This is a genomic window from Mycobacterium bulgaricum (genome assembly GCF_041287165.2).
Classification (GTDB): domain Bacteria; phylum Actinomycetota; class Actinomycetes; order Mycobacteriales; family Mycobacteriaceae; genus Mycobacterium; species Mycobacterium bulgaricum.
In genome coordinates this window covers 1-113398 of record NZ_JBGGKV020000003.1, presented here as the reverse complement: position 1 = coordinate 113398, position 113398 = coordinate 1, and the positions used below count along the sequence as shown (strand labels likewise).

113 protein-coding genes, 2 pseudogenes and 1 riboswitch (1 of these 116 cut by a window edge) are annotated in these 113398 nt (G+C 67.8%); of the genes and pseudogenes, 63 read left to right on the top strand and 52 right to left on the bottom strand.

Annotation, left to right across the window (positions count from 1 at the left end):
- Positions 1-805: the 5' portion of an isoniazid response ATPase/transcriptional regulator IniR gene (gene iniR / locus ACAG24_RS11535; protein ID WP_370473200.1), read on the bottom strand. It extends 1688 nt beyond the left edge of the window; 805 of the gene's 2493 nt are visible here — the first part of the coding sequence; it begins with the start codon at positions 803-805; its stop codon lies off the left edge, out of view.
- A gap of 10 nt (positions 806-815) precedes the next feature.
- The gene (locus tag ACAG24_RS11530) at positions 816-2621 is read right to left on the bottom strand and encodes an Hsp70 family protein (protein WP_370473199.1); all 1806 of its coding nucleotides are present in this window, start codon (positions 2619-2621) and stop codon (positions 816-818) included.
- 212 nt (positions 2622-2833) lie between these two features.
- On the opposite strand from ACAG24_RS11530, the gene ACAG24_RS11525 reads away from it, so the two are divergent.
- The 5 genes from ACAG24_RS11525 (at position 2834) to ACAG24_RS11505 (ending at position 9889) form a co-directional block, all read left to right on the top strand.
- A complete protein-coding gene (locus tag ACAG24_RS11525; RefSeq protein WP_370473198.1) occupies positions 2834-3346 on the top strand; it encodes an Rv0340 family IniB-related protein in 513 nt (170 codons plus the stop codon).
- 251 nt (positions 3347-3597) lie between these two features.
- Complete coding sequence (locus tag ACAG24_RS11520) at positions 3598-4638, top strand: IniB N-terminal domain-containing protein (RefSeq protein WP_370473197.1); 1041 nt, start codon at positions 3598-3600, stop codon at positions 4636-4638.
- Positions 4639-4730: 92 nt separating this feature from the next.
- Positions 4731-6566, top strand: a complete 1836-nt coding sequence (gene iniA / locus ACAG24_RS11515; protein WP_370473196.1) for an isoniazid-induced dynamin-like GTPase IniA — start codon at positions 4731-4733, stop codon at positions 6564-6566.
- Positions 6567-6575: 9 nt separating this feature from the next.
- Positions 6576-8069: a dynamin family protein gene (locus tag ACAG24_RS11510; protein ID WP_370473501.1), complete on the top strand. Its 1494-nt coding sequence runs from the start codon at positions 6576-6578 to the stop codon at positions 8067-8069.
- A gap of 128 nt (positions 8070-8197) precedes the next feature.
- Positions 8198-9889: an Hsp70 family protein gene (locus tag ACAG24_RS11505; RefSeq protein ID WP_370473195.1), complete on the top strand. Its 1692-nt coding sequence runs from the start codon at positions 8198-8200 to the stop codon at positions 9887-9889.
- Here ACAG24_RS11505 and ACAG24_RS11500 read toward each other — a convergent pair whose 3' ends face one another.
- The 8 genes from ACAG24_RS11500 to ACAG24_RS11465 all read right to left on the bottom strand — a co-directional run bounded on the left by ACAG24_RS11500 (position 9890) and on the right by ACAG24_RS11465 (position 17695).
- On the bottom strand, positions 9890-10402 hold the full coding sequence (locus tag ACAG24_RS11500; protein ID WP_370473194.1) for a hypothetical protein: 513 nt from the start codon (positions 10400-10402) through the stop codon (positions 9890-9892).
- Between the two features lie 26 nt (positions 10403-10428).
- On the bottom strand, positions 10429-10872 hold the full coding sequence (locus ACAG24_RS11495; RefSeq protein ID WP_370473193.1) for a hypothetical protein: 444 nt from the start codon (positions 10870-10872) through the stop codon (positions 10429-10431).
- Between the two features lie 40 nt (positions 10873-10912).
- Positions 10913-11854, bottom strand: coding sequence for an LLM class F420-dependent oxidoreductase (locus ACAG24_RS11490; protein WP_370473192.1), 942 nt, complete (start codon positions 11852-11854; stop codon positions 10913-10915).
- Between the two features lie 17 nt (positions 11855-11871).
- Positions 11872-12495, bottom strand: coding sequence for a TIGR03085 family metal-binding protein (locus tag ACAG24_RS11485; RefSeq protein WP_370473191.1), 624 nt, complete (start codon positions 12493-12495; stop codon positions 11872-11874).
- 15 nt (positions 12496-12510) lie between these two features.
- Positions 12511-14307 (bottom strand): glycoside hydrolase family 15 protein, encoded by a 1797-nt coding sequence (locus ACAG24_RS11480; protein ID WP_370473190.1) that lies wholly within the window; start codon positions 14305-14307, stop codon positions 12511-12513.
- Positions 14300-15703 carry a glucose-6-phosphate dehydrogenase gene (gene zwf / locus ACAG24_RS11475; RefSeq protein ID WP_370473189.1) on the bottom strand — a complete coding sequence of 468 codons (1404 nt, stop codon included), beginning with the start codon at positions 15701-15703 and terminating at the stop codon, positions 14300-14302. The genes ACAG24_RS11480 and zwf overlap by 8 nt, the downstream gene beginning before the upstream one ends.
- Positions 15704-15708: 5 nt before the next feature.
- Entirely contained in the window at positions 15709-17076 is a 1368-nt protein-coding gene (locus ACAG24_RS11470) for a mycothione reductase (RefSeq protein ID WP_370473500.1), read from the bottom strand.
- A gap of 67 nt (positions 17077-17143) precedes the next feature.
- Positions 17144-17695, bottom strand: coding sequence for a hypothetical protein (locus ACAG24_RS11465; protein WP_370473188.1), 552 nt, complete (start codon positions 17693-17695; stop codon positions 17144-17146).
- 114 nt (positions 17696-17809) lie between these two features.
- Between ACAG24_RS11465 and ACAG24_RS11460 the strand changes: the two genes are divergently transcribed.
- From ACAG24_RS11460 to ACAG24_RS11450, 3 genes are read left to right on the top strand one after another with little or no spacing between them, the layout of a single operon-like run.
- Entirely contained in the window at positions 17810-18529 is a 720-nt protein-coding gene (locus tag ACAG24_RS11460; protein ID WP_370473187.1) for a GntR family transcriptional regulator, read from the top strand.
- A 53-nt stretch (positions 18530-18582) separates the two neighbouring features.
- A complete protein-coding gene (locus tag ACAG24_RS11455) occupies positions 18583-20136 on the top strand; it encodes an NCS1 family nucleobase:cation symporter-1 (RefSeq protein WP_370473186.1) in 1554 nt (517 codons plus the stop codon).
- 2 nt (positions 20137-20138) lie between these two features.
- Positions 20139-20858: an aspartate/glutamate racemase family protein gene (locus ACAG24_RS11450; protein WP_508506427.1), complete on the top strand. Its 720-nt coding sequence runs from the start codon at positions 20139-20141 to the stop codon at positions 20856-20858.
- Here ACAG24_RS11450 and puuE read toward each other — a convergent pair.
- Entirely contained in the window at positions 20843-21748 is a 906-nt protein-coding gene (gene puuE / locus ACAG24_RS11445; protein ID WP_370473184.1) for an allantoinase PuuE, read from the bottom strand. The two genes, ACAG24_RS11450 and puuE, sit on opposite strands and share 16 nt — an antisense overlap.
- Positions 21745-22707, bottom strand: coding sequence for an allantoicase (alc, locus tag ACAG24_RS11440; RefSeq protein WP_370473183.1), 963 nt, complete (start codon positions 22705-22707; stop codon positions 21745-21747). Before alc ends, puuE begins: the two co-directional genes overlap by 4 nt.
- Before the next feature lie 208 nt (positions 22708-22915).
- On the opposite strand from alc, the gene dnaK reads away from it, so the two are divergent.
- Genes dnaK through ACAG24_RS11420 form a run of 4 tightly spaced genes read left to right on the top strand, consistent with a single transcriptional unit; the run spans position 22916 to position 27068 of the window.
- A complete protein-coding gene (dnaK, locus tag ACAG24_RS11435; protein WP_370473182.1) occupies positions 22916-24802 on the top strand; it encodes a molecular chaperone DnaK in 1887 nt (628 codons plus the stop codon).
- Positions 24799-25437 (top strand): nucleotide exchange factor GrpE, encoded by a 639-nt coding sequence (gene grpE, locus ACAG24_RS11430; RefSeq protein WP_370473181.1) that lies wholly within the window; start codon positions 24799-24801, stop codon positions 25435-25437. Before dnaK ends, grpE begins: the two co-directional genes overlap by 4 nt.
- 40 nt (positions 25438-25477) lie before the next feature.
- Positions 25478-26662 carry a molecular chaperone DnaJ gene (gene dnaJ, locus ACAG24_RS11425; RefSeq protein ID WP_370473180.1) on the top strand — a complete coding sequence of 395 codons (1185 nt, stop codon included), beginning with the start codon at positions 25478-25480 and terminating at the stop codon, positions 26660-26662.
- A gap of 34 nt (positions 26663-26696) precedes the next feature.
- A complete protein-coding gene (locus tag ACAG24_RS11420; protein WP_370473179.1) occupies positions 26697-27068 on the top strand; it encodes a heat shock protein transcriptional repressor HspR in 372 nt (123 codons plus the stop codon).
- 70 nt (positions 27069-27138) lie between these two features.
- Here ACAG24_RS11420 and ACAG24_RS11415 read toward each other — a convergent pair whose 3' ends face one another.
- Genes ACAG24_RS11415 through ACAG24_RS11405 form a run of 3 tightly spaced genes read right to left on the bottom strand, consistent with a single transcriptional unit; the run spans position 27139 to position 30269 of the window.
- The gene (locus ACAG24_RS11415) at positions 27139-28041 is read right to left on the bottom strand and encodes an aldose 1-epimerase (RefSeq protein WP_370473178.1); all 903 of its coding nucleotides are present in this window, start codon (positions 28039-28041) and stop codon (positions 27139-27141) included.
- A gap of 24 nt (positions 28042-28065) precedes the next feature.
- Positions 28066-29232: an FAD-binding oxidoreductase gene (locus ACAG24_RS11410; RefSeq protein WP_370473177.1), complete on the bottom strand. Its 1167-nt coding sequence runs from the start codon at positions 29230-29232 to the stop codon at positions 28066-28068.
- Positions 29233-29243: 11 nt separating this feature from the next.
- Positions 29244-30269 (bottom strand): ABC transporter permease, encoded by a 1026-nt coding sequence (locus ACAG24_RS11405; RefSeq protein ID WP_370473176.1) that lies wholly within the window; start codon positions 30267-30269, stop codon positions 29244-29246.
- 97 nt (positions 30270-30366) lie between these two features.
- Here ACAG24_RS11405 and ACAG24_RS11400 point away from each other — a divergent pair, with 97 nt between their 5' ends.
- Positions 30367-30993: a TetR/AcrR family transcriptional regulator gene (locus tag ACAG24_RS11400; RefSeq protein WP_370473175.1), complete on the top strand. Its 627-nt coding sequence runs from the start codon at positions 30367-30369 to the stop codon at positions 30991-30993.
- On the opposite strand, the gene ACAG24_RS11395 is transcribed toward ACAG24_RS11400, so the two are convergent.
- Positions 30982-31659 carry a GAP family protein gene (locus ACAG24_RS11395; RefSeq protein ID WP_370473174.1) on the bottom strand — a complete coding sequence of 226 codons (678 nt, stop codon included), beginning with the start codon at positions 31657-31659 and terminating at the stop codon, positions 30982-30984. The two genes, ACAG24_RS11400 and ACAG24_RS11395, sit on opposite strands and share 12 nt — an antisense overlap.
- A gap of 182 nt (positions 31660-31841) precedes the next feature.
- On the opposite strand from ACAG24_RS11395, the gene ACAG24_RS11390 reads away from it, so the two are divergent.
- On the top strand, positions 31842-32195 hold the full coding sequence (locus ACAG24_RS11390) for a VOC family protein (protein ID WP_370473173.1): 354 nt from the start codon (positions 31842-31844) through the stop codon (positions 32193-32195).
- A 63-nt stretch (positions 32196-32258) separates the two neighbouring features.
- Complete coding sequence (locus ACAG24_RS11385; RefSeq protein ID WP_370473172.1) at positions 32259-32714, top strand: GtrA family protein; 456 nt, start codon at positions 32259-32261, stop codon at positions 32712-32714.
- Here ACAG24_RS11385 and ACAG24_RS11380 read toward each other — a convergent pair.
- The 5 genes from ACAG24_RS11380 to ACAG24_RS11360 all read right to left on the bottom strand — a co-directional run bounded on the left by ACAG24_RS11380 (position 32711) and on the right by ACAG24_RS11360 (position 37958).
- Positions 32711-33994: an LLM class flavin-dependent oxidoreductase gene (locus ACAG24_RS11380; protein WP_370473171.1), complete on the bottom strand. Its 1284-nt coding sequence runs from the start codon at positions 33992-33994 to the stop codon at positions 32711-32713. The two genes, ACAG24_RS11385 and ACAG24_RS11380, sit on opposite strands and share 4 nt — an antisense overlap.
- 32 nt (positions 33995-34026) lie before the next feature.
- Entirely contained in the window at positions 34027-35349 is a 1323-nt protein-coding gene (locus tag ACAG24_RS11375) for an LLM class flavin-dependent oxidoreductase (RefSeq protein ID WP_370473170.1), read from the bottom strand.
- Complete coding sequence (locus ACAG24_RS11370; protein ID WP_370473169.1) at positions 35346-35675, bottom strand: hypothetical protein; 330 nt, start codon at positions 35673-35675, stop codon at positions 35346-35348. Before ACAG24_RS11370 ends, ACAG24_RS11375 begins: the two co-directional genes overlap by 4 nt.
- Positions 35672-37171, bottom strand: coding sequence for a sodium:solute symporter family transporter (locus ACAG24_RS11365; RefSeq protein ID WP_370473168.1), 1500 nt, complete (start codon positions 37169-37171; stop codon positions 35672-35674). The genes ACAG24_RS11370 and ACAG24_RS11365 overlap by 4 nt, the downstream gene beginning before the upstream one ends.
- Positions 37172-37340: 169 nt before the next feature.
- Complete coding sequence (locus tag ACAG24_RS11360) at positions 37341-37958, bottom strand: CYTH domain-containing protein (protein WP_370473167.1); 618 nt, start codon at positions 37956-37958, stop codon at positions 37341-37343.
- 184 nt (positions 37959-38142) lie between these two features.
- On the opposite strand from ACAG24_RS11360, the gene clpB reads away from it, so the two are divergent.
- From clpB to ACAG24_RS11330, 6 genes are all read left to right on the top strand, one after another.
- On the top strand, positions 38143-40689 hold the full coding sequence (gene clpB, locus ACAG24_RS11355) for an ATP-dependent chaperone ClpB (protein WP_370473166.1): 2547 nt from the start codon (positions 38143-38145) through the stop codon (positions 40687-40689).
- Between the two features lie 86 nt (positions 40690-40775).
- Positions 40776-42107, top strand: coding sequence for an alpha/beta hydrolase domain-containing protein (locus ACAG24_RS11350; RefSeq protein WP_370473165.1), 1332 nt, complete (start codon positions 40776-40778; stop codon positions 42105-42107).
- Positions 42108-42185: 78 nt separating this feature from the next.
- The gene (gene ttfA / locus ACAG24_RS11345) at positions 42186-42989 is read left to right on the top strand and encodes a trehalose monomycolate transport factor TtfA (protein WP_370473164.1); all 804 of its coding nucleotides are present in this window, start codon (positions 42186-42188) and stop codon (positions 42987-42989) included.
- A 14-nt stretch (positions 42990-43003) separates the two neighbouring features.
- Complete coding sequence (locus tag ACAG24_RS11340; RefSeq protein WP_370473163.1) at positions 43004-43780, top strand: SDR family NAD(P)-dependent oxidoreductase; 777 nt, start codon at positions 43004-43006, stop codon at positions 43778-43780.
- A gap of 6 nt (positions 43781-43786) precedes the next feature.
- Positions 43787-44686, top strand: a complete 900-nt coding sequence (locus ACAG24_RS11335) for a hypothetical protein (protein WP_370473162.1) — start codon at positions 43787-43789, stop codon at positions 44684-44686.
- Positions 44683-45327, top strand: coding sequence for a TrmH family RNA methyltransferase (locus ACAG24_RS11330; protein WP_370473161.1), 645 nt, complete (start codon positions 44683-44685; stop codon positions 45325-45327). The genes ACAG24_RS11335 and ACAG24_RS11330 overlap by 4 nt, the downstream gene beginning before the upstream one ends.
- Here ACAG24_RS11330 and ACAG24_RS11325 read toward each other — a convergent pair.
- Together ACAG24_RS11325 and ACAG24_RS11320 are read right to left on the bottom strand one after the other, a co-directional pair.
- A complete protein-coding gene (locus ACAG24_RS11325; RefSeq protein WP_370473160.1) occupies positions 45211-46854 on the bottom strand; it encodes an MFS transporter in 1644 nt (547 codons plus the stop codon). The genes ACAG24_RS11330 and ACAG24_RS11325 overlap by 117 nt on opposite strands.
- On the bottom strand, positions 46851-47390 hold the full coding sequence (locus ACAG24_RS11320) for a TetR/AcrR family transcriptional regulator (protein ID WP_370473159.1): 540 nt from the start codon (positions 47388-47390) through the stop codon (positions 46851-46853). Before ACAG24_RS11320 ends, ACAG24_RS11325 begins: the two co-directional genes overlap by 4 nt.
- A 73-nt stretch (positions 47391-47463) precedes the next feature.
- Here ACAG24_RS11320 and ACAG24_RS11315 point away from each other — a divergent pair, with 73 nt between their 5' ends.
- Positions 47464-48585 (top strand): glycoside hydrolase family 76 protein, encoded by a 1122-nt coding sequence (locus tag ACAG24_RS11315; protein WP_370473158.1) that lies wholly within the window; start codon positions 47464-47466, stop codon positions 48583-48585.
- Positions 48582-50429, top strand: coding sequence for a Na+/H+ antiporter NhaA (gene nhaA, locus ACAG24_RS11310; protein ID WP_370473157.1), 1848 nt, complete (start codon positions 48582-48584; stop codon positions 50427-50429). The genes ACAG24_RS11315 and nhaA overlap by 4 nt, the downstream gene beginning before the upstream one ends.
- Here the strand turns inward: nhaA and ACAG24_RS11305 are convergent.
- Positions 50426-51112 carry a DedA family protein gene (locus tag ACAG24_RS11305; RefSeq protein WP_370473499.1) on the bottom strand — a complete coding sequence of 229 codons (687 nt, stop codon included), beginning with the start codon at positions 51110-51112 and terminating at the stop codon, positions 50426-50428. The two genes, nhaA and ACAG24_RS11305, sit on opposite strands and share 4 nt — an antisense overlap.
- A gap of 57 nt (positions 51113-51169) precedes the next feature.
- Between ACAG24_RS11305 and ACAG24_RS11300 the strand changes: the two genes are divergently transcribed.
- Both ACAG24_RS11300 and fbaA read left to right on the top strand, forming a co-directional pair.
- Positions 51170-52183: an alcohol dehydrogenase catalytic domain-containing protein gene (locus tag ACAG24_RS11300; protein WP_370473156.1), complete on the top strand. Its 1014-nt coding sequence runs from the start codon at positions 51170-51172 to the stop codon at positions 52181-52183.
- Between the two features lie 53 nt (positions 52184-52236).
- Positions 52237-53274 carry a class II fructose-bisphosphate aldolase gene (gene fbaA / locus ACAG24_RS11295; protein WP_370473155.1) on the top strand — a complete coding sequence of 346 codons (1038 nt, stop codon included), beginning with the start codon at positions 52237-52239 and terminating at the stop codon, positions 53272-53274.
- A gap of 47 nt (positions 53275-53321) precedes the next feature.
- Here the strand turns inward: fbaA and ACAG24_RS11290 are convergent, their stop codons facing one another.
- Positions 53322-54089: an Rv0361 family membrane protein gene (locus ACAG24_RS11290; protein WP_370473154.1), complete on the bottom strand. Its 768-nt coding sequence runs from the start codon at positions 54087-54089 to the stop codon at positions 53322-53324.
- 62 nt (positions 54090-54151) lie between these two features.
- Between ACAG24_RS11290 and ACAG24_RS11285 the strand changes: the two genes are divergently transcribed.
- On the top strand, positions 54152-54565 hold the full coding sequence (locus ACAG24_RS11285) for a DUF3151 domain-containing protein (protein WP_370473153.1): 414 nt from the start codon (positions 54152-54154) through the stop codon (positions 54563-54565).
- 9 nt (positions 54566-54574) lie between these two features.
- On the opposite strand, the gene ACAG24_RS11280 is transcribed toward ACAG24_RS11285, so the two are convergent.
- The 3 genes from ACAG24_RS11280 to ACAG24_RS11270 are packed head-to-tail and all read right to left on the bottom strand — an operon-like array spanning position 54575 to position 56879.
- A complete protein-coding gene (locus tag ACAG24_RS11280; RefSeq protein WP_370473152.1) occupies positions 54575-55474 on the bottom strand; it encodes a cation diffusion facilitator family transporter in 900 nt (299 codons plus the stop codon).
- A 40-nt stretch (positions 55475-55514) separates the two neighbouring features.
- Positions 55515-56294, bottom strand: coding sequence for a site-2 protease family protein (locus ACAG24_RS11275; RefSeq protein ID WP_370473151.1), 780 nt, complete (start codon positions 56292-56294; stop codon positions 55515-55517).
- Positions 56295-56303: 9 nt separating this feature from the next.
- Positions 56304-56879, bottom strand: a complete 576-nt coding sequence (locus tag ACAG24_RS11270; protein ID WP_370473150.1) for a peptidase M50 — start codon at positions 56877-56879, stop codon at positions 56304-56306.
- 115 nt (positions 56880-56994) lie between these two features.
- On the opposite strand from ACAG24_RS11270, the gene ACAG24_RS11265 reads away from it, so the two are divergent.
- The 4 genes from ACAG24_RS11265 to ACAG24_RS11250 are packed head-to-tail and all read left to right on the top strand — an operon-like array spanning position 56995 to position 60735.
- Positions 56995-58287 (top strand): adenylosuccinate synthase, encoded by a 1293-nt coding sequence (locus ACAG24_RS11265; protein ID WP_370473149.1) that lies wholly within the window; start codon positions 56995-56997, stop codon positions 58285-58287.
- Positions 58284-58925 carry a PaaI family thioesterase gene (locus ACAG24_RS11260; protein ID WP_370473148.1) on the top strand — a complete coding sequence of 214 codons (642 nt, stop codon included), beginning with the start codon at positions 58284-58286 and terminating at the stop codon, positions 58923-58925. Before ACAG24_RS11265 ends, ACAG24_RS11260 begins: the two co-directional genes overlap by 4 nt.
- A gap of 18 nt (positions 58926-58943) precedes the next feature.
- Positions 58944-60047 (top strand): GGDEF domain-containing protein, encoded by a 1104-nt coding sequence (locus ACAG24_RS11255; protein ID WP_370473147.1) that lies wholly within the window; start codon positions 58944-58946, stop codon positions 60045-60047.
- A gap of 4 nt (positions 60048-60051) precedes the next feature.
- The gene (locus ACAG24_RS11250) at positions 60052-60735 is read left to right on the top strand and encodes a hypothetical protein (RefSeq protein ID WP_370473146.1); all 684 of its coding nucleotides are present in this window, start codon (positions 60052-60054) and stop codon (positions 60733-60735) included.
- Here ACAG24_RS11250 and ACAG24_RS11245 read toward each other — a convergent pair.
- The 4 genes from ACAG24_RS11245 to ACAG24_RS11230 are packed head-to-tail and all read right to left on the bottom strand — an operon-like array spanning position 60692 to position 64942.
- Positions 60692-60889 carry a ferredoxin gene (locus ACAG24_RS11245; RefSeq protein ID WP_370473145.1) on the bottom strand — a complete coding sequence of 66 codons (198 nt, stop codon included), beginning with the start codon at positions 60887-60889 and terminating at the stop codon, positions 60692-60694. The genes ACAG24_RS11250 and ACAG24_RS11245 overlap by 44 nt on opposite strands.
- On the bottom strand, positions 60886-62094 hold the full coding sequence (locus ACAG24_RS11240) for a cytochrome P450 (protein ID WP_370473144.1): 1209 nt from the start codon (positions 62092-62094) through the stop codon (positions 60886-60888). Before ACAG24_RS11240 ends, ACAG24_RS11245 begins: the two co-directional genes overlap by 4 nt.
- A gap of 9 nt (positions 62095-62103) precedes the next feature.
- Positions 62104-62838, bottom strand: a complete 735-nt coding sequence (locus ACAG24_RS11235; RefSeq protein WP_370473498.1) for an alpha/beta fold hydrolase — start codon at positions 62836-62838, stop codon at positions 62104-62106.
- Positions 62839-62863: 25 nt separating this feature from the next.
- A complete protein-coding gene (locus ACAG24_RS11230) occupies positions 62864-64942 on the bottom strand; it encodes an MMPL family transporter (RefSeq protein ID WP_370473143.1) in 2079 nt (692 codons plus the stop codon).
- Between the two features lie 61 nt (positions 64943-65003).
- On the opposite strand from ACAG24_RS11230, the gene ACAG24_RS11225 reads away from it, so the two are divergent.
- On the top strand, positions 65004-65480 hold the full coding sequence (locus ACAG24_RS11225; RefSeq protein WP_370473142.1) for a MarR family winged helix-turn-helix transcriptional regulator: 477 nt from the start codon (positions 65004-65006) through the stop codon (positions 65478-65480).
- Here ACAG24_RS11225 and ACAG24_RS11220 read toward each other — a convergent pair.
- Positions 65425-66393 (bottom strand): SDR family oxidoreductase, encoded by a 969-nt coding sequence (locus tag ACAG24_RS11220; RefSeq protein ID WP_370473141.1) that lies wholly within the window; start codon positions 66391-66393, stop codon positions 65425-65427. The two genes, ACAG24_RS11225 and ACAG24_RS11220, sit on opposite strands and share 56 nt — an antisense overlap.
- Positions 66394-66414: 21 nt before the next feature.
- Positions 66415-67308: a helix-turn-helix transcriptional regulator gene (locus ACAG24_RS11215; RefSeq protein WP_370473140.1), complete on the bottom strand. Its 894-nt coding sequence runs from the start codon at positions 67306-67308 to the stop codon at positions 66415-66417.
- A 111-nt stretch (positions 67309-67419) separates the two neighbouring features.
- Between ACAG24_RS11215 and ACAG24_RS11210 the strand changes: the two genes are divergently transcribed.
- From ACAG24_RS11210 to ACAG24_RS11185, 6 genes are all read left to right on the top strand, one after another.
- The gene (locus ACAG24_RS11210; protein WP_370473139.1) at positions 67420-68193 is read left to right on the top strand and encodes a class I SAM-dependent methyltransferase; all 774 of its coding nucleotides are present in this window, start codon (positions 67420-67422) and stop codon (positions 68191-68193) included.
- A 110-nt stretch (positions 68194-68303) separates the two neighbouring features.
- Complete coding sequence (purT, locus tag ACAG24_RS11205; RefSeq protein WP_370473138.1) at positions 68304-69428, top strand: formate-dependent phosphoribosylglycinamide formyltransferase; 1125 nt, start codon at positions 68304-68306, stop codon at positions 69426-69428.
- On the top strand, positions 69425-69868 hold the full coding sequence (locus ACAG24_RS11200; protein ID WP_370473137.1) for an Rv0361 family membrane protein: 444 nt from the start codon (positions 69425-69427) through the stop codon (positions 69866-69868). The genes purT and ACAG24_RS11200 overlap by 4 nt, the downstream gene beginning before the upstream one ends.
- Positions 69869-69887: 19 nt before the next feature.
- Positions 69888-70301 (top strand): rhodanese-like domain-containing protein, encoded by a 414-nt coding sequence (locus tag ACAG24_RS11195; RefSeq protein ID WP_370473136.1) that lies wholly within the window; start codon positions 69888-69890, stop codon positions 70299-70301.
- A complete protein-coding gene (locus ACAG24_RS11190; RefSeq protein ID WP_370473135.1) occupies positions 70298-71521 on the top strand; it encodes an O-succinylhomoserine sulfhydrylase in 1224 nt (407 codons plus the stop codon). The genes ACAG24_RS11195 and ACAG24_RS11190 overlap by 4 nt, the downstream gene beginning before the upstream one ends.
- Positions 71522-71920: a hypothetical protein gene (locus tag ACAG24_RS11185; protein ID WP_370473134.1), complete on the top strand. Its 399-nt coding sequence runs from the start codon at positions 71522-71524 to the stop codon at positions 71918-71920.
- Here the strand turns inward: ACAG24_RS11185 and ACAG24_RS11180 are convergent.
- Together ACAG24_RS11180 and ACAG24_RS11175 are read right to left on the bottom strand one after the other, a co-directional pair.
- Complete coding sequence (locus ACAG24_RS11180) at positions 71917-72780, bottom strand: SDR family oxidoreductase (RefSeq protein ID WP_370473133.1); 864 nt, start codon at positions 72778-72780, stop codon at positions 71917-71919. The genes ACAG24_RS11185 and ACAG24_RS11180 overlap by 4 nt on opposite strands.
- A gap of 51 nt (positions 72781-72831) precedes the next feature.
- A complete protein-coding gene (locus ACAG24_RS11175) occupies positions 72832-73542 on the bottom strand; it encodes a DUF899 domain-containing protein (protein ID WP_370473132.1) in 711 nt (236 codons plus the stop codon).
- Between the two features lie 77 nt (positions 73543-73619).
- Here ACAG24_RS11175 and ACAG24_RS11170 point away from each other — a divergent pair, with 77 nt between their 5' ends.
- The 7 genes and pseudogenes from ACAG24_RS11170 to ACAG24_RS11140 all read left to right on the top strand — a co-directional run bounded on the left by ACAG24_RS11170 (position 73620) and on the right by ACAG24_RS11140 (position 77908).
- The gene (locus tag ACAG24_RS11170; RefSeq protein WP_370473131.1) at positions 73620-73952 is read left to right on the top strand and encodes an ArsR/SmtB family transcription factor; all 333 of its coding nucleotides are present in this window, start codon (positions 73620-73622) and stop codon (positions 73950-73952) included.
- Positions 73949-74395, top strand: a complete 447-nt coding sequence (locus tag ACAG24_RS11165; protein WP_370473130.1) for an SRPBCC family protein — start codon at positions 73949-73951, stop codon at positions 74393-74395. Before ACAG24_RS11170 ends, ACAG24_RS11165 begins: the two co-directional genes overlap by 4 nt.
- Positions 74396-74442: 47 nt before the next feature.
- Positions 74443-74937: a GNAT family N-acetyltransferase gene (locus tag ACAG24_RS11160; RefSeq protein ID WP_370473129.1), complete on the top strand. Its 495-nt coding sequence runs from the start codon at positions 74443-74445 to the stop codon at positions 74935-74937.
- Complete coding sequence (locus tag ACAG24_RS11155) at positions 74934-75854, top strand: LLM class flavin-dependent oxidoreductase (protein WP_370473128.1); 921 nt, start codon at positions 74934-74936, stop codon at positions 75852-75854. The genes ACAG24_RS11160 and ACAG24_RS11155 overlap by 4 nt, the downstream gene beginning before the upstream one ends.
- Positions 75851-76975, top strand: coding sequence for an LLM class flavin-dependent oxidoreductase (locus tag ACAG24_RS11150; RefSeq protein ID WP_370473127.1), 1125 nt, complete (start codon positions 75851-75853; stop codon positions 76973-76975). Before ACAG24_RS11155 ends, ACAG24_RS11150 begins: the two co-directional genes overlap by 4 nt.
- Positions 76972-77451: pseudogene (locus ACAG24_RS11145) on the top strand (LLM class flavin-dependent oxidoreductase); the annotation flags it as partial. The gene ACAG24_RS11150 and the pseudogene ACAG24_RS11145, both read left to right, overlap by 4 nt.
- 166 nt (positions 77452-77617) lie before the next feature.
- Positions 77618-77908, top strand: coding sequence for a hypothetical protein (locus tag ACAG24_RS11140; RefSeq protein ID WP_370473125.1), 291 nt, complete (start codon positions 77618-77620; stop codon positions 77906-77908).
- Here the strand turns inward: ACAG24_RS11140 and ACAG24_RS11135 are convergent.
- Positions 77900-78643 carry an MBL fold metallo-hydrolase gene (locus tag ACAG24_RS11135; protein ID WP_370473124.1) on the bottom strand — a complete coding sequence of 248 codons (744 nt, stop codon included), beginning with the start codon at positions 78641-78643 and terminating at the stop codon, positions 77900-77902. The two genes, ACAG24_RS11140 and ACAG24_RS11135, sit on opposite strands and share 9 nt — an antisense overlap.
- A gap of 23 nt (positions 78644-78666) precedes the next feature.
- Here ACAG24_RS11135 and fgd point away from each other — a divergent pair, with 23 nt between their 5' ends.
- From fgd to ACAG24_RS11115, 4 genes are read left to right on the top strand one after another with little or no spacing between them, the layout of a single operon-like run.
- Positions 78667-79677, top strand: a complete 1011-nt coding sequence (gene fgd / locus ACAG24_RS11130; protein ID WP_370473123.1) for a glucose-6-phosphate dehydrogenase (coenzyme-F420) — start codon at positions 78667-78669, stop codon at positions 79675-79677.
- A gap of 15 nt (positions 79678-79692) precedes the next feature.
- Positions 79693-80673 (top strand): endonuclease/exonuclease/phosphatase family protein, encoded by a 981-nt coding sequence (locus ACAG24_RS11125; RefSeq protein ID WP_370473122.1) that lies wholly within the window; start codon positions 79693-79695, stop codon positions 80671-80673.
- 22 nt (positions 80674-80695) lie between these two features.
- Positions 80696-82786 carry a phosphate acetyltransferase gene (pta, locus tag ACAG24_RS11120; RefSeq protein WP_445206184.1) on the top strand — a complete coding sequence of 697 codons (2091 nt, stop codon included), beginning with the start codon at positions 80696-80698 and terminating at the stop codon, positions 82784-82786.
- Complete coding sequence (locus ACAG24_RS11115) at positions 82783-83940, top strand: acetate kinase (RefSeq protein ID WP_370473121.1); 1158 nt, start codon at positions 82783-82785, stop codon at positions 83938-83940. Before pta ends, ACAG24_RS11115 begins: the two co-directional genes overlap by 4 nt.
- Here ACAG24_RS11115 and ACAG24_RS11110 read toward each other — a convergent pair.
- The gene (locus tag ACAG24_RS11110; protein ID WP_370473120.1) at positions 83878-84336 is read right to left on the bottom strand and encodes an STAS domain-containing protein; all 459 of its coding nucleotides are present in this window, start codon (positions 84334-84336) and stop codon (positions 83878-83880) included. The two genes, ACAG24_RS11115 and ACAG24_RS11110, sit on opposite strands and share 63 nt — an antisense overlap.
- A gap of 330 nt (positions 84337-84666) precedes the next feature.
- Here ACAG24_RS11110 and ACAG24_RS11105 point away from each other — a divergent pair, with 330 nt between their 5' ends.
- From ACAG24_RS11105 to ACAG24_RS11095, 3 genes are read left to right on the top strand one after another with little or no spacing between them, the layout of a single operon-like run.
- Positions 84667-85533: an SDR family NAD(P)-dependent oxidoreductase gene (locus ACAG24_RS11105; protein WP_370473119.1), complete on the top strand. Its 867-nt coding sequence runs from the start codon at positions 84667-84669 to the stop codon at positions 85531-85533.
- 13 nt (positions 85534-85546) lie between these two features.
- Positions 85547-86617, top strand: a complete 1071-nt coding sequence (locus ACAG24_RS11100) for an NAD(P)H-dependent amine dehydrogenase family protein (protein ID WP_370473118.1) — start codon at positions 85547-85549, stop codon at positions 86615-86617.
- Positions 86618-86632: 15 nt separating this feature from the next.
- Positions 86633-87244, top strand: coding sequence for a TetR/AcrR family transcriptional regulator (locus ACAG24_RS11095; protein WP_370473117.1), 612 nt, complete (start codon positions 86633-86635; stop codon positions 87242-87244).
- Here ACAG24_RS11095 and ACAG24_RS11090 read toward each other — a convergent pair.
- From ACAG24_RS11090 to glnX, 3 genes are read right to left on the bottom strand one after another with little or no spacing between them, the layout of a single operon-like run.
- Positions 87234-89537 carry a tetratricopeptide repeat protein gene (locus ACAG24_RS11090; protein WP_445206183.1) on the bottom strand — a complete coding sequence of 768 codons (2304 nt, stop codon included), beginning with the start codon at positions 89535-89537 and terminating at the stop codon, positions 87234-87236. The genes ACAG24_RS11095 and ACAG24_RS11090 overlap by 11 nt on opposite strands.
- Complete coding sequence (locus tag ACAG24_RS11085) at positions 89537-90496, bottom strand: glutamate ABC transporter substrate-binding protein (protein ID WP_370473116.1); 960 nt, start codon at positions 90494-90496, stop codon at positions 89537-89539. The genes ACAG24_RS11090 and ACAG24_RS11085 overlap by 1 nt, the downstream gene beginning before the upstream one ends.
- A complete protein-coding gene (glnX, locus tag ACAG24_RS11080) occupies positions 90496-91815 on the bottom strand; it encodes a protein kinase G-activating protein GlnX (protein ID WP_370473115.1) in 1320 nt (439 codons plus the stop codon). Before glnX ends, ACAG24_RS11085 begins: the two co-directional genes overlap by 1 nt.
- A gap of 137 nt (positions 91816-91952) precedes the next feature.
- Here glnX and ACAG24_RS11075 point away from each other — a divergent pair, with 137 nt between their 5' ends.
- Positions 91953-92438 carry an NUDIX hydrolase gene (locus ACAG24_RS11075; RefSeq protein WP_370473114.1) on the top strand — a complete coding sequence of 162 codons (486 nt, stop codon included), beginning with the start codon at positions 91953-91955 and terminating at the stop codon, positions 92436-92438.
- On the opposite strand, the gene thiE is transcribed toward ACAG24_RS11075, so the two are convergent.
- On the bottom strand, positions 92422-93069 hold the full coding sequence (gene thiE / locus ACAG24_RS11070; protein ID WP_370473113.1) for a thiamine phosphate synthase: 648 nt from the start codon (positions 93067-93069) through the stop codon (positions 92422-92424). The genes ACAG24_RS11075 and thiE overlap by 17 nt on opposite strands.
- Positions 93070-93104: 35 nt before the next feature.
- A riboswitch (TPP riboswitch) is annotated at positions 93105-93213 on the top strand.
- Here thiE and thiO point away from each other — a divergent pair.
- The 10 genes from thiO to ACAG24_RS11020 all read left to right on the top strand — a co-directional run bounded on the left by thiO (position 93206) and on the right by ACAG24_RS11020 (position 102894).
- Positions 93206-94207 carry a glycine oxidase ThiO gene (thiO, locus tag ACAG24_RS11065; protein WP_370473112.1) on the top strand — a complete coding sequence of 334 codons (1002 nt, stop codon included), beginning with the start codon at positions 93206-93208 and terminating at the stop codon, positions 94205-94207. Its footprint overlaps the riboswitch before it by 8 nt.
- A complete protein-coding gene (gene thiS, locus ACAG24_RS11060; RefSeq protein ID WP_370473111.1) occupies positions 94204-94401 on the top strand; it encodes a sulfur carrier protein ThiS in 198 nt (65 codons plus the stop codon). The genes thiO and thiS overlap by 4 nt, the downstream gene beginning before the upstream one ends.
- Positions 94394-95161: a thiazole synthase gene (locus tag ACAG24_RS11055; protein WP_370473110.1), complete on the top strand. Its 768-nt coding sequence runs from the start codon at positions 94394-94396 to the stop codon at positions 95159-95161. Before thiS ends, ACAG24_RS11055 begins: the two co-directional genes overlap by 8 nt.
- A gap of 4 nt (positions 95162-95165) precedes the next feature.
- A complete protein-coding gene (locus ACAG24_RS11050) occupies positions 95166-95921 on the top strand; it encodes an SGNH/GDSL hydrolase family protein (protein WP_370473109.1) in 756 nt (251 codons plus the stop codon).
- Positions 95918-96823 (top strand): ABC transporter ATP-binding protein, encoded by a 906-nt coding sequence (locus ACAG24_RS11045; RefSeq protein ID WP_370473108.1) that lies wholly within the window; start codon positions 95918-95920, stop codon positions 96821-96823. Before ACAG24_RS11050 ends, ACAG24_RS11045 begins: the two co-directional genes overlap by 4 nt.
- Positions 96820-97578, top strand: a complete 759-nt coding sequence (locus ACAG24_RS11040; RefSeq protein ID WP_370473107.1) for an ABC transporter permease — start codon at positions 96820-96822, stop codon at positions 97576-97578. Before ACAG24_RS11045 ends, ACAG24_RS11040 begins: the two co-directional genes overlap by 4 nt.
- A gap of 10 nt (positions 97579-97588) precedes the next feature.
- The gene (locus ACAG24_RS11035) at positions 97589-99013 is read left to right on the top strand and encodes a phytoene desaturase family protein (protein WP_370473106.1); all 1425 of its coding nucleotides are present in this window, start codon (positions 97589-97591) and stop codon (positions 99011-99013) included.
- Positions 99010-99921: an alpha/beta fold hydrolase gene (locus ACAG24_RS11030; RefSeq protein WP_370473105.1), complete on the top strand. Its 912-nt coding sequence runs from the start codon at positions 99010-99012 to the stop codon at positions 99919-99921. Before ACAG24_RS11035 ends, ACAG24_RS11030 begins: the two co-directional genes overlap by 4 nt.
- A complete protein-coding gene (locus ACAG24_RS11025) occupies positions 99878-101431 on the top strand; it encodes a M28 family metallopeptidase (RefSeq protein ID WP_370473104.1) in 1554 nt (517 codons plus the stop codon). The genes ACAG24_RS11030 and ACAG24_RS11025 overlap by 44 nt, the downstream gene beginning before the upstream one ends.
- The gene (locus tag ACAG24_RS11020) at positions 101428-102894 is read left to right on the top strand and encodes a M28 family metallopeptidase (protein WP_370473103.1); all 1467 of its coding nucleotides are present in this window, start codon (positions 101428-101430) and stop codon (positions 102892-102894) included. The genes ACAG24_RS11025 and ACAG24_RS11020 overlap by 4 nt, the downstream gene beginning before the upstream one ends.
- On the opposite strand, the gene ACAG24_RS11015 is transcribed toward ACAG24_RS11020, so the two are convergent.
- From ACAG24_RS11015 to thiC, 8 genes are read right to left on the bottom strand one after another with little or no spacing between them, the layout of a single operon-like run.
- A complete protein-coding gene (locus tag ACAG24_RS11015; protein WP_370473102.1) occupies positions 102848-104137 on the bottom strand; it encodes a uracil-xanthine permease family protein in 1290 nt (429 codons plus the stop codon). The two genes, ACAG24_RS11020 and ACAG24_RS11015, sit on opposite strands and share 47 nt — an antisense overlap.
- 7 nt (positions 104138-104144) lie before the next feature.
- Positions 104145-105371 (bottom strand): APC family permease, encoded by a 1227-nt coding sequence (locus ACAG24_RS11010; RefSeq protein ID WP_370473495.1) that lies wholly within the window; start codon positions 105369-105371, stop codon positions 104145-104147.
- Positions 105372-105407: 36 nt separating this feature from the next.
- Positions 105408-105674: a DoxX-related protein gene (locus ACAG24_RS11005; RefSeq protein ID WP_370473101.1), complete on the bottom strand. Its 267-nt coding sequence runs from the start codon at positions 105672-105674 to the stop codon at positions 105408-105410.
- Positions 105675-105683: 9 nt separating this feature from the next.
- Positions 105684-107171: a flavin-containing monooxygenase gene (locus ACAG24_RS11000; RefSeq protein WP_370473100.1), complete on the bottom strand. Its 1488-nt coding sequence runs from the start codon at positions 107169-107171 to the stop codon at positions 105684-105686.
- Between the two features lie 36 nt (positions 107172-107207).
- On the bottom strand, positions 107208-107891 hold the full coding sequence (locus tag ACAG24_RS10995) for a DUF4190 domain-containing protein (RefSeq protein WP_370473099.1): 684 nt from the start codon (positions 107889-107891) through the stop codon (positions 107208-107210).
- A gap of 14 nt (positions 107892-107905) precedes the next feature.
- Complete coding sequence (locus ACAG24_RS10990; protein ID WP_370473098.1) at positions 107906-108520, bottom strand: alpha/beta hydrolase family protein; 615 nt, start codon at positions 108518-108520, stop codon at positions 107906-107908.
- Complete coding sequence (thiD, locus tag ACAG24_RS10985) at positions 108517-109353, bottom strand: bifunctional hydroxymethylpyrimidine kinase/phosphomethylpyrimidine kinase (RefSeq protein WP_370473097.1); 837 nt, start codon at positions 109351-109353, stop codon at positions 108517-108519. The genes ACAG24_RS10990 and thiD overlap by 4 nt, the downstream gene beginning before the upstream one ends.
- Entirely contained in the window at positions 109350-110879 is a 1530-nt protein-coding gene (gene thiC / locus ACAG24_RS10980) for a phosphomethylpyrimidine synthase ThiC (protein WP_370473096.1), read from the bottom strand. The genes thiD and thiC overlap by 4 nt, the downstream gene beginning before the upstream one ends.
- A 188-nt stretch (positions 110880-111067) precedes the next feature.
- Between thiC and ACAG24_RS10975 the strand changes: the two genes are divergently transcribed.
- Positions 111068-112768 (top strand): MFS transporter, encoded by a 1701-nt coding sequence (locus tag ACAG24_RS10975; protein WP_370473095.1) that lies wholly within the window; start codon positions 111068-111070, stop codon positions 112766-112768.
- Here ACAG24_RS10975 and ACAG24_RS10970 read toward each other — a convergent pair.
- Together ACAG24_RS10970 and ACAG24_RS10965 are read right to left on the bottom strand one after the other, a co-directional pair.
- Positions 112765-113145 carry a DUF7715 family protein gene (locus ACAG24_RS10970; RefSeq protein ID WP_370473094.1) on the bottom strand — a complete coding sequence of 127 codons (381 nt, stop codon included), beginning with the start codon at positions 113143-113145 and terminating at the stop codon, positions 112765-112767. The genes ACAG24_RS10975 and ACAG24_RS10970 overlap by 4 nt on opposite strands.
- A gap of 11 nt (positions 113146-113156) precedes the next feature.
- Positions 113157-113398: pseudogene (locus ACAG24_RS10965) on the bottom strand (HNH endonuclease signature motif containing protein); the annotation flags it as partial.

Genomic DNA, 113398 nt, shown 5'->3' with positions numbered 1-113398 from the left:
AGTGCAGAACGGACACCTCGATGTCGTGATGCCTTGCCGCACCGGCAATCTGGGCGATGCAGTCGTGAACCGTGCGCAGAAAGGGCTGCGGGTGCGAGGGTTCGACCAGCGCGGCGGCGCGTGCCCTGTCGACAGCCGCGAGCGCGGCCTCCGGTGACATCCGCAGCGCCGCGGCGACGTCGTCGGGCCCGAGTCCAGTGCTCAGCGACGTGACGAGCAGGGTGTCGAGAAGTCCTTCATCCACGCGGCGGAGCCGTTCGATCAGGGCGAACCGCGCGGCCTGCCGAACCGCCGCCGCGCCGTCCGAAACAGCGGAGAGGGCGGGGGTCAACAGAAAGGGCAACCCGCCCGTCGCGGAGGCGAGAACTCGCACCAGTTCGGGTCCGGCCGGCATGCCCAGAACTGACGCGGCGACGCGGCCGATCTCGGCGGGCGCTAGCGGGGCGAGCGTGATCGCGGGGTTCTCGCGTTCCAGGGCAGTGACCAAACGTCGCAGGGCGGGCCGGTGCGCGAGCGGTTGGGCGGCGATGACGACGGCCGCGTCAGGGGCCGCGACAAGCGCTGTGAGACGGTCCAATTCGGCATCGTCGAGTAGGTCGGCATCGTCGACGACGACCACGGCCGCCCCGGCCGCCTCAGGGTGAGTAACGACGTGGCGGCCCGCCGATCGGAACGAGGCCCGCAACTCGGACAGCACCGTCGACTTGCCGGTGCCGACGCCGCCAGTGACCACCAGTTTGACCGGCGCGCTCGGATCGGTGTCGACGGCCGCGAGCGCCTCGCGGGCGGCCGGCAGCACTTCCATCGCCCCGGGGTCAGGCGCCGGCGTCGGGGATGACGGTCGTGATGATCGGATCCGGGTCCACCGGCTCGGGCTCCGGTTCCGGTGCGGCCGTGGTCGTCGGCGGCTGCGTGGTCGTGGGCGGTTGCGTCGTGGTCGGCTGCGTGGTCGTGGTCCGCGTCGTCGTGGTCGTCGGCGTGGTGGTGGTCGTGGTCGTCGTGGTGGTCGTGGTCGTCGACGACGTGGTCGACGGTGACGTGGTCGTCGTCGACGAGGGCGGAGGTGGCGGCGGCTGGCTGACCGTCGTGGTCGCGATGCCGTCGGGACCGACTGTGACGGTGGTGACCGGCGGTGGCAGCTCGGGGGGCGTCGTCTCGGCCGGCGTCGTCGAAGCCGTCTCCGTGACCGTCTCCGAGCTCCCGTCGGAACTGGTCAGGGTGATCGCGAGGCCGCCGACTGCGAGCAGCGCCGCTGCCGCGGCCAGTCCGAACAGCAGCGGCGGGCGCTTGTACCAGGGCAGCGGAGCGAAATCGTCGCGGTAGTCGTCGTCCTCGGGCGCGAACGCGACGGGGGGTCGCGCAGCGGTCGAGCTCGGATCGGTGTACGCGGAAGAGGCCGTGTAATCGGCGCCGGTGTAGGGCGTCGGATCCTGCACGGCGTCGTCGTCCTGCGACCACGCCAGCGCGCCACCCGCGACGGGTGCTGCCGGACCCATCGCGGTCGGCATATCGGCCGCAGGCCCCATCGCGGTCGGCATGTCGGCAGCGGCGGCCATCCCGGTCGGGGCCATCCCCGTGGGGGCGTCGCCCGCGAGGCTCTGGTTGGCGACCAGCGCTGCGCCCGCGGCGATGCTCAGCAACGCCTGCGGTGTGGTGACGACGGGTGCGCGCAGTTGTTCGGACAGCCGCTGGGTCACCATCGGTATCGCGGCTCCGCCGCCGACAGTGGCTATTGCCGAGATATGTTGAGCGGCAACGCCATTGCTTTCCAGCGTGTCGCCGATGATGTTGAGCAGGCCTGCGAACGGTTCTGAGATGAGCTGTTCCAGCTCGGGTCGCGTCACCCGTACGTCGGAGCGGAAGCCGGGCAGGTCGACGGGTACAGCCGTGGCGGTCTCGGCCGACAGTCTCTCCTTGGCGGCGCGGCACTCGTCACGCAGCCGGGCCAGCGGACCGACCGCGGCCGTTCCGGACGTGTCGGCGGCGTTGGTGTCGTTGACGCCGGCGAGCACGTGATCGAGCAGCGCCCGGTCGATGCCGTCGCCGGAGAAATCCGGATAGCGCACCGTCTGGCCGACCGTCACGAGGTTGGCGCCCGCGTCGGCGAGGGTGACGCTGGACCCGCCCGCGCCGAGATCGACGAGGACGACCACACCGCTGCTGGGCAGACCCGGCGTGATCTTCAGCGACGACAGCGCCGCGGTGGAGTCGGGGATCAGCGTGGCGGGCACACCGTCGGGCGACAGGCTCGGCACGGTGCGCAAGGCGCCGCGCAACGCGCCCACCGTGCCGGGGCCCCAGTGTGACGGCACGGCGACGGTCACCGGCGAGCCGCCGTCTACCAGGCGTGCCATCGCGTCGAGCGCCGCGGCGAGCACCTGCTCCCCGCGGTGCGAGGTGCCGTCCGTCGCGACGAGCGGCACAGGGTCTCCGACCCGTTCGACGAACCCGCTCAGCACGATCCCCTGCTCGCTGCGGGCGGGGATCTCATCGGGTGCGCCCACCTCCGGCGCCTGGCCGGGGACGAGCGTGAGGACGGAGCGGCGGGTCACGGGTGGGCGGCCCACACGGGCTGCGACGAGATTGGTCGTCCCGATCGACAACCCCAGCGGTTCGGTCATGGCGGTGTCTCTCCTGTCTGGACCGTGCACCACCTTAGCGGCTCGTCGACCACCCACCACGGACGTTCCCCTAGTGTGGCGGAGCCCCTAACGGGTGATCCCCTAACGACGCCGCGGCCGGCCCGGGATTCGCACCGATCCGGCGGCGCATCTGCGCGAATAGCATTGTCGCCACCAGCACCCGAGAGGGTAACTCCGAAAGGAACGTGGCCGTGGCGAACTCGCTACTCGACTTCGTGATGTCGCTCGTGCGGGATCCCGACGCCGCTGCACGCTACGCCGCAGACCCGGCGCAGGCTCTCGCCGACGCACATCTGACCGACGTGACCACCGCTGATGTAGCGAATCTGATTCCGGTGGTGTCGGAATCGCTGTCGATGGCGGCGCCCACACACAGCCTTGACGCGCTGGACTTCGAGCCTGTCAGCAATGTGTGGACAAGCGGGGCTGCGACGGCGGCCTTCGATGCCTTCGACGATCAGCTGCCGACACCCGTCATCGTCGATACGCAGGCTGACACCCCTGTTGTCGTCGATGACGTCGACCCAGGCTTCGAGGTGCTCACCAGCGCCGACATGGTCGATCCGGTGGTATCCCCGCAGATCGCTGACCCGGATATCGACGATCTCGGCGCTACCGGCACCGCCCTCGTCGAGGATTGGGCGCAGCCGCTCGACACCGCGGATACCGGCGACCACGTTCCGGGCTTCGACCTCTTCGACTGACCCCTCAGCACTGCGAAAACCCGTGCGGATCTGATGATCCGCACGGGTTTTCTGCATGTGAGCTGCAGCGATGCGTTGACCCCCTGGGCATCCCCTAATCCCCTATCGGGGGTTCGCCACGATCCCTAGATCGCCCCGACGGGGATTGGGACCGAGCCCCGTTTCCGGTGCCCGGCGAAGTCCATAAATTGATCTCCAGACGCCGGGACCAACCGGCAAGCAGACCCAGAAACAACCGGAAAGGCACTCCCATGAACACTCTCATCGACTTCATCCTCGACCTCTTCCGCAGCCCCGCCGCGGCCCAGACGTTCGTCCTCGACCCCGACGGCGCCCTCCGCGATGCGGGCCTGCCGAACGTCACCGCCGCACAGCTGGCTTCGGTGGCCGCCACGGCCGCTCCCGCCGGCTACGCCCTCGGCGGCGGCGACCCGGTCGTCGGCCTGCAGCGCGCCGTTGCCGACCACCATCAGCTCGCGTCGAACTTCGCCTCGCCGTTCTCCCCGCAGACGTCGTACGCGCCGACCTTCGCCCCCAACACCAACACCGACCTGCTGAGCGGCAACAACGTCCCCGTCGCGAGCCCGATCCAGGACGCCGGCGCCAACGCCCAGAACGGCGCCTTCAACCTCGGCTTCGGTGACATCACCTTCGGCGACAAGACCAGCAACACCGCCACCAACGGTGGCGTCGTGGTCGACGGCGACAACGACGGTGACATCGTCAGCGGCGACGGCGCCGTGCTCGGCGACGGCAACACGATGAACAACGGAGACATCCTCGCCGGCTCGGGCTCCAACGTCGTGGTCGGCAAGGACAACGAGGTCGAGGACAACTCTCAGACCGCGGGCGGCGACCTCATCGCCGACAACGACGCCCCTGTCCTCAACGACGTCGACACCAGCGGTGGCAACGGCGGCGGCGCCGACGGCGGCGGCAGCCTGCTGGGCATCGGCTCCGGCAACGCGGTCGGCGGTTCCGGCGGCAACGGCGGCGGCATCATCATCACCGACAACGACGTCAACACCGGCACCCAGGTCGACGGCAACATCGGCAGCGACAACACCGAGGACAACTCGGTCAACACCAACGTCGAGACCGACATCGTGACGTCCACGGAGAGCTCGATCGAGGACAACTCGAGCAGCTACGAGTCCAACATCGGCTCCGGCAACGAGACCAACACGGATCTGTTCTCCGGCAACGTCACCGGCATCGACACGGACATCGCGTCCAACAACGACGTTGCCTCCAACAACAACACGGACAACGACCTCGTGGACGCCTTCTGATCCACGCGACACCAGGCTGCTGGCGGGGACCGTTCATGGTCCCCGCCAGTCGTCGCGCCTACCGTTGAGAGACACCGGATCAGAGGAACACCATGACGCCACCGAACGACCAGAAGAAGGTCGTGCTCGAGCTCGTCGACCACACCAGGAAGATCGCCGACACCCACGAACGGGGTGACCTGGTGGCGCGGTTGACGCGTGCCGAGCAGCGCATCAACGATCCGCAGATCCGCGTCGTGATCGCCGGCCAGCTCAAACAGGGCAAGAGCCAACTGCTCAACTCGCTGCTGAACATGCCGGTGGCCCGCGTCGGCGACGACGAGTCCACGGTGGTCGCGACGGTGGTGTCCTACGGCGAGCAGGCATCCGCACGGCTGGTGGTTGCGCGGCCCGACGGCGAAGAGCCCGAACTGATCGACATCCCGGTCGCGGACCTGCGCAACGACCTGCGCCGTGCCCCGCAGGCCGGCGGTCGCGAAGTGCTGCGGGTCGAGGTGACCGCGCCGAGCCCACTCCTCAAGGGCGGCCTCGCCTTCATCGACACCCCGGGCGTCGGCGGACACGGCCAGCCGCATCTGTCCGCAACGCTGGGCCTGCTGCCCGATGCCGACGCGATGCTGATGATCAGTGACACCAGCCAGGAGTTCACCGAGCCCGAAATGACGTTCATGCGGCAGGCTTTGGAGGTCTGCCCGGTCGCGGTGATCGTCGCGACCAAGACCGACCTGTATCCACACTGGCGCCAGGTCGTCGACGCCAACGCCGCCCATCTGCGCCGGGCGGGCATCGCGACGCCGCTGGTTCCGGTGTCCTCGACGTTGCGCAGCCACGCCGTGCAGCTGAACGACAAAGAGCTCAACGAGGAATCGAACTTCCCGGCGATCGTGAAGTTTCTCTCCGAGGAGGTGCTCAAGCGCCAGCACGACCGGGTCCGCGACCACGCGATCGGCGAAATACGCGCTGCAGCAGAACATCTCAAGCTGGCGGTGGACTCTGAGCTGGCCGCCCTCAACGACCCGCACACCCGCGACAGGCTGACTGCGGATCTGGAGCGGCGCAAGCAGGAGGCGCAGGACGCGCTGCAGCAGACCGCACTGTGGCAGCAGGTGCTCAACGACGGCATCGCCGACCTGACCTCCGACGTCGACCACGATCTGCGACAGCGCTTCCGCAACATCACGTTTCACACCGAGCGGGTCATCGACGCAGGAGATCCGACGCTGCACTGGGCCGAGATCGGCGCCGAACTGGAGGATGCGGTCGCGACGGCTGTCGGCGACAACTTCGTCTGGGCGTACCAGCGGGCGGAAGCCCTTGCCGCAGAAGTGGCCAGGACGTTCATGGAGGCCGGCCTCGATGCGGTACGGATGCCGACGATCGACGCGAGAAACATGGGCGCCGACATGGGTGAGTTCCGGTCGCTGGCACACCTGGAGGCCAAGCCCCTCAAGTTCGGGCACAAGGTCGTCACAGGGATGCGCGGGTCCTACGGAGGCGTGCTGATGTTCGGCATGCTGACGTCCTTCGCCGGGCTCGGAATGTTCAATCCGCTGTCGCTGGGCGCCGGTTTCATCCTCGGCCGCAAGGCATACAAGGAGGACATGGAAAACCGGATGCTGCGGGTGCGCAACGACGCGAAGACCAACGTGCGCCGGTTTGTCGACGAGGTCGCGTTCACGGTCGGCAAGGAGTCCCGCGACCGACTGCGCGGCATCCAGCGACAGCTACGCGACCATTACCGCGAGATCGCCAACCAGACCACCCGGTCCCTCAACGAGTCACTGCAGGCCACCCTCGCGACAGCCAAGGTGGAAGAAGCCGAACGCAACACGCGCGTCAAGGAACTCGAGCGTCAGCTCAACATCCTGCGCCAGGTCATCGACCACGCGGACAAGCTGGGCACACCTGCCGTGGCCCCGGCTCACTAAGCTCGGCAGATCAGTACCAGCGACCAAGTACGGGCGATCCTGGGCGGCACCATCGCCGCCTATCGAAACGACCCCGCCTACCGGCAACGTCCGGACCTGCACGACGAACTGCAGCGCATCGGCGGGCGACTGAACCAGCCGATGCGCATCGCGCTGGCCGGCACGCTCAAGGCCGGTAAGTCGACGCTGGTCAACGCGCTCGTCGGCGACACCATCGCGCCGACCGATGCCACGGAAGCGACCCGCATCGTCACGTGGTTCCGGCACGGTCCGACACCGAAGGTGACGGCCAACCATCGCGGAGGCCGCCGATCCAACGTGCCGATCGCGCGTGACCCCCGTGAGGGCGGCCTGACGTTCGACTTCGCACAGCTGGATCCCGACGACGTCCTCGATCTCGATGTCGAATGGCCCGCCGCCGAACTCGTCGACGCGACGATCATCGACACCCCCGGCACGTCGTCGCTGTCGAGGGACGTGTCGGCCCGCACCCTGAGACTGCTGGTGCCCGACGACGGGGTGCCGCGAGTGGATGCCGTGGTGTTTCTGCTGCGGACGCTCAACGCCGCAGACACCGCGCTGCTCAAGCAGATCGGCGAACTGGTCGGAGGCTCGTCCGGCGCGCTCGGTGTGATCGGGGTGGCGTCGCGCGCCGACGAGATCGGGGCGGGGCGCATCGACGCGATGATGTCGGCCAGAGACGTCGCCCAGCGGTTCACCGCGGAGATGGAGCGGACGGGCATCTGCCAGGCCGTCGTCCCGGTGTCGGGGCTTCTCGCCCTGACCGCGCGCACACTGCGGCAGCGGGAGTTCGCGGCGCTGGAGAAGCTCGCCGGCGTGGATCCCACGGACCTCGCCAAGGCCATGCTGTCGGTCGACCGGTTCGTGCGTGAGGACAGCGCGCTGCCCGTTGACGCGGTGACCCGCGCTGCGCTGCTGGACCGCTTCGGCATGTTCGGCATCCGCATCTCGATCGCGGTGCTGCGAGCCGGCGTGAGCGACTCCGTAGCGCTGGCCGGAGAGCTTCTGGAACGCAGTGGCCTGGTGGCGCTGCGCGACGTCATCGACCAGCAGTTCGCGCAGCGCTCCGATCTGCTGAAAGCACACACCGCGCTGCTGTCGCTGAGGCAGTTCGTGCAACGCAACCCCGTGTATGCGACGCCGCAGATCCTCGCCGACATCGACCCGCTGCTCGCGGACACGCACGCATTCGAGGAACTGCGGCTGCTCAGTCAGTTGCGGTCACGCGAAACGACCCTCAACGACGACGAGATGGCCTCGCTGCGACGGCTGATCGGCGGTTCAGGCACCGACGTCGCAAGCAGGCTTGGGCTGTCGTCCGGAGTAGACGCAGACGGGCCGCGCGCCGCCTTCGCCGCAGCTCAAAGGTGGCGCAGACGGTCAGAGCACCCGCTCAACGACCCCTTCACCGCCAGGGCCTGCCGGGCCGCCGTGCGCAGCGCGGAGGCGATCGTCGCGGAGTACGCACGCCAGGGGCGCTGAGGCCTAACGTTTCGGCTCCGCCGAACGACATAAAAGGCATGCGTAGTTCACTGGGCATCTCGCTGGGCACAGCGAATCTCACAGCGGTCGCCGACGGGCGGCCTTCAGTGCGGCCGACGGTGGTAACCGTGGCCTCCGGTCTGACGGTCACCGGCTTCGTCGAGCGCATCGGCGATCCCGTCCCGTTGGTCCTCGCCGACCATTCGGTGCACCGGGCCGAGGCGCTGGCCGCGGCCGCGATCGAAGACCTCACCCGAACGGCCCGGCCGCAGCGACGGCCCGACGTTGCGGCAGTCGCCGTACCCGCGCACTGGCCCGACCCGATCGTCGCGGCCCTGCGCATCGCAGTGCCTCACCTGACGGTGGTTTCGGACGCCGCAGCGGCGCTCACGGCGTTGCAGGCCGATCCTGGTCTACCTGCGCGCGGGGTGGTCGCGCTCTTGGACTTCGGGGCGAGCGGCACCAACATCACGCTCGTCGACGCAGGCAACGGCTTCGGGGTCATCGGAGAGACCCTCCGGGTAGACGCGTTCTCCGGCGATCTCATCGACCGCGCGGTGCTGGAGCACGTATTGGCGGGAGTCGATGCCGAGCCCGCGGGGACGTCCGAAGTGGCGGTGCTGGCCGATCTGCGTGCTCACTGCCGGGCGGCCAAGGAACGGTTGTCGTTCGACACCGCAACCGGTTTCGTCAGCGGCGGTGCCACGGTGCGGTTGACGCGTCCCGAGATCGTCGAGCTGATCACCGGTCCGCTGGACCGCGCCATCGAGGTGCTGGTCGGCACTCTGTGTCGCCACGGTGTGGCCCCGGCGCAGCTCGCAGCGATCGCGACGGTCGGTGGTGGAGCGCGTATACCGCTTGTCACACAACGGCTTTCCGAAGCGCTCCGCAAGCCGGTGATCACCGTCCCGCATGCCCAGGCAGCGGCCGCGATCGGCGCCGAGCTGATGGCGCTGCGGGTCGGCGAACACGAGGCGCACACCACGCTGGCGCCTGCCGGCGCGCCGGCCACCTCAGCGCACGCGACGATGGCCGCGGCGGTGCCGCACCTGGCGTGGTCGGAGGAGACTGTCGACCTGTCCACGCCGGAGACGGACGTCGTGTACGGCACGTCGTATGCGCGGCCCGATGTGCACTTCGAACCGGAGGCCGATGTCGTCGACCTCGAACCGCTGGCATGGTATCGCCGGCCGGGCGTATTGTTCGGCGTCGCAGCGTGTTTCGCCGCGCTGGCGGCCACCGGCCTGGTTCTGACGTCACATGTCGGCCCGGCGGGCCCCGCCGAGGCGGGCGCCTCGGGCGTCGAGACGCCTGTCGCGACGAAACCGGTGGAGGCGCAGGTCGAGGTGGCCGCACCGCCGCCCGTTGTCACCGAGACGGTGGTGGCGAATGCTCCTGCGCCGCGGGTGGTCCAGGCGGCTCCCCAGCAGCCGCCGCCGCAGCGCGTGGTGACAAAGCAGGCGGCGCCGCAGCCTGTTCCGCGGCCGGCAGCGCCGCCCCCCGCGGCTCCGTCGCCGACGCCCTCGCCGAGCCCGACGCCCAGTCCGACGCCGTCGCCGACTCCCACACCGAGCCCGACCCCCTCACCGAGCCCGACGCCGACCCCCACGCCCAGCCCGTCGCCGACGCCCACGCCCAGCCCGTCGGCGACACCGGAACCCGAGCCGACACCTGAGCCGTCTCCCGAACCGTCGCCGGAACCCGCACCAGAGCCGGAACCGGAGCCCGCGCCCGAACCGTCCGAGGCGCCTCAGCCCGAGGTGGTCGAGCCCACCACTCCGGTCGCCGAGTGTGTGCCGTCGGCCGAGATCACCTGCTGATCAGGGGGCTGCCGGCGCGGGCGGCGGCTCGGTGACCGTCTGGGTCTGAGTCTCCGTCTGCGTGACGGTACTGGTACTGGTGCTGGTGCTGACCGTGGTGCTCGGCGTCGTCGAGGTTGTCGTCGTGGTGGTGGTCGTCGGCGGGGTGGTGGTCGTGGTGGTCGGCTCCGTCGTCGTCGAGGTGGTCTCGCTCGCCGTCTCGGTGTCGGTCACTGTCGCCGGGGGCACCGCCGATGCGGACGTCGTGGTCAGCGGGGTCAGAGGCGTGGTCGATGTCGTCTCCGAATCCGAGTCGCCCGTGATCGCCTTGGCCAATCCGAACACCACGAGTGCGATGAGCACCGCGCCGATCGCACCGAGGGCGACCAGCGCCGCGGGTTTCCGGTACCAGGGAGTCTCCGGCTCCGGCTCTGCCGCCGGCTGGTCGTAGTCGCCGTACCCGTAGTTGCTGAGCTGGGTCGGGTCGTCTTCGGAGTAGTAGTTCTGGTCGTCGCCATCGCCGTATCGCGCCACGGAGACCGAGACTACGCGCTCAGTTCCTACGTTCCGGGGTACAGCGTGCGTGTCACGTTGGTGCGGGGACGACTGCGGGTCGTCGTCTCCTCCTCATCCGCATCCTCGTCCTCCTCGGTCTCCCGAGTGCGTGGTGGGCGGGTGCTCGGCCTGGTCGTCGACTCCGTCGTCGTCGCGGTGGTCTCACCGGGATTGATGTCGCTGGTCATCGGCGGGCTCGTGCTGGTGATCGTCCCGGTCGTCGTCGACGTCTCGGATTCCGTCGCGCTGGCCGAGGACCTCGGCGGCGGGATGTAGTTCAGCGGAGCCTGCTCCGGTTCGCTGAACTGCCCGGCCACGTACGAGATCAGCATGACGAGCAACCCGATCGCGAGAAGGCCGGCGACGCTGGCCCCGAGCAGCGTCGACGTCTGGTTGTGCCATTCGACGGGCGGCTCATCGCGAGCCTCATCGTCGTCCCGTCGGTTCACGGGCACCGATAGTAGCCGTGACCTGGGGCGGCGCGCCTGGTCAGCCGACCTGGGGGATGATGTGCTCGGCGAAGAACTCGACGTGCTCAAGGTCCGATTGGTCCAGAACCTGCAGGTAGACACGCTGCACGCCGGCCTCGAGGAACGGGCCGAGCTTGTCGATGACCTCGGAGGGGGTGCCGACCGCCGGGGAATTGGACCGCAGCTCATCGACGTCCCGGCCGATCGCCGCGGCACGCCGGGCGATCTCCCCGTCGTCGCGGCCGACGCACACCACGAAGGCCGCCGAGTAGGTGAGGGAGTCCTTCGGGCGGCCGGCCTTCTCGACCGCCGCAGCCACCCGGGCGTACTGCTCGGTGAGCGTCTCCAGGGGCACGAACGGGATGTTGAACTCGGCAGCGAATCGGGCCGCCAGCGCCGGTGTCCGCTTGGCGCCTCCGCCGCCGATGATGATGGGCGGGTGCGGATCCTGCACGGGCTTCGGCAACGCCGGCGAGTCGGTGATCTGGTAGTGCCGGCCGGAGTAATCGAACGTCTCACCGGCCGGCGTGGTCCAGAGGCCGGTCAGGATCTCCAATTGTTCGGTGAGCCGGTCGAAGCGTTCGCCCAGCGGCGGGAACGGAATCGCGTACGCCTTGTGCTCGGCTTCGAACCATCCCGCACCGAGACCGAAATCGATACGGCCGCCGCTCATCTCGTCGACCTGAGCCACCGAGATGGCGAGCGGCCCCGGGTAGCGGAACGTCGCCGACGTCACCATCGTGCCGAGCCGGATCGACGTCGTCTCGCGCGCCAGACCCGCCAATGTCACCCAGGAGTCGGTCGGGCCGGGTAGACCGTCACCGGCCATCGCGACGTAGTGGTCGGAGCGGAAGAACGCCGAGTACCCCGCCCGCTCGGCCGTCTGCGCGACGGCGAGCTGGTCGGCGAAGGTCGCCCCCTGCTGGGGTTCGACGAAGATGCGGAAATCTGCTGGGGACACGTTTGTCTACCCTAGGCTCAGAGCCCGCCGCGGGCGCTCTTGAGGCGCTCGATGAGATCAGGGTCGCCGTCGAACGACACCCAGGCCTGGTCGCGACCCGCGGCGTACATCAGCAACTCGCCGACGTCGCCGGTGATCACCACCTCAGGACCCTTGCCGGCGGTGGCCAGTGTGTCGCCCTGCGGGGTTCGGAACACCGCCTTCACGGGTGCCTTACGCAGTGTCATCCGCGCCATCATCGCGACCGGTCTGCGCAGCGTGGAGACGGTCGCGTCGTCGAGCGGCCTGGGCTCCCAGTCACCACCCACCCTGCGGACGTCCTCGTGATGGATGAACATCTCGGCGGGGTTGGCGACCGGGTCGAGGAGCTTGAAGGGCGAATAGATCGGCGGCCCCTCGGCTACCTGGCCGAGCAGTACGTCCCAGTCGGTCGACGCGGCCACCTGTCCCTGGACCCGCTCGGTGTAGCCGGCCAATGCCGGAACCAGGATTCCCGGTGCCGCGTCGAGTCGCCGCTCGCGGACGACGAGGTGCGCCGTCAGATCCCGCACGTCCCAACCCTCGCACAGAGTGGGGGCGTCGGGCGCGGTGTCGCGGAACGTCGCGACCAGGGCGGCTCGTTCTCGCTGTGCAACGGTCATGGTCTGCCTTTCGGTTCAGCCGAGCGCACGGTCAAGGTTGATGGCGGCGCTGATCAGGGACAGATGGGTGAAGGCCTGCGGGAAGTTGCCCACCTGGTCTCCGGTCGCGCTGACCTGCTCAGCGTAGAGACCGACGTGGTTGGCATAGGTGAACATCTTTTCCAGCGCCAGCTGGGCGTCGCGCAGTCGGCCGGTGCGGGTCAGCGCCTCGACGTACCAGAACGTGCACAGCGAGAATGTTCCCTCGTCGCCGTCGAGGCCGTCGGTGGCCGGGTCGTAACGGAACACCAGCGAGTCGGTGACCAGCTCCCGTTCGATCGCCTCCAGCGTCGACAGGAATCGGGGATCGACGGGCGAGATGAACTTGACCATCGGCATCAGCAACACCCCGGCGTCCAGCTGATCCCCGCCCTCGACCTGGGTGAAGGCCTGCAGGTCGGCGTTCCAGGACTTGGACATGATGCGGTGATAGATGTCGTCGCGGGCGCCGGTCCACGTGACCAGGTCGGCGGGCAGGCCTCGCCGTCGCGCGATACGGATCGCCCGTTCGATCGCCACCCAGCACATCAGCCGCGACGTCGTATAGGGCTGCGGCTCGTCCCTGATCTCCCACATGCCGGCATCGTCGCGGTCCCAGTTGTCCACCAGCCAGTCGATGACGTACACGACGTCGGACCACGCGTCGTAGCTGATGCCAGCCCCGTACTTGTCGAAGAGGTAGACCGAATCGATGAGATCGCCGTAGATGTCGAGTTGAAGTTGCTTGACGGCGGCGTTGCCGACCCGAACGGGGGTGGAGTCGAGATAGCCGCGCAGATGGTCGAGTTCGTACTCCTGCACCGGTTCGTCGCCGTCGATGTTGTAGAGCACGCGCAGGGGCCCCAGGCCGTCGTGTTCGCGCTCGCCGCGGCCGAGGCGCTTGGACAGCCATTCGATGAACGAATTCGCCTCTGCGTTGAACCCGAGACGGAGCAGCGCGTAAAGGCTGAAGCCCGCGTCGCGCATCCACACATAGCGATAGTCCCAGTTACGTTCTCCGCCAATGTGTTCGGGAAGGCTCGTGGTGGCCGCGGCGACGACGGCGCCCGACGGCTCGTGGGTCAGGAGCTTGAGGGTGATGGCCGAGCGCTCCACCATCTCGCGCCACCGGCCGCGGTAGCGGGAGTGCGCCAGCCAGCTGCGCCAGAATTCGGCGGTGGCCTCGAACAGTTCGTCGACGTCCACGGCCGACGGGTCGGGATCGGCAGGGTCGAGGACCTCCAGCACGAACTCGGCGGTCTCGCCGGTCTTCAGTGTCAGTTCGGAGCTGACGACGCCGTCCTCGACGGTCAGTTCGGCCGATGAGGTCAGTCGCATCGCCAGGATGTCGGCACGGAAGTCGACGGTGTCGTCCCGGTGCTCCGTCTCGAATCGCGTTCTGCCGTAGTCAGGTCGGGCGTCGAGTTGCATGCGCACGGTGACTTCGCCCCGAACGGCGATGAGGCGGCGCACCAGTCGCTGCCGGTGTTCGCCGTCGGCGGGTTGGGTGATCGGCATGAAGTCGTGCATCTCGACCACGCCGTCGTTGGTCAGGAAGCGGGTGATCAGCGTCGCTGACTCCGGGAAGTAGAACTGATGGGTGTGGCTGCTGTCGCATAGGGTCGAGATACGCCAGGCGCCACCGTTTTCGGGGTCGAGGATGGCACCGAAGACACTGGGGGAGTCGAAGCGGGGTGCGCAGAACCAATCGACGGTTCCGTCGGTTCCGACCAGGGCGCAGGTCCGAAGATCCCCGATCAGGCCGTGCTCGGCGATGGACGGACCGTCAGCCATCAGGCAACCGCCAGCCGCCGTCACCGGGCAGCCGCACCGCGGATTCCGGCCCCCACGACCCTTTTTCGTAACTCTGCACCGGCGGCGGATTGTCGAGCACGGGCTGACACACCTGCCACAGCCGATCGACCTCGTCGGCACGTGCGAACAGGGTCTGGTCGCCGCGCATCACATCGAGCAGGAGCCGCTCGTAGGCGTCGAGTCCGTCGTCCTCCTGGTCGTCGGGTGTGAGCTGCAACGCCGACCCGACCCGCTCGGCAGACAGCTCAGGGCCCGGCTTCTTGACGTTGAGCTCGAGGGTCGCCGCCGGTGTCGCCGTCAGGTCGAGCACCAGCTGGTCGCGTGAGGGCTGGCCGAACAGCCCCGGTGTCGGTGTCCGGAATGTCAGGGTGACCGTACGGCGGTTGTCGCCCATGGCTTTTCCGGTGCGCAGATAGAACGGAACATCGCGCCATCGGTCGTTGTCGACGAATGCCTCCACTGCCACCAGGGTCTCGACGCGTGATTCGTCGTCGACCCCGTCCTCGTCCCGGTATCCGTCGTACTGTCCGAAAACCACCCGCGCCGGGTCGAGCGGACGCATGTCTTCGAAGACCCGGGCTTTGGCGTCGCGAAGGCCGTTCGCGTCGAGCGCCGATGGCGGCTCCATGGCGATGAAGCCGAGCACCTGACACAGGTGGGTGGAGACCATGTCGCGGAAGCACCCGGTCGATTCGTAGAAGCTGCCACGGCCCTCCAGTGCGATGTCCTCCGGGACGTCGATCTGAACCGATTCGACATGGCTTCTGTCCCATGAGGGTTCGAGAAGTCCGTTGGCGAACCGCAGAGCAAGGATGTTCTGCACGGCTTCCTTGCCGAGGAAGTGGTCGATCCGGTAGATGCGGTCCTCGTCGGCGACGGACTCCGTGGCCGCGGCGAGCTCGCGTGAGCTCTCCAGGTCGGTGCCGAACGGCTTCTCGACGATGATCCTGGCGCCGTCGGTCATTCCTTCCCGGCCCAGCATCTCGATCATGGGTTTCATCGCGGTGGGCGGCACCGACAAGTAGACCAGGGTCTGCGCCCCGTCCCCGAGATCGTCACGTGCCTGACGGACTTGCGCAGCGAGCTCGGCGCCGTCCTCGTCGTTGGCGGACTGGAAGGTGAGCCTGTCCAGGAGCTCGTCCACGATCTCGTCGTCGAGCGTCTCGATCGAGTCTGAGAGCCCTTCCCGTACCGAGTCCCGGAATTCGTCGAGACTCTCCGGCGAGGAGCGGCCGGACCCGATGATCCGGTAGTCCTCGGGAAGTCTGCCTGCACGGGCGAGCCGGTACAAGCTCGGAAACAGCATGCGGCGGGCGAGGTCTCCGCGAGCACCGAACAGCACAAGAACCACGGGGTCGGCGGCATCAGAGGTCATGGTTTCTACTTTCCGAGATCAAGGAGCGCGTTCTCGACGGCTTCGGTGAGGGCTGGGTGGATCCAGTAGGGTTTCGCGGCCAGCTCGTGGGCTTTGATGCCGAAGTTCATTGCGACGACGAAGATCTGGATCAGCGATGCCGCCTGTGCGCCGATGATGTGGGCACCGAGAATCGCCCCGTCGCGGTCGGCCAGGACCTTGCACAGTCCCGAGGTGTCCTGCATCGCCCAGCCGTAGGCCACGTCGGCGAACTCGGTGAGTCCGACGCGGTAGTCGAGACCGTCGTCGCGACAATCTTCTTCCGTCCGGCCGATCGAGGCGATCTGCGGATTGGTGAACACTGCGGAGGGGACGAGGTCGTGGCTGATGCTGTGCAGATCGTCGGGATGCAGGAGGTTGTGCTTGACCACATCGGCTTCCCGGTTGGCGACGTGCTTGAGTGGGATCGGGGTGCTGACATCGCCCAGCGCGAAGACGCCGTCGGCGGTGGTGCGGCAGTGTTCATCGACGACGATGCGTCCGTCATCGTGGGTGTCGAGGCCGCCCTTCTCGACGGCGAGTCGGTCGCTGTTGGACCGGCGGCCCGTCGCGACGAGCAAGGTGTCCGCGTGCACGGTCGCTCCGTCGTCCAGGGTGATGGTGAGATCACCTGCGGCGCCAGTGATCTCGGTGAGCTCGCTGCCGCAGCGCAGATCGTACTTCGAGCGCATGAGCTCGGTGTAGACGCTGCGGACCGCCTCATCCTGGGGGCCGCCGAGCAGCTGGCCGGATTTTTCGATGATGGTGATCCGGCTGCCTGCGCTGGAGAAGACATGAGCAAGTTCGGCGGCGATGTAGCCACCGCCCAGCACCGCCAGATGTGATGGGGGGGCGTCCAGTCGCATCACGGTGTCGGAGGTTTCGAAAGGCAGTCCGGAGTCGGCCACCGCGTCGGGCACGACGGGGCGCCCGCCCGCCGCGACGACGATGCGATCGGCGGTGAGTTCGACGGTGTCACCGTCGACGTCCACCTGCAACTGCCTTGCACCGGTGAATCGGGCGTGGCCCTTGTAGACGGTGACGAATCCGCTGTCGCGCCTGCCCTGCTCGCCGTCGGCGGCCACCTTGTCGGTGCGGCCGAAGACACGATCGCGAACCTGCTGCCAGCGCATGCCGTGGTAGTCGCTGTCGACGTCGAACGTCGCGGCGTCGTCGACGGTGTCGGCGATCTGGGCGGTGTAGGACAGCATCTTCGACGGGATGCATCCGTAGTTGACGCAGGTCCCGCCGAACTTGCGGTCGTCGATGACGGCGACGTCCATATCCGAGAAGCGGTCGTCGATGACCATGTTCCCCGAGCCCGCGCCGATGACAACCAGATCGTGTCTTCGCACCATGCCGCTGTTCCCACAGAATGATCGGCGCCAAACCCGCGGACGCTGACCGATCGGTGACCTCGGCTCAGAAGCTCTCGACGCCTTCGACGCTGATGACCATGCCGCGGCCGGTGCCGTCATTGGTGAACCGGGTGCCGTTCTCGTCGGCGTCGATCGTCCATCCGACCGCCGAATAGGTGCGGTAGTCCAACGTCACCGCCGGGATCGCGCCGAGATTGCCCAGCACCCAGCTGAGGTCACCGCCGGCGCTCAGACGTACCCCGTTCGCCGGAAGGCCGTCGACCTCCGGAGCGTTGGTGAAGGCGGATTCGCAGCCCACCTCCTGTTCGTCGAGCTGGCAGCGGGTCTTGCCGGTCTTCGTCTGGATGAAGACGTATCCGTTCTCCGGTTCGAGAACCTCTGCGCCGGAGGGCCGCGATTGCGTCGTCGACGGCGCGGCGGGTGCCGACGGCGGCGGCGGGGCCGCGGTCGGCCGACTCGGCCGCGGGGTCGGGAACGCCGGCTCGGTGAAGGAGGTGTCGGGTTCGCGGGTTGCGGTCCCCTGGATCGACGACTGGCACCCGGCGAGCGCGGCCACACCTACGAGCGTGCCCGCCACGACCAACCTCGTCCTCATCGGGTTCCAGACTACGCAGCCTGGGGCGCGAGTGATGGGAGTGGCGCGCGGGGAAGTGCCATCTCGCGAGCCGCCCAAGTGGTGAAGACACCGCCGCCCGCTTACGGTTGCCCGATGCGTCGACGTTCGGCCCTGATCGCCAGCCTGGTCGTCGACGCGCCCGGCCGCCCGCAACAGGCCATCCTCGACGAGTTGCGCAGGGTGATCCTCGACGGCGCCGTGTCTCCGGGTACACCGGTCCCGTTGGCCGAGGTGGCCGATCTGTTCGGGGTGAGCCAGATTCCGGTGCGCGAGGCGTTGAAGACGTTGATCGGTGAGGGGCTGGTCGCACACCGCAGCAACTTCGGGTACACCGTCGCGCTGCTGACCCCGCAGGAGCTGCGCGAGATGTACATCGTGCGGGAGACGCTGGAGTCGGCGTCGCTGGCCGCCGCGGTGGGTAATGCGACCGACGAGGACCGCGCCGCGGCCGCCGCGGCCAACGACGTTCTGCTGCAAGCGGTTCGCGACGACGATCCCGCGGCGTACCACCGGCACAGCCGCGACTTCCACCTTGCGCTGACCCGTCCGTCACGCATGCACCGGCTGCTGCGGATGCTCGAATCGGCATGGAACATCACCGAACCCGTGCAGTCGATGGTGCACGTGTCTGCTGCCGACCGCCATGACTTGCACGCCGACCACACGGAGATGCTCGCCGGATTCCTCGCCGGTGACGTGGAGCGCCTGCTCACCGCAGCCGAGGTGCATGCCCAGCGGCTCAACACCGTGATCGAGACGCTGCCCACCGACACCGGTCTGTTCGCCCCGCCGGATATATCTTCCGCGCAATAGGTCGGTATTTCGCAGGCAATACCGGCGAAACGATCCGTCGTTAGCGTCCGCGCATGACCGACATCGACGCACCTCATGGCACCAAGAACCCTCCGCCCGGCGCGATGGTCGGCGCGGGTGACATGGTCGAGGCCTCTGGCCATCCCATCGGGGGTGGCGTCATCAAGCCCGATTACGACCCGCGCCTGACCAATGAAGACCTCGCTCCGCTCGGCAAGCAGACGTGGACCTCCTACAACATCTTTGCGTTCTGGATGTCCGACGTGCACAGCGTCGGTGGCTACGTCACGGCAGGCAGCCTGTTCGCACTGGGTCTGGCCAGTTGGCAGGTGCTCGTCGCACTGCTCATCGGCATCGTGATCGTCAACGTGTTCTGCAATCTGGTGGCCAAACCCAGCCAGGCCACCGGTGTGCCGTATCCGGTGATCTGCCGCAGCGTCTTCGGTGTCCTGGGCGCCAACATCCCCGCCATTATCCGCGGCTTGATCGCGGTGGCGTGGTACGGCATCCAGACCTATCTGGCGTCCGCCGCGCTCGACGTCGTACTGCTGAAACTGTTTCCCGGGTTGATGCCGTACGCCGACGTCGATCAGTACGGCTTCCTCGGCTTGCCGCTGCTTGGCTGGGGCAGCTTCATCCTGCTGTGGATCCTGCAGGCGTGCGTGTTCTGGCGAGGCATGGAGGCCATCCGCAAGTTCATCGACTTCTGCGGTCCGGCCGTGTATGTCGTGATGTTCCTGCTGTGCGGATACCTGATCTACCAGGCCGGCTGGGGCGCGATCGACCTCAACCTCGGCGAGGTGACGTACACGGGCCTGGAGTCCATCCCGGTGATGCTGGGTGCGATCGCCCTTGTGGTGTCGTACTTCTCGGGTCCGATGCTGAACTTCGGCGACTTCTCCCGCTACGGCAGGTCGTTCAGTGCGGTCAAGCGGGGCAACTTCCTCGGACTGCCCGTGAACTTCCTGGTGTTCTCGATCCTGGTGGTCGTCACCGCGTCGTTGACGGTGCCGGTGTTCGGCGAGCTGATCACCGACCCCGTCGAGACGGTTGCTCGCATCGACTCCACATTCGCGATCGTGTTGGGCGCGTTGACGTTCACAATCGCCACCATCGGGATCAACATCGTCGCCAACTTCATCTCGCCGGCGTTCGACTTCTCCAACGTCAGCCCGCAGCGCATCAGCTGGCGTGCCGGCGGCATGATCGCCGCCGTCGGCTCCGTTCTCATCACGCCGTGGAATCTGTACAACAATCCCGAGGTCATCCACTACACCCTCGAGACGCTGGGCGCGTTCATCGGTCCGCTGTTCGGCGTCCTGATCGCCCACTACTACCTGGTGCACAAGCAGAAGGTCGACGTGGACGCGATGTTCACCATGTCCGAGGACGGGACGTACTGGTACAGCAAGGGTTACAACCCCGCCGCGGTGATTGCGACCGCCGTCGGCGCCGTCGTCGCGATGATCCCCGTGCTGCTCGGTGGCCACGTCGTCGGCATGTACACCGCCGCGCAGTACAGCTGGTTCATCGGCTGCGGCCTGGGCTTCGCCACCTACTGGGCGATGGCCACCCGCGGGCGCTTCGCCGTGCCCGCGCTGCCGTGACCGTGCCTGCCTCGACGATCTGGGTCATCAACCCGAACACCACCGAGTCGATGACGGCCGCCATGGTCGATTGTGCGCGGGCAGTCGTCGCACCGGGAACCCACGTTGTCGGGGTCACCTCGGAGATCGGGCCGGCGTCCATCGAAAGCCATTACGACGAGGCGCTTTCGGTGCCGGGGGTGCTGCGGGCGGTCGAGCGTGGCGAACGCGGGGGCGCCGACGGGTATGTGATCGCGTGCTTTGGCGATCCCGGGCTCGACGCCGCGCGGGAGGTGGCGTCGGGACCGGTGGTCGGCATCGCGGAGGCCGCCATGCGCACGGCCAGTTACCTCGGCCGCGGTTTCAGCGTGGTCACCACCCTGGGTCGCACGATGGGCAGGGCCGCCGATCTCGCCGAACACTATGGCATGCAGCGGTTCTGCCGCGGGATCCACGCGTGCGAGATCGCGGTCCTCGACCTCGACGGCGATCCCGAGGCTCGCAAGATTGTTACCGAGGCGTGTCGGGACGCGATCGAGGCCGACGGCTCCGATGTCGTGGTGCTCGGCTGTGCCGGGATGGCCGACATGTGCGCCTCGATCTCCGCTGACCTCGGGGTGCCTGTCGTCGACGGCGTCACCGCCGCCACGCTCACGGCGCAGTCGCTGGTCGCGATGGGCTTGCGGACCTCGACGCGGGGCGAGTTCGCCGCGCCTCCGCCGAAGGATTATCTGACGGGGTGAACGGTGCGCCAGTGCTCGGCGATCTCGATACGCCGCGCCAGCCAGACGCCGTCGTGGGACTGCACGTGGTCGAGGAACCGTTCGAGTGACCGTGCGCGGGCCGGACGTCCCGCCAGCCGGCAGTGCAGGCCTACCGACAGCATCTTCGGGTGGCCAGCGCCGCCTTCGGCGTAGAGCACGTCGAATGCTTCGCGCAGATGCGCGTAGAACTCGTCACCGTTGGAAAAGCCTGCGGGAGAGGCGAATCGCATGTCGTTGGTGTCGAGCGTGTACGGCACCACGAGATGAGGGCGGCCCCCGACGGTGACCCAGTACGGCAGGTCGTCGGCGTAGGAGTCCGAATCGTAGATGAATCCGCCGTGCTCGATGACCAGCTCGCGAGTGTTGGGGGAGTCGCGTCCGGTGTACCAGCCGCGCGGGGCAGTGCCCGTCAGGTCGGTCAAGATCTGGACCGCCTCCTTCATATCGGCGCGCTCGGTGTCGCGGTCGATAAGTTGATAGGACGTCCAACGCAGGCCGTGGCAGGCGATCTCATGACCGAGTTCGGTAAATGCCGCCGCTGCCTCGGGATTTCGCTGCAGCGCACGGGCGACGGCGAAGACGGTCAACGGAACACCGCGCCGTTCGAAGATGTTCAGCAGGCGCCACACCCCGGCGCGTGAGCCGTACTCGTAGATCGACTCCATGCTCATGTGCCGGTTCGGGAACGCCTCGGCCGGGGTGATCTCCGACAGGAAGATCTCCGAGGCGGGGTCGCCGTCGAGAACCGAGTTCTCTGCTCCCTCTTCGTAGTTGAGCACGAACTGCACCGCAATGCGCGCACCGCCGGGCCACTGCGGATCCGGCGGCGTGCGGCCGTAGCCCACCATGTCCCTGGGGTAGGCGTTCACACCAGGTCTCCGAACAGGCGCAGTCGCGCCAGCCCACCGTCGGGGAAGATGTCCAGGCGCACCTGGTCGACGACGTCGTCGGCGGCGACGGGGAATCGGTGACGGGTGTCGGGCAACAGGTCGGTGCGCGGCAGCAACGGCGTCCAGTCGGATCCGCCGCGGCGGCCCCACAGCGCCGCGGCCCCGGGGCTGTTGCCGATGAAATACGAGGTGTCGACCTCGGCGAGCCGGATTCGGCCGGCGCCGGCCAACCGGATGTGCACCCAGTCGTTGCCGTCGTCGCGGCGCCGTGCAGTCTCCCAGCCGTCGCCCATCACCTGCGCCAGCCCCGGGAAGATGATGTTCTGCGGCGAGCTGTAGAAGCGGTTCGAGCAGTCCAGGACCAGCCCGCCGTTCTCGAGCGCGGCCAGGTCCGTCGGTCCGAAGCCGACGAGTTTCGGATCGGGCAGGCCTTCGCCGTGCACCCGAAGCCGGGCCACGCCGCCGTCGGGATAGATGGTCAGGCGCACGTGCGTCCACCGGCGCGGCGAGTCGATCTCGAAGGGGTTGCGGGTGTCGCCGTAGATCTTCGTCCGCTCGATCAGCGTCACCCAATCCGGATGCGTGGCAAGCGTTTCGGCGGCGGGGTAGTCGTCGACCTCGATGGCCTCGATCGAGGCCTCCGGCGGGAAGTTGCCCTTGAACCATGCGGTGTCGATCACGACCCCGCGGATCAGGCCGGGCACGCCCAGTCGGACGATCGCCTGATCATGGCCGGGTTCGCGGCGCCGACGGGTCTCCCACCCGTCGTAGACCTGCCCTTTGTGGCCGAACGAGGCCGGCCGGTAGGTCGCAGGCCCCGGGGTGATCAGATTCTCCTTCTCCGCGAACGTCTCGTCGTTGGTCCAGACCACCGCGCCGCCCAGTGGCCGCAGGGCGAGGTCGGGGAGCCACGTGAAGTCGGGGAGCGATTCGGCCATCGGACAATCGTCACAGAGATCGGCCGGACCGTCGCGGTGAGAACGCCTGTACGAGCATCGGGAACAAATCGCGTGACTGTCCCGTTGACCAGTTCGACAGTTGAGTCCCAGCGACTCAAGTTTGGCTTGACACAGAACCACTGTGAGGAGCAGGCTTGAGTGCGGTGCACTCAGACCACATCGAAAGTCTATTCAGGAGGCAGTAACTATGGCTCGTGCGGTCGGTATCGACCTCGGGACCACCAACTCCGTCGTCGCAGTACTGGAGGGTGGCGACCCCGTCGTCGTCGCCAATTCCGAGGGCTCCCGGACCACCCCGTCGGTCGTCGCGTTCGCGCGCAACGGCGAGGTGCTGGTCGGCCAGCCCGCCAAGAACCAGGCGGTGACCAACGTCGACAGGACCATCCGGTCGGTCAAGCGCGAGATCGGCACCGACTGGTCCGTGGAGATCGACGGCAAGAACTACACGCCGCAGGAGATCAGCGCACGCATCCTGCAGAAGCTCAAGCGTGACGCCGAGAGCTACCTGGGCGAGGACATCGCCGACGCGGTGATCACCGTGCCCGCGTACTTCAACGACGCCCAGCGTCAGGCCACCAAGGAAGCCGGCCAGATCGCCGGCCTCAACGTGCTGCGCATCGTCAACGAGCCCACCGCGGCCGCGCTGGCCTACGGCTTGGACAAGGGCGAGAAGGAACAGACGATCCTCGTCTTCGACCTCGGTGGCGGCACGTTCGACGTGTCCCTGCTGGAGATCGGCGAAGGTGTCGTCGAGGTCCGCGCCACCTCCGGTGACAACCACCTCGGCGGCGACGACTGGGACGACCGGATCGTCGAATGGCTGGTCGACAAGTTCAAGGCCACCAGCGGCATCGACCTGACCAAGGACAAGATGGCGATGCAGCGGCTGCGTGAAGCCGCGGAGAAGGCCAAGATCGAGCTGAGCTCCTCGCAGAGCACGTCGATCAACCTGCCCTACATCACCGTCGACGCCGACAAGAACCCGCTGTTCCTCGACGAGCAGCTCACCCGGTCGGAGTTCCAGAAGATCACCCAGGATCTGCTGGACCGCACCCGCAAGCCGTTCCAGTCCGTCATCAAGGACGCAGGCATCTCGGTCGGCGAGATCGACCACGTCGTGCTGGTGGGTGGCTCCACCCGCATGCCCGCGGTCTCCGAACTGGTCAAGGAGATGACCGGTGGCAAGGAGCCCAACAAGGGCGTGAACCCGGACGAGGTCGTCGCCGTCGGCGCCGCGCTGCAGGCCGGTGTGCTCAAGGGTGAGGTGAAGGACGTCCTGCTGCTCGACGTCACGCCGCTGTCCCTCGGCATCGAGACCAAGGGTGGCGTCATGACCAAGCTCATCGAACGCAACACCACGATCCCGACGAAGCGCTCGGAGACCTTCACCACGGCCGACGACAATCAGCCGTCGGTGCAGATCCAGGTGTTCCAGGGTGAGCGCGAGATCGCCTCGCACAACAAGCTGCTGGGCTCCTTCGAGCTGACCGGCATCCCGCCGGCCCCGCGCGGTGTCCCGCAGATCGAGGTCACCTTCGACATCGACGCCAACGGCATCGTGCACGTCACCGCCAAGGACAAGGGCACCGGCAAGGAGAACACGATCAAGATCCAGGAAGGCTCCGGCCTCTCCAAGGAAGAGATCGACCGGATGATCAAGGACGCCGAGGCGCACGCCGACGAGGACCGGAAGCGTCGCGAAGAGGCCGATGTCCGCAACCAGGCCGAGTCGCTGGTCTACCAGACGGAGAAGTTCGTCAAGGAGCAGCGCGAAGCCGAAGGGGGCAGCAAGGTCCCCGAGGACACCTTGACCAAGGTCGACGGCGCGATCGCGACCGCCAAGACCGCGCTCGAGGGCACCGATATCGGCGCCATCAAGTCGGCCATGGAGAAGCTCGGCGAGGAGAGCCAGGCTCTCGGCCAGGCGATCTACGAGGCCACCCAGGCCGAGCAGGCCGCGGGCGGACCGGCAGGCGGCGCCGACGGCACCTCCGGCAACGCGGGCTCCAATGACGACGTCGTCGATGCTGAGGTGGTGGAGGACGACAGCCCGAACGGTGGCGAGCGCAAGTGAGCGACTCGGACCACATCCAAGAGCCGGTCACCTTCACCGACAAGCGGCGCATCGATCCCGAGACGGGGAAAGTGCGTGAGACCCCTGCCGCCGGCCCGGCCCCCAGTGGGCCGGCGCCGGAGGCGGCGGCCGCCGACGGTGCCGAGGGCTCAGCGGAACTCGACGAGCTCAGGTCCACACTGCAGCGGGTGAAGGCGGAGTACGACAACTACCGCAAGCGCACGCTTCGGGACCAGCAGGCGATTGCGGAACGGGCCAAGGCCGCGGCTGTCGTCCAACTGCTGCCGGTCCTCGACGACCTCGATCGGGCCCGCAGCCACGGTGACCTGGAATCCGGGCCGCTGAAGTCCGTCGCCGACAAGCTGGCGACAGCACTTGAGGGGCTGGGGCTTTCAGGCTTCGGTGAGGAAGGCGACGAGTTCGACCCCGCGTTGCACGAGGCCGTGCAGCACGAGGGCGACGGCACGCATCCCGTCGTCGGGACCGTGATGCGGCGTGGATACAAGGTCGGCGAGCAGGTTGTCCGGCACGCCATGGTCGGTGTCATCGACACAGTTCCGGACACCGCGCCCGACGCGTCCGTATCCGGCAATGCCGACGCGCAGGCCCACGAGGCTTCAGAATCAGAGAACTGATTGAACATCCATGAACGAGCAGGTGAGGAGGTGACGCGATATGGCCCAACGCGAGTGGGTTGAGAAGGATTTCTACAAAGTGCTCGGCGTCGCCTCCGATGCCGACGAGAAAGAGATCAAGCGGGCTGCCCGCAAGATCCTCGCCGACAACCACCCTGACCGGAACCCGGGCAACGCCGAGGCCGAGGAGCGGTACAAGGCCGCCTCCGAAGCCAAAGAGGTGCTCACCGACTCCGCCAAGCGCAAGGAGTACGACGAGACCCGCCGTCTGTTCGCGGGCGGCGGGTTCGGCCGGGGTCGCTACACCGGCGGCGGGGGATTCCCCGGAGGGTTCGGCGGCGGCGACGGCCAGGAGTTCAATCTCAACGATCTGTTCGACGCCGCAGGCCAGTCCGGTGGCGCGAACATCGGCGACCTCTTCGGCGGGCTGTTCGGACGCGGCGCACAGCAGCCGCGCCCGACCCGCCCCCGGCGGGGCAATGATCTGGAGACCGAGACCGAGCTGAGCTTCCTGGAGGCGACCAAGGGTGTGGCGATGCCGCTTCGGCTCACCAGCCCCGCGCCGTGCACGAACTGCCATGGCAGCGGTGCCCGGCCGGGAACCAGTCCCAAGGTCTGCCCCAACTGCAACGGGGCGGGGGTTGTCAGCCGCAACCAGGGCGCCTTCGGATTCTCCGAGCCGTGCACGGAATGTCGTGGCAGCGGGTCGATCATCGAGAACCCGTGCGACGAGTGCAAGGGCACCGGTGTGACGACGCGGACCCGCACCATCAATGTGCGGATCCCACCCGGCGTCGAGGACGGGCAGCGCATCAGGCTGGCCGGCCAGGGTGAGGCCGGGTTGCGCGGGGCGCCTTCGGGTGACCTGTACGTGACGGTGCATGTCAAGCCCGACAAGGTGTTCGGGCGCAACGGTGACGACCTGACCGTCGCGGTCCCGGTGAGCTTCCACGAGTTGGCCTTGGGCACAACACTTTCCGTGCCGACGCTGGAGGGCAAGGTCGGCGTTCGGGTGCCGAAGGGCACCTCGGACGGTCGCATCCTGCGGGTCCGGGGCCGCGGGGTCCCGAAACGTGCAGGCGGACACGGTGATCTGCTGGTCACCGTCAAGGTCGCGGTGCCGCCGAACCTCGAAGGTGAAGCCGCCGAGGCGCTCGAAGCCTATGCCAAGGCCGAGCGTGCGAGCGGGTTCGACCCGAGGGCGGGTTGGGCAGGTTCGCTGTGATGAGCGCTTGCGCGAAGAACCAGGGGCTGCTGTGATGAGCAGCCGCAGGGATCCCAACGAAGAAGCCAGGACGTTCCTGATCTCGGTGGCCGCCGAGCTGGCCGGCATGCATGCGCAGACCCTTCGCACGTACGACCGGCTCGGCCTGGTCAGCCCGCAGCGCAGTTCCGGTGGGGGACGGCGTTATTCGCAGCGCGATGTGGACCTGCTCCGTGAGGTGCAGCGCCTTTCGCAGGACGAGGGCGTCAACCTCGCCGGGATCAAGCGCATCATCGAGCTGACCAACCAGGTCGAGGCGCTGCAGGCGCGGGTGCGCGAACTGAGCAACGAGGTCGAGCACCTGCGTGCGCAGCCGCGGCCCAAGAGCACCGCGCTGGTGGTCTGGCAGCCGCGCAACAAGCGTTAGCCCGCCGAGACTGAACCCTCGCAGCCGTCTTCTCGAACTTCCCCCGCGCCGTTGCAGTTTCGCCGAGAAGCTACGAAACCTTGATGCGGAACTGCGCCACCGCGGACTCGCCCGGCTGCACCTCGCGATAGCCGCCGCGGCGTAGCGCGTCGGTCGCGGCCGCCATCGGTTCGAAGCAGACGACGTCGTCATCACCGGGAGCGAAGACCTGCGCCGCCGTATAGCCCTCGTCGAAGTGCACCTCGATGCGGCGATCTCCGCCGGAGAGTGTGAACACCGAACCTTCGGCGACCTCGTCGTAACCGTCGTCGATGAACTTGTCGCCCAGCACTTCTGACGCGGCGGGGCGCGATTCCACCCGGCCCGTGGGGATACCCCACGCGTTGACCGGTTGGTAGCGCATGGCCGGCGTTTCGATCTGCCACTGCGCGCGCGGCACACCCGGCAGCTGCAGGTAGGGATGGAACCCGAAGCAGAGCGGCACCCGCGAACCCGTCGTTGCCGTCACCGTCGTCTTCACGGTCAGCGTCCGGTCGGACAGGGTGATGTCCAGCGTCAGCAGGTGGGGGAACGGGAACGTCGCGAGCAGCGCAGGTCGCGCCGCGAAATCGAGCTCCGCGGTCAGCTGCGATTCCAGCAGCGTGGTGACCGTCCAATCCTTGTAGGCGGCCAACGTGCCGTGGATCGGCACGCCGTGCTGGTCGGTGCGCACTCCGCCGGTTCCCGGGGTCAGTGTCACCACCGCGCCGTCGACGCCGTAGCCCATGCTCGACAGCCTGTTGGCCCACGGGTAGAGGATCGGGATCCCCATCGTCTTGTGGTTGGACACGTAGGCCTGCAGTCCCCGGCGCTGGCCCAGCAGTTCGACGCCGTCGTCGGACAGGGACGTGCCGACCATTCCTGCGATCGGGACGTAGGTCGCGGTCAGCGGTGACGAGGGATCGCGCAGCGTGACGGTTTCGAACTCCTCCATGGCAGCGATCCTGCCATGTGGCGCTCAGCCGGCCAGAGGATCGTGCTGGATCCGTTCGGCAGGTGCGCCTTTGGCGATCAGCGCGGATTTGGTCGCCAGCACCATCTCGGGTCGGCCGCACACCAGAATCTGGCGATCGCTCCAGTTGCCGTAGCGGGTGACCACTTCGGGGAGCAGCCCGGTCTGGCGTACGTGGAGGCCGCGCGGCGGCGTGTTGTCGGGATAGTCCGCGGCCCACGGCGGGTCGAAGTTCAGCTCCGAGACCGGCGTGACGGACAGCCACGAGTTGGTCGACGCGATCTCCCAGAGGGTGCGCAGGTCGTAGAGATCGCAGGGGTACTTTGCGCCGAAGAACAGATGTACCCGCGGGTTCTGCCCGTAGCGGCACAGGTCCATGATCAGTGCGCGCAGCGGCGCGAGCCCGGTGCTGCCGGCAACCATCAGCACGTCGCCGCCGCCGCGGTCGATCTCCATGGCACCGTGCGGGCTGGACACCCGCCACCGGTCACCCGGGCGGGCCTCGTCGACGATCGCCGCGCTGACCATGCCGCCGGCGACGGAACGAACGTGAAACTCGATGTAGCCGTGGGGTTCGGGGGGAATGGCCGGGCTCAGGTACCGCCACCGACGCGGCCACTGCGGCACCTGGACGCCGACGTACTGACCGGGGTGATAGTCGAGCGCCCGGTCGAGCTTGAGCCGGATCACCGAGATGTCACGGGTGGGCCGCAGGTATTCCAGCACCGTGCCGTCGCAGAACGCGGGACTCTTCTCGGCGTCCGCTGCCCCGCTCATGACGCCGACGGCGAGCCCGACGGTGTCGTGGACGGCTTCCGACAGCCTGCGGTCCCACCGGTCGAACAAGGCCTTGCGCAGCGTGGTCAGGAGTGCCTGCTGCAGCGTGGCGTAGTGCGCGCTGGTGACGCCGTACTTGCGATGGTCGCGGCCGAGCTGGGCGAGGAACGCGACGGGTTCTTCGGCGCGCTGGGCGATGAGCTCCTCGCACAACCAACACATGGCCTGCGCGAAGACCTGGCGCTGCTTTTCCATGTCGGGGGGAAACAGGTCGCGCGCCGAGAGGTCGGTGGCGAACCAGTGTGTGTAGAAGTCCCCGATCATCGCCTCGGATCCACGATCGAGATCGAACGCATCCCGCAGGATGCGCATCGATTCCCGGTCTTCGAGTCCCACGCCGCACGATCCTAAGTCACTGCGGCGGAAGAGTTCTGTCGGCGAAGGGCGGCGACGACGATCATCGCGGTCCCAGCCACCGCCCAGCAGGTCAGCACGACGACCGCGGTCGAGGCTCCGGCACCGGCGAAGGAGGCTGTCGACCTCAGCAGGGTGGCGGTGGCTCCCTGCGGCAGGAACTGTCCCAGAGCGCCCCAGCCCGCGGGCAGCATCTCCGGTGCGCTTGCGAGTCCCGACAGCGGGTTGCCGACCAGCAGCGCCAGGGCCGCGCCGAGGGCGAGCCCGGCGCGGCCGAACAGCGAGCCGAGGCCGAGCACCGTCAGCAGGGCCGCCGCGACTCCCAGCGTGAGACCGGCCGAGACGCCCCAGAAATTCTGGTCGACGGAGCCCAGCACGAATCGGAGCAGTACCGCGATGGTGACGCCGGCTACCGCAGAGAAGACGAGTGCGGTGGCAAGGCGCATCCAGATCTCGGTCCGCAGCACGAGTACCAGCGCGATGGCGGGCAGGATGCCTGCGAGTGTGATGGGCAGCGCTGATGCAGCCACGCCGGCGCCGCGAGAATCACGCGCGCCGGGCGGCGCGAGATCCTGGATCCGCAGTGGCATACCGGTCTGCTGGCCGAACTGGGCGCCGAGTTGGGTCAGCATCTGCGCCACCATCGGGCTGGCCCCGGTCGCGATCAGCAGCGCTGGTTCGGTGCCCGGCTGGGCAGGGAGCGCGATGCCGCCGTAGACATCGCGGTTGCCGATTGCTTCGCGCAGTGCGGCCTCGCTGGGGTAGTAGGTCACCGCGAATGCGCCGGGTGCCTTCTGGTCGAGGACGTGGGCGGTCTGACCGCCCGCGGCCTGCGGGCCTGCCACGCCGATCGGGACGTCGTGCGGACCGGAGCGAGCCGCAGGGAGGGCGAAGGCGATCGCGACGAGGGCCAGGAGCGTGGTGACGGCGACGACGATGCCCGCCGCCTTGAGGGCTGCGGGTGGTTCGTGGGCGGCGGCGTGGTGATCAGCGGTCCGATGGGTAGTGGCGGTGGTCATGGGGACTCTTTTCACTGACTGTTGAATTGATGCGTACTGGGAGCGTAGGACGTGGGACGTCAGATTTCAACAGCTATTGAAATGCTAATCTCGGAATATGCCGCGAGCAGCTCAAACGAGCCGGCGCCGGGGCCGTCGCCAGGGCGAACCGGTGTCGCGCGACGCGGTGCTGTCAGCAGCGAAGGCCCGTTTCGCGCAGGACGGTTACGAAAAGACGACGCTGCGTTCGATCGCCGACGACGCGCGCGTGGACGCGTCGATGGTGCTCTACCTGTTCGGCTCCAAGGAGCAGCTGTTCCGCGAATCGCTGCGGCTGATCATCGACCCTGACGTCCTCGTGGCGGCGCTCACCGGCGACGACGGGGACATCGGCACCCGAATGGTGAGGGCCTATCTCGGAGTGTGGGAGGCCCCCGACAGCGCCGGGAGTATGCGGGCCATGCTGGCGTCGGCGACCTCGAATTCCGACGCGCACGAAGCCTTTCGCGAATTCATGCAAAGCTACGTGCTGACCGCCGTGTCGGGGGCGATCGGCGGGGGCGGACACGCCCGGCTGCGCGCCATGCTGGCGGCGAGCAGCCTGGTCGGCACGGCAATGCTGCGCTACGTGATGAAGGTGCCGCCGCTGTCGGAGCTTGCGTCCGAGGACGTGGTCACCCTGGTCGCGCCGACGGTGACGCGGTACCTGACGGCCGACGCGACCGAACTGGGGTTACCCGACTAGCGCGTGAATGCCCTTGTACAGCACCAGAAGTCCGATGACGACGAGGATCGCCGCGATCAGCACCGCGTGCTGACGCTCCATCCAGTCCCTGATCCCGTGCAGGACCGGGTCCAGCTTCTGGCCCATGAAGGCGTAAGCGAGGATCGGCACCGCGACGGTGGATGCCGCGAACGCCACGAACCAGATTTCAGCCGACCAGACGGCGGGCGTGTCCAATCCTGCCGATCCGATTGCCAAACCCGCTGCGGCGCAGATGAAGAGAACCTTCGGATTGATCACCGTCAGCGCCGCGCCCGTGAGGGCTGCTTTGGGAGGCGTCAGCGTGCTCATGCGCGTGATCCATCCGGGCATGTGCTCGGAGGACTTCCGTTTCGTGAAACGGTAGGCGCCCAGCACGATCAGCGCAGATCCGACGACGATGCGTAACCACGACGCCCAGCTCGGCGGTTGGGTGCCGATGCCGCCGAGCAGGTTGGAGAGCTCGAGGAAGACGGCGGTCAGCGCAGCCAGCCCGAGCAGCCATCCCGCCAGGAATGCGAGGCCCGTGGGCTTCGGTCGTGGCGTGCCCAGCACCAGCACCGCCGGGATGATGGAGAACGGGGACAACGCGATCACGAGGGCGAGCGGGATCAGCTCGGTGAGCACCGAGCCCCAGGTACCTGGCACGGGGCAAACGTAGCAAGGCGCACCCACGGGTGCCGGTCGATTCGCGGCGGTCTGCGTGCCGACGTTGACGCTGTTCGCGTCCGTGCACGATCTCGCATTCTGGGACTCCATGGACTGAGCGATGAGTTCTCGCGCGCGTGGGGGTCGGCATTCATAGATCCCCATCACGGAAGGAGAAGTGCATGTCGATTGCGCACGTGCTCGCCGTCGTCCATGTGTCCGACATCGAAGCCAGCGGGCAGTGGTACGCCCGGCTGTTCGGCAGGCCGCAGGACAACAACCCGATGCCCTCCCTGGTCGAGTGGCAGGTGCTGCCCGGCGCATGGGTGCAGGTGTTCCACGATCCGGACAGGGCGGGAACCGACGAAGTCAATCTCGCCGTCGACGATCTCGAGGGCCACATCGAGGAGCTCAGGAGCCGGGGCCTGGAGCCCGGTGACATCGTCGACGCGAGCAAGGGTGTGCGGTTGTCGCGGTTCGGCGATCCAGACGGGAACGTCGTCAGCCTCATCGGTGGATTTCGGGTCGACTACTGATCCGTGGCCTGCCGTTGGCCAGCCGCTCATGACGGCGTCATCTGCCGAAGTCACAGTGAACGGGTGCCCGTCCTCGCGCCCGAACGGTTTCACCGGTGGTGCGAAGGGGTCGTGCAATCGCTGCCGTTCGGGTTGGCGAACATCGTCGCGCCGACGCTGTTGGGCTTCTGCCTGATCAACAGTTTCACGTTCGGGGTCGATCTGGTGCTGCTGACCGGGTTGCGCAGCGGCTTCGGCGTCCCCTATCCGGTTGCGGTGACGGTGGCCTACGCATGCGCGTTCGGTCTGAGCTACGCACTCAACCGGTACTTCAACTTCCGGTCGCACGCGCCCGTCGGCCCGCAGCTCACGGTCTACATCGTCGTCGTGGTCGTCAACTACCTCGCATTCATCCTGGCGTTGTCGACCCTGCTGACCGACCTGGGCGTCGACTACCGGATCGCCCGGTTGATGGCGGGTGCGTGCGAGGCGGTGTACATGTACTGCGCGCTGCGCTGGGTGGTGTTCCGTAAGAGCTAGTCGCCCAGGATGTTCTCGCGCAGCGTCCGGCCGGGATACCGCGCCCGGTAGCGCCCTCGCCGCTGCAATTCGGGGACGACGTGATCGACGAACTCCTCGAAACACCCCGGCGTGTAGGTGGCCAACAGCATGAAACCGTCGGCTCCACCGTCGTCGAGGAACACTTCCAGTTGATCGGCGACCGACTCAGCAGTACCTATCACCTGCGGCATCGAGAATCGGAACGCATAGATATCGGCCGCTTCGGCGACCGTCACCCTCTCGCCGGCGCCGTTCGCCACCAATGCATCCTTCACGCCCTGGATGCCGGGGACGGGAATCTCGCCCAGCGGGCCGGCCGGGTCGAACGTCGAGAAGTCCACGCCCAACTGGCCGGACAGCATCGCCAGCGACGCCTCTGGCCGCAGCAGCGATCGCAGGTAGGACGCCTTCTCCTGCGCCTCGGTTTCGGACGCACCGAGAATCACCTGCGCGCCGTAGTACAGCTTCACCGACTCTGGATCGCGTCCTGCGGCGCCGACCCGCGCGCGGATGTCGTCGGAGTACGCCCGCATCGACGCGACGGTGGGCTGGATCGCAAAGATCGCCTCGGCAGTGGAGGCGGCGAACCGCCTGCCCTGCTCGCTGGCGCCCGCCTGCCACAGCACCGGGCGGCCCTGCGGTGACGGCGCGACGAAGTGCCGTCCCCGACAACGAAAATGCTTGCCCTCGAAGACGACTTCCCGGATCTTCTCGGGGTGGGCGTAGATGCCGGTCTCGCGGTCGGCGACCACGGCGTCGGGCTGCCACGAGTCCCACAGCTGGCAGCACAGGTCGACATACTCCGCGATCCGTTCGTAGCGGATGGACCGGTCGGGCATCTCCTGCCCGTAGGCCGCGAACTCCGAAGGTGAATACGAGCCGACGATGTTCCACGCGATCCGCCCGCCGGACAGATGGTCGAACGTCGAGAGCCTGCGCGCCATCGAGTACGGATGCTCGAACGCCGTCGACAGCGTGATGCCAACCCCGAGATGCGTTGTCGCACCGGTGATGATCGGCGTCAGCGCCGCGGGCTCGTGCGTCGGTGCCTGCACCGCGTACCGCACCGTCGCATCGGAGCTGTCCTCGAACGAGTTGTACGGGGCCAGCTCGTCAGCGAGGAACACCGCGTCGAACAGGCCGCGCTCCAGGGTGCGGGCCAGGTGCTCCCAGTATGGCGGTGCGGCATAGTCCCAGCCGACCTTGTCCTGCGGGTGTCGCCACATGCCGACGGAGTGACTGCTGACCCCGTGCTGCATGAAAGCGAGAAAGTGAGCTTTCCGAGGTGTGATCAGTACTCCTGCAGGCTCTCGCGCAGCGTGGTCCCGGGGTAGCGGGTGCGGAACCGGCCGCGCTTCTGCAGTTCCGGCACCAGCAATTCGGTCATATCGTTGAAGCAACCGGGCGTGTCGGTGGCCAGCATCATGAAACCGTTGCAGCCGCCTTCGTCGATGTACTGCTCCATCTGGTCGGCCACATCCGACGGCGTGCCGACGGCCACCGGGGCGCCCATCGAGACACCGTAGATCTGAGCGGCCTCACGGACCGTCACCGGCGCACCGTCTTTGGCCTCCAGGATCGCGTCGAACAGGCCACGGATGCCCTGCACGTCGGCGTCGACCACGTTGTCGTCGAGGTCGAGGGTGGAGAAGTCGAAACCGGTGTGGCCGGACAGGATTCCGAGCGCGCTCTCGATCTGGACTTTTTCGACGAACTCGGCATACCGGTCGTTGGCACGACCCTTGTCGCGGTCGATGATGGTCTGCAGACCGTAGATCAGCTTCACCGACTCCGGATCGCGGCCGGCATTGTCGGCGCGGGTCCGGATGTCGTCGGCGTAGGCGCGCATGCTCTTGGGCGTCGGGAAGATGCCGAACACGGATTCGGCGTGCTTGGCGGCGAATTCGCGGCCCTGCTCCGAAGATCCGGCCTGCCACAGCACCGGACGCTTCTGCGGTGACGGGGCGACGAAGTGGCGGCCCTTGGACTGGAAGAACTCGCCTTGGAAGTCGACCTCGCGCACCTTGGTCGGGTCGGCGAAGACGCCGTTCTCCCGGTCGTAGACGATCGCGTCGTCGTCCCACGAATCCCACAGCTGATACAGCAGCTGCATGTACTCCTCGACGACTTCGTACCGCTTGTCGCGCGGAGTCAGGTTTTCTTTGCCCATCGCCTGGAACTCGCTCTTGGAGTACGAGGTGACGATGTTCCAGCCGACCCGGCCGCCGGTGAGGTGGTCCAGCGTCGAGAGCTGGCGGGCCATCATGTACGGCGGCACAAAGGAAGTCGACAAGGTGATGCCGATGCCGAGGTTCTTCGTGAAGGCGCCGACGATCGGTACGACACTGGCGGGCTCGTGCACGGGACACTGGCCGGCGAATTTCACCACCGGATCCGAGTTGCCCTTATAGGTGGTGTAGGGCGCGAGTTCGTCGGCGATGAACATGGCGTCGAAAAGCCCACGCTCCATGGTCCTTCCGAGATCGCGCCAGTACTCTGGCCGTGACCAGTGGTATCCGACCTTGTCGCGCGGGTGCGCCCACATCGTCGAGGCGTGGTTCATCACGCCGTGCTGGACGAAGCCCAGCAGGTGCATCTTCTTCTTGTCGGTCACGAAGCACTCCTGGCGTCGATGAGGAAGGCGGCGATCACGGCGACGGCGGAGCCGACCGCAAGGATTGCGGGCAGATACCAGAACACGGGGCTGACGCCGAGCAGCGCGATGACTGACGTTGACATCACGACGGCGCCAAGGGCTTTCCAGCTGAACGAGGCGGCGTTGGAGGCTTCGAGGGTTTCGACCTCGAGATCGGCCGTCTCGCCGCCTGCCGCGAGCGCAAGGACGTCTTTGCGGACCCGGAGGAACGACTGGACACCCAGCGTGACGTACACGACGCCGACGACGGATCCGACGACGGCGGCGATCCAGAACGCGATCATCCGACCGGGTCCAGATCGTGCGCGGCCCGCTTCTTGTCCTCGGACAGCGCACCACCGCGCGTCTTCAGTGAGTCGAAGTCGAACGATTGTTTGGACAACAGGCTGATGCCGACGGCAGCCACGAGTGAAATCGCCTCCAGGGTGATGATTCCGTACAGTTCTCCGACGTATTCGCGGACGGGGAATCCGATCGCGATGGCCAGCAGGAGGCTGGTCACGAATGCCGTCGACGTCATGCGCTTCCAGAAGATCGCGAGCCCCAGTGGGACGATCAGCGCGGCCTTGATGAAGTAGACGGTGTTGACGAGTTCGACGTAGTCGATGCCGGAGCTGACCACGATGCCACCGAGCACGCCGGCGATGATGATCGACGCTTTTGTCCAGCGGAACAACGACTTCGGTGCGATGTCGGGCTTGAGGGGTTTGAGGATGTCGACCGCCACCACGGACGACAGCGCCGAGAAGGCACCGTCGATCGTCGAGTAGCAGGCGTTGAGGATGATCAGCACGTAGAGCGCGATCAGGATCAGCGGCAGGCCGAGATTGCTGACGACGTAAGGGCCGACGCCACCGGGTCCCGCGGCGCCGAGGTCTTCGACGTCGAGGTTGAACGCCAGGGCCACCAGGCCGAGCAGACCCATCGCGATCGGGATCGGGTAGAACCACAGGCCCGCCCACAGGAACGTCCTGCCCGCCGTGGCGGGCTTGAGCGCCCACGCCTTCTGCCAGAAGGTCTGGTCGGCCATCGTCGAGGCGAGCAGTCCCAGTGCCAGCGAGATACCGAATGCGGCGGCGGCTTGCGTGTCAAATGCGTTGAGCAGGTTGGGCCCTGCCTCGTCCACGCGGCGGAAGACGACGTCGGGGCCTCCGACCTTCGCGAGCACGTAGACCACGACGACGGCGGCGGGCACGGTGATCAGCAGGGTGTTGAACGTCGCGGTGATCGCCGACGTCCACAGCCCGCCGAAGTAGGAGTACACGGTCACGGTGGCCAGCGTGACGATGAGCACGACGGTCGGGTTGAGGCCGAACACAACTCCTGTCACGAGCACGACACCGAAAAGGTTGATGAAGATCTCGGCGAGCAGACCCAGCAGCATCGCAACGAGCATCACCGTCGTGGCGGGCTTGTTGTGGAAGCGCTCGCGGATGAACTCGACAATGGTGTAGCCGGCGGGCATCTGGCGGCGCAGCTTCAGCGCGAAGGGCACCATCGCCATCACGGCGAGGCCGTTGGGGACGACGAACCAGATCAAGCCGGACACGCCAAAGGTGTAGGCCTGCGCCGACGACATCATGACGGCCATCGACCAGGTCCACACCGCGATGACGGATCCGACGCCGAAGCCGAAGCCGATGCGGCGGTCGGCGATGACGAAGTCGTGGGTGTTTTTCACCATCGAGCGGACGGTGAACGCGACGACGAACATGAATGCGCCCAGACCGAGCATCAGGGCGATGCCGATTACGGGCGACAGGTTGGACGGGTGGAACACGACGATCTCCTCGGCGCGATGAGGTCACCTGGCGGTTGCACGACCGAGGTGTGAGTGGGGTGTTGACGCAGAGCGCGCAGCGGTGAGCGCTCGCCGCGGTTCAGGCGGCTGAGACAGCTTCTGCGTAACGAAAGCCCAAGGGAAGAATTGAATTCAAGCTGAGTAGAACTCAGCGGCCCTCGAACTGGTTCTGCCCCAGGCTGTTCACGAATCTCGGTCCGACCACGTCGAGTTCGCGCCGGTAGTCCTGCTCCCAGGTACCGAACGGATGCTGCGCAAGGTATTCGTTGCGGAAGCGATCGTCCTCGGACACCTCGGTCGTGCAGAACGACGGGATGGCCAGATCGACGACCGGTCCGTCGCGTTCCACCTCGGCGAGCAACAGCGGAGCGTCGTCGCCCAGGAACCGGTCGATGACCCAGCCGTCCTCGCCCAGCCACACCGAGGACCGGACCTTGACGATGACGTGCGCGGCGCGCGACACGATCTGGCCGGCGACCAGAGGATCGAGTTCGCGCTCTGCCTCGTAGCGGGTGCCCCCGGCGGCCGGGCCCTTGGCGGTCATGGTTCCGATGGCCTCGTCACCGAGCGCGTCCACCAGCTCGGACAGCGGGGCGTTCACATCGGCAGGTGCCGGACCCTGGAGCCGCACGCGTACCGCGTAGCCGTCAGCGGCGAACAGGTAGGCCTGCGCGATCAGAAGGGGGGTCGGGTCGGATGCGGCGACGGCGGGCATCTCGAGGAGGTAGAACTTCCGCTCGAATTCGAAGTCGCCGCCATCTGACATGCGCCGACGTTAACCCCGGCTGCAGTTTCGGCACCGCAGATGAGGTTCGTGTCCGCCCGGGGAAAAATGTGGCAAAATTTCTGGAGTTGAGCGGAACAGACTCAACCTTGACTGCGTTGTTCAACACGACAAGCATTTCGAGGGCGCCCTGTGCGGCCCTTGCGTACATGGAAAGGGAGGTGTCGTGGACTCGTTCAACCCGACGACCAAGACCCAGGCGGCCCTGACTTCGGCGCTGCAGGCGGCTACCGCCGCGGGCAACCCGCAGATCACCCCCGCCCATCTGTTGATGGCACTGCTGACTCAGAACGACGGCATTGCCGCACCACTTCTGGAGGCCGTCGGCGTCGAACCCGCGACCGTCCGTGCCGAGACACAGCGTGTGCTCGACCGGTTGCCCTCGGCGACCGGCTCGAGCTCGCAGCCCCAGCTGAGTCCGGCGGCGATCTCGGCGATCACGGTGGCCACCAACATTGCCACCGAGATGGATGACGAGTACGTCTCCACCGAGCATCTGCTCGTCGGTCTCGCGACCGGTTCCGACGATGTCGCGAAGCTGCTCACCGGCCAGGGCGCCTCGCCGCAGACGCTGCGCGACGCGTTCACCAAGGTGCGCGGCAGTGCACGCGTCACCAACCCGGATCCCGAGGGCAGCTATCAGGCGCTGGAGAAGTACTCCACCGACCTGACCGCGCGCGCCAAGGAAGGCAAGCTCGATCCGGTGATCGGCCGTGACCACGAGATCCGTCGGGTGGTGCAGGTGCTGAGCCGTCGCACCAAGAACAACCCGGTGCTCATCGGCGAACCCGGCGTCGGCAAGACCGCGATCGTCGAAGGTCTGGCGCAGCGCATTGTCGCCGGCGATGTTCCGGAGTCGTTGCGGGACAAGACCGTTGTGTCGCTCGATCTCGGCTCCATGGTGGCGGGTGCGAAGTACCGCGGTGAGTTCGAGGAGCGGCTCAAGGCCGTGCTCGACGACATCAAGAACTCGGCCGGCCAGATCATCACGTTCATCGACGAGTTGCACACCATCGTCGGCGCCGGTGCCACCGGCGAATCCGCGATGGACGCGGGCAACATGATCAAGCCGATGCTGGCCCGCGGCGAGCTGCGGCTGGTGGGCGCGACGACCCTCGACGAGTACCGCAAGTACATCGAGAAGGACGCCGCGCTGGAGCGCCGGTTCCAGCAGGTGCTGGTCGGTGAGCCCTCCGTCGAGGACACCGTCGGCATCCTGCGCGGCCTCAAGGACCGCTACGAGGTGCACCACGGTGTACGCATCACAGATTCGGCGTTGGTGGCCGCGTCCACGTTGAGCGATCGGTACATCACCTCGCGCTTCCTGCCCGACAAAGCCATCGACCTGGTCGACGAGGCCGCGTCGCGGCTGCGCATGGAGATCGACTCCCGACCCGTCGAGATCGACGAGGTGGAGCGGCTCGTGCGTCGCCTCGAGATCGAAGAGATGGCGCTGGCCAAGGAGGAGGACGCCGCGTCCAAGGATCGGCTGGAGAAGCTGCGTGCGGAACTGGCCGACAAGAAGGAAGAGCTGTCCGAGCTGACCACGCGGTGGCAGAACGAGAAGAACGCCATCGACGTCGTGCGCGAGCTGAAGGAACAGCTCGACACGATGCGCGGTGAAGCCGACCGGGCCGAGCGTGACGGAGATCTGGCCAAGGCTGCCGAACTGCGCTACGGGCGAATCCCGGAGATCGAGAAGAAGCTCGACGCAGCTGAACCGACCGCGAGAGCTCAAGAGAATCAGATGCTCAAGGAAGAGGTCGGACCCGACGACATCGCCGAGGTGGTGGAAGCGTGGACCGGCATCCCGGCCGGCCGGATGCTCGAAGGCGAGACGGCCAAGCTGCTGCGCATGGAGCAGGAGCTGGGCAAGCGCGTGGTCGGACAGAAGAAGGCGGTGCAGGCGGTCTCCGATGCGGTGCGGCGCTCCCGCGCCGGCGTCGCCGACCCGAACCGGCCCACGGGCTCGTTCATGTTCCTCGGCCCGACCGGTGTGGGTAAGACCGAGCTCGCAAAAGCGTTGGCAGAGTTCCTGTTCGACGACGAGCGTGCGATGGTGCGCATCGACATGAGCGAGTACGGCGAGAAGCATTCGGTGGCTCGCCTGGTCGGTGCACCTCCCGGCTACGTCGGCTACGACCAGGGCGGCCAGCTGACCGAAGCGGTGCGGCGGCGGCCGTACACGGTGATCCTGTTCGACGAGATCGAGAAGGCTCACCCGGACGTGTTCGACGTGCTGCTGCAGGTGCTCGACGAGGGCAGGCTGACCGACGGCCAGGGCCGCACGGTGGATTTCCGCAACACGATCCTGATCCTGACGTCCAACCTCGGCGCCGGTGGCTCGGAGGAGCAGGTGATGGCCGCGGTGCGGTCGGCGTTCAAGCCGGAGTTCATCAACCGCTTGGACGACGTGATCATGTTCGACGCGCTGGACCCCGAGCAGCTGGTGTCGATCGTCGACATCCAGTTGCAGCAGCTGGCCAGGCGACTGGCACAGCGCAGGCTGACGCTCGAGGTCTCGCTGCCCGCGAAGAAGTGGCTGGCCGAGCGCGGCTTCGACCCGCTCTACGGCGCACGGCCGCTGCGCAGGCTGGTGCAGCAGGCCATCGGCGACCAGCTCGCCAAGATGCTGCTGGCCGGCGAGGTGCACGACGGCGACGTGGTGCCGGTCAACGTCAGCGCGGACGGCGACTCGCTGATCCTGGGCTGACACCTCGCGACAAGACCCCGCCACACCCCGGTGTGGCGGGGTCGTCGCGTCTCGTCGCCACGCGTCAGCCGGATACGCTCGCCGGCGTGAGCTTGCCCACGGCCGACCACGTTCCCGGTCTGCCCACTCTTCTGCTGAACGCCTTCGAACCCTCGTCGATCGGCTATTCGATCGACGAGTACTTCCTGTCCGGGCGCGCCGTCTCGGCCGCGTCGGCCGACGAAGCCGATTACGTCACCCGGATCGTGGTCCTGATGCCGGACGCGCGTGCGTTCAACGGCACCGTTCTGGTCGAGTGGCTCAACGTCAGCGGCGGCATCGACGCACCCGCGATCTGGCGCATGGCGTCGCGCGAGATCACCCGATCCGGTTTCGGATATGTCGCGGTGTCGGCCCAGCGGGTGGGGGTGGAGGGCGGCGCCAGCCTACTTGGCGCTGATATGTCGCTGAAAACACAGAACTTGCAACGCTATTCGCGTCTCAACCACCCCGGGGACGCGTATGCCTACGACATCTTCACCCAGGTGGGGCGTCTGCTGAAATCGGGCGCTCTCGACACTGTCGCGCCGACGTCGGTGCTGGCGATCGGGGAGTCGCAGTCGGCGATGTTCCTGACCACCTACGTCAACGAGATCGATCGCGACGCGGCCGTCTACGACGGCTTCCTCGTGCATTCGCGGTTCGGCAACGCGGCTCCGCTCGACGGACGCAGCCCCATCGAGTCGACGGAACCGGCGCCGTACCGCGACGACCTGAGGGTGCCGGTCATGACCGTCATCACCGAGACCGATCTGCTGGACGGACGCGTGCTCGGCTACCACCGCGCGCGCCGACCCGACGGGCAGCGGTGTCGAACCTGGGAGATCGCGGGTGCCGCGCACGCCGACAACTACGTGATCCGGGCGGGGTTCGTCGACAGCGGTTCGCTGTCGGCCGGCGACCTCGCCGCGGCATTCGCCCCGACCAGGCAACTGCTGGGTACCGAGCTGTCGTACTTCATCAACTTCGGCCCGCAGCACCACTACGTTCTGCAGGCCGCCCTGGCCGGGCTGGATGCGTGGGTCCGCACCGGTGAGCCGGCGCCCTCCGCCGAACTCCTTCAGCTGACCGACGATGACCCGCCGGCGCTGGTGACCGACGCGCACGGTCTCGCCCGTGGCGGTGTGCGTACCCCGTGGGTCGAGGTCCCGGTGGCGCGCACATCGGGAACGGCACCCGACGAGAGCCCGATGTCGTTCCTGTTCGGCTCCGGCGAGGTGTTCCCCACCGACACGCTGACCAGGCTGTATCCGGGTGGTCGGGCTGAGTACCTGGACGCGTTCACCCTCTCGCTGGACGCGGCGATCGCAGCGGGCCACCTGTTGGCGGCCGACCGCGCCGAGATCGTCGAACTCGCTGGACTCGGCTTTCCCGCCTGAGTCGCGATCTGCCCCGTGACCTGGTTGTTACCTGATCGGATTCGAATAGGTCCGGCAGAAGCGGATACTCTTTAGCCAATGGTCCCGCTTTGGTTCACGCTGTCCGCACTCTGCTTCGTGGGTGCGGCCGTGTTGCTGTACGTCGATCTCGACCGCCGCCGCGGACTGGGCCGTCGCCGCAAGTCGTGGGCCAAGTCGCACGGCTTCGACTACGAGCACGAGTCCGGCGACATCCTGAAGCGGTGGAAGCGCGGCGTGATGTCCACCGTCGGTGACGTCACCGCCCGCAACGTGGTTCTCGGGCAGATTCGCGGCGAGGCCGTGTTCATCTTCGATCTCGAAGACGTCGCGACCGTGATCGCGCTGCATCGCAAGGTCGGCACCAACGTCACCGTCGACATGCGTCTGAAGGGCATCAAGGAGCCGCGCGAGAGCGACATCTGGCTGCTCGGGGCGATAGGCCCGCGGATGGTGTACTCGACCAACCTCGACGCTGCCCGCCGCGCCTGCGACCGCCGGATGGTGACCTTCGCCCACACCGCGCCCGACTGCGCAGAGATCATGTGGAACGAAGGCAACTGGACGCTGATCAGCATGCCGGTCACGAGCACGCGCGCCCAGTGGGACGAAGGGCTGCGCACCGTCCGTCAGTTCAACGACCTGCTGCGCGTGCTGCCGCCGACACCCACCGCGTCCACCGGGCAGCCCGTCGCACGCCGCAGCGGCTCGCCCAGCCGTCCGATCACCCCCGCGCCGGCGGGCCGCGAACTGCCCCCCGGCTACGCCGGTCAGCCCCGGCCGGACCCGCTCCGTCGTCCCGCGCCGCCGGTTCAGCAGCCCGCGCAGCGCAACGGGCGGCAGTCGCCGAACTATCAGCGATAAGTATTCTCTGGGGCATGCCCCGCCCCGTCGCTCTGATCACCGGGCCGACGTCCGGGCTCGGTGAGGGCTTCGCCCGCCGCTATGCGATGGACGGCCACGACCTGGTCCTGGTTGCCCGCGACGCCGTGCGCCTCAACACCCTGGCCGCCGAACTGCACGACGAGGCTGGGGCCGATGTCGAAATCATCCGCGCCGACCTCGCCGAGGCCGACGACCGCGCCGCCGTCGCGGATCGGCTGCGTTCCGGTGTACACGTGCTGGTGAACAACGCCGGATTCGGTACGTCGGGGGAGTTCTGGACCGCCGATTACGAAGTCCTGCAGTCTCAGCTCGACGTCAACGTCACAGCCGTCATGCAGCTGACGCACGCGGCGCTGCCGTCGATGCTGGATGCGGGTGAGGGCACCGTGCTCAACGTGGCCAGCGTCGCCGGCCTGCTGCCCGGCCGGGGGTCGACGTACTCGGCATCGAAGGCGTGGGTGGTGTCGTTCTCCGAAGGGCTGGCCAACGGCCTCGGCGGCACCGGCGTGGGGGTGCACGCGCTGTGCCCCGGCTTCGTGCGCACCGAGTTCCACGAACGCGCGGGCATCGACATGGCGGGCACTGCCGGCTTCCTGTGGCTGGAGGTCGACGACGTGGTCCGGGAGACCATGGCCGACATCGCGAAGGACAAGGTCGTGATCATTCCCGGCCTGCAGTACAAGGCGCTGACCACCGGCGGGCGCATCGTGCCGCGAAATGTGGTGCGCGCGTTGACCAAAGTGGTGGGCAAGGGCCGTGGTCGGACCTGAGGCGCCGTGCGGGTAATCGCCCTGCTCACAGCGATCGTGCTGGCTGTCGCATCGTGCTCGGGTGACGCGGGCGCGCGCGAAGACGTCTTCTCCGCGACGACGGCCACGTTGGGTGAGTCCCTGGAGATCCTCGGCTGGAACATGTCGGTGGCCAACCTGCAGTTCGACGCCGACTACGTCCTCGTCGACGTCGATGCGGCCCCCGCCGCCGAGGGAGTGACGCCGGCGAACCCGGAGGACCTGCGCTTCGGCCTCTACGGTGCGCTCGCCCATCCGATCGAGGCCAACGGCATCGGTGGCTGCCGTGACGTGACAAACCTGGATCTGCAACCGTTGTCGGTGACGCCGGACCGGTTGACGGGGACGGTCTGCCTGGGACCGCAGCGGGATGAGTCCCAGGTGCGCGGGGTCTACGTGTACTCCCCGCGCGACCGCATCGCCGGAACCACCGTGGCGTACCCGGCGGCGTTTCCCGTCGGGGTGTTGCCCACCAACGCCAATGACACCGGCCTGACTCTCAAGACCAGCAGCGTGGACGCCTTCTCCGAAGACGGGGCTCAGCTGGCGCCGACCGCGCTGGGTGAGCCGAAAGCATTCGAGGGCAAGGGCTACATGCTGCTCGGCCTCGAGGTCGACGGGCTTGCGCAGCGCTATCGCGAGGATTCCGCGAAGCGGGGCGGGCCGATGATGGTGCTGGCCGCGCCGACGCTGCCCGGCAGGGGCCTCAGCCATGCCTGCGGGATCTACGGTGCGTCGGTGCTGGTGCTGCCGGACGCCTCGCGCGACGGCGTGCAGTTGCGCGCGTCGCTGTGCACGCAGGGCGAGATCAACCAGGCTCTGCTCTACGCGACGGTGTCGCTGGTCGGGACGCATGCGGCGCTGTGGAAACAGGACGTCTCGCAGTGACCGAGCCGCCCGGCCCCACCGAGTGGGGTGCGGGTCCCGGCGTGGGTCCCTGGGAGGGCGAACCGCCCGACGACCCACGCTACGACGCAGACCTGTTGCGCACCGGTGACACCCGCAATGTCGTTGACGCTTATCGGTATTGGACGCGCGAGGCGATCATCGCCGACATCGACCGGCGCCGGCATCCGCTCCACATCGCGATCGAGAACTTCGGCAACGACGCCAACATCGGCGGGGTGGTCAGGACCGCGAACGCATTCGCCGTCGACACCGTGCACATCGTGGGCCGCCGCCGGTGGAACCGGCGCGGCGCCATGGTCACCGACCGCTATCAGCGCCTGCGTCACCACGAGACCACCGCCGAGCTGCTCGGCTTCGCCGCCGATGCGGGGTTGGCGGTCGTGGCCGTCGACAACGTCCCCGGCGCGTCCCGTCTGGAAGACACGCTGCTGCCCCGCGACTGCCTGCTGGTCTTTGGTCAGGAAGGCCCCGGTATCACCAACGACGCGAAAACCGGTGCGCGGCTAACAGTCTCGATCGCACAGTTCGGATCGACGCGCAGCATCAACGCCGCCGTAGCCGCCGGCATCGCCATGCACGCCTGGGTCCGGCAGCACGCCGACCTCGGGCAGGCCTGGTGAATCAGGGCGCGGAGCCGGGCCGCCGGCGACTTCAAGCCGGGGCCGCAGCAACCACCAAACCGCGACCGAGGATGTCAGCAGCAGCGCTGCACCAACGCCTGCCGCCAGCGAAAGGCCATCTGTAAAGGATGCTTTCGCGGCATCGAGCAGTACGGTCTGCTGAGCCTCGGGCAGCGTGTGTGCGGCATGGATCGCGTTCGCCAGCGAGTCGCGGGCCTGCCCTGCAACAGCAGACGGGATCTCGGGTGCGATGGCGACGCCGCGGTAGACCGCGGTGACGATCGATCCGAGCGTCGCGATACCCAGCGCCATGCCCAGCTCGTAGGCAGTCTCGGACACTGCGGCCGCCGCGCCCGCACGCTCCTTCGGCACGCTCGCCAGGATCACGTCGCTGGCCACGGTGAACGCCAGACCCAGGCCCACACCCACGACGAACAGCGAAATGCCCAGCGGCAGATACGGAGCCATCGGGGTGAACACGATCAGCGATGTCATCAGCGCAGCCATCGCGACACCGACGAGCGCCAAACCGGCGGTCAGCACCGAGCGGTGGGAGAAGTAGCGCACGGCCACGCCGGCGAGCACGCCGAACACCGTGGCGGTGACCGCGGCGGGCAGCTCCGCCAGACCCGCCTTCAACGGCCCGTATCCGTGCACGAGCTGGAAGTACTGGGACAGGAAGAACACCAGCCCGGACAGGCCGAGCACAGACAGCAGGTTGGCCGAAACCACCCCGGAGAAGCGAGGATTGGCGAACAGCCTCACGTCGATCAACGGCGCCGGGAGGCGCAGCTGGCGGCGTACGAACAACGTCAGCGAGGTCGCGCCGACGATACCGGCCACCACGATGTCGACACCGATACCGTGGGCCAGGCCGGTGAAGCCCTCCTTGATCGCATAGACGAGGCCGAGCATGCCCACCATCGACAGCGCGACACTGGGCAGATCCCACGGCCCCGGGTCGGGGTTGCGGTGCTCGGGCAGCAGCACGAGGCCGCCTGCGAGGAGCACCACCATCACCGGGATGTTGATCAGGAACACCGATCCCCACCAGAAGTGCTCCAGGAGAACGCCTCCCACGACCGGGCCGAGCGCGGCGCCCGCCGAGAACGCCGACGCCCAGATGCCGACGGCGATGCTGCGCTCCCGCTGGTCGGGGAACAGACCGCGAATCAGGGCCAGGGTGGCTGGCGCCAGCGTCGCCCCCGCCATGCCGAGCAGGGCGCGCGTCGCGATCAGGATCTCGGGGCTCGTCGAATAGGCGTTCATCGCCGAGAACACCGCGAAAGCCACTGCGCCGCAGAGGAGAAGCTTCTTGTGCCCGATGCGGTCGCCGAGGCTGCCCATGCTGATCAGCAGAGCGGCGAGCACGAAGGAGTAGATGTCGCCGATCCACAGGATCTGTGTGCCGGTGGCGCCGAGGTCGGCGCTGATGAACGGTGTCGCCAGCGCAAGTACGGTGCCGTCGATGCCGATGAGGAGGACGGCCATGGTGAGGACGCCGAGAGCGAACCAGCTTCTGCTCATTTCTTCACTCCGTTGAGTAGGAGGTCGGTGATCAGCCGGTCGAAGTCGCGGGCGGCGGCGCGGCCGGCCCGGATGGACCAGGCCGTCGCGGCGATCAAACTGTAGAACGCCTCGGTCAGCCAGGCCGCGGTCAACTCCGGCCGGAATTCGCCCTCACGCTGTCCGCGCAGGAACATCTCGGTGATGGCGGAGTCGACCTCGTCCCAGATCTCGACCGTCGTGTCGAAGTCGAGGTCTTGGCTTTGGCTGTACATCAGCGCGAGGTAGGGGTAGACCGGCTGGCTCGCCGCGACCAGTCGGCGTAGCGCGTCGGTGGCGGAACCCTCGTCGAGCCGGACCGTTTCGAGCACCTCGCGCATCTCGGCGATGACGAGTTCCTCCAGCGCGGCCATCAATGCAGCGCGACCGGCGAAGTGCCGGTGCAGCGTCGCTCGGCTCACGCCGACGGCCGTGGCGATCTCGTCCTGCGTCGCGTTGGGGCGCCGGCCGAGGAAGTCGGCGGCGGCGCGCAGCAGCCGTTCGCGAGCCGGGGTCATGCGACAACACTAGCTCACTTGAGACATATTTGTCTCATAGCCTGTGTGGCCTCGGTAGGGCAGGATCAACGGCATGGATCAGATGTGGGCCAACCGCGCCGCCAGCGCCGAAGCCGCCATCGCCAAGCGCCATCTCCGCAAGGTGTGGGGGCTGCCGGGCACCCAGCTGGGAGTGGTCGCCTGGCCCGCCGCGGGCGCTCATCGGCGCTTCAAGACCTGGCACTACTGGTGGCAGGCCCATCTGTTGGACAACCTGGTCGACGCCCAGCTGCGCGATCCGAAGCCCGAGCGCCTCGCGTCGATCACCCGTCAGATCCGCGGGCATCGGCTGCGCAACATCGGCAGGTGGACCAACAGCTACTACGACGACATGGCGTGGCTGGCCCTGGCGCTGGAACGCGCCGGACGCCTGGCCGATGTGGCGCGGCCGAAGGCCCTGCACCAGCTCGCCGACCAGTTCCTGACGTCGTGGGTGCCCGAGGACGGCGGCGGCATCCCGTGGCGCAAGCAGGACCAGTTCTTCAACGCCCCCGCCAACGGCCCGGCCGCGATCTTCCTGGCTCGGTACGAGGACAGGCTGCGCAGGGCGCAGCAGATGGCCGACTGGATCGACGAGACGCTGATCGACCCCGAGACGCATCTGGTGTTCGACGGCATCAAGGGCGGCTCGCTGGTGCGCGCGCAGTACACCTACTGCCAAGGAGTGGTGCTCGGCGCGGAGACCGAACTCGCCGCGCGCACCGACGATCCCCGCCATGCCGAACGAGTGCACCGGCTCGTCGCGGCCGTCGCCGAACACATGGCCCCCGACGGCATCATCAAGGGCGCGGGCGGCGGGGACGGCGGCCTGTTCAACGGCATCCTGGCGCGCTACCTCGCGCTGGTCGCCACGGATCTGCCCGGCGACAGCGAGGCCGACGTCGCGGCCCGCGAGACGGCCGCGAAGCTGGTGCTGACGTCCGCGCGTGCGGCGTGGGACAACCGGCAGGCGGCCGAGAATCTGCCGCTGTTCGCCGCGTTCTGGGACCGACCTGCCGAACTACCCACGGCCGGAACGAAAGACGCGCAGTTCGTGGAGGGCGCCGTCAACTCCTCCGAGATTCCCGAGCGCGACCTGTCGGTGCAGTTGGCCGGCTGGATGCTGATGGAAGCGGCCCACTCGGTTGCAGGGACCTTGGAGAACGCGGCCGAGTGAGCGAACCGACCACCCAGCGGGGTTTCCCGCTGCTGCCGTCGCGGCGCACCCGCGGCAGCAAGGCCACCAGAACTACCGACAACACCGCCGCAGCGCTGCTGCTGACATTCACCGTCATCGCGATCCTGTGGGCGAATTCGCCGTGGGCCGACAGCTATTCGGCGCTGCTGGACACCCACGTCGGCGTCACCTTCGGCAGCCACCACTTCGAGATGACGGTCAAGCACATTGTCAACGACGCGTTGATGACGTTCTTCTTCTTCATCGTCGGGCTCGAGGTGACCCGCGAATTCACCATCGGCGAGCTGACCGACCGGTCGCGCGCCGCGGTGCCGGTGGTCGCCGCCGCCGCGGGTCTGGTGCTGCCCGCCCTCGTGTTCCTGGCGTTCAACCCGTCCGGTGAGAACGCCCAGGCGTGGGGTGTGGTGATCTCCACCGACACCGCGTTCCTGGTCGGTGCGCTGGCGATCATCAAGCCGATGTTTCCGGCCCGTGTGCGGCTGTTCCTGCTCACGCTGGCCGTGGTCGACGACGTCGGGGCGCTGATCGCGATCGCGCTGTTCTACTCCGACAGCGTCCAGGTCGGGCCGCTGGTGGTGTCGGTGCTGCTGATCGTCGCGCTGGCGTTGGTGCGGTTCCTGCCCAGGGAGCGGGGGCCTGCCTACGCGGTACTCGGTGTGGCGTTGTGGATCGGGCTCTTCATGGCGGGCATCCATCCCACGCTCGCCGGCGTCGCCGTCGCGCTGCTCATCCCCGTCTTCACCCCGACCCGGCGTCCCGTCGAGAAGGCCGTCGAACAGATCCGGGCGTTCCGGCAGTCTCCCAACTCGCAGTACGCGCGCGCCGCGAGCCGCTCGCTGCGCGAGTCGATCTCGATCAACGAACGCCTGCAGACGGCTGTCGGCCCGACCGTGTCGTTCGTCATCCTTCCCCTGTTCGCGCTCGTCAACGCCGGGGTCCGGCTCGACAGCCAGAGCCTGATGACGGCTCTGCGCTCGCCGCTGACGTGGGGCATCGTGGCCGGTCTGGTCATCGGCAAGTTCGTCGGCATCACGGGGGCCACCTGGCTGATCCGTCGCACCGGACTCGGACAGCTCGCGCCCGGCCTGACGCTGCGCCGGATCGCAGGCGGCGCGGCCCTGTCGGGCATCGGCTTCACGATCTCGCTGTTCATCGTCGACATCGCGATCGCCGACCCCAGCCGTCAGGACCAGGCGCGGATCGGCGTGCTCGCGGCGTCGGTCATCGCGTTCGTGTTCGGGTGGGCGATCTTCCGAATCACCGACTGGATCAGTCCACCCGAGCCGGTCGGGTTGAAGCTGCTGCGCCCGGTGGACCCCGAGCGCGATCACGCCCGCGGGAGCCACGACGCACCGCTGACGCTCGTCGAGTACGGCGACTTCGAGTGCCCGTTCTGCAGCCGGGCCACCGGTGCGATCGACGAGGTCCGCGCCCATTTCGGCGACGACCTTCTCTACGTGTGGCGCCACTTTCCACTGGAGCGGGCGCACCCCCGCGCGTTCGATGCCGCCCGGGCCAGCGAAGCCGCCGCCCTGCAGGGCAAGTTCTGGGAGATGGCGCGGCAATTGTTCGCCCACCAGGACGACCTGGAGTGGTCCGACATCTACCGCTACGCCGTGGCGGCGGGCTGCGACATCGAGCAGTTCGACCAGGACGTACGGGTGCACTCGAAGAAGGTGCTGCACCGCGTGGAGGACGACGCCGAGGACGCCGACGCGATGGACCTCAACGCGACCCCGACGCTGTTCGTCAACGGCAAGCGGCACAGGGGTCCGTGGGACGCCGCGAGCCTGATCCGGGCGTTGGAGGCGGGCCGGAGCTAGGTCGTCTGCTCGTCTGCGTCCATGGGCGGCGTCGGGATTCCCGCCCGCTTGGCGGCCTTGCGGCGCTTGTACCACTCGAAGGCGATCGGCAGCACCGACAGGATGACGATGCCGATGACAATCGGCTCCAACAGTTTCTGGATGATCTCGATACGGCCCAGCCAGTAGCCGAGAAGCGTCAGCCCGGCGCCCCAGACGACGGCACCGACGGCGTTGTAGAGCGTGAACACCGCGTAGTTCATCTTGGCGGCACCGGCGGTGATCGGGGCCAGCGTGCGCACGATGGGAACGAACCGGGCGATGACGATCGCAAAAGGGCCGCGCTGCTCGAAGAAGAGGTGGGCCTCGTCGAGGTACTTCTGCTTGAGGAATCGCGCGTTCGGTTTGAACATCGCAGTGCCGACATTGCGCCCGATCCAATAGCCCACCTGCGCGCCGAGTATCGCCGCGATCGGGATGAACAGCAGCAGCTGCCAGAGCTGGAAGTTGACCTGAGCGACGTTGCCCTCGGCGGATGCCGTCTGGATGCCCGCGGCGAGCATGCCCGCCACGAACAGAAGCGAGTCGCCGGGAAGGATCGGGAACAGCACCCCGGACTCGACGAAAACGACGACGAGCAGCCCGATCAGGGCCCAGGTTCCGAAGTAACTGAGGAGGTTGATCGGGTCCAGGAAATCGGGCATCAGCGCGAGATTGTCGACGACCACGGCCCTAAGGGTACCGGCGGCTTAGGCTGAGTCATGCCCACCCACAAGGCCGTGCAGGTCCCCTCAGCCAACGAAGCGCTCACCCTCGTCGAGGTGGAGACCCAGTCCCCTCCGGCCGGTCATGTCCGCATCGCCGTCGCCGCGTGCGGCGTGTGCGGCACCGACCGCGAGTTCCACGCCGGCCACTTCCCAGGGTTGGAGTGGCCCCTCACGATGGGTCACGAGATCGCGGGCACGGTCGCCGAGGTCGGCGACGGGGTCGAGGACTTCGCCGCCGGGGACCGGGTGGCCGTCGGTTGGTTCGGCGGCAATTGCAACCGCTGCATTCCGTGCCGTCGGGGCCAGTTCATGCAGTGCGTGCGGATGCAGGTGCCGAGCTGGCAGTACCCGGGCGGTTACGCGGAGTCGGTGACGGTTCCGTGGACCGCGCTCGCGCGCATCCCCGAGGGTTTGTCGTTCTCGGAGGCGGCGCCGATGGGGTGTGCGGGCGTGACGACCTTCAACGGGCTGCGGCAGACCCGCGCCAAAGCCGGCGACCTCGTCGCCATCCTCGGTGTCGGCGGCTTGGGGCACCTCGGTGTGCAGTGGTCGCGGGCGATGGGATTCGAGACGGTCGCGATCGCGCGTGGCACCGGCAAGGCCGAGGAGGCCACCAAGCTCGGCGCGCATCACTACATCGACTCCACGGCGCACGACGTCGCCGAGGAGTTGCAGAAGCTGGGCGGCGCCGCTGTCGTCCTGGCCACCGCGAACAACGCCGAGGCCATGGCCGCCACCGTCGGCGGGTTGGGGCCCGCCGGCGAGCTCGTCGTGGTCGGCGTGACGCCGGAAAACCTACCGGTCAGTCCGCTCGACCTGATCAACGCCGGGCTGTCCGTATCGGGCCATCCGTCGGGCACCGCGCGCGACGTCGAGGAGACGCTGCACTTCGCACTGCTGACCGGCGTGCGCGCGATGATCGAGGAGCAGCCGCTGGCCGAGGCCGCCGAGGCCTTCGCGGCGATGGACGAGGGCCGTGCGCGCTACCGCAGGGTTCTGACCGTGTGAGGCAGGCCCGTTCTTGAGATACTTGCTCGCAACGTCAGCCGAGAGGAACCGCCATGCCCATCGCCACGCCCGAGGTCTATGCCGAGATGCTGAGCAGGGCCAAGGAGCACTCGTTCGCGTTCCCCGCCATCAACTGCGTCGGCTCGGAGAGCGTGAACGCCGCGATCAAGGGCTTCGCCGACGCCGGGTCTGACGGCATCATCCAATTCTCCACCGGCGGAGCGGAATTCGCCTCAGGGCTGGGTGTCAAGGACATGGTGACCGGCGCGGTCGCGCTTGCAGAGTTCGCGCATGTGATCGCCGCGAAGTACGACGTCACCGTCGCGCTGCACACCGACCACTGTCCGAAGGACAAGCTGGACACCTACGTGCGGCCGCTGCTCGCCATCTCCGCCGAACGGGTGGCAAAGGGTCAGAACCCGCTGTTCCAGTCACACATGTGGGACGGATCGGCGGTGCCGATCGACGAGAACCTGTCGATCGCCCAGGAATTGCTCAAGCAGGCGGCCGCGGCGAAGATCATTCTGGAGATCGAGATCGGTGTGGTCGGCGGTGAGGAGGACGGCGTCGAGGCCGAGATCAACGACAAGCTCTACACCACGCCAGAGGACTTCGAGAAGACGATCGAGGCCCTCGGCGTCGGCGAGCACGGCAAATACCTGCTCGCCGCGACATTCGGCAATGTGCACGGCGTCTACAAGCCGGGCAACGTCAAGCTCAAGCCGGAGGTGTTGGCCGAGGGTCAGAAGGTGGCGTCGGCCAAGCTGGGACTCGACGACGGCTCGAAACCGTTCGACTTCGTATTCCACGGTGGCTCAGGCTCGTTGAAGTCCGAGATCGAAGATTCGCTGCGCTACGGCGTGGTCAAGATGAACGTCGACACCGACACCCAGTACGCGTTCACCCGCCCGATCGTCGGCCACATGTTCTCCAACTACGACGGCGTGCTGAAGGTCGACGGCGAAGTCGGCAACAAGAAGGTCTACGACCCGCGCAGCTACTTCAAGAAGGCCGAGGCCTCGATGAGCGAGCGTGTGGTCGAGGCGTGCAACGACCTGCACAGTGCGGGCCGAAGCGTCTCGGCGGGTTAGCAGCCCGGCGTTCGAAATAACGTCGGCAAAAGGTGGATCTCGGCGCGCTACTGAGGGGCCTGGCAGATCTTCCACTGGTCGTCGCGGAATTGCAGATCGAAGCTGCGGGTCGAGCGGGTCTGGGGAGCGTAGGCCATGAATGTGGTGACGTTGGCCTCCGCGTGGTCGCCGTTGACCACGATCTGGTCGATGCTTGCGACGACGGGGTACTGGCCCGCTTCGGTGACGCGCCGGTGGGTGTCCGACCACTTCTTGTCGTCGAGGTTGTTGTAGCCCTCGGCCGTCGTGCCGCAGGTGATGCTGCGCAGCGTCGCCAGATCACCCTTCTCGATGGCCGCGTCGTAGTTCTGGATCGTGGAGCGGACGTTGTCCTCCTGGGAGGCCGCCGCTGTCGATCCGCGTGTCAACAGGATGGTGCCCACCACCGCGACGGCGGCCAGCGCCGCGATCACCAGCACGATCGCGATCACCCAACCCCATTTCCGCTTCGCCTTGGGCGGCTTGGGGGTTTCGCCGCGCGGCGGAATCATCTGCGGGGCAGCAGGTTTCTGCGCCGCGAAATTCTCGGTGGGGGTACCGGGATCACGCACGGAGAACTGTTCGGTGGCCGGGTCGCCTGCCCGGTTGATGATCTGCGTGGAGCCGGCGTCGAACCCGGATGGGGCGGTGAAGCGCCGCTCGTTCGGGTCTACCGTCAACTCGTCGCCCTGCGAGTCGGCGGGGGCGAACACCTCGGTGGCCGGTTCGGCGTCGGAGGCGGCGGGCACTTGCTCGGTGGGCTCGTCCGAGTTGTCAGGCCCTTGGGGGTTCGACATACCGCGGAAGCTTAGCCATCCGCGGTGACGGTTGCCCGCACCCACACGGCACAATGGGGCCCATGACTCGGATGGGTGATCTCCTCGGACCGGAACCTGTGTTTTTGCCCGGCGATCCCGACGCGGAGGCCGAGCTCGACGCCTCGGAAAACCCGTCGCTGGTCGCCGCCGCGCACCCGGCGGCCTCGATCGCGTGGGCGGTGCTGGCCGAGCAGGCCCTCGATGCCGAGCAGGCCGTCGCCGCCTACGCCTACGCCCGCACCGGGTACCACCGCGGGCTCGATGCGCTGCGCCGCAACGGATGGAAGGGCTTCGGCCCGGTGCCGTTCTCCCATGAACCCAACCAGGGCTTCCTGCGCTGCGTCGCAGCCCTGGCCCGCGCCGCCGAGACGATCGGCGAGACCCCGGAGTATCAGCGCTGCCTCGACCTGCTCGACGACTGCGATCCGCGGGCGCGCGGCGAACTGGGCCTCTAGGCCCGACCGCTAGCGGTTCTGGCTCTCGCACTCGCAGTCGGCCGCGCTGTCGGGAGGTTCCACCTGCACCGTGGCGTGGTCCAGCCCGCGCGCGGTGAGGACGGCGCGGGCGTCGTCGAGCACCTGCGCGGAATCGCGGTTGCTGGTCAGGTGGGCCGTCACCATGTCCTTGCCCGGCACGAGCGTCCACACGTGCAGGTCGTGCACCTCGGTGACCCCATCGACGGCGCACAGCGCGTCGCGGAGTTCCTCGACGTCGACGTGGGCGGGGGAGGACTCGGAGAGGATCCGCAGCGCCGCTCTGGCCAGGGCGATCGCCCGAGGCAGCACCCACAGTGCGACGAGTACCGCGACGACGACGTCGGCATAGGGCCATCGGGTGGTCACGGTGACGATGCCCGCGATCAGTACGCCGATGCTGCCGACGGTGTCGGCGACGACTTCCATGTAGGCGCCTTTGACCGCGAGGCTCTCCTTGGAGTGGGACCGCAGCAGGAACACGACCACGGCGTTGGCGATCAGGCCGGCCAGCGCCACCACGATCATCGGGACGCCCGGGATGTCGGGCGCGTCGCCGAGCCGCTCGAATGCCTCGTAGAGGATGAAGCCGGCCACGCCGAGCAGCAGCACGGCGTTGGCGACGGCGGTGAACACCTCGGCGCGGTGCCAGCCGTAGGTCCGCGACGGTGAGGTGCTGCCGCGCTTGGCCAGCAGCACGGCGGTCAGGCCCATGAACATCGCGACGAGGTCGGTGAGCATGTGGCCGGCATCGGCGAGCAGAGCGATCGAGTTGATCGCCAGCGCGGTGGTCAGCTCGACGACGAAGAAGACGGTGAGGATCGCCGCGGCGATGAGCATGCGGGAGACCTTGGTGTCGCCACCATGGCCGTGGTCATGTCCTGCTCCCATGCCGAGCAATATATGCGGAATTCTGCATATGTTGCAAGGGTCAGAGCCAGGCAGACCAGAACCGGGTCAGCTCACCGCCGATCTGCGCCAGCACCCGCGGCAGGTCGGACAGCTCGAACATCCAGTACACCGCGCCGAAGAACCACTGGTTCAGACCGGGAGCGAGCAGCACGAGGAGCAGGATCAGCAGTCCCCACTGCTTGGCGGGGGCGACGGCGCGCTGTGTCTCCGGGCTCAGGTGCGGCTCCAGCGCTCCGTAGCCGTCCGTTCCGGGCACCGGCAGGATGTTCAGCAGGAACGCGGTGATCTGCAGGAAGCCCAGGAACGCCATGCCCGCCCAGAACACCGCGTGGTCGGGGTCATAGAACAGCCTGGTCACGGCGAGCAGTAGCACCGCGAACGCAACGTTGACCGCCGGGCCTGCGAGGCTCACCAGCGTCTTCTGCCGTTTCGTCATGTACGCCGTCTGCACGTACACCGCCCCGCCGGGCAGCCCGATGCCGCCGAGGGCGATGAACAGCACGGGCAGGCCGAGTGACAGCAGCGGATGCGAGTACTTCAGCGGGTTGAGGGTCAGGTAGCCGCGGATCGCGACATCGCGGTCGCCGAACCGGTACGCCGAGTATGCGTGCGCGAATTCGTGCAGACACAGCGTCACCAACCAGCCGAAGATGACGAAGACGAACACCCCGACGTAGGCCAGCGGATCCCGCGGATCGGTCGTCGTCCACGCGAGCGCGCCGCCGGCGGCAGTGACTGCGGCCAGGGCCAGGAAGATCGGGCTCGGCCGCACCGACTGGCGCAACGGGCGGATGTTCACGAGTCGAGGCTAGACGCGCAGCCAGCCCTCGGTGTGGCGGTAGAACGCCGAGCGGCGCGCAGGCCGCGACACCGGTTCGCCGTCGCGGACCACCAGCGCGCCGGTGGTGCCCAGCTGGGCCGCCCGCCCGCTGATCCAGCGTTTCGGCCGCATCCGCCCGGACAGGACGGCGGCACGCAGCCCCGGCATCGTCGTGAGCGGCTCGATGCGTACGGCGGTCGCCTCGCCGTCGAACAGCGGTTCGTCGTCGACGATCGCCTCACCTCGGATCGTGCGCTGACCCTCCTGCGGCAGCCAATACGCCGCATCGGTGATGACGGTGCCGGTCTCGTCGCGGACCAGGGGCACCCGGGTCGCGGCTGCGCTGCGCGCGTGCCCGGCCTGCCAGGGTCGCTGCACGTGGGCGACCTCGATGTCGAGCCGGTCGGCCCGCAGCAGCCGGGTGAGCACCGCCGACAGGTCGCGGTGGGCGCCGACGACGACGAGGCGGCGGTGGTCGGTAAGTCCGTCTTTCGGGTCGGTCAGGACGGGCAGGTCGCGCAGCGCCCGGGGGACGCGACGGCTGCCCGGCCGTACGACGGCCATGTCGGATGGGTGCAACTAGCTCCTTAGATCGAGCCGCTGATCAGGCCGGATGTCCATCGGATAGGGTGGAGCACCGGCTGCACACAGTATCTAAGAAGACGCGAGGGGCCCTGCAATGCCGGCAATCGTCCTCATCGGCGCCCAGTGGGGCGACGAGGGCAAGGGAAAAGCCACCGACCTCCTGGGAGGGCGCGTCCAGTGGGTGGTGCGCTACCAGGGCGGTAACAACGCGGGGCACACGGTCGTGTTGCCGACCGGCGAGAACTTCGCCCTCCACCTGATCCCGTCGGGGATCCTCACCCCGGGTGTCACGAACGTGATCGGCAACGGTGTCGTCGTCGACCCCGGCGTGCTGCTCACCGAGCTCAAGGGTCTGGAAGACCGCGGGGTGGACACCGAGCGCCTGCTCATCTCCGCCGACGCGCATCTGCTGATGCCGTACCACGTGGCGATGGACAAGGTGGTCGAGCGGTATGCGGGCAGCAAGAAGATCGGCACCACCGGCCGCGGCATCGGGCCCTGCTATCAGGACAAGATCGCGCGTCAGGGCATCCGCGTCGCCGATGTGCTCGACGAGACGCTGCTGGCTGAAAAGATCAGCGGCGCACTGGAATTCAAGAACCAGGTGCTGGTCAAGATCTACAACCGCAAGGCACTGGACCCCGAGGAGGTGGTCGAGAACCTGCTCGAGCAGGCCGAAGGGTTCAAGCACCGCATCGCCGATGCCCGCCTGCTGCTCAACCAGGCCCTCGAACAGGGTGAGACAGTTCTGCTGGAGGGGTCGCAGGGCACGCTTCTCGACGTCGACCACGGCACGTATCCCTTTGTGACGTCCTCGAATCCGACCGCGGGCGGCGCCTCCGTCGGGTCGGGGATCGGCCCGACCCGCATCACGACCGTGCTCGGAATCCTGAAGGCCTACACCACCCGCGTCGGCTCGGGACCGTTCCCGACGGAGCTGTTCGACCAGTACGGCGAGTACCTCGCCAAGACGGGCGGGGAGGTCGGCGTGACCACCGGACGGCCCCGCCGGTGCGGCTGGTTCGACGCCGTCATCGCCCGCTACGCGACTCGCGTCAACGGCATCACCGACTATTTCCTCACCAAGCTCGACGTGCTGTCGAGCCTGGAGACGGTGCCGATCTGCGTGGGCTACACCGTCGGCGGGAAGCGGACCGACGAGATGCCCATGACGCAGAGCGACATTGCGCGCGCCGAACCGATCTATGAGGAGCTGCCCGGCTGGTGGGAGGACATCAGCGGCGCTCGCGAGTTCGACGATCTGCCCGCCAAGGCGCGGGACTATGTATATCGCCTCGAAGAGCTTGCTGGAGCCCATGTTTCGTGCATCGGGGTGGGGCCGGGCCGCGAACAGACGATCGTGCGTCGAGACATTCTCGGCCGATGAGTGCCGCGGAGGATCCGAGGGCGCTCGATCCCGATTACGACAGCCACGGCGGCTTCCCGAACTTCGAGCCGGCCACGCCCGGACCCGGTTTCGGCCGGTTCCTGACGGCGATGCGGCGCGCCCAGGACCTGGCGGTGTCGGCCGACGCCGATGCCGCCACGTGGGATCGGGCCGCCGAACTCGCCGAGGAACTCGCCGGATTGCTCGGCCCGTTCGAGGCCGCCGAGGGGGTGGGCCCTGCCAACCGCGTCCCCTCGCTGCCCGGCGCAGGCAGTTTGCTGATGCCGCCTTACAAGGTCGTCATTTTTGAGTCCGACGGTGTAGAGCTGGAAGTAGAGTTCAGTAGGTTCTCGGTGGGCGGGAACTACGCCGTGCACGGCGGGGTGTTGCCACTGTTGTTCGATTCGGTGTTCGGCATGGTGATCCACGCAGCGGGCCGTCCGATCAGTCGGACCGCCTTCCTGCACGTGGAGTACCGGAAAGTGACACCTATCGACACCGTGCTGACCGCGCGGGGCTGGGTGCGTGAGGTGGAGGGACGCAAAGCGTTCGTCAACGCCGAGCTGCGCGACCCCGACGGAAACCTGCTCGCCGAGGCGAACGGATTGATGATCAGGCTGTTGGCCGGACAGCCGTAACCGGGCTCAAGGGGGCGGATGGAGAAGGGATTTCGGGAGTTCCTTCTCAGCTGGTGGCGTCAGCCCAACGACTTCGATTGGCTGGTGAGGCACTTTCGCTCTCGCGGCGTGCTGCGGCTGCATCAGGTGTTCATCGGCTCCTTCTCGCTGCTGTACGGGCTGATCGCGTTGCTGACGGCGGTGTGGGCCTACTTCGACGACGGGGCGGTGGCCGCTCGGTACGTTGTCGTCGCTGTGGCCGCGAGCTCGATGCTTCTGGGCCTGTGGTGGATTGCAGGCCGATGGCCGACAGAGCGCCAGTCGATCGCCTTCGCGGTCTACGCCGATCTCGCAGTCGTGGCGGTGATGGCGTGCTACCAGGATGCGTTCACGGCTATGCCCGGGCTGGCGCTGCTGGCCACCAACGGCATCTACATCGTCGTCGTGCACGGACCTCGCGCGCTGCTCATGCACTTGGCGTTCACCTTCGTCGTGATGGCGACATGGTTCTGGTGGGCGATCATCCAGGACAACTGGGCAGTCAGTGTGATCACCGTCCGCACTCTGGTGTTGTTCCCGCTGTGCGCGGTCCCCGTCATCGTGCAGTCCTATCTGCTCGTCTTGCGGATGGGTGCTGTCGACTCCCTGCACGACCCCCTGACGAGGCTGTACAACAGGCGCGGACTGGAGATCCATGTCGCAGACCTGGTGGCCCGCCACGGAATGGACGTCGGCGTGCTGGCCGTCGACATCGACAAGTTCAAATCGATCAACGACGGATACGGGCACGACGCCGGCGATCGGGTTCTGGTCGCCGTTGCCGACGCGGCCCGCGGCGCGGTCGGCAGTCTCGGAGTCCGCTCCGTGACCGCGCGTACCGGAGGGGAGGAATTCGTCGTCGTGGTCGACGGGGGCTCGGAGTGCCTTCGCCGCCTGGCGAAACTTCTGCACCTGACGGTGTCGCGGTGTCAGGCTCCCGCGGTCCCCACCATCAGCATCGGTGCAGCGACGGCGCGCGCAACGGGCGATGACGTCGACAGCCTGATCCGCAACCTGATCGAACGTGCCGATGCGGCGATGTATCGCGCCAAGAAGGCGGGCGGCAATCAGACGGTGACAGAGGACGATCCCGTGCCACGATGAGGCCATGACGCATCCGGCCGACAGGCACCTGCGTAAGCTGACCACCCCCAAGGCTGCGGCCTTCGCGGGCGTGCTGTTCGCGCTGCTGTTCGGTGCGGCACTGATTTTGATCCGGATCTCGTTGCCCGACGGGGAGGCGCTGGGTTCGCAATGGGTCGACGGGTCGAGCCACCGGCTGCGTCTGGCCGTGGTGCTGATGCCGTTCTCGGGCATTGCGTTCCTGTGGTTCATCGGGGTGGTGCGCGACGGCCTGGGCACGCTGGAGGACAAATTCTTCGCGACGGTCTTCCTCGGCAGCGGCCTGCTGTTCCTGGCGATGATCTTCGCGTCGACGGCTGTGGGGGCCGGTCTTCTGGCCACCAGGGAATTCGACGGCTCCGGCACGCATTCCGAGGTCGCCGCGTTCGGTCACGGCCTGCTGATGGCGCTGTCGAACACCTATGCGCTGCGGATGGCGGCGGTGTTCATGATGTCGCTGGCGACCATCTGGTTGCGAACCAGGCTGATGCCGACCTGGCTGGTGGTCGTCACCTACCTCGTCGCGGTGTGCGTGCTGGTCGCCAGCGACGTGAGCCGGTGGATGACGATCGCATTCCCGATCTGGGTGCTGATCGTCAGCCTGCTGATGCTGGTGCGGTCCGGCGTCATCGATCTTCCAGACGAAGAGCGCTCGCCGGACAGAGTTTGACCGCCTCTGCGGCGTGCGCGGCCTCGTCACCGCTGACGTCGTCGTGCAGGATCTCGACGATGCCGTCGTCGTCCTGATCGAAGACCTCGCCGGCCACCATCACGCAGTTGCCCGCCTGAATGCACAGTTCGCGGTCCGCCACCACTTTGCTCACCAGCCCACCTCCAGTGACTTCAGACCGTAGATGAAGTGGAACGACCGGAACTGCACATCGGCGAAGTCTTCGGCCAGCGCCAGCGTCGGAAACCGCCGCAGCAGCGCGGGAAACGCGATCTGCATCTCCATGCGGGCCAGTGGCGCGCCGAGGCAGTGGTGGACGCCGTGCCCGAACGCCAGGTGCCCGGGGGCACCCCTGGTGATGTCGAGAATGTCTGGGGTGTCGATGAATTCGTCGTCGCGGTTGCCGCACGGCAGCGACGCGAACACGAGATGCCCGGCGGGGATCGTGACGCCGGCGATCTCGACGTCGGTGGTGGCGATCCGCGGGATCGCGGTCTGCACGATCGACAGCCACCGCAGCAGTTCCTCCACCGCGGGTGCCACCGCATCGGGCTCGTCGCGCACGGCGGCGAGCTGATCGGGATGACGCAGCAGCGCAAGAGTGCCCAACGCCAACATGTTCGAGGTTGTCTCATGGCCGGCGAGCAGCAGCAGCCCGGCGACGCCGATCAGTTCGTCGTCGGTCAGGTCGTCGCCGCGCTCCCGGATCAACATGCCGAGGATGTCGTCGCCGGGTTCGGATCGCGCGCGGTCGACCAGGGCGGCCATGTACGCCCGGCCTTCGCGCTGCAGCTCGAAGCGCTCGGGGATCGGGATCGACAGATCGAGCTGGCGGGCGCTGCGCCTCTGGAAGCCGTCGCGGTCGGCGTAGGGCACGCCCAGCAGCTCGCAGATCACCAGCGACGGGATGGGCAGCGCGAAGTGCTCGACCAGGTCGGCGCCGGGTCCCGCCGCTTCCAGCGCGTCCAGTTGCGCGTCGACGATCTCCACGATGCGCGGCTGCAGGCGCTTCATCCTGCGGTGGGTGAATTCGGGGGTGAGCATGCGGCGCAGCCGTTGATGTTCGGGTGGGTCCAGCCCCAGCAGGTTGCCCGCCCGTGCGCGGGCCTGGGCTTCGTCGTCGACCGGCGGTGCGCCGGGGACGGCGAAGCCGGGCGGGCGGTCGTTGGAGAACCGCGTGTAGTCGGACAGCACGGTCTTGACGTCGTCGTAGCGGGTGACGAGATACACCTGCATGCCGAAGGCGTTGGTGACAGTGCGGACGCCTTCGTTCTCGCGAATTTCGCGGAGCTGCGGGATCGGGTCGAAGGCGTCGCGCCGCATGTGCAGCGGCGGCAGTTCGGGTGCTGCCTGGGTCATCTCTCGACGCTACCCGCCGAAGACAAAGTCCCCGATCAGCGCGTTGACGAGCTCTGGATTCTCCAGTCCCGCAAGGTGTGCGACGCCGTCGAGGACCACCAGCCGCGACCCCGGTATCGCGTGCGCCATCTCGGCGGTCTCCTCAAGCGGGAACGTGGCATCCTCGTCGCCGCCGACGACGAGCACCGGTGTGCTCACCCCCGACAGCAACGCGCGCTGGTCGGGGCGGTCGGGCACGATGCTGCGCACGGCCCAGCGCGCCGAGCCGACGTCGACGGATTCGACCGCGGCGCGGACGAACTCGACGACATCGGGACGGTCTCGGAAGGTTGTGGGTCCGAGGAACGCGTTCAGCACCGATGTGGTCAGGGGTGGCCGGATGCGTCCCGTCAGCCGCGCCATCCGGAGCAGCAGCCCGTATTCGAGCTTCTGGCGCAGGCCCGCCGGCGATGCCGTGCAGTTCATCAGCACCGCTTTGCCCACGCGCTCGGGGTGGCGGGCCGCGAAGGTGCCACCGATCATGCCGCCCCACGAGTTGCCGACGAAGTGCACCCTCTCGATGCCGAGGGTGTCGAGGACGTCCACGATGCACTGCGTGCACTGGTCGAAAGTGAAGGCAGCGGTGAGTTTTTCGCTGCCACCGTGGCCGGGCGGATCGATCAGCAGAACCCGGTGTGCGGACCCGAAGTGATCGGCCTGCGCCTGCCACATGTCGCCGGTCATCAGCAGGCTCGGCCAGAACATCAGCGTCTCGTCGCCGCTTCCGGCGCTACGGACCCGCAGCCGTCCCAGCGCGGTGTCGACCTGCAGGCTCTCCACCGTTCGAACCGTACTGGTCGCGCAGCGCGGGCCACCAGATCTTCGGGCCGATCAGCGTGAACAGCGCGGGAATGATGACGGTGCGCACCAGGAACGTGTCCAGCAGGATGCCCAGCCCGACGATGATGCCGACCTGCGTGAGCACGATGAGCGGCAGCACCCCGAGCACGCAGAACACAGCCGCGAGCACGATGCCCGCGCTGCTGATCACGGCGCCGGTGGCCGAGACGGCCCGCACGATGCCGTCGCGGGTACCGTGCTCCGGCGTCTCCTCCCGTGCGCGTGTGACGAGGAAGATCGTGTAGTCCACGCCGAGCGCGACGAGGAACAGGAACGCGAACAGCGGTGCGGTGTTGTCCAGTGCGGGGAATCCGAACACGTGCACGCTGGCCCAGCCACCCAGGCCCAGCGCTGCGAGTGCGCTGAGCACGGTGACCCCGACGAGGACGAGCGGGGCCAGAGCCGAGCGCAGAAGCACATACAGCACCAGCAGCACGACGACGAGGATCGCGGGGATCACGACCGCCCGGTCGTGTCCGGCTGCCCCTGCTGCGTCGCGGGCCGTGGCATCCGAACCGCCCACCAGCGCGTCGGGGTCGACGTCATGCACCGAATCACGCAGTGCATCAATGGTTTCGAAGGCCTCATCGGAGGCGGGAGCGGCTTCGAGCACGACCGACCACTGACTCAGCCCGTTCGGCGAGTTGCCTGCCGGGGCCACGGACACCACGCCGGGGGTCTCGGCGATGGCGCGCTGCACGTCGGCGTCGCGATCGGTGGCGGCGATCACCCTGGCAGGATCGGTCAGGCCGCTGGGAAAGTGCGCCGCGAGTGTGTCGTATCCGCTGACGGATTCGGCCTGAACCCGGAACTGTTCGGTTTGAGACAAGCCCACCGGCGTGGCGAGCAGGCCCGTGCACAGCAGCGCCAGTGCGCCGATCGAGACCACCGCGACCCGTGCGGGACGTCGTGCGACGGCCGCCGCCACGCGGTGCCACACGCCGCCGTCGGTCAGCGGTGTCGCGCCGACGGCAGGGATGAACGGCCAGAACAGTTTTCGGCCGAACAGGCCGAGCGCCGGAGGCAGGACCAGCAAGACGAACACCGCCGCGACGACCAGACCCGCCGCGGCCTGCACCCCGAGGCTGCGGGTGCTCGGCGACGACGCGAACAGCAGGGTGAGCAGGGCCAGCACCACCGTCGCATTGCTGGCGATGATCGCCGGGCCCGCGCGCCGGACCGCGGTGTCGAGTGCATCGCGATGAGAACTGCTGCGGCCCAGTTCTTCCCGGTAGCGGGAGATCAGCAGCAGCGCATAGTTGGTGCCTGCGCCGAACACCAGCACGCTGGTGATCCCGCCGGTGGATCCGTCGGGGCTCATGCCGAGCGCTTCGGCGACGGCCGCCCCGACCACCGCGGCCACCCGGTCGGCGAAACCGATCACCAGCAGTGGCACCAGCCACAGGACCGGTGAGCGGTACGTGACGATGAGAAGCAGCGCCACCACGGCCGCGGTGACGGCCAGCAGGGTGAAGTTGGCGCCGGAGAACGAGTCGGCGATGTCGGCGCCGAACGCCGGGCCGCCGGTGACCTGGGTGCGCAGATCGTCCGGGAGTTCGTCGGCCGCCCTGGCGCGCAACTCCTTCACCTTGTCGGTGAGGTCGAACCCGGACAGCTCCGCCGACAGGGGCACGACCACGATGGCCGCCTGGCCGTCGTCGGAGACCTGCGGCGGCGCCCCGGGTTCATTTCCCGTCGCTTCGCTCGCCCCGGAAAAGGCCTGGGTCACCGCGGCGAGATCGGCGGGACGTAGCGGCGTCTCGTCGGCGCGGGTGACGACGAGGATCGCGGGCACCTGATCCCCGCCCGGGAACTCGGCCCTGGTGGCGTCGGCGCGGGCGGACTCCGATGCAGGCGGTACGGCCACCGGTGATTGCCCGGCCGAGTCGTCACTGCCGAGCAGCCCCATCACGGCGCCGGAGACGAGAACGACGAGGAGCGCGATGACCCAGGAGTAGCGGCGGCTCATACCGACCAATATTTCAGAAGATTAACGATTAAGCAATTGAAATGTCGGATAGGCTGGTGTCGTGCCTCATGACGACCGCGCATCGCTGGAGGAGCTGATGGCGGCCGACCTACGGGCGCTGAACGCCGCGTCCGACGCGGTCGGGCAGCGGTTTGCCGCACTTCACGCCGTCACCGCCAACGACTTCCGGGCGCTGCTGCACGTGACCGTCGCCGAGAGTTCCGGCCGCCCCCTGACCGCGGGCGAACTCCGCACGCGGATGGGGGTCTCGGCCGCTGCGATCACCTACCTCGTCGAGCGGATGGTGGAATCCGGGCATCTGCTGCGCGATGTCGACCCCGCCGATCGCCGCAGGGTGCGCCTGCGCATGTCCGAGCAGGGGATGGCCGTGGCGCGCGGCTTCTTCACCCCACTTGCCGAGCACGCCCACGACAGCATGGCGGCGCTGTCCGACGACGACCTCCTCGCCGCCCACCGCGTGTTCACCGCGCTGGGTGCGGCGATGCAGACGTTCCTGGAGGAACTCGGACCCCGGTGAGGCGTTCGGAGAGCTCCCACAGCCGCGCGGCGTCGGCCACATCGCGGGCGGGGGCGTAGACGTCCTGCTCGGCCGGGGGCCCTGAAAGATGGCGGAACCCGCTGGGGCCATAGAACTTTCCGCCTTCAGCGGCCGGGCTGGTGGCGGCATGGAGTGCGGGGAGCAGGCCCTGGTCGACGGTCTGCGTGAGGAAACCCCGCCGGGCGGTGAAGCGGATCAAGCGCACCGAAAGGGTGTCTTTGCTTCGGCCCATATGAGGCTGTGCGGCAAGCAGGTTGGTGGCCGTCACGCCGGGGTGCGACACGTTGCTGGTGATGCCCCAGTCGGCGGTCACGCTGCGGCGGTGCAGTTCGAGGCCGAACATCAGGTTGGCGATCTTGGACTGGCTGTAGGCCTTGCCCACCGAGTACGACATCTCGAAATTCACGTCGTTCCAGTTGATGGCGTTGGAGGCCGCCGCGATGCTCGACTGTGTCGTGACGCGCGCGGCGCCGGCGCGCAGCAACGGCAGCAGCCGCAGCGTCAGCGCGAAGTGGCCGAGGTGATTTGTGCCCCACTGAAGTTCGAAACCGTCGGTGGTGGTCTGACGGTAGGGCGGGTTCATGATCCCGGCGTTGTTGACCAGCAGATGGATCGGGCGGCCCTCGGCGTTCAGTTCACCGGCGAGGTCGGCCACTGATTGCAGCGATGCCAGATCCAGTCGGCGCAGGCTCACGCGCCCCCCGGGTACCGCCGCGAGGATGCGATCCGCTGCGAGGCGGCCCTTCTCGGCGTTGCGCACCGGCAGCACCACCTCGGCACCCGCGGCGGCGAGCCGTTCGGCGAGCCCCAAGCCGACGCCGTCGCTGCCGCCGGTCACGACGGCCAGTTTGCCGGTCAGGTCAGGAACTTCCACTGTTGCGTTGCGTGTCATGACCCCACGCTGCCACCGGGTTCAGCGGGCATTCAGGGGCGTGTCATCCATGGATCGGCGATCCGCGGATACGGGTGACTCACGCAGGTAAGACTGCGGATCAGCGCCCAGCGCAGCAAGTTTCGCATAGCTGGGGGAGCCCGCTTCGGCGGTGAAGACCAGCAGGATGTGCAGCTGCACCGGGTCGTGAAGGCTCTGGCACTGCACCTCGAGCACGCCCAGTGCCGGATGGGCGATCCGCTTGGTCAGCTCCGGCGGCTGTACGACATCGTGGCGCTTCCACAACTGCGCGAACTCCGGGCTGCGGCCCAACAGATCGTCGACGATCCGGGCCGCTTTCGATCCGGCGCCGTCTCGGGCGTGGGCGAGGCGGGCTCCCGCAACGAACGAGCGACTCAGTGCCGCGTGGTCGTCGACCGGGTACACCAGCCGAGACGCGTCGTCGGTGAACCACCGGTACACCACGCTGCGGGCGAAGCCGGTGTGAACGGTCTCGTCTCCGAGCAGCGCCCGCGCCGGAGGGGTCTGCAACAGCGTCTCCCCGAGTGCCGTCATCACCTGGGCCGGGGTGTCCTGCAGACGGTCCAGGATCCGCAGCGTGGCCGGGCTGACCTGCTCGCCGGGCACGGTCCGCGCGGGCGCGTTGTGCCCAGCCAGCCGGAACAGGTGATCGCGCTCGTCCAGAGACAGCCGCAACGCTCGCGCCAGCGAGGCCAGCACGTCCACCGACGGCTGCGGGCCGCGCTGCTGCTCCATCCGGCTGTAGTAATCGGTGGAGATCACCGCGAGCGCGGCGACTTCCTCCCGGCGCAGACCCGCCGTGCGCCGGCGCACCCCGGCGGGCAGCCCCACGTCCTCGGGTCGCAGTGCTTCGCGTCGGGTGCGCAGGAAGTCCGCGAACTGTCCCTGATCCATGAGGTCAGTGTCCCTGCGCGTGCTCGGCCCATCCAGGGATCGTCAGTCCCGGCCTCGGCACACAGCACCATCTGTGCACAGATTCGGTCGGCCACCGCGTTCTGCAGGGGTATGACGGTCAACAAGAACGACTACACGCTGGGCGGAGATTTCGCCGAGGAACGAACCCGGCTCGCAGGCATCGAATCCCTCTGGGATCCCGGCAGTCAGGCGCTGCTCGACCACGTCGGTCTGCGCGTAGGCTGGTCCTGCCTGGAAGCGGGCGCAGGCGGCGGATCTCTGGTCGAATGGATGGCGGCGCGGCGCGCGTACGTCACCGCGGTGGACATCGATACGCGATTCCTCCGGCATCTGCAATCCGACCTGATCGACGTGCGGCGCATCGACGTTCGACACGACGAACTGCCGCGGGCGCAGTTCGATCTGGTCCACGCGCGGATGCTTCTCGAACACCTCGACGACCGGTGCGAGGTCCTCGCGCGGCTGGCGGCGACGCTGCGCCCAGGTGGCTGGATGCTCATCGAGGACTACGACTGGGAGACATTCCGCTTCGAAGGCGATGACGATGACGGTTTCGCTCATGTCGCCGACGTCTGTATGGATTTCATGGCCCGATCGGGGTACGACAAAAACTATGGGCGACGGCTCGTCCGGGACATGGCCGACGCCGGCCTGCGCGACGTCAGCGGCGAGGGACGCATGCGCATCATCGATTCCGGTTCGCAGGGCCTGGACTTCTTCAGGCTCTCGCTGGACAGCCTGCGAGCCGCGGTGCTGGCCGCCGGGCTGATCTCGCAGGCAGAGGCCCAGGCGGCGTCGACGAGGTTCGACCGCTACGTCCGTCTGAGCACCCCGTTGATGATGGCGGGAATCGGGCGCCGATAGCAGTCCCGAGTCGGGCTGACCCGGCTGTTCGGCACCGAAACGGCCACGATCGCCAGCAGCGAGGCCCTCATGTTCCGATTCCCGCGGTCCGTCTGGCAGGCTGAAAATCGATGACTGATACAACGGTGATGCTGCTGGGTGCGGGCGACCGCACCCGCGAGCTCGCGCTGGCGTTCGAGCATCTCGGGGCGGCCGTCGTGACGGTCGACGACCATGCCGACGTGCGTGCGCTCACGGCGCTGATCGACGCGAAGAAGCCGAAGTTCGTGGTCGCTGATGCAGAGAACGTCGCGACCGACGTACTGGTCGAGGTCGCCGCCCGCGACGACATCGAGGTGTTCCCGACGCCCCGCAGCGCCCGCCTGTCCCTGGACGGGGAGGGCCTGCGCCGGCTCGCCGCCGACGAGCTGGGACTGCCGACCGCCCCGTTCTGGTTCGCGGGCTCGGCAGACGAGCTCACCGCGATCGCCCAGCACGCGGGTTTCCCGCTGGTGGTCAAGCCGGTCGCGGCGGCCCCCGGTGAAGGGGAGTCGGTGCTGTTGCGGCCCGAGGACGTGGAGCCCGCGTGGCGCAGTGCCGTCGCCGGCGGCAAGCTCAGCATGCAGCGGGTGATCGCCGAGACAGTGGTCGAGGTCGACGTCGAGGTGACGTTGCTGACGGTGCGCACCACCGGCCCTGCCGGGCCCACCGTGTCGTTCTGCGAGCCCATCGCCCACCACCAGACCACCAGCGATGCCCTGGAATCCTGGCAGCCGCAACAGCTTTCGCCCGCGGCGCTGGACTCTGCGAAGTCGATCGCGGCACGCATCGTCAATTCCCTCGGCGGGCGCGGCGTTTTCGCAGTGGAACTGCTGGTGCGCGGCGACGAGGTCTATTTCTCGGATGTCCGGCCGCGGTTGCAGGACAGCGGGCTGGTGACGCTGCGCTCGCAGCGGCTGTCGCAGTTCGAGTTGCATGCCAGGGCGATCCTGGGTCTGCCGGTCGACACGATCATGATCTCGCCGGGCGCGGTCGAGGTGACCTACGCCGACGAAGACGGTGTCGCACCCGATGCCGGCACGTTGCGCTCGGTGGTGGCCGAGGCGCTCGCGGTCGCCGAGAGCGACCTCCGGGTCTTCCCCGGTGGGGCGCCGTGGCTGGGTTTGTCCCTGGCAACCGCGCCGGATCCGATCGTGGCGCGTGACCGTGCGCGCCGCGTGGCCACGGTGCTCCGCAGGCTCCGGGTGGCGCAGTGACCGAGTCGAACGAGCCCACCGACAAGTCGGGGATCGCGCCCTTCCTCGGGGCCCTCACGATCATTGTGGCCGTCGTGATCGGAATCTGGTTGATCAACGTGTTCTCCGGCGACGACCTCACCGACCCGCAGCAGATCGCGCGTGCCGCATCCGGGCAGAACGACGCGCTGCAGCGCGAGAGCTACCGCGACTTTCAGGCGTTCACCTGTGCCGCGCAACAGGGCGATGAGACCAAAGTGCTGGAAGCGCAACGCGATTCGGTGGCCGAGCGCGGAGACCGCTACGTTGACAGTGTGGACGCTGTCGTCGTCGAAGGGGACACCGCGACCGCGGACATCACCTACTACTTCGACAACGACAAAGAGGCCAAGGAGACCGTGGAGATGACCTTCGCGCGCGAGGACGGGGCCTGGAAGGTCTGTTCGACCGGTCCCAGTTAGCTATGGGAGACTCACGGGCGTGAGCTATGCCGGAGACATCACGCCCGAGGAGGCCTGGAAGCTGCTGAGCGACACCCCCGATGCGGTGCTCGTCGACTGTCGCACCGAGGCCGAATGGCGGTTCGTGGGCGTGGCGGATACGTCGAGCTTGGGGCGCGAGGTCGTCTACGTCGAGTGGAACCGCACCGACGGCAGTCACAACGACGGTTTCGTCGACGACCTCCTGGCAGCCGGGGTCACCCCGGGTGAGCGTCCCGTCGTCTTCCTGTGCCGCTCCGGCAACCGCTCGATCGGCGCGGCCGAAGCCGCAACCGAGGCGGGCATTGCGCCGTCCTACAACGTGCTGGACGGCTTCGAGGGCAACCTCGACGACAGCAAGCATCGCGGCGGCACCGGCTGGAAGGCCGTCGGACTTCCCTGGGTGCAGTCATGAGCCCGCAGGACCCGTCTGTTCCGTCTGTCCGGATCCCGGCCGAACTGCCCGACGGCGTCAGCCAGGACACCATCGGCGTGCGGGGCGGGCTGCTGCGGTCGGGGTTCGAGGAGACCGCCGAGGCGATGTACCTGACGTCGGGGTACGTCTACGAGACCGCGGCCGCCGCGGAGAAGGCGTTCACCGGCGAGATCGACCGCTACGTCTACTCGCGCTACGGCAACCCGACGATCTCGATGTTCGAGGAGCGGCTGCGTCTGCTGGAGGGCGCCGAGGCGTGCTTCGCGACGTCGACGGGCATGTCGGCGGTGTTCACCTCGCTGGGTGCGCTGCTCGGCGCCGGCGACCGGCTGGTCGCGGCTCGCAGCCTGTTCGGTTCGTGCTTCGTGGTCTGCAACGAGATACTGCCCCGCTGGGGAGTCGAGACCGTCTTCGTCGACGGCGAGGACCTCTCGCAGTGGGAGGAGGCGCTCTCGGTGCCGACCCAGGCGGTGTTCTTCGAGACGCCGTCGAACCCCATGCAGTCGCTGGTCGACATCGCCGCGGTGTGCGACCTCGCCCATGCCGCGGGCGCAAAGGTGGTGCTGGACAACGTCTTCGCGACGCCGATCCTGCAGCAGGGCATGCCGCTGGGCGCCGACGTGGTCGTGTACTCGGGCACCAAGCACATCGACGGTCAGGGCCGTGTGCTCGGCGGTGCGATCCTCGGTAGCAGGGAGTACATCGACGAGCCGGTGCAGAAGCTGATGCGCCACACCGGTCCCGCATTGAGCCCGTTCAACGCGTGGACTCTGCTGAAGGGTCTGGAGACGCTGTCTCTTCGTGTGCAGCACCAGAATTCGTCGGCGCATCGGATCGCCGAGTTCCTCGAAGGGCATGCATCGGTGAGCTGGGTGAAATACCCGTTCCTGGAGTCACATCCGCAGTACGACCTCGCGAAGCGGCAGATGACCGGCGGAGGCACGGTGGTCACGTTCGAGTTGAAGGGCGGCACCAAGGAGCGCGCGTTCGAGGTGCTCGACAAGCTGCAGATCGTCGACATCTCCAACAACCTCGGCGATTCCAAGTCGCTGATCACCCATCCCGCTACCACAACTCATCGCGCGATGGGGCCGGAAGGCCGTGCGGCGATCGGGCTCGGCGACGGCGTGGTGCGCATCTCGGTCGGGCTGGAAGGCACCGAGGATTTGATCGCGGACCTGGACCGGGCGCTGAGCTGAGTGTCACGCGCATCAGAGGCTAAGAAGTCGCGTCGCAAAAAGCGCCAGAGTGCCCGCGATCGGTTCTGGATTCCGGCGGATGCCCTCGAAAAGATCAAAGCCGCAGCGGAGTTCGAGGCTTTCGACTTTCGCCTGACCGAGCGCGGGTGGGTGTTCCCCGAGGACGACGACGCCGGTGTGCTGTGGATCTGGCCCGATTCGGTCGCCGATGTCGAGCGCGATGCCGGAACGGCCGACGCGACGGTCATCTTGCTGACCCCTGAGGACGACGGCGAAGTCGCGCACGTGGTCCTCGTCGGGACCGACGCCGACTACCAGTTCGGCCTCGACGAACTCTTCGATCACCTCGATGCCATCGAGGCCTACCGGATCGGCGAGCCCATCCCGGCCTTCGACTAGCTCTTCGCGGGTCCTTCGACGACGCCCTGGGCGGACCGCGCGCGGTCCTCGTAGGCTTTTCGCTTCGCGACGTCGAAGTCCAGGAACACATCGGACAGGCCCAGCTTCTTGTTCATCCAGCGGCGGCCCTTGGGCGGAAGCATCTGGGCAGCCTGGGCGGTGAACCGCAGCGGCGGCGGCACCGACACGTGCGTCTTGGGCTTCTCCAGCGTCTTGATGATCGCCGCGGCGATCTCCTCGGGCTCGACCGGCTTGATCGCGCCGCCGGACTTAGTGCCCGAGATCAGCTCGGTGTTGGTGAACGGCGGCATGATGACCGACACGTTCACGCCGTACGGCGCCATCTCGTCGGCCAGCGACGTGGACAGGCCGACGACGGCGTACTTGGCGCCGACGTAGACGACCTGACCCGGCAGTGGGATGAGACCCGACAGCGAGGCGATGTTGATGACGTGGCCGCTGCGGCGCTTGACCATGTCGGGCAGTGCCAGCTGGCAGCCGGTGAGCACGCCGTAGACGTTGACCTCGAGCGAGGACCGGATCGACTGCTCGGTCTCCTCGAGGAATGGGCCGACCGGCATCACGCCTGCGTTGTTGATCAGCACGTCGATGTGGCCGCCGCCGTCGGTGCGGGCCTTGTCGAGGAATGTCTCGAACGACGCCCGGTCGGTGACGTCGAGCGGGTAGCCCGAGACCGGTCCGAGGTTGGTCAACGAGGCGACCGACGACTCCTGCATCGCCACGTCACGGTCGCCGATCACCACGCGCGCGCCGCGCTTGAGCAGGGCCTGCGCGGTCGCGAAGCCGATGCCGCGAGCTGCTCCGGTGATGGCGATGGTCTTGCCGCGGATGTTGTCCATGCGGCGAAACTTTACACGTGTCAAGTTTTGGTGGAAAGGGGCGTGCGGAGGTTATAGGCCAGCACAGTGGCCTCCGCACGGCTCGGTGCCCCCGTATGAATCGTTGCGCCGCCACCACTGATACGGCGCCGTCTGGGGGTAGCCGGGCGGCGAGTCCTCCCAGGCCTCCTGCCGGCCGAGGGCGGTCATGTCCAGGAAGTTCCAGGTGTTGACGAACGCCTCGTCGCCCCGTGCGTCGACGAAGTACGTGCGGTAGATGCGGTTGTCGTCACCGCGGATGAACGCATTGGTGCCATGCCACTCGTCGACGCCGAAGTCGACATCGAACCAGGCCGGCGAGCCAATCATGGTGTACCACGGGATTTTCCAGCCCATCTGCTTCTGGATTCGGGCGATGTCGGACTGCGGGCCCCGCGACGTGTAGACCAGGGTGGTGTCGCGCGCGTTCAGGTGTGTGAGGTTCGGAATGTGGTCGGCCATCAGGGAACAGCCCACGCAGCCGTGTTCGGGCCAGCCATCCACCCCCGGGTCCATGAACGCCCGGTACACGATCAGTTGCTTGCGCCCGGCGAACAGGTCGAGCAGCGTGGCCGGGCCGTCCGGCCCTTCGAACCGGTACTCGCGATCAACGGGGGTCCACGGCATCCGCCTGCGCTGTGCGGCCAGCGCGTCGCGCGCCTTGGTGAACTCCTTCTCCTTGACCAGCATGTCGGCGTGGGCGGCGTGCCAGTCCTCTGCCGACACGATCCGGGGTGGCTTCACGATGAATCCATTCGTTAAACAAGTCGATTGAATATTGCCACCCCAGAACACCACGGGCCGCAGCTATAGTCAACAGAATGGTTGAAGATCCGGTGTTGGACCGCGCGTACGCCGCACTCGCGGATCCGACTCGCCGCAGGCTGCTCGAGACCCTTCGGGGCGGCGACGCGCGCATCACCGACCTGGCCGCCCCACTACCGATGACCTTCGCGGGGGTGTCCCGCCACATCGGCGTGCTGGAGTCTGCCGGCCTGGTGCGCCGGGAGGTGCGCGGCCGCGAGCACTGGCTGTCCCTCGAGCCCGACGGCCTCTCGAAGGCCCGGGCATGGATGGACGAGCAGAGCGAATTCTGGTCGGCCCGCGCCGACGCGCTGTCGGAGCGGTTGCGCAAGAAGGGCCGCGGCCGATGAGCGCCGACCCGGTGGTACGGGTGCGCCGGGTGTTGCCTGCCACGCCCGACGTGGTGTTCGACGAATGGCTGGATCCCGAGGCCCTCGCGGACTGGATGTGCCCACGCCCGTCTCGGTGCGTCGCGATCACCATCGAGGCGCATGTCGGCGGGCGGGTGCGGTTCGATGTCGACGACGGCGACAACGGACCGCTCACGCTGATCACCGGTCAGTTCCTCGACATCGACAGGCCCAATCGGCTCCGCTTCACCTGGAGTCACTCCGGTTGGTCAGATCCGAGCGCGCAGAGCATCGTCGACGTCGCGTTCGAACCGCACGGCGACGACGAGACGCTGATGTCGATCGAGCATTCGCTGCTGCCGCAGGAGGCGTTCGACGACCACGACCACGGTTGGTCGTTGACCGCCGACCAACTTCGGCATCGGCTCGCGGTGAGTAAATGACCCGGCACCGAGATGCGGGAGCCGGTGCTGCGTTAGACATGTAGGTGATGTCCGTTCCGACCGTGGGTGAGTTGCGTTTCGTGGCGGTGGGTCAAGACGATCCACTGGCCGCGCCGCTCATCGACGAACTCGCCGTCGAGTACGCCACCCGCTACGGCGGCGTGCGCGACCGGGTGCACGCCTGGCTGCGCAAATACCCGGCCGAGGAATTCGCCGCCCCCGGCGGCGCGCTCGTGGTCGGTCTTCTCGGCGACACGCCGGTGACCGGCGGCGCGTTCCGGCGATTCGACGATGCCACCGCTGAGCTCAAGCGGATCTGGACCGACAGCGGCCACCGCCGTCTCGGCTATGGGCGCGCCCTGGTGGCGCGGCTCGAAGCAGACATCGCCGCACTCGGATACCGGCGCATCTACCTGACGACGGGTGACCGCCAGCCCGAGGCCGAGGCGCTGTACCTCTCGATGGGCTACCGAAGGCTCGATGAGCCGTTGCCCGCCGAGGGCGAGGTGTACCCGTTGGCGTTCCTCAAGGAATTGCCGTGACCGCCGCCCCGCGCGTCGCCGTCGCCCTGGAGGGCTACGGCTGGCACCCGGAGTCGTGGCGCCACACCACCGACGTCGGCCCGGTCACCGGTGGGGCGTACTGGACGGCGCTCGCCGCCACCGCCGAACGCGGCCTGCTCGACTTCGTGACGTTCGACGACTCGCTCGGCCCGCAGCGCAGGCGGCGTCCCGAGATCGAGCCGCGCTGGCTGGCCGGGCGCCCCGATGCGGTCCTCCTCGCAGCGCACGTCGCAACGTCCACCCGTCACCTCGGGCTGATCCCGGTGGCCGTCGCCACCCATACCGATCCGTCCCGGCTCGCCAGAGATCTTGCGGCGTTGGACGACATCTCCGAAGGGCGAGCAGGGTGGCAGGTCAGGATCAGCAGCTCCCGCCACGAAGCGGAACTCTTCGGCCGGGAGCCCGACGAGGACCCGTTCGGCGCCGCCGCGGACACCGTCCACACCGTCCGCGAAACGGGCGGCGGCGAGATCGTCGTCGCCGCGCTGGCGCACAACCCGCACGTGTATGAATTCGCCTCTCGGAGTGCAGATCTGGTGTTCATCACACCCAAAGGCGATGAGTCGCTCGGGGCGATCCTGGCCGAGGTGGACTCGGCCGGTGGCCGCAACCTGCAGGTGTATGCGGACCTGTTCGTGAGCTTCGACGGTGTGGTCGACGACCGTTCCGACGCCGAAGTCTTCACTGGTACACCGGCCGAGCTCGCCGCGAAGATCTGCCGCTGGCAACGGCTCGGCGCGGCCGGCGTACGGCTGCGGCCGGCGGTGAACTCCGCCGACCTGCCTGTCATCGCCGACGAGGTGATCCCGATGTTGCAGCGCACGGCGGGCTTTCGCACGGAATATCGGCCCGGCGAGACACTGCGTCAGCGACTCGGATCGGAGAGGGTTCCGTGACCGTCCCCCTGTCCGTCCTCGACCTGTCACCGATTCCCGAGGGTGCCGATCCTGCGACCGCCCTTCGCAACACCGTCGACCTCGCCCAGCATGCCGAGCGGTGGGGCTACAAGCGCTTCTGGGTCGCCGAGCACCATTTCGTGTCGGTGGCCAGCTCGTCGCCCGCGGTGCTGATCGGCCAGATCGCCGCGTCCACCAACACGATCCACGTGGGTGCCGCCGCGGTACAGCTCGGACAGACCACCGCGATCGCGGTCGTCGAGAGCTTCGGGATGCTCGACGCGTTCCACCCGGGCCGCATCGATCTGGGCGTCGGGCGCTCGGGTCCGCGCCGCCGGCAGAATCCGAAGAAGGCGGGCGACAAACCGCGCACACCGAAACCCGTCCCGCCCTGGCGCGAGGTCGACGGTGTGGTCGTGCCTTCTCCGTTCGATATCACCGTGCTGATGCGCAACCCCCGCTTGAAGGCCAAGTTGTCAGTGCTCCAGCAGCCCGGCGCGGTGCCGCCGGATTTCGCCGACCAGGTGGGCGACATCCTCGCGCTCCTGGCAGGCACCTTCGACATCGACGGCGTCGATGCGCACGCCGTCCCCGGCGAGGGCGCACCGCTGACACCGTGGGTGTTCGGCAGCAGCAAGGGACAGAGCGCCCGGGTCGCCGCCGCCAACGGGCTGCCGTTCGTCGCCAGCTATCACCTCACCCCGGCGACAGCGCTCGATGCCGTCGAGGTCTACCGGGCGCAGTTCCAGCCGTCCGCCGCGCTGGCCGAGCCGTATGTCGTGGTCTCCGCCGACGTGGTGGTGGCAGCCGACAGCGTTACCGCCCAGCAGCTGGCGTCCAGCTACGGGCACTGGGTATACGCGATCCGCGCGGGCGACGGGGCCGTCCCGTATCCCGACCCCGCACGCGTGCCACCGCTGACGCCCGAGCAGGAGGAACTCGTCAAGGACCGCACCGCAACGCAATTCGTCGGTGATCCCGACGAGGTCGCCCACCGGTTGGACGCCCTGCAACGGCTCACCCGTGCCGACGAGCTCGTCGTCACGTCGGTCACGCACGACCATGCGGATCGTCTGCGCTCTCATCGGCTGCTCGCCGAACGGTGGGGCATCGCACCTTGACGGACAACGCGCACAGTCGGTTTCACGTCGGAATTCAGATCCCGGCCGGGGCCGATTTCCGCTCGGCGCGTGAGCTGACCCGCACCGCCGAGCGTGGCCTCCTCGATTTCGTCCTCTCGGAAAACGTCACCGTCCTGGCCGCACTGGTCGCCGCCACCGAGCGGATCGGCCTCGTGGCGGCCGTCGAGGACACCGGCGGCAGCGCCCCGTTCGAGGTGGCACGCCGGCTCGCCACCCTGGACCACCTGTCCGATGGGAGGGCCGGTTGGACCGCCGACGGGGCCGAGGAGTTCGTCACCGTCGTCACCAAGTTCTGGGACACCTGGGCACCCGGTGCCGTCCTCGCCGACCGAGACACGGGCCGCTACATCGATCCCGACCGTGTCCGCGCCGTCGACCACCGCGGGCCGCAGCTCGCCGTGCGCGGTGTCGCGGCGCTCCCGGAGCACCCGCGGGGATATCCCGTTCTCGTGGAGGGTTTTTCACGGCGAACCGACGACACCTGCCGGTTCGTGCTCGCGGCGGACGAACTTGGGACGTTCGTCGACGCCGAGGTACCACGGCTGCAGGAGCGCGGAACATTCCGCACCGAGTACACCGGGCACACGCTGCGCGAGCACCTGGGCCTATAGGCTTGGCCATGTGTCGCAGGCGACCGTGGGCTGGCTGTTGCTGGCCGCTGCGGCACTGACATTCGTCTTCGGCGGGGTGTCCCGCCTGTTCGTCGGCCGCAGGCGCGACACCAAAGTGGTGCGCGGCATCGTGCACACCTTCCGCCGCACCGGCGTCGCCCGCGTCCTGTTCGGCCGCTTCGAAGGTGACGTGCTCGACGACGACGAACTCGACGCGATGATCCTGATGCCGTCGATCGTCCTCGCCTGCGGCCTCGCGCTGACCGCGATCTTCCTGCTCGGCTACCAGACGCTAACCTGACGCGGCATCACGCGCCTTGATTGCGGCGTCCCGCACCGGTCCCCGCCACACCGGACCGTGACCGGGCAGCAGCACCTCGGCGTCGAGCATCCCCAGCGCTTCCAGGCTGCGCGTGCACGCAGCTTCGTCGTGGTTGAACACCGACGGCAGCAGCTGCGGGCCCGGACGCGGGGCCACCGGGTGATCGGTCACCAGCGCGTCACCGCTGACGAGCACACCGTCCACCAGATAGGAGCAGTGCCCGCCCGTGTGGCCCGGCGTCGGGACCACCCGGGGCGCGCCCGGCAGCCCGGCGGCGATGTCTGCGGTCAGCGACTCCGTCGTGGGAATCCCCGCATGCGTCAGTGCGCCCTTGCGCATGATCGACACCGACCACTTCAGCCACTTCGGCTGCCAGGCGTGCGCTGCCACCGCGACTGGCGAAGCCTGCTCGAGGTACTCGCGTTTGGAGTGCCCGACCTCGTCGGCGTGGCAGTAGACGGGCGTGCCGTGTTCGGCGGCGAACCAGATGGCGGTCCCGAAATGGTCGATGTGGGCGTGCGTCAACAGGATTGCGCGCAAATCGTCGGCGCCGAAGCCCAGACCGCGAAGTGAACTCAGGACATCGTCGCGGTGGCCGGGAAACCCCGCGTCGATCAGGAGGACTCCGTCACCGTCGGCGACCAGCGTCCAGTTCACCAGGTCGGTCTGCGCGAAGTGGACGCGATCGGTGACGGCCGTGACAACGGGAGCCATGGGGCGAGTGTAGAAACATAACTATGGCTGAACTGAAACTGGGCTATAAGGCGTCGGCGGAGCAGTTCGCGCCCCGCGAACTCGTCGAACTCGCCGTCTCCGCCGAGGAGCACGGCATGGACAGCGCCACCGTCAGCGACCACTTCCAGCCCTGGCGGCACGAAGGCGGGCACGCGCCGTTCTCGCTGGCCTGGATGACCGCCGTCGGTGAGCGCACCAAGCGCCTGCAGCTGGGCACCTCGGTGCTCACCCCGACCTTCCGCTACAACCCTGCCGTCATCGCGCAGGCATTCGCGACGATGGGCTGCCTGTACCCCGACCGCATCTTCCTCGGCGTCGGCACCGGCGAAGCCCTCAATGAGATCGCCACCGGTTACGAGGGCGAATGGCCGGAGTTCAAGGAGCGCTACGCGAGGCTGCGCGAGTCGGTGCGGTTGATGCGTGAGCTCTGGCTCGGCGATCGCGTCGACTTCGAAGGCGAGTACTACAAGACCAAGGGCGCCTCGATCTACGACGTGCCCGAGGGGGGCATCCCGATCTACATCGCTGCCGGCGGCCCCCAGGTCGCCAAGTATGCGGGCCGCGCCGGGGACGGGTTCATCTGCACCTCCGGCAAGGGCGAAGAGCTCTACAAGGAGAAGCTGATCCCGGCGATGCGCGAAGGCGCCGAGGCGGCGGGCAAGAACCCCGACGACGTGGACCGGATGATCGAGATAAAGATCTCCTACGACACCGATCCCGAACTGGCGCTGGAGAACACGCGCTTCTGGGCGCCGCTGTCGCTGACGGCCGAGCAGAAGCACTCCATCGACGACCCGCTGGAGATGGAGAAGGCCGCCGACGAGCTGCCCATCGAGCAGGTCGCCAAGCGCTGGATCGTCGCGTCCGATCCCGATGAGGCGGTCGCCAAGGTCGCCGACTACGTGGGTTACGGACTGAACCACCTCGTCTTCCACGCCCCCGGCCACGACCAGCGCCGCTTCCTGGAGCTGTTCCAGCGCGACTTGGAACCGAGGCTGCGCAAGCTCGGCTGACGACCACACCGCGAGATGATCCGACTGCTCGCGACGCTGCTGGGCCTGGGCGCCCTTGCGGTCGCGATGGCGGGACTTGTTGTCCGCTACCTGCCCATCTCGGGGCATCCGACTCTGATCCTGGCGGCGGCTGCGCCCTACCTGACAGTCGCCGCGCCCGCGGCAGTGCTGTTGTTCGGGCTGGGCAGACGGTTTGTTCTCACGCTGGTGGCGTTCGCCGTCACCGTGGCACTGCTCTGGGTCTACGTGCCGCGCTACCCGGTCTTCGGCGCTGCGGCCCCATCCCAGACGCCGTCGGTGGATGTCCGGGTGCTGACCGCGAATCTGGGTATGGGCCAAGCGGATCCGGCGGCCTTGGTGACGCTGGCCGGTAACAGTGCCGACGTGGTCGCCGTCCAGGAGATGACACAGGAGGCCGCCGACGGCCTGTCGGCCGCCGGGATGGACACCGTCTTCCCGCACCGGGTGATCGTCCCCGCGCCGATGGCGTCGGGGATCGGTATCTGGAGCCGCCACCCCATCGTGCACTCCGGGCGCATCGACGGGTATGCGATGCCGATGATCGGCACCCGCATCAGGATCCCCGGCGTGCGCGTGGACACCACGGTGCTGTCGGTGCACCTCGCCGCACCGTGGCCGATGCCGATCGGTGCGTGGCGCTCCGACATCACACTGTTCCCGGACACTCTGCGCGAGATCGGCCGCACCGCGGGCGCCGGCGCGGTGATCGTCGCCGGCGACTTCAACGCCACCTACGAGATGGCACCGTTTCGCGAACTCCTCGACACCGGCTACGGCGACGCGGGTGTCGACGCCCGCGCCGGGCTCACCAGGTCCTATCCGGGCCGGGGGCAGCGGCCTCCGCTGATCGGCATCGACCACATCCTGACCAAGAACTCGACGGCGTCGACAGCGCAGACCGTCGTGGTGCCGGGCGCCGACCACCGGGGCCTGCTGGCCACGGTGAGGGTGCCGGTCGACATGACCGCCAGCTAGCCCCGCCCCGTAGGCTTGTCCCGTGCCTGATGCTGCCGACACAGCCATCTCCGCCATCTACATCGCGTCGCCGGAAGGCGACACCGGGAAGTCGACCATTGCGCTGGGCATCCTGCACCGGCTCGCTGCGACCGTCGCCCGGGTAGGGGTGTTTCGCCCCATCACCCGCGGCGACGGGGAGCAACAGGACTACATCCTGGAGCTGCTGCTCGAACACACGACGGCCGGCCTTCCCTACGACGACTGCGTCGGAGTCACCTATCACGAGCTGCACGAAGATCCCGAAGCCGCGCTGGGCGAGATCGTCGACCGTTTTCACCGGGTCGCCGACCAGTGTGACGCCGTGCTGGTCGTCGGCAGCGACTACACCGATGTCGCGGCGCCCAGCGAACTGTCGGTCAACGCCCGCATCGCCGCCAACCTCGGGGCGCCGGTGGTGCTCGCGGTCAAGGCCAAGGACCGCACCCCGGAACAGGTCGCGCAGGTGGTCGCGGTCTGCATGGACGAGATTGCCGCGCAGCACGCCCACACCGCGGCGGTGGTGGCCAACCGTTGCGATCCCGCCCAGCTCGGCGCGGTCTGCGAGGCGCTGACGAAGATCGAGCCGCACAGCTACGTGCTACCGGAGGAACCGCTTCTGGTGGCGCCGTCGGTCGCCGAGCTGCAGGCCGCGGTCGAGGGCACGGTGGTGCAGGGAGATCCCGCGCTGCTCAACCGGGAGGTGCTCGACGTCCTGGTCGCCGGTATGACGGCAGAGCACGTCCTCGAACGGCTCTCCGAAGGTGTCGCGGTCGTCACCCCCGGTGACCGCTCCGACGTCGTCCTGGCAGTGCTCAGTGCCCACGCTGCAGAGGGCTTTCCGTCGCTGTCCGGTGTGATCCTCAACGGTGGACTGACGCTGCATCCCGCGATCGCCTCGCTGGTGTCGGGCCTCGGGCAGCGGTTGCCGATCATCGAGACGCGGTTCGGCACCTTCGAGACCGCGAGCCGGGTGGCCGCGACACGCGGTCGGGTGACCTCGACATCTGACCGCAAGATCGACACCGCGCTGACACTGATGGACACCCACGTCGACACTGCGGATCTGTTGGCGCAGTTGGCTATTCCGATCCCGTCCGTGGTGACCCCGCAGATGTTCACCTACCAGCTGCTCGACCAGGCGCGTGCCGACCGCAAGCGCATCGTGCTGCCCGAAGGTAACGACGACCGCATCCTCAAGGCGGCGGGCCGGCTGCTGCAGCGCTCGGTCGCCGACCTGACGATCCTGGGCGACGAGGCGCAGGTCCGGGCGCGCGCCGCCGAGCTCGGCCTCGACCTGTCGGCCGCTGCTGTGCTCGACCCGCAGACCAGCGAGCTCTGCGACCAGTTCGCCGAGCAGTACGCGAAGCTGCGTGCGCACAAGGGTGTGACCGTGGAGCAGGCCCGCGAGATCATCCACGACGTCTCGTATTTCGGCACCATGCTGGTGCACAACGACATGGTGGACGGCATGGTCTCGGGAGCCCGGCACACCACTGCGCACACCGTTCGGCCCGCCTTCGAGATCATCAAGACGATTCCGGATGTTTCGACGGTGTCGAGCATCTTCCTGATGTGCCTGGCGCACGAAGTGCTGGCCTACGGCGACTGCGCCATCGTGCCCGATCCGACGGCTGAGCAATTGGCCGACATCGCGATCTCGTCGGCCCGCACCGCCGCCCGGTTTGGAATCGACCCCAGGGTCGCGATGCTGTCGTATTCGACGGGCACCTCCGGCACCGGCGCCGACGTCGACAAGGTCAGGGCGGCAACAGAATTGGTGCGCTCCCGCGAGCCGGATCTCCTTGTCGAGGGTCCGATCCAGTACGACGCCGCGGTGGAGCCGTCCGTCGCCGCGACGAAGATGCCCGACTCCAAGGTGGCGGGCCACGCGACCGTGCTCATCTTCCCGGATCTCAACACCGGCAACAACACCTACAAAGCCGTGCAGCGCAGCGCGGGCGCCATTGCGATCGGGCCGGTGCTGCAGGGGCTGAACAAGCCGGTCAACGACCTGTCCAGGGGCGCGCTGGTGGAAGACATCGTCAACACCGTGGCCATCACCGCCATCCAGGCTCAGGGGACACCGCGATGACGCGTTCGGTGCTGGTGCTCAACTCGGGCTCATCCTCGGTGAAATATGCTGTGGTGCAGCCAGATTCCGGTGAGCTGGTCGCCGACGGCATCGTAGAGCGGATCGGCGACACGGCTGGAGACGACGGGCACGGCGTGGCCGATCATGCCGCGGCGATGCAGGTCGTGTTCGAGTCGCTGGCCTCCGACGGGCATCGGCTCGAAGACCTGGGTTTGGTCGCCGTCGGACACCGGGTGGTGCACGGGGGGCCCGACCTGTATCGCCCGACCGTCGTCGACGATGCGACGATCGCCCGCCTCCGGGAACTGTCACCCCTTGCGCCACTGCACAATCCGCCGGCGATCCAGGGCATCGAGGTGGCACGCGAGGCGCTACCCGACCTGCCGCACGTCGCGGTCTTCGACACGGCGTTCTTCCACGACCTCCCGCCCGCGGCGGCGACCTACGCCATCGATGCCGAGGTGGCCGACGCGTGGCACATCCGCCGCTACGGATTCCACGGCACCTCGCACCAGTACGTCAGCGAGCAGGCGGCCCACTTCCTCGGCGCACCGCTGGAATCCCTGAGTCAGATCGTCCTGCATCTCGGCAACGGGGCGTCGGCGTCGGCCATCGTCGGCGGCAGACCCGTGGAGACCTCGATGGGTCTCACCCCGATGGAGGGCCTGGTGATGGGAACCCGCTCCGGCGACGTCGACCCCGGCCTGATCTTCTACCTGTGGCGCGAAGCGGGGCTGAGCGTGGAGGACATCGAGTCGATGCTGAACCGGCGCTCGGGTGTCCGCGGCCTCGGCGGCGAGATCGACTTCAGAGAATTGCACCGCAGGATCGAGTCAGGGGACGCCGCAGCACGATTGGCCTACGACGTGTACATCCACCGGCTGCGCAAGTACATCGGCGCCTACCTGGCGGTGCTCGGTACAGCTGACGTCATCACGTTCACCGCCGGGGTGGGGGAGAACGATGCGGCGGTGCGCCGCGACGCGCTCTCGGGCCTCGCGGCCTTCGGCATCGAACTCGACGAACACCTCAACGAAAGCCCGGGCAGGGCTGCTCGCCGCATCTCGCCCGACGGCGTTCCGACGACCGTGCTAGTTGTTCCCACCAACGAGGAGCTTGCGATTGCTCGGGCGTGCGCGGGAGTACTTGGCTGACGGCTCGGCGACAGGTAGTTCCCGCATCGGGTCGCACACCTTCAGCAGCCGGCGGACGTGCGTACCGGTGAGAAGCGACCAGCGGACACCGCGGCGCGCGCAGACGACGTTGATGTTGGACAGTGCGGCAAAGCCCGAAGCGGCGAAGAACTCGACCGTCTGCAGATCCAGGATGAGCTTTCTGGAGGCGCCGAGGCGCTTCTCGATGTAGCTTGCGAGCGCCGCGCTGTTGGTCGCGTCGATCTCACCGTGGATCGTCACGAGCACGGTCGACGGCGGGAGTTCGCACGCCGAGAACGTCGCGCGATGATGCTCTTCGCGCAGGTCGAACGATGTCGGATCGGGGCGGAACACCCGCTGGGTACCGGACGCGGGTAAGTGTTCGAACAGGGACACGTACGGGCCTCCCTTGGCAGAGAGATGAGCCGAAACTGTGGTTCGTATCGCGGGTGAGGTCAGGGGATCGGCTCTAGATGCTCAAAGCTGCGCCGATGACGTCACCGTATGTGGTGGAGTCACATTACTACGGAATCCGCGGCATGACCATACGTTGTTCCGAATCCCCTTCATGTGCTTTCACCTGCAGCTTTGGGCACAACCGGCGGTCGGGTGGTTGAACCACCTCGGGGCGCGAACGTCAATTTTGACGAACTAGCAACGGAATTCGTCGTTGCTGCTCGACAAAAGATTAAACCTGTAATGTTTCGCGCGAGGAGAGGATCACGGATGGCGGGTGTGCTCGAGGGGAAGATCGCGATCGTCACGGGAACCAGCAGGGGTGTGGGTGTCGGCATCGCCCACGAACTCCTGCGCGCGGGAGCCACGGTCGTGGGCTGTTCGCGTTCGGCGCTCGCCGCCATTCCGGGGACCGAATCGCATCCGGACTGGCAGCAGCGTTCCACGCAGCTGGTGTGCGACCAGGGCGACTATAACGCCATCGACTCGTTGGTCACCCGGGTCGCGGAAACGTATGGGCGAGTGGACATCCTGGTCAACAATGCCGGCGGCACGGTCCCGACGCCGCACGTCGAGGACGTGCCCGCGCTGGTCTCCCGCATCCAGGGGGCGCCGGCGTCCGACGACGACCTCGAGCGCACGATGCTGTTCCACGCGTTCGCCATTCAGATGAACCTGATCAGCCCGATGTGGTTCGCGGTCCGCGCCTACCGGCAGATGCAGACCCAGGACGGCACCGGCTGCATCGTCAACGTCTCCAGCGGCGCGGGTCACCCGGCCGGCTCTCCGACGCTGGTGTCGTACGGGGCGGCCAAGGCCGGCCTGAACCATCTGACCCGCTCGCTGGCCGAGGAATGGGGGCCACGCGTCCGGGTCAACTGCGTCGCGCTCGGGCCCACCATCACCGAGAACTTCCGCTCGTTCGTGCTGCCCAAGGACGACCCCACCGGCGCAACGTATTTCGACGCCATACCTCTCAAGCGCGGCGGCGAACCGGCCGAGGTGGGCCGCACTTGCGTGTTCCTCGCCTCGGGGCAGGCGGACTTCATCAACGGCACCACGATCGAGATCGACGGCGGGATGATGCCCGGCGTGCTCTACGAATCGGGTCTCAAGACCATCACCGACCTGCTGTGAGGAGTGATCACTGATGCGCAGGGTCATCCAGTTCTCCACCGGCAATGTCGGAATCCACGCACTGCGCACCCTCATCGAACGTCCGGACCTCGAGCTGGTCGGCGTGCATGCGAACAGCCGGGACAAGATCGGGCGCGACGCCGCCGAACTGTGCGGGCTGAGCGACCCGGTGGGCGTCACCGCGACCGACGACATCGACGCACTGCTGTCGCTCGACGCCGACTGCGTGGTCTACACCTCGCAGGCCGAGACGCGCCCGATGGAGGCGCTCGCGGAGATCGGCCGCTTCCTGCGCGCCGGTGTCAACGTCGTCGGCACGTCGTTCGTGTGGATGGTGGCGCCCGAGCAGGCTGACGACTGGCTCCGCCGACCCCTCGAAGAGGCGTGCCGGCAGGGTGATTCGACGCTGTACATCAACGGCATCGACCCCGGCTTCTCCGGTGACACGCTCGTGTACACCGCGCTGAGCCTGGCGGCCAGGGCCACCGCGGTGACGGTGCAGGAGATCTTCGACTACGGCACTTACGACGACGCGGAGTTCACCGGTGTGAGCTTCGGTTTCGGCGCGGGGCCAGACCATACGCCCATCTTGTTCAGCCCCGGAGTGCTCGCCTCGATGTGGGGCGCGCAGGTGCGCAGCCTCGCCGCCGACCTCGGCGTCGAACTCGACGAGGTCCGCGAACGGCACGAGAAATGGGTGACCCCGCAGCCCATCGACTGCACGATGATGCGTGTCGAACCGGGCCACGTCGCCGCCGTGAAGTTCGGAGTTGAAGGGCTGTCAGGCGGGTATGTCGTGATCACGATGGAACACGTCAACAGGCTCACCCCTGCCGCGGCCCCGGACTGGCCGTTCCCGCCGGACGGCCACCCCGGCGTGCACCGGGTGATCGTCGACGGCAGTCCCGGTATCGAGATCAACACTCACGTCGGCACGTCCGGCATCGACCACAACCAGGGTGGGGTGATCGCGACCGCGGCACGGGCCGTCAACGCCATCGAAGCGGTGTGCACAGCGCGGCCCGGTGTCCTCGCCGCGCACGACCTCCGCGGGTCCGACCTCCTGCGTGGCGTGATGTGGTAGCCGGGGGCTGTGACCATGACCGCGCCGCGCCGACCGCCCACCGGGGCGCAGCCCCGCGCGCAGCGCACCCGCACCGCCGTCATCGATGAGACGGTCCGCTGCATCATCGACGACGGCTTCGCGCCGCCCAGCGTGCGGCGCATCACCGACCGTGCGGGAGTGACCTGGGGCGTGGTGCAGTACCACTTCGGCGATCTCGACGGGTTGCTGATGGCAGTGGTCGACACGGGTTTCGGCGAGCTGCTCGCGACGCTGCATTCTTTGGAGTCCGAGACCGCGCGGCTCGACCGGCGCGAACGGGTCGCATTCCTCGTCAACGCTGTGTGGCAGGCATTTTCGAGCCCGACCTCGCGCGCCGCCATCGAGATCCTGATCTCGACCCGCGGCGCCCGCACCCACGCGGTGAACGCCCACCTGGCAGACCTGATGGCCCAGCTCACCGCGCTCGGCCGTCAGCTCGGCGAGGGGCTCTCCGCTCCACACGCCACCCGAGTCGGCACCCTGATCTGGAACACGTTGCGCGGCATCGTCGCCGCGCAGATGATGTGGCACGAACCGATGGACAGCTCGCGCGACCTGCAGACGCTCATCGACGTCGTCGGTGCCTACATCGAGGTCAGAACGTAGACATCGGGCGCACACTGTTGGCCAGGTCGACCAGGGCGTAGCGGTGCGCCTGGGTGGGTGCGACCCGCGCGAGGCTGCGCAGCGACGCCTCCACGCCGAGCTGCAGCCCGTGCTCGGTGAACGGGAAACCGAGGATGTGGTTGGTGCTGGCGGTGTTGTCGGCCAGCCAGTCCATCGCGGTGCCCAGCACCAGCGCGCGAATCTGCAGCACGCGCGGCTCGGTGTCAGGTAGCGCCTCGACCCGCCTGGCGGCATTGCGGATGTGCTGCTCGGTGATCTCGCTGGTCGACCTCCCCGACAGCAGGGTCACCGCGCTCGTCAGCCGCGCCGTCGTGAAATGTCGTGACGTGGCGGGTACTTCGTCGAGTGTGCGGACCGCGTCATCGCGGTCCCCCTCGGCGGACTGGGTCCTGGCGAGTCCGAAGCCCGCGGAGATGACGCCGCGATCGGTCGACCACACCGTGTCGTAGAACTTGTGCCGGTCCGAGTTGCCCGCGAGCTCGGCGGTCGCGGCGAGCGCGATCTTGGGGGCCAGCTCGCCGGGCAGTGTGTCCAGCACCTCGGTGAAATGCTTTGTCGCCGAGTCGTAGTCCGCCGTCAGCAGCTCTGAGACGGCGCGGAACCAGACGAGACGCCAGCGCCAGCCGACCCGCTCGGCGAGGTCCTCCAGTTTCCGGGTGGCCTTGGCGACATCGCCGAGGTCGAGCAGCGCCCGCACCTCCATCAGCGGCAGCTCCACCGACTCGCTCAGATCGATACCCTCGGAGTCCAACGCCCCGTGCCGGGCCGCGCGTAGCGAATCCAACGTCTGCACAGGGTGACTCAGCAATGTGGCCGACAGCACGGTCGCGCCGACGTCGGTCGGGTCCACCAGCGGAACCTGCAGCGCCTTAACGATCTCCTGTGCGGTCAACTTCTCCGAGTGCACCTGACCGTCGAGGTAGACGTCGGTGTGGGCGACGAGCAGGTCGACCCCGAACGTGGACCGGGACGGACTGAACGTCGTGGACAGGCCCGGCCGGGGTACGCCGGTGTCCTTGGCGACCACTTCGCGTAGCACACCCATCAGCTGACTCGACATTTCCTCGGCACTCTGGAAGCGCCTGCGCGGGTCGGGGTCGATGGCGCGCCGCAGCAGCCTGGCGAACGAGTCGTACTCGGTGAGCACCGGATTGTCTTCGGGCAGTCCGTCGACATAGCGGCCCCGCTTGGTGGGCAGACGCATGGTCAGTGCCGCCAGCGTCCGGCCGACGGTGTAGATGTCGGTGGCCACCGTCGGTCCGGTGCGCACGATCTCGGGGGCCTGATACCCCGGTGTCCCATACAGATAGCCGAACGAGTTGATCCGCGACACGGCGCCGAGGTCGATGATCTTGAGCTGATCCTCGGTGACCATGATGTTCTCGGGCTTGAGGTCGTTGTAGACGAGCCCCAACGAGTGCAGATAGCCCATGGCGGGCAGGATTTCGAGCATGAAGCCGATGGCCTCGGCGGTCGGCAGCCGGATCTGCGCATGGTGCTTGAGCAGCGTGGCCTGCTTGAGCGAGGTGCCTCCGACGTACTCCATCACGATGTAGCCGACGGGGTTGCCGTGCTTGTCCTCGTGCTCGACGAAGTTGTAGATCTTGACGATGCCGGGGTGGGTCACCTCGGCCAGGAACTGGCGCTCGGCCATCGCGATGGCCTGCGCCTCGGCATCGCCGGAATGCACCAGGCCCTTGAGGACGACGGGCCGGTCGTTGACATTCTTGTCGAACGCCAGGTACACCCACCCGAGACCGCCGTGGGCGATGCAGCCCTTGATCTCGTACTGATCGGCGACGATGTCACCGACATTGAGTTGCGGCAGAAAGGAATACGCGCTGCCGCAGTGCGGGCACCAGCCCTCCGACTGGGCCCGCCCGTCCTTGCTTGAGCGGCCCACCGGCCTGCCGCAGTTCCAGCAGAACCGTTTCGATTCGGCGACGACGGGGTCGGTCATCAACGCGGCCAACGGATCTCGCGCGGGCACCCGGGGAATCTCGACCAGTCCGCCGCCGAGCCTGCGCGTCGGGGACATGTGCCGCGTGATCGCCGTCGTGTTGTCCTGAGGCTCGGTGTCGCCGCTGTGCAGCAGCGCGTCGCTGTCCTCGTCGTCGTCATCGAAGAAGTTGGGCCGGTATACCGCCTGGGTGGCCATCGGGCGCATCGTCGACATCGTGTCGTCGGACAGGTCGGCGAGTTCCGCGAAGCCCGCGGGCTGGGTACCCGGGCCCTCGTCGTGGTCCCGATCGTTCTTCATGGCTTCAGTCATCAGTCCGAATACCTCGCCGCCGGCGGGGCGGGCGCGGGGCCCAGCACCGTCAACCACTTGCGGTACAGGGTGTTCCAGGTGCCGTCTGCCCGGATGCGTTGCAGCGTGCCGTTGACGAAGCGGACGAGCCCGGTGTTCTGCTTGTTGACTCCGATGCCGTAGGGCTCCTCATTCATCGACGGGCCGACGATCTGCAGATACGGATCCTGCGACACCAGGCCCGCGAGGATCGAGTCATCGGTGCTGACCGCGTCGACCTGCCGCTGCTGTAGCGCGACCAGGCAGTCGGCCCAGGTGACGACACCGACGATCAGCGGCGGCGGGGTGATCTGCTGGATGCGTTCCAGCGAGGTGGTGCCCTTGGCGACGCACACCCGCTTCCCCGAGAGATCCCGCGACTGGGAGATGTTGGAGTCGCGCGGGGCGAGGATGCGCTGGTTGGCGGTCAGATACGCGGTCGAGAAGTTCACCCGCTCCTTACGCTCGCAGGTGATCGTCATGGTCTTGACGACGACATCGACCTGGTTGGTCTCCAGCGCTTCGATGCGGTCCGCCGAGGACAGGATGCGGTACTCCACCTGCGACGGCGTGCCGAAGATGTCGCGGGCGATCTCGCCGGCGATGTCGACGTCGAAACCCGTGATCTCACCGGTGATCGGGTCCCGGAAGCTGAACAGGTTGCTGCCGATGTCGAGACCGACGATCAGCCTGCCCCGGGCCTTGATGTTGGCGACCGCGGCCTCCGCCTCGGCCTCGGTGTCGAACGGCCGCAGACTGGCCCGGGGATCGCAGTCGTCGTCGGCCGCCGTGGGCGGGCGCGCCGACTCCGGCGGCAGTTCCTCGAGCCCGGCCGGCGTCGGCGGCGCCAGCGTGACGCCGGGATTGGGCACCGCAGGTGCGGCCTGCGAGCACCCGCTCAGCACCGCAACCGCCGCGATCAACGCGCCCCATCTCCTCATCAGCGGTACTCGCTCAATCTCGGCCAGATCCCCAACGCCACCGCGATCGCCGCAGCCACCGACAACAGCGCGGCGCCGACCGTCGCGCCGGACAGCACCCGGCGGGCGTTGACGATGTCGTTGCGCAACTGGGTCCGGCTCTGCTCGATCCCCTTCGTCAGTGCCTCGTCCAGCTTGTCGAACGCCGGCGTCGCGTCGTCCTCGCCGGTGCCCAGCGCCACCTGCGTCGCAGCCTGGTAGTTGCCGACCGCGATGTAGGCCGTGATCCGGTCGTCGGCGGCGCGCCAGCGGTCGAGCAGCTGCCCCGCGTTCGTCAGGTCGGTCTTGTCGATGGAGTCGTCGCGCTCGACGTAGCGCGCGAGCTGCTGCTTCATCTCGTCGATGCGCTGGTAGTAGGACTGCTTGCGCACGTCCTCGTCGCCGCGACGGATCAGCGACAGCGTCTCGTCGGCGCGGGCCTGCTGCGCCGTGATCGCCAACGTCGTCACCGTCTTGAGCGATTCGGCGGCCGTCTCCTTGGCGCTGCGGCTGTCGGTCGTCGAGATGATCAGCGCGGTGCCCACCCACATCAGCATGATCAGCACGGCGAGGCCGCCCGCCACGAAACCGATGTTGACCCGCCGCCGCGTCCGCTTGGCCAGCCAGCGGTTGGCGAACACCCCGAACAGCAGCGTGGCGGTGACCACGAGGATCACCGGTGTCGGAATGCGCGTCGATGCGGTCGTCTCGGCGTCGACGCGCGCCGACGTCTCCTCGTAGAGGCGCGCCGCATCGGGCAGGATCTGCTGCTGCATGAGCGCCGACGCTTCCGACAGGTAGGACGAGCCGACCGGATTGCCTGCCCGATTGTTCGTCCTCGCGGTCTCGACCAGGCCGGTGTAGACGGCCAGTCGCGCATTGATGCGGCCGAGCAGCTGAACCAGAGGCTCTTCGGTCAGGCCGCTCGATGCTCGCGTCACCGCGACGGAGGCATCCGTGATGGCCTGCTCGTAGCGTTGACGCACCGCGCGGGGCTCCGCACCGGCGATGAACGCGGTGGCCGCGGCGGCGTCGGCCACCGACAGCGTCGTATAGAGCTGGCCCGCGGCGAACGCGAGCGGCTCGGTGTGGTTGAGCACGGTCGTCAGTGCCTGCTGGCGGTCGTCGATAGTCGTCGACGTCGCGAACGCGCTGGCGATCACGAGCGCGGCGAGCACCATTCCGATGCTGAGGATTCGGCCGGGTGTGGTCCAGAGGAACCACCATCGCGGATGCGACGGAGTGGTCGGTGACCGCGACGCAAGAGGTTCGGTCGACGGGTGCGCCAACTCCACAGTCACGTCTACGCGGACCTCATCCCGGTCTCGATCTCTTCGACGGTCGTTGATGAACTATATAAAAGAATTCTAAGAGCAACCCGCGCGACGCGTGCGAATTCAGGTGCCACGAATTCGCGACGGTTTCGTATCCTGAACGCGTGCGCGGGGACGGTGACGGCTGGGTTGTCTCGGCGACAGGCGCTGCGTTCTGGGGCAGGCATGGTGCGGCAGGCCTTCTGCTGCGGGCTCCCGGGCCCGACGGATCGGCCGCTGTCCTGCTCCAACACCGTGCGCCGTGGAGCCATCAGGGCGGAACGTGGGGGTTGCCCGGCGGCGCCCGCGACAGCCACGAGACCGCCGAGCAGGCCGCCGTGCGTGAAGCCCACGAGGAGGCGGGCCTGCCGCCCGATCAGCTGACCGTGCGCACCACCGTCGTGACCGCCGAGAACTCCGGATGGACCTACACGACCGTCATCGCCGACGCCGAGGCGCAACTCGAGACCGTGCCCAACCGGGAGAGCGCCGAGCTTCGCTGGGTCGCCGAGGACGAAGTGGCCGACCTCCCACTGCACCCCGGATTCGCCGCCAGTTGGGACCGGCTGCGCGAGGTCACGGCCTCGCTGCCACTCAACCGGCAGATCTGAGCATTCCTGCCAACTGCTCGGCCGCGGCCTTCGGATCCTCTGCCGCCGTGATCGCCCGTACCACCACGGCCCGGCGTGCCCCTGCCTCGATGACCTCGGGCAGCCTTTCGGCATCGATTCCGCCGATCGCGAACCACGGCTTGTCGGAGCCGAGAGCGGCGGCCCTGCGAACCAGGTCGAGACCGGGGGCCGGCCTCCCCGGCTTGGTCGGCGTCGGCCAGCACGGGCCGACACAGAAGTAGTCGACGTCCTCGGCCACCGCGGCCTCGACCTGCGCGATGTCGTGGGTGGACCGGCCGATGACGCGCCTCCCCACGATGTCGCGGGCCACCGTCAGCGGTAGGTCGTCCTGGCCCAGGTGAAGCACATCGGCCTGCGACGCCAGCGCGATGTCGGCGCGGTCGTTGACGGCCATCAGCGCGCCGTGCCGATGTGCGGCGTCCGACAGCACCGCCAGCGCCTCCAGTTCCTGGAGGGCCTCCAGCGGTCCGAACCGTTTCTCCCCGGGCGACCCCTTGTCCCGCAACTGAATGATGTCGACGCCCCCTGCCAGCGCGGCGTCGGCGAATTCAGCCAGGTCGCCGCGTTCCCGGCGGGCATCGGTACACAGGTACAGACGGGGTGCAAACACACTCGAACGCTAGCGTCGCCGCCACGTAGGCTGGTAGGCGACCACACGGGAGTCCCGGGTACGGGGACTGAGAGTGAGCCGCCGGCTCTTACCGTCACACCTGATCCGGGTCATGCCGGCGAAGGGAGCGAAGAACATGCCCAGACTGGCCGTCGTCGGCGGTGGTGTCATCGGGCTCGCCGTCGCCCGGCGCGCCGCGCACGACGGCTGGGGTGTGCGCGTGCACCGCACCGGGGAGCCCGGCGCGTCGTGGGTCGCGGGCGGAATGCTGGCGCCGCACAGCGAGGGCTGGCCGGGCGAGGAGCAACTGCTCAAGATCGGTCTCGACTCACTGTCGCTGTGGCACGACACTTTTCTCGCGGGCCTGCCGCCCGACGTCGTCACCGCCCGTGAATCCCTGGTGGTCGCCGTCGACGCGGCCGATGCCGCGGATCTGAAGACCGTCGGCGCGTGGCTGTCCGCACAGGGGCATCCGGTGACGATGACGACCGCCGCACGTGACGTGGAACCGCTTCTGGCGCAAGGTATCCGGCATGGCTTCCGGGCCGAGACAGAGCTCGCTGTCGACAACCGTGCCGTGGTCGAGGCGCTGGCTTCCCAGTGCGAGAGCCTCGGTGTGGAGTGGGCGTCGCCGGTCGGCTCACTGGCAGAGACGGCCGACGCCGACACCGTCGTGCTGGCCAACGGCATCGATGCGCCGTCGCTGTGGCCCGGGCTGCCGGTGCGTCCGGTCAAGGGCGAAGTGCTGCGGCTGCGGTGGCGGCGGGGATGCCTGCCCGTCCCGCAGCGTGTGGTCCGCGCCCGGGTGCGCGGGCGGCAGGTGTACGTCGTGCCGCGCGCCGACGGCGTGGTGGTCGGCGCGACGCAGTACGAGCACGGCCGCGACACGTCACCGGCCGTCAGCGGCGTGCGGGATCTGCTCGACGACGCGTGCGTGGTGATGCCGGGCCTCGGCGAATACGAGTTCGCCGAGGCCGCGGCCGGCCTGCGCCCGATGACACCCGACAATCTTCCGTTGGTCGGGCGGCTCGACGAGCGCACCCTGGTGGCCGCGGGCCACGGCAGGTCGGGTTTTCTGCTCGCGCCGTGGACGGCGGAGACCATCGCCACCGAATTGAAAGGAGCGACGGTCACGTGAAAGTCACAGTCAACGACGAGGCAGTCGAGGTGGACGACCAGACGACGGTCGCGGCACTTCTCGACCACCTCGGCATCCCGGAGAAGGGGATTGCGGTCGCGGTGGACTGGTCGGTGCTTCCCCGTTCGCAGTGGGACACCGCGTTGAAGGATGGAGCGAAGATCGAAGTGGTGACGGCGGTGCAGGGTGGCTGACTTCACGACAGGAAAGCTGAGTATCGCGGGCCGGGAGTTCGGGTCGCGGCTCATCCTCGGCACCGGCGGCGCCGCCAACCTCGCGGTGCTGGAATCGGCGCTGATCGCCTCCGAGACCGAGCTGACCACCGTGGCGATGCGGCGCGTCGACGCCGACGGCGGCACCGGCGTGCTGGATCTGCTCACCCGGCTCGGCATCACCCCACTGCCCAACACCGCCGGATGCCGCGGCGCCGCCGAAGCGGTCATGACCGCGCAGCTGGCGCGCGAAGCGCTGCAGACGAACTGGGTCAAGCTCGAGGTGATCGCCGACGAGCGCACCCTGCTGCCCGACGCGGTCGAACTGGTGAGGGCCGCAGAACAACTCGTCGACGACGGGTTCGTGGTGCTGCCCTACACCAACGACGACCCCGTGCTGGCGCGGCGCCTCGAGGCCACAGGCTGCGCTGCGGTGATGCCACTGGGCTCGCCGATCGGCACCGGCCTCGGCATCGCCAATCCGCACAACATCGAGATGATCGTCGACCAGGCGGGTGTGCCGGTGATCCTCGACGCAGGCATCGGCACCGCGAGCGATGCGGCGCTGGCCATGGAATTGGGTTGCGACGCGGTACTGCTCGCCACCGCGGTCACCCGCGCATCTGATCCGCCCGCGATGGCGGCGGCGATGTCGGCGGCGGTCAGGGCCGGCTACCTGGCGCGGCGCGCCGGTCGAATCCCGAAGAGGTTCTGGGCACAGGCAAGCAGCCCGGCGCTGTGATCCGATGACGAGGTATGTGGCGCTGGGCAGCTCGATGGCGGCGGGGCCCGGCATCACGCCGCGGGTGCCTGGGTCGCCGCGCGCAGCGGGCCGCTCTGCGCGCAACTACCCGCACCTCGTCGCCCGCACGCTCGGCCTCGATCTGGTCGACGTCACCTATTCGGGCGCGACCACCGCGCACGTGCTGTCCGAATCCCAGCGCGGTGCACCGCCTCAGATCGCCGCACTCGACGGCACCGAGACGTTGGTGACCGTCACCATCGGCGGGAACGACGCCGGCTATGTTCCGATGTTGTTCGCGGCGGGGCTGCCCCGCGCGGTGCGCGTGATCCCGTTGCTGGGCGGGCGGATACGGGAGCTGCTCGATCCCTCTGCGCGCTATGTCGCACTGACGGAGGCGGGCGGTGCGCTGATCGAGGTCGGACACGAAATCCGGCGCCGCTCGCCGCAGGCCACCGTGCTGTTCGTCGACTACCTGACCCTGCTGCCCGAGACGGGTGCCGCACCGCCGCTGCGCGAGCCGCAGCTGAGCCTCGGCAGGCACATGGCCGCGACGTTGCAGCAGCTGACCGCGGACGCGGCCAGAGCGACCGGGTGCGGGCTGGTGCGGGCCGCCGAGGCGAGCCGCGCGCACCACGCGTGGTCGAGCGAGCCCTGGACCATCCGCTTCGGTTTTCCCCGCCCGCGGCGCCCCGCGCCGCTGCATCCCAACGCCGAAGGAATGCGCGCCGTCGCCGACCTCGTCGTGGCGGCAGTGTGATCGAACTACGTTCACTGACAAAGACTTACGGCCCCAACAGGGCCGTCGACGGGCTGACGTGCACCGTCGAACCCGGTGTCGTCACCGGATTCCTCGGCCCCAACGGGGCGGGCAAGACCACCACGATGCGAATGATCCTCGGCCTGGACCGCCCCACCTCGGGCACCGCGACGATCGACGGCAAGGCCTATCGGCAGCTGACCGACCCACTGCGCACCGTCGGCGCGCTGCTCGACGCCAGGCAGGTCCATCCGAACCGCAGCGTGCGCGATCATCTGCGGTGGATCGCCGCGACCCACCGCATCGAGCGGCGCAGGGTGGATGACGTCCTCGACATGGTCGGGCTCGCCGCGGTTGCCGGCTCGCGTGCCGGCACGCTGTCGCTGGGCATGGGCCAGCGCCTCGGCATCGCGGCGGCCCTGATCGGGGATCCGCGGGTCCTGCTGTTCGACGAACCGGTCAACGGCCTTGACCCCGAAGGCATCCACTGGGTGCGGACGCTGATGCGCGCTCTGGCGGCCGAGGGACGCACGGTACTGGTGTCCAGCCATCTGCTGTCGGAGATGGCCAACACCGCCGACCGTCTCGTGGTGATCGGCAGGGGCAGGCTGATCGCGGCCACGTCGGTGGCCGATTTCGTGGCGCGATCGGGCGGCGCCGTCGTGCGGGTGCGCAGCCCACGTCTGGCGGAGCTGTCCGGTGTGCTGAGCGCGGCCGGTCTGTCGGTGCGGGAGGACGGCCCGGCGCTGACCGTCAGCGACACCACCACAGACGTGGTCGGCGAACTCGCCGCGCAGAATTCGATCGCGCTGCACGAGTTGAGCGCGCAGCAGGTGTCGTTGGAGCAGGCCTATCTGGCCTCCACCGACGACGCCACCGAGTACCGGGGAAGGTCGCAGTGATCCGCGCGGCGAGCGCCGTCGTGAACGCCGAGCGCATCAAGCTGACCACGCTTCGCTCTCCGTTGTGGTCGTCGGCGGCGGCAGTCGTGCTCAGCCTGGGTCTGGCCGCTCTGCAGGCGTCGGTCGCCTACGGCTACGAACGCATGACCGTCGCCTCGGCGTGCCTGGGCGTCGCCGTCTTCGGGGTCCCGGTGCTGATGATCGTCGCCGCGATGACGGTGACGGGCGAGTACCGCAGCGGCCTGATCGCGACAACCTTCATGGCCACCCCGCACCGCACGCTCGTGGTATGCGCCAAAGCGCTTGTCGCGGCGGTGTTCTCGGCGGTGTCGGCAGTGGTGATGGTGTTCGGCTCGGTGATGGTGGCGCGGCTGGTGGCGGAGCCAGGTGTAGCTGACGGTATGACCGTGGCGACGACGGTGCGGTTCTCGGTCGGGCTGGCGTTGTTCGCGGCGCTGGCAGCCGTCCTGGGGGTGGGGGTGGCGGTGTTGCTGCGGCACACCGCAGGTGCGGTGACGGTGCTGCTGCTCTGGCCGCTGCTGGTCGAGCCGTTGCTGGGCAACCTGCCGGGCCGCGGCTGGGAGATCGGCCCTTACCTGCCGTTCGCCAACGTCTTCCGGTTTCTCGACGTCCAGTGGCTGTTCCCGGAGTATGCGATGCATTGGGGCGCATGGGGTTCGCTCGGCTACTTCACCGCCGTCGTCGCCGCGATCTTCGTCGCGGCTCTTGTCACGGTGAACCGCCGCGACGCCTAGCATGGCTGCGATGACGGTTCCGGATGCGATCGTGGTGGGCTCCGGCCCCAACGGCCTCGCTGCCGCCGTCACGCTGGCCCAGGCCGGGCTGGCCGTCACCGTGCTGGAAGCCGACCACGAGATCGGTGGAGGCGCCCGAACGGCCGAGCTGACGGTGCCCGGCCTCAAACACGACACGTGCTCGGCCGTGCACCCGTTCGCCGTCGCGTCACCGTTTCTGGCCGGCCTGCCGCTGTCGGACTTCGGACTGACGTGGCGGTTCACCGAGATCGACATGGTCCACCCCCTGCCGGACGGAAGCGCAGGCGTGCTCACGACGTCGCTGGAGGACACCGCGGCGGGCCTCGGCATCGACGGCCCGAGATGGCGGGCGGTGTTCGGCCCGTTGGTGCGGTCGTTCGACACCATCGTCTCCGACGTTCTCGGTCCGCTTGTCCGCATCCCCGATCATCCGATAGCAATGCTGCGGTTGGGCATTCGGGCCGGGCTGCCCGCCTCGGTGCTCGCCAGGATGTTCCGCACCGAGCAGGCGCGGGCGATTCTCGGTGGCTGCGCCGCACACATCTGGCGGCCCTTCAACAGGCCGGCGTCGGCGTCGGTGGGCACCGTCATGATCGCGGGCGGGCACCGGCACGGATGGCCGGTCGCCGAGGGTGGGTCCGGCGCCATCGCCGGTGCGCTGGCAGGTTTGGCACGATCACTCGGCGTGGTCATCGAGACCGGGATCCGTGTGACGTCGCTGTCCGAGCTGCCACAGACTCGCATCACCCTCTTCGACACCGGCCCGTCGGCTTTTGCCGACATCGCGGGGAACCGGTTGGCGCCCCGGAGGGCGAAGGCCTATCGCACGTTCCGGTACGGGCCCGCCGCGTTCAAACTCGACCTCGCTGTGCAGGAGGGTATTCCGTGGGCGTCGGAGGCGGCCCGCAGAGCGGGCACCGTGCATCTGGGCGGCACGATGGCCCAGATCGGCGAAGCCGAACGGCAGATCACCAAGGGCATCATGCCCGCCCGGCCCTTCATGCTGATCGGGCAGCAATACCTCGCCGACCCGCAGCGCTCCGTCGGCGACATCCATCCGGTATGGATGTATGCGCATGTGCCCCATGGATATACGGGTGACGCCACCGGGGCGATGCTCGATCAGATCGAGCACTACGCCCCCGGTTTCCGTGACCGCATCGTCGCGACCCACGTGACGACCCCGCGCGAACTCGCGGCCCGGAACCCGAACTACGTGGGCGGTGACATCGTCGGGGGCCGCAACGATCTGCGGGGGCTGGCCGCGCGGCCCGTGCTGGCGCTCGACAACTACGCCACCGGAATCCCCGGAATGTATCTCTGTTCGGCGTCGACGCCCCCCGGGGCGGGCACGCACGGCATGTGCGGGCATCTGGCCGCCCGACGTGCCCTGGCAGGTTTGGAGGAACCGTGACCGACCCGCACATCCTGAAGCTCGGCTTACCCCACCTCGACGTCACCGCGCTGTCGTGGGGTCCGCCCGACGGGCGGCTCGCCCTGTGCCTGCACGGGTTCCCCGACAGCGCGTGGGGATGGCGCAAGCTGGCACCCCTCCTGGCCGGCAACGGTTTTCGCGTCATCGCCCCGTTCGCCCGGGGGTATGCACCGACGGGACCCGCCGCCGACGGCGACTACCACATCGGCGCGCTGATGTACGACGCGTTGGCCGTGCACGAAGCGCTCGGCGCACCCGAGGATGCCGTGCTCATCGGCCACGACTGGGGTGGGTTCGTCTCCAGCGCGATCGCCGCCTACCCGGAATCGCCGTTCGCCGAACACATCACGATGGCGGTGGCCCCCATCGGCGCGATCAACAAGACCCGCGGACCGGTCGTGCGCCAGCTGAGTCTGCTGCCCAAACAGTTGCGCAACAGCTGGTACATCCTGTTCTTCCAACTGCCCGCACTCCCCGAGCGACTGCTGCTGCGCATCATCCCCAGGCTGTGGCAGGACTGGGGGCCCAGCGGCTACGACACCGGCACCGAGCTCGACGACGCGCTGGCCGCCCTGCCCAGCGCCGCGCACCGCAAGGCGGCCGTCGGCTACTACAGGGCGATGGTGCGGCCTTCACACCCCGCTCCCAAATACGCGGATCTGCACAAGTGGTGCTTCGACGTTCCCAAGGTGCCGATCCTTCACCTGCAGGGCGAGCAGGACGGCGCGATGGAGGCCGCCTATGCCGAACCGATCCTCACGGCATTGCCGGAGGGCAGCCGAGTCGTCATGGTGCCCGCAGCCGGCCATTTCCTTCAGATCGAGCGACCGCAGGTCACCGCGGATGCCATTCTCGACTACCTCGGTGACCGTCAGGGGCCGCGCTAACGTGGTGGTCGTGACCCCCAGAAGACTCGTGGCCGTGCTGGCTGTCGCTGCGCTGACGGTCGGTGGGTGCGGGCGCGAGCCCAGCCCCGCACCGCAGCCAACCCCCGACCCGAACGCTGCCGCCGAATTCGCCGACGAGTTGTCGCAGTCGGTCACCTCCGAGGCCCTGATGGCGCACCTGGCGAAGCTGCAGGAGATCGCGGATGCCAACGACGGCAATCGCGCGCTCGGCAGGCCCGGGTACGACGCGAGCGTGGACTATGTGGCCAATGCATTGCGGGACAAGGGATTCGACGTCGATACACCGGAGTTCGAGGTCAAGATCCCGTGGGCTGACGAGCCCTCGCTGACCGTCGCGGGCAACAAGGTCGAGGCCAAACCGATGGAGTACACCGTGGGCACTCCGGAAGGCGGGGCGTCCGGTCCGATCGTCGTCGCCCGGTCCGAGGACACCCCGGGATGCACCGCGAGCGACTACGACGGCTTGCCCGTCGACGGTGCGATCGTGCTCGTCGACCGTGGGTCGTGCCCGTTCGGCGGGAAGCAGGCGGTCGCCGCGCAGCGCGGCGCGGTGGCGCTGATCGTGGCCAACAACGAGGACGGCGAAGAGATGGCCGGCGGCACCCTCGGCGATTCCACCGATGTGAAGATCCCCGTCATCAGCATCACCAAGGCCGCGGGCGAACAGCTGCGCCGGGAACCGGGCGCACGCGCGGTGATCAATCTGAACGCGGGTGTCCGAATCGAGCGGACCCGCAACGTGATCGCGCAGACCAAGACGGGATCGACCGCCGACGTGGTCATGGTCGGGGCGCATCTGGACAGCGTGCCGGAAGGTCCGGGTATCAACGACAACGGCTCCGGAGTGGCGGCCGTCCTGGAAACCGCACTGCAACTGGGCAGCTCGCCGCAGGTGAACAATGCGGTCCGGTTCGGCTTCTGGGGCGCCGAGGAGACCGGCTTGCTCGGCTCCAACGACTACGTCGCGTCGCTCGACGACGACGCGCTGCGCGACATCGCGCTCTACCTCAACTTCGACATGCTCGGGTCCCCCAACCCGGGATACTTCACCTACGACGGCGACCAGTCGGCCACGCCGGACCCCCGCGGCGGCGTGCCGCGGGTTCCCGAGGGCTCGGCCGGGATCGAACGCACACTGACCGCCTACCTCGACCGTGCCGGAAAGCCGGGTGAGGACACGTCATTCGACGGCAGGTCCGACTACGACGGCTTTACCAGGGCAGGTGTGCCTGCGGGAGGCCTGTTCTCGGGAGCCGAGGAGAAGATGTCGGCCGAGCAGGCCGAGCGGTGGGGCGGGGAGGCAGACCAGCCGTTCGACCCCAATTACCACAAGGCATCCGACACTCTCGATCACATCGATGAGACGGCGATGCAGATCCACGGCAGTGGGGTCGCCTACTCGGTGGCGCTGTACGCACAGGATCAGCGCGGCCGCAACGGAATTCCCGTGCGAGAAGACCGCACCCGCCATCAGCTGACCACACCGTGAGGGCGCGCCGGTTGGTCGCCGCGCTGGTCGCGGTGAGTGCGCTCGTCGCCTCGTGCTCCTCATCGAACGCGCCGGCGCCGGTGGCGGAGTGGGGACCCGACCTGGCGGACAAGGTGACCATCGACGGCGTCTACGGCCACCTCCTCAAGCTGCAGGAGATTGCCGACGCCAACGGCGGGAACCGGGCCGACGGGTCGCCCGGCTACCAGGCAAGTGTCGACTATGTCGCACAGCAGCTGCGGGACAAGGGTTTCGACGTCGAAACACCGGAGTTCGAGCGGCTCTCCGGTTCCCAGGGTGGTAGGCCCGTGCTGACGGTGGCCGGGCGAAACTTCCGCGTCGAGCAGGCCTCGTTGATGATCACCACGCCGCGTGGCGGATTGAAGGCGATCACCCTGCGCCCCCGTCGCCCGGCCGGATGCTCGGCCGCCGATTACGGCAACGTATCGGTGGCCGAGGCGATCGCGGTGGTGGACGACACCGGCTGCTCGATTGTCGACAAACAGCGCATCGCCGCCGAGGAGGGCGCCGTCGGGCTATTGGTGGTCAGCCAAGCCACTCCGTCGCGGCCCGTCGGTGCCCCGCCCACGCTGTTCACCCCCGGCTACTACAACGACCTCAAGGTGCCTGTCGGCATCATCGACCCGGCCGCGGACGCCGCGGTGCGCCGGACCGACTCCGCAGTCACCCTCGTCCTGGACAAGAAGCCCGTCATGACGACCTCGCGAAATGTCATCGCGCAGACCAAGACCGGCGACACCAAGAATGTGGTGTTCGTCGGCGCCCACCTCGACAGCGTGCAGTCGGGAGCGGGCATCAACGACAACGGATCGGGTGTGGCCACGGTGCTCGAGACCGCGTTGCAACTCGGCGGCGAGCCGGGGACGGCCAACGCGGTGCGTTTCGCGTTCTGGGGCGCCGAGGAAGTGTCGATGGACGGCTCGAAGAAGTACCTGCGGTCCCTGAGCAAGGAGCAGATCGACGACATCGCGCTGTATCTGAACTTCGACATGCTCGGCTCGCCCAATGCGGGTTACTTCACCGACGACGGCGACCAGTCCACCCAGACGGGCGATTTCGCGCCTGCGCCGGATGGCAGCGCCGGCATCGAGCGCACCCTGGCCGGACGGTTGCTGCTGGACGGCGTGCGACCGGCGGACATTCCGCTGCAGCGGGTCACCGACTACGCACCCTTCCTGGCCGCCGGCATCCCCGTCGGCGGTCTCACCACCGGCTCGTCGCAGATCAAAACCCCTGTGCAAGCCCGACTGTGGGGTGGTCGCGACGGGGTGGCGTTCGACCCGAACTACCACACCCGTCTCGACAACATCGACAACGTCGACCGGGATGCGCTCGGAATCATGGCGTCGTCGGCGGCCTTCGCGGTGGGCACCTATGCGCAGTCGATCGACGGTGTCAATGGGGTTCCTGCGCGGGAGCAGCGCGACCGGTTGGTTCCCTAGCGTCCGTCCTGAGGCCCAGCAGGCGCATGCCGTGGTAGATGACCAGCGCGGCGATCGATCCGAGGGCGATGCCGGTGAAGGTGAGACCGCCTGCGCTCCAGGTGAAGTCGGCGATGCCGATGATCAGGGGGATGGCCGCTGTCATCTGATTGACGGGTTTGGAGAAGTCGACGTGGTTGGTCAGCCAGATCCGCACGCCGAGGATGCCCACCAGACCGTAGAGCACGACCGTCGCGCCGCCGAGCACACCACCGGGGATGGCGGCGATCGCCGCACCTACCTTGGGGCACAACGACAACACGACCGCAACACCGGCGGCCACCCAGTACGGCGCCGTGGAATACACCCGGGTAGCCGCCATCACGCCGATGTTCTCGGCGTACGTTGTCGTCGCCGAGCCGCCGCCGAATCCGGCGAGCGTCGTCGCGACGCCGTCGGCGGCCAGCGCGCGGCCCATCAGCGGATCGACGTCGGTGCGGGTCATCTGACCGACCGACTTCACGTGTCCGATGTTCTCGGCGATCAGAGCGATGACGGCGGGCAGGAACAGCGGAAGGACCGACAGCGAGAATGTCGGGGTCTGGAACTCGGGCAGCCCGATCCAGGGTGCGGCCGCGATGCCGGAGGTGTCGACCTCACCGAGGAACAGCGCCAGCACATAACCCGCGACCACGGCGATGAAGATGGCGAGCCTGCCGATCATGCCTCGAAAGAACGCGAGCACGCCGACCAGCAGGACCAGCGTGACGATCCCGAGCAGCGGGCCCGTCTCGAAGTTCTGCTTGGCGACCGGCGCCAGGTTGAACCCGATGAGTGCGACGATCGCGCCCGTCACGATGGGAGGCAGCGTCACGTCGATCCAGTGCGTGCCGACGACGTGCACGACGCCGCCGACGATGATCAGCAGGACTCCGACCGCGACGATGCCGCCGAGCGCGCTGCCGGTGCCCTGCGCGGCGACGGCGGCCGTGATCGGTGCGATCACCGAGAAGCTCGAACCCAGATAGCTGGGCAGCCGGTTGCCGGTGATCAGCAGGAACAAGATGGTGCCCACACCCGAGAACAGCAGCGTGGTCGCCGGCGGAAAACCGGTCAGGACCGGCACCAGGAACGTCGCGCCGAACATCGCGACCACATGCTGGGCGCCGAGCCCCAGCGTGCGCGGCCAGCTCAGCCGCTCATCGGGTGCGACGACGAAGCCCGGCTCCGCCTTCGATTCGACCAGCTTCCACGTGAACGCCATTCAGCGACTACACACCATGACGATGCACGCCGCTAGTCGTATAGGCGATCATCCCGGCCAGCACCACGGCGGCCCCCGCGGCCACCGATACCGGCGGAAGCGTGAAAGCCAGTGTGAGGCAACCGATCAGTCCGATTGCCGGCACGACGCGCGCGCTGACCGACGTGGTGAGCGTCCAGGCCGAAGCGTTGGCGATCGCGTAGTACAGCAGCACCCCGAACGACGAGAATCCGATCGCGCTGCGCACGTCGACCAGCGCGGCGACCACGGCGACGACTGCGCCGACCGCGAGCTCGGCGTGATGCGGCGTCCCGTGCCGAGGATGGACGGCGGCCAGCGTGTGCGGCAGGTAGCGGTCCCGCGCCATCGCCAACGTCGTCCGCGACACCCCGAGCAGCAGCGCCAGCAGCGCCCCCAGTGCGGCGATGGCCGCGCCGACGCCGACGACGGGGGTCAGCGCGGGGAAACCCGCCGCGCGCACGGCTTCCGAGAGCGGGGCGGCGGCCGATCCCAGCCGGGCACTGCCGAGTTGGGCCACCACGGCGACGGCGACCACCGCGTACACGAGCAGGGCGAGGGCCAGAGCCAGGCCGACCGCCCGGGGAATCGTCCTGGCGGGGTCGCGGACCTCCTCGCCCAGCGTCGCGATGCGCGCGTAACCGGCGAACGCGAAGAACAGCAGCCCGGCGGCCTGCAGGACGCCGTAGGCGTCGACGTCGCCTCCCAGCGCCAGCCGTGACGCGTCAGCGCGGCCGGAACCGAGGATGACGACCACCACGGTGGCGAGCAGCGCCAGCACCAACGCCACGATGATCCGGGTCAGCGTCGCCGACCGCTGGATGCCCGCGTAGCCGACGGCCGTCAGCGCGACCACGGCTCCCACGGCCACCGCGTTGGCGTAGGCCGGCCATACGTAGTACCCGACGGTCAGCGCCATCGCCGCACACGATGCGGTCTTGCCGACGATGAAGCTCCAGCCGGCGGTGTGGCCCCAGAACGGGCTGAGCCGCTCACGCCCGTAGACGTAGGTGCCGCCGGAGCGCGGATAGCGCGCGGCCAGCCGCGCCGACGACATCGCGTTGCAGACGGCGACGACAGCGGCGACGGCCAGACCGACGAGCATCCCGGTGCCTGCTGCGGCAGCGGCAGGGGCCAGCGCGACGAAGATGCCGGCCCCGATCATGGAGCCCAGGCCGAGTGCGACGGTGTCGAACAGGCCGAGGCGGCGACTCAGGGCCGGCTCGTCCGACGAGGTCACGGTGCCGCAGAGCTACCGATTGCGGGCGACGTTGACCCCCATGTAGAGCAGGTACGCCCCGAGCCCGGCAAGGGCGATCTTTCGCGTCTTCGGCGATGCGATGCCGAGCCCGATCGCGGTTTCGGCGGCACCGTCGATGTAGACGTGCTGTCGGGTGTTGGTGGGAAAGGCCGACTTGGTGACGCCCTCGTACACCTGAGGCACGACGAAGTGGGACAGGCCGGTCCCGGCGAGAGCCAGACCGGCGACGGTGGCGGCACGCGAGTTTTGTTTAGGCACAGGCGGATACTAGACGATCGAATAATCGGTGATCGGGTACTCCGAGGCTTCGCGGATGGCGTCTTTCGTCGACATCGGACGCAGCAGGGTCGGTTCACCGGCCGGGTTGTAGTAGTACGAGCGAGCGGTGGCGCAGCTGCCGTTGAGGAACAGCGAATCGCCCAGCAGTTCTGTCATGCGGTCCAGGTACCGCGTATTGGCTTCCTCGGTGATCTCGAAAGTCGTTGCACCGCGCCGCTTCAGCTCGCCGAAAAGGCGGTCCATGTGCCGCATCTGATACTCCATCGTGTTGAAGAAGTTCAGGCCGAGGAACGCGTAGGGGCTGGCCAGCGACAGGTAGTTGGGGAAGTACGGCATCGAGACGCCCTGGTAGGCCTGGAACCTGGTCTCGCGCCACCACTTCCCGAGGTTGCGCCCTTCGCGTCCGATGACCTCGATGGCGGGGAAGTTGGCTTCCCACAGGTCGAAGCCGGTCGCGAGCACCAGGGTGTCGATGGTGGTCTTGCTGCCGTCGTTGTTGACGATGCCGTCTGACTCGATGCGCGCGATGCCGTTGTCCTGCAGATGAACATGCGGTTTCGTGAACGTGCGGTAGTAGCTGTTAGAGAACGTGGGACGCTTGCAACCGAAGTCGTAGTCCGGGGTCAGCTTCGCCCGCAGTTCCTTGTCTCGGATGGTGGCGAACCGGAACATCTTGGCGAGGTCGCCGGCGGCGATGTTGAATCGGCCGCGTGTCTGACGGTTGTGCAGCACCGCCACCGACACCATGAGCTCGTAGATCGTGTCGGTGATGGCGCGGATGATGCGCTGTGTCAACGGGATCCGGGCGAACAGACGCTTGGAGCGCTCCGAGAAGCGGAAGTCGACCTTGGGCACCACCCAGATCGGTGTGCGCTGGTAGACGGTGAGGTCGGCGGCTTTCTTCGCCAGCTCGGGAATCAACTGCACGGCAGTGGCGCCGGTACCGATGATGCCGACCTTCTCGCCGGTCGGGTCGTAGGTGTCATCCCATGCCGTGGTGTGGATGACCCGTCCCTCGAACTCGGTGATGCCGGGGATGTCGGGCATGTGGGGCTGCGACAGGAAGCCGGTGGCCGTGAGCAGGTATCGGGCGTCGATCGTCGAGCCGTCGGCGAGGTTCACCCGCCAGAGCTTGGCGTCCTCGTCCCAGCGCGCGCCCTCGACCGTGACGTTGAACCTGATGTGGCGCCGCACGTCGTACTTGTCGGCGACGTCGTCGGCGTACTGCTTGATCTCGCTGCCGGTCGAGAAGAGCCGCGACCAGTTCGGGTTCGGCTCGAAGAAGTAGGAGTACGTGGTCGTGGGGACGTCCACCGCGAGCCCGGGGTAGTGGTTGACGTACCACGTGCCACCGAGGTCGTCCTCACGGTCGACGATCACAAAGTTGTCGATGCCCATCCGCTTGAGCTGGATGGCAGCGCCGATACCTGCGAACCCGGCACCCACGATGACCGCGTCGAAATGCTCCGAAGCCATGCGAGAACGGTACCCGAGGTACCGCTACCGGCGAAGTCAGCCCTTGATGGATCCGGTGCGTGGCGGATCGAGGGTGGCGATGCAGGTGACGAGCCGGTCGCCGTTGGCCCAGGTTTCCGCGGTCGGGTACAGGACGTAGAGCTGTACCGAATCGTCGAACATCGACTGCGGCGAATAACTGACCAGCTCCGGGCTGCATTTCTCGTGGTAGGCCTCCACCGCGGCCTGCCCGGGGAAATCGCCGTCGGGCATCGTCAGCACGGCGAAGACCTCGCCGGCGTGGGGCTCGTCGCAGCTGATGGTCTTGACGGTCAGTACGCGCTCGCCGTCCGGGATCTCGGCCAGACAGTCACCGACGGCGACGTCGGTCGCCGTCACGCGGTCGCTGTTCACCGCAATGACGACGAAGATCAGCACGCCGACCATCCACAGCGCCGACAGCACGATGCCGGCGATCGCCATTCCCCGGCCGCTCTGGTAGTCCTTGGCCTTGATCAGGCCGATGACGCCACAGACCAGGCTGATCAGGACGCCGCCGATGACGCCGAAGATCAGCGACACGATCGCCCACCAGTTGGTCCGCTTCACGGGCTGCGGGAACGGCTGCCACGGGGCGCCCTGATAAGGCTGCGGCGGTGGCGGGGGATAGGGCTGTCCGTACGGCGGTGGGGGCGGCCCGGGAGGTGGCGGCGGCCCGGGCGGTGGCGGAGGTACGGTCACGCTGCGACGATAGCTCAGCCGAGTTGCGCAAGCGCCGCATCGACGGCGAGCGCGGGAACGTCGAGCTTCTTTGTTCCGAGGTCGTGCCGCGCGCCCGTCACTTCGACGATCGCGGTGGCGGCGTCGACGAGCGCGGCTGCGGGCCGCAGCTCATCGAGGGTGCCGAACGGGTCCGCGGTGCCGTGGGTGAACACGGTGGGCACGGTGATCCGCGGAAGGTGTTCGGTGCGGGCTCGTTCCGGCTTGCCCGGCGGATGCAGCGGGTAGGAGAACAGTGTCAGGACGTCGAGCTCGAGACCGTCCGCGACCGCCATCGACGTCAGCCGCCCGCCGTAGGAGTGGCCACCGGCGATGACGGGGCCGTCGGCAAGTGCTCTGACGACCGCCACCGCCTCGACGATGCCGGCGATGTCGGCGGCCGAAGAGCCGGACGGCGGACCCTTCGGACGACGACGTCGGTACGGCAGGTTGTAGCGCACCGCGAGCCAACCGCGGCGCGCCCACTCGTCGCACAGCGCTCTCAGCATCGGGGAGTCGCGGCTGCCACCCGCGCCGTGGGTGAGCGCGACGACACCCGAAGGGGAGCCCTCGGGCTCGTGCGCGACGCCCGCGATGTCCTCCAGGGTCATGTGCTCAATCTGAACAGAGCGTTGACCGGCCCGTGGCCGTGGCCCAGCGGATAGGCGGCGCGCAGGCATTCGGTGACCCACCGCTTGCCGAACGCGACGGCGTCAGGCACGGAGTAACCGTGAGCGAGAGCAGATGCGGTCGCAGCTGCCAGTGTGTCGCCCGCGCCGTGATCGTGGCCGGTGTCGATGCGGGTGGTGTCGAATTCGTGGAAGTCGGTGCCGTCGAACAGCAGGTCCGGGCTGTGCGAGGAGGACCGCAGATGCCCGCCCTTGACCAGGGCCCATTTGGGGCCGAGCTCATGCAGCTTCCGGGCCGCCTCGCGCTGGGTCTGCTCGTCAACAACCTCCACATCGACCAGGAGGCGCACCTCGTCCAGGTTGGGTGTCACGAGCGTAGCAAGCGGAAAGAGCTTGTCCCGCAGCGCGTTCAGCGCGCTCGGATGCAACAGTGGATCGCCGTGCATCGAGGCGCAGACCGGGTCGACGACCAGTGGTGTGCTGGTGTCGAGGCCCTGGGCCACCCAGGCGTCGGCGATCGTCTCGATGATCGCCGACGAGGCGAGCATGCCGGTCTTGGCGGCCTGGAGCCCGATGTCGGAGGCCACCGCCTCGATCTGGCCGGCGACGATGTCGAGGGGAATCTCGTGAAATGCCTTCACGCCCACGGAGTTCTGCACCGTGACGGCTGTAACCGCGACGAGGCCGTGCAATCCGAGCAGAGCAAAGGTGCGCATATCGGCCTGGATTCCCGCCCCGCCCCCGGAATCGGAACCGGCGATCGTGAGGACGCGCAACGGCGTCTCGCCGGGCGGAGTCAACGGGAGGAAGGTCATGTCGTCACCACCGGTAGCTGGGTCTTGTCGGCCATTGCCTCGGCCACGTCGTGGCTGATGCGCATGGAGCAGAACTTCGGACCGCACATCGAGCAGAAGTGTGCGGACTTGGCAGGTTCGGCGGGCAGTGTCTCGTCGTGGAACGCGCGGGCAGTGTCGGGGTCCAGCGACAGGTGGAACTGGTCTTCCCACCGAAACTCAAAGCGCGCCTTCGAAAGTGCGTCATCACGGATCTGGGCGCCGGGATGACCCTTGGCGAGGTCGGCGGCGTGTGCGGCGATCTTGTAGGCGATCACGCCGTCCTTGACGTCCTTGCGGTTGGGCAACCCGAGGTGTTCTTTCGGGGTGACGTAGCAGAGCATCGCGGTGCCGGCCTGGGCGATGATCGCGGCACCGATCGCCGAGGTGATGTGGTCGTAGGCAGGTGCGATGTCGGTGGCCAGCGGGCCCAACGTGTAGAAGGGAGCTTCCTCGCAGAGTTCCTCCTCGAGGCGGACGTTCTCGACGATCTTGTGCATCGGGACGTGGCCTGGGCCTTCGATCATCACCTGCACGCCATGGGATTTCGCTATCGTGGTCAGCTCACCGAGGGTTCGTAGCTCGGCGAACTGGGCGGCATCGTTGGCGTCGGCGATCGAGCCGGGACGCAATCCGTCTCCGAGGGAGAACGTCACGTCGTAGCGGGCCAGAATGTCGCAGAGTTCTTCGAAGTTGGTGTAGAGAAACGATTCGCGGTCGTGTGCCAGGCACCAGGCTGCCATGATCGAGCCGCCGCGGCTGACGATGCCGGTGACCCGGCCGACGGTCAGCGGGATGTGACCCTTCAGCACGCCGGCGTGCACGGTCATGTAGTCGACACCCTGCTCACACTGTTCGATCACGGTGTCGCGGTACACATCCCAGGACAGCTTCACGGGGTCACCGCTGACTTTCTCGAGTGCCTGGTACATCGGCACGGTGCCGACGGGGACCGGGGAATTACGCAGTATCCACTCACGGGTCTGATGAATGTCGCGGCCGGTGGACAGGTCCATGATGGTGTCGGCACCCCACCGGGTGGCCCAGACCATCTTGTCGACCTCTTCGGCGATCGACGAGCTGACGGCCGAATTCCCAATGTTCGCATTGACTTTGACGGCGAACGCCTTGCCGATGACCATCGGCTCGGCCTCGGGGTGATGGTGATTGGCGGGGATCACCGCGCGGCCACGGGCCACTTCGTCGCGCACCAGCGCAGGCGCGACACCTTCGCGTTCGGCGATGAACGCCATCTCCGCGGTGACTTCGCCGGCACGGGCGCGCTGCAGCTGGGTGCCGCGGTCGCGGGTCACGCTGCGACGTGGCAGGCCTGCGTCGAGGTCGATCACTGCGGCACCGTCGGTGTACGGGCCGGAGGTGTCGTAGAGATCCAGGTGCTCGCCGTTGGTCAGGTGGACGCGACGGAAAGGAACACCGTTGCGATAGATCTTCGTGCTGCCCGCGATGGGGCCGGTCGTGACTGAGGGTGCAATGGAAAGGTCGGTCATTCTCGTATCTCCCTACGCCGGCATTACCCGGTCAGGTTCGTACGGTCGACGGGCCTACCCGTCCTCTCAGCGCGCTCGGTACGCGCTCCCGCGTGTTGACGGTTGCCACGGTAGCGGGCGGAGCTCGAATTGCCTAGGAATGATTTATATAGCTAATATATGTTCTTTGTGGGCGAGGTGAGAAAGCGATGACGACAGAGGTGCAGGTCGGCCGTATCAATGCCGACCATCCCCACTACAAGTGGATCGTCCTGTCCAACACGACGCTGGGGACGCTGCTGGCGACGGTGAACGCGTCGATCGTGCTGATCTCGCTGCCCGCGATCTTCCGCGGCATCGGCCTCAATCCGCTGGCCCCGTCCAACATCAGCTACCTGCTGTGGATGCTGATGGGCTACCTCGTGGTCACCGCGGTTCTGGTGGTGCCGTTCGGGCGCCTAGGCGACATGTTCGGCCGCGTCCGGATCTACAACATCGGCTTCGCGGTGTTCACGCTCGCGGCGATAGCCCTGTCGTTCGATCCGTTCCACCTCGACGGCGGCGCCATCTGGCTGATCGCGTGGCGGGTGATCCAGGGGATCGGCGGAGCGATGCTGATGGCCTCGTCGTCGGCCATCCTCACCGACGCGTTCCCGGCGAACCAGCGCGGCATGGCGCTCGGCGTCAACATGGTCGCCGCAGTCGCCGGGTCGTTCCTCGGTCTGCTGATCGGTGGGGTGCTCTCCGAATGGCATTGGCAGGCCATCTTCTGGGTCGGCGTGCCGATCGGCCTGGCAGGCACGATCTGGAGCATGCGCTCGCTCCGTGAGATCGGCGTGCGCACACCGGGCAAACTCGACTGGGCCGGCACGCTGACGTTCGGTGTCGGCCTGACTGTTCTGCTGATCGGAATTACGTACGGCATTCAGCCCTATGACGATTCGACGACGGGCTGGACCAATCCCTACGTGTTGGGGGCGATTGCCGGCGGTCTGCTTCTGCTCGTACTGTTCTGCTTCATCGAACTGCGCGTCGCGCAGCCGATGGTCAACATCCGACTGTTCCGGTCCGCCGCGTTCGGCATGGGTAATGTCGCCGGCCTGATGTCGTCGATGGGCCGGGGCGGATTGCAGTTCATGCTGATTATCTGGCTGCAAGGTATCTGGCTTCCGTTGCGGGGCTACGACTTCGAATCGACTCCGCTGTGGGCGGCGATCTACATGCTGCCGATCACGATCGGCTTTCTGCTTGCCGGGCCCATCGCGGGCTGGCTTTCCGACCGGTACGGCGCCAGGCCGCTGACCGTGGGCGGCATGGCGCTGATGGCGGCATCGTTCATCGCGTTGGTGATGATCCCGGTGGACTTCCACTACTGGGTGTTCGCGCTGCTGATCTTCCTCAACGGTGTCGGCGGCGGCATCTTCACCGCACCCAACACCGCTGCCATCATGTCGAGCGTTCCGGCCTCGGAGCGTGGAGCGGCATCGGGTGTGCGCGCCACGTTCTTCAACGCCGGATCGTCGTTGTCGATCGGGATCTTCTTCTCGCTGATGATCATCGGGCTTGCGAACTCTCTGCCCGGAACGTTGAGCAGTGGGCTGCAGGAGCAGGGTGTTTCTGCCGCCGTGGCGCAGCAGGTGGCCGACCTTCCGCCGGTAGGCAGCTTGTTCGCGGCCTTCCTCGGCTACAACCCGATCGCCGAGTTGCTGGAGCCCTACCATGCTCTGCAGCAGCCCGGCGTCGATGCCGAGGTGTTGACGGGCCAGACGTTCTTCCCCCACTTGATCATCGAGCCTTTCCACTCGGGTTTGGTGGTCGTCTTCGTGGCTGCGGCGGCCATGATGGTGATCGGGCTGATCGCGTCGCTGTTCAATCCGGGGCGGTACGCGGAAAGCGCAGGGCAGGACTAGAAGAACGCGCCGCGGACGAAGAAGCTCTCCAATTTTCTGGTGACGATCGCACCGACGGGTAGCCGCGCGGCGATCTCCAGGTTCTCGTCGGCGACGTCCTCGGCCCAGGACGCGGGCCATCCGCCGTCTTCGAGGCTGGTCTCGAACGCGAGAATCATGTCCTCGCGGGTCATGTCGGACTCCACGACCATCGCGGTCGTGGTGGCCCGATGCGATGCCGCCCCTGCGAATCCGCGTCCGCACCCGCACGGGCCGTCCGGATCGCGGAGGTCGCGGTTGCACGGCTCCTGGATCCATACGAGTTCACGCTCGATACAGAAGTGATAGTCGTCAGGGTGGGTGCCCTGCGTATGGCCGGTCGCCACAAGGATTCTCATATTTTCCTCTCCTAGAAGGGTGGTGGGTCGTCGTCGTGGTCGGTTGGTCTTGGCGGGTGTCCGCGGCGCTCTGGTATGGCTGTTGGCGGGGTTTCGGTTTGGGCTTGGCGGTCGAGGCGGTTAAGGCGTCGTTCGGTGGCGATGTAGGCGGCCCGGTTCTGGGCGCGGCTGGTCGGGCGGGTGGGCATCTTGAGGTGCCGGCCCTGCGGGGTCGGTGACGGTGTTGCCTGCGTGGGGGGTGGCGGTGCGGGTG

Excerpts from the sequence above, each read along its gene's own strand:
- thiD (WP_370473097.1), bottom strand. The coding sequence starts at position 109,353 with ATGACCTTCCTCCCGTTGACTCCGCCCGGCGAGACGCCGTTGCGCGTC.
- ACAG24_RS11190 (WP_370473135.1), top strand. The coding sequence starts at position 70,298 with ATGAGCCCGCAGGACCCGTCTGTTCCGTCTGTCCGGATCCCGGCCGAA.
- ACAG24_RS11085 (WP_370473116.1), bottom strand. The coding sequence starts at position 90,496 with ATGAGGAGATGGGGCGCGTTGATCGCGGCGGTTGCGGTGCTGAGCGGG.
- ACAG24_RS11115 (WP_370473121.1), top strand. The coding sequence starts at position 82,783 with ATGACGCGTTCGGTGCTGGTGCTCAACTCGGGCTCATCCTCGGTGAAA.
- ACAG24_RS11480 (WP_370473190.1), bottom strand. The coding sequence starts at position 14,307 with ATGGCTGACGGTCCGTCCATCGCCGAGCACGGCCTGATCGGGGATCTT.
- ACAG24_RS11100 (WP_370473118.1), top strand. The coding sequence starts at position 85,547 with ATGCGCAGGGTCATCCAGTTCTCCACCGGCAATGTCGGAATCCACGCA.
- ACAG24_RS11400 (WP_370473175.1), top strand. The coding sequence starts at position 30,367 with ATGCCGCGAGCAGCTCAAACGAGCCGGCGCCGGGGCCGTCGCCAGGGC.
- ACAG24_RS11280 (WP_370473152.1), bottom strand. The coding sequence starts at position 55,474 with ATGGGAGCAGGACATGACCACGGCCATGGTGGCGACACCAAGGTCTCC.
- ACAG24_RS11380 (WP_370473171.1), bottom strand. The coding sequence starts at position 33,994 with ATGCAGCACGGGGTCAGCAGTCACTCCGTCGGCATGTGGCGACACCCG.
- ACAG24_RS11460 (WP_370473187.1), top strand. The coding sequence starts at position 17,810 with ATGCGTCGACGTTCGGCCCTGATCGCCAGCCTGGTCGTCGACGCGCCC.
- ACAG24_RS10975 (WP_370473095.1), top strand. The coding sequence starts at position 111,068 with ATGACGACAGAGGTGCAGGTCGGCCGTATCAATGCCGACCATCCCCAC.
- ACAG24_RS11255 (WP_370473147.1), top strand. The coding sequence starts at position 58,944 with ATGGAGAAGGGATTTCGGGAGTTCCTTCTCAGCTGGTGGCGTCAGCCC.
- ACAG24_RS11035 (WP_370473106.1), top strand. The coding sequence starts at position 97,589 with ATGACGGTTCCGGATGCGATCGTGGTGGGCTCCGGCCCCAACGGCCTC.
- ACAG24_RS11420 (WP_370473179.1), top strand. The coding sequence starts at position 26,697 with ATGAGCAGCCGCAGGGATCCCAACGAAGAAGCCAGGACGTTCCTGATC.
- iniA (WP_370473196.1), top strand. The coding sequence starts at position 4,731 with ATGACGCCACCGAACGACCAGAAGAAGGTCGTGCTCGAGCTCGTCGAC.
- ACAG24_RS11520 (WP_370473197.1), top strand. The coding sequence starts at position 3,598 with ATGAACACTCTCATCGACTTCATCCTCGACCTCTTCCGCAGCCCCGCC.
- fgd (WP_370473123.1), top strand. The coding sequence starts at position 78,667 with ATGGCTGAACTGAAACTGGGCTATAAGGCGTCGGCGGAGCAGTTCGCG.
- dnaJ (WP_370473180.1), top strand. The coding sequence starts at position 25,478 with ATGGCCCAACGCGAGTGGGTTGAGAAGGATTTCTACAAAGTGCTCGGC.
- ACAG24_RS11415 (WP_370473178.1), bottom strand. The coding sequence starts at position 28,041 with ATGGAGGAGTTCGAAACCGTCACGCTGCGCGATCCCTCGTCACCGCTG.
- ACAG24_RS11260 (WP_370473148.1), top strand. The coding sequence starts at position 58,284 with ATGAGTGCCGCGGAGGATCCGAGGGCGCTCGATCCCGATTACGACAGC.
- ACAG24_RS11095 (WP_370473117.1), top strand. The coding sequence starts at position 86,633 with ATGACCGCGCCGCGCCGACCGCCCACCGGGGCGCAGCCCCGCGCGCAG.
- ACAG24_RS11015 (WP_370473102.1), bottom strand. The coding sequence starts at position 104,137 with ATGGCGTTCACGTGGAAGCTGGTCGAATCGAAGGCGGAGCCGGGCTTC.
- ACAG24_RS11340 (WP_370473163.1), top strand. The coding sequence starts at position 43,004 with ATGCCCCGCCCCGTCGCTCTGATCACCGGGCCGACGTCCGGGCTCGGT.
- ACAG24_RS11170 (WP_370473131.1), top strand. The coding sequence starts at position 73,620 with ATGGTTGAAGATCCGGTGTTGGACCGCGCGTACGCCGCACTCGCGGAT.
- dnaK (WP_370473182.1), top strand. The coding sequence starts at position 22,916 with ATGGCTCGTGCGGTCGGTATCGACCTCGGGACCACCAACTCCGTCGTC.
- ACAG24_RS11390 (WP_370473173.1), top strand. The coding sequence starts at position 31,842 with ATGTCGATTGCGCACGTGCTCGCCGTCGTCCATGTGTCCGACATCGAA.
- ACAG24_RS11300 (WP_370473156.1), top strand. The coding sequence starts at position 51,170 with ATGCCCACCCACAAGGCCGTGCAGGTCCCCTCAGCCAACGAAGCGCTC.
- ACAG24_RS11025 (WP_370473104.1), top strand. The coding sequence starts at position 99,878 with ATGCCATTCTCGACTACCTCGGTGACCGTCAGGGGCCGCGCTAACGTG.
- ACAG24_RS11180 (WP_370473133.1), bottom strand. The coding sequence starts at position 72,780 with ATGGACAACATCCGCGGCAAGACCATCGCCATCACCGGAGCAGCTCGC.
- ACAG24_RS11000 (WP_370473100.1), bottom strand. The coding sequence starts at position 107,171 with ATGGCTTCGGAGCATTTCGACGCGGTCATCGTGGGTGCCGGGTTCGCA.
- zwf (WP_370473189.1), bottom strand. The coding sequence starts at position 15,703 with ATGACCTCTGATGCCGCCGACCCCGTGGTTCTTGTGCTGTTCGGTGCT.
- ACAG24_RS11090 (WP_445206183.1), bottom strand. The coding sequence starts at position 89,537 with ATGACTGAAGCCATGAAGAACGATCGGGACCACGACGAGGGCCCGGGT.
- ACAG24_RS11160 (WP_370473129.1), top strand. The coding sequence starts at position 74,443 with ATGTCCGTTCCGACCGTGGGTGAGTTGCGTTTCGTGGCGGTGGGTCAA.
- ACAG24_RS11165 (WP_370473130.1), top strand. The coding sequence starts at position 73,949 with ATGAGCGCCGACCCGGTGGTACGGGTGCGCCGGGTGTTGCCTGCCACG.
- ACAG24_RS11530 (WP_370473199.1), bottom strand. The coding sequence starts at position 2,621 with ATGACCGAACCGCTGGGGTTGTCGATCGGGACGACCAATCTCGTCGCA.
- thiO (WP_370473112.1), top strand. The coding sequence starts at position 93,206 with ATGCCCAGACTGGCCGTCGTCGGCGGTGGTGTCATCGGGCTCGCCGTC.
- ACAG24_RS11210 (WP_370473139.1), top strand. The coding sequence starts at position 67,420 with ATGACGGTCAACAAGAACGACTACACGCTGGGCGGAGATTTCGCCGAG.
- ACAG24_RS11240 (WP_370473144.1), bottom strand. The coding sequence starts at position 62,094 with ATGACCCAGGCAGCACCCGAACTGCCGCCGCTGCACATGCGGCGCGAC.
- ACAG24_RS11220 (WP_370473141.1), bottom strand. The coding sequence starts at position 66,393 with ATGACACGCAACGCAACAGTGGAAGTTCCTGACCTGACCGGCAAACTG.
- ACAG24_RS10990 (WP_370473098.1), bottom strand. The coding sequence starts at position 108,520 with ATGACCCTGGAGGACATCGCGGGCGTCGCGCACGAGCCCGAGGGCTCC.
- ACAG24_RS11465 (WP_370473188.1), bottom strand. The coding sequence starts at position 17,695 with ATGAGGACGAGGTTGGTCGTGGCGGGCACGCTCGTAGGTGTGGCCGCG.
- purT (WP_370473138.1), top strand. The coding sequence starts at position 68,304 with ATGACTGATACAACGGTGATGCTGCTGGGTGCGGGCGACCGCACCCGC.
- ACAG24_RS11215 (WP_370473140.1), bottom strand. The coding sequence starts at position 67,308 with ATGGATCAGGGACAGTTCGCGGACTTCCTGCGCACCCGACGCGAAGCA.
- ACAG24_RS11360 (WP_370473167.1), bottom strand. The coding sequence starts at position 37,958 with ATGTCAGATGGCGGCGACTTCGAATTCGAGCGGAAGTTCTACCTCCTC.
- ACAG24_RS11135 (WP_370473124.1), bottom strand. The coding sequence starts at position 78,643 with ATGGCTCCCGTTGTCACGGCCGTCACCGATCGCGTCCACTTCGCGCAG.
- ACAG24_RS11455 (WP_370473186.1), top strand. The coding sequence starts at position 18,583 with ATGACCGACATCGACGCACCTCATGGCACCAAGAACCCTCCGCCCGGC.
- ACAG24_RS11105 (WP_370473119.1), top strand. The coding sequence starts at position 84,667 with ATGGCGGGTGTGCTCGAGGGGAAGATCGCGATCGTCACGGGAACCAGC.
- ACAG24_RS11270 (WP_370473150.1), bottom strand. The coding sequence starts at position 56,879 with ATGGCCGTCGTACGGCCGGGCAGCCGTCGCGTCCCCCGGGCGCTGCGC.
- ACAG24_RS11050 (WP_370473109.1), top strand. The coding sequence starts at position 95,166 with ATGACGAGGTATGTGGCGCTGGGCAGCTCGATGGCGGCGGGGCCCGGC.
- ACAG24_RS11230 (WP_370473143.1), bottom strand. The coding sequence starts at position 64,942 with ATGAGCCGCCGCTACTCCTGGGTCATCGCGCTCCTCGTCGTTCTCGTC.
- thiC (WP_370473096.1), bottom strand. The coding sequence starts at position 110,879 with ATGACCGACCTTTCCATTGCACCCTCAGTCACGACCGGCCCCATCGCG.
- ACAG24_RS11485 (WP_370473191.1), bottom strand. The coding sequence starts at position 12,495 with ATGACCGTTGCACAGCGAGAACGAGCCGCCCTGGTCGCGACGTTCCGC.
- ACAG24_RS11290 (WP_370473154.1), bottom strand. The coding sequence starts at position 54,089 with ATGTCGAACCCCCAAGGGCCTGACAACTCGGACGAGCCCACCGAGCAA.
- alc (WP_370473183.1), bottom strand. The coding sequence starts at position 22,707 with ATGGCCGAATCGCTCCCCGACTTCACGTGGCTCCCCGACCTCGCCCTG.
- ttfA (WP_370473164.1), top strand. The coding sequence starts at position 42,186 with ATGGTCCCGCTTTGGTTCACGCTGTCCGCACTCTGCTTCGTGGGTGCG.
- ACAG24_RS11325 (WP_370473160.1), bottom strand. The coding sequence starts at position 46,854 with ATGAGCAGAAGCTGGTTCGCTCTCGGCGTCCTCACCATGGCCGTCCTC.
- ACAG24_RS11320 (WP_370473159.1), bottom strand. The coding sequence starts at position 47,390 with ATGACCCCGGCTCGCGAACGGCTGCTGCGCGCCGCCGCCGACTTCCTC.
- fbaA (WP_370473155.1), top strand. The coding sequence starts at position 52,237 with ATGCCCATCGCCACGCCCGAGGTCTATGCCGAGATGCTGAGCAGGGCC.
- ACAG24_RS10970 (WP_370473094.1), bottom strand. The coding sequence starts at position 113,145 with ATGAGAATCCTTGTGGCGACCGGCCATACGCAGGGCACCCACCCTGAC.
- ACAG24_RS11235 (WP_370473498.1), bottom strand. The coding sequence starts at position 62,838 with ATGTTCTGGCCGAGCCTGCTGATGACCGGCGACATGTGGCAGGCGCAG.
- ACAG24_RS11370 (WP_370473169.1), bottom strand. The coding sequence starts at position 35,675 with ATGATCGCGTTCTGGATCGCCGCCGTCGTCGGATCCGTCGTCGGCGTC.
- ACAG24_RS11285 (WP_370473153.1), top strand. The coding sequence starts at position 54,152 with ATGACTCGGATGGGTGATCTCCTCGGACCGGAACCTGTGTTTTTGCCC.
- ACAG24_RS11305 (WP_370473499.1), bottom strand. The coding sequence starts at position 51,112 with ATGCCCGATTTCCTGGACCCGATCAACCTCCTCAGTTACTTCGGAACC.
- ACAG24_RS11405 (WP_370473176.1), bottom strand. The coding sequence starts at position 30,269 with ATGACCACCGCCACTACCCATCGGACCGCTGATCACCACGCCGCCGCC.
- ACAG24_RS11125 (WP_370473122.1), top strand. The coding sequence starts at position 79,693 with ATGATCCGACTGCTCGCGACGCTGCTGGGCCTGGGCGCCCTTGCGGTC.
- ACAG24_RS11250 (WP_370473146.1), top strand. The coding sequence starts at position 60,052 with ATGACGCATCCGGCCGACAGGCACCTGCGTAAGCTGACCACCCCCAAG.
- ACAG24_RS11315 (WP_370473158.1), top strand. The coding sequence starts at position 47,464 with ATGGATCAGATGTGGGCCAACCGCGCCGCCAGCGCCGAAGCCGCCATC.
- ACAG24_RS11265 (WP_370473149.1), top strand. The coding sequence starts at position 56,995 with ATGCCGGCAATCGTCCTCATCGGCGCCCAGTGGGGCGACGAGGGCAAG.